This window comes from Stieleria marina (assembly GCA_007741555.1).
Lineage (GTDB): Bacteria > Planctomycetota > Planctomycetia > Pirellulales > Pirellulaceae > K23-9.
Map to the genome: position 1 here is coordinate 7554965 of CP036526.1, position 115343 is coordinate 7670307.

Consider the following 115343-nt stretch of genomic DNA (forward strand, 5'->3'; position numbering starts at 1 on the left):
GATCGATGTAGCTCAGTTCCAACAGCAGATCGCTATACAACGCCGGAATCGCTTCGGCAGACGTTGAAACAGCGGCTGCATCAATGACCCCCGTAATGGCTTCCTTGGCGGCCGTGGTCAATTGCGAAACCCGCGGCATCGTGGTTTCGTGAAATTGAGAAGGCGACGCATTGGAAAACGCCCATTGAATCGCCATGCTGCGAATCAATGCGGCTGACGCTTGTCCCCATTGCTCTGCCAAATAGCGAACAGCACCAGGAGCATCCAGCTCGTCCTGATCGGCTGCGGTCACTTTCCCGTTGGCAGCCATCTCCGCGGCAACGCGACGAGATTCCGTTAAAAAATCCCCCGCCTGTTGTAGATTCGCGGCAACAGCCAGCTTGGCCTGCTCAGCGTATTGCTGGCGACGCAAGGGAGTGAGCTTGGCGTCCAACTGCCCCCTCACCGTCAAGAATTTTTGTTCATGAGGCTTACGTTGCGACGGAATCATGATGAACAACAACTCCTCCAGATCGCTGCCCATTTTCTCCAATTGTTTTTCAGCTTGCTCCAGCTGGTTGTTCTTGATCGCGTCAGCAATTTTGTCCAACGCTTTGTCGTTGCGCGGACGGATTCGATTTAGCTGTGCTAGATTTTTCTGAACCTGCGCGGCCCCCGCCGTGGTGCCTCGATAAGTGCCCATCAACCGGTGCATTTCTTTGTTGACCAACTGCAGCAGTCGCTCCAGTTCAACGGCAGCCGGTTCGCCCATCAGACGCAGCCGCTTGGCTTCGCGTTTTTCCAAATACAATTCGGCTCCCGCTTGTGACAACTTTCGGTACGGGAGTCGGGACGGGTTATCGGTACGCGTATCCAAATCGATCGCGGCGGATTCGTGCTTTCGATAAACCTCATAGAGCCGTTTGGCTAATTCTTTGGCTCCGGGAATGGTCCCATGCGCACTGAGTGGTCGCTCGGGATGTGCGGTACTGGGATTGGCCTGCGCGTTTACGATCCAGAACGCGCCATCGCCAAACGCACTGGCGCAGAGCAACACAAGCACGCCAAGAAACCGTGGCATCGGCCGGGCAACGAAATTGCCAAGCGTGATCTGGATCGATGCAGTTTGAGTGGTAGCAATCAATTGCCTGCTCCTCGTATCACCGCGACCACGTTGCCGCCGTTCAAGTTGACTTTGGACCGATCCGAGCTGATCAATCGTGAACTGCCAACGCTTGCCTTGAGCGTGCCACTTTCTTGATCGAACTGCCCGAACGTCACTTGTACCGAACTACCTGGCGGCGACATCAAAATCGCCCCACCACTGCTTTGCTGAACATAAAGATCGCAGCCAACCGTTTGTCCCGCCAGGGCTGCCGGCGAATCAGCAGCTGTTTGGCCGTGCAACAAAACGCTGGGATAGCTTGACGGACCTGAATCCGTATCGTAGGTAGCCAGCTGGACAACGTTGGAACGCCCGTCGCCAATCTTAATTATTTCGACGTTTGCAGATTCAATTTCCAAGGGCGGTTCGATTCGTAAGGAAAGACTGCCCGTACTGGGCAATTGTTCTTCCACCGCCTCCACGGCTCCTTGAATGTAGTCTTGCGACTGAGCCGCTAAGTCCTGTGTCGTTTGCTGCACTGACGTCGCCATCTTTTTCATCTCGTCCTTGGAACACCCCGTCAGTACAAAAAGACCAAGGGCCAACCATCCAGCGCCACGATAGATCCGGCGCGTGCGCGATCGCCGCGCCGGCCAAGCAGCGGTGTCCAAAGAATTAGGTGGATACATGATTCCTCTTTACAAATAAAAATGGCGGCATCACGATCCGCACAAACACATCTCAGTAACCATCGTGCCCATCCCGGCGACATTCCCCAGCGACATTCGTGATCCCCAAAACAGCATCAACCGACTTCGATCACTGCGTCACGCCCCAACACGGCGGTCCAATCAGACGGCTCACGGCGATTTCAAAAAGTAAGCACTAATGCAGCCAGAGAGACTTACCCAACTACGCGATGAAACAACTGGTAAACCGCTGCTATTGATCCTGTCCACTGGATGGCCGCGGGTCAACTTTTCATGCGACATTAAACGATATTTCATCGCATTGACACGGTAGATCGTTGCATTTTTCTGGTACCAGGACGCCGCAGCGATGATTAACCAGCATCCCTGGCGGCAAGTAACCTTGGCGCCGTCGCCCACCAGGACAGCACGCTCAGCGTCAACATGACGAAAAAGAAAAGTGCCAATGCTTCGTCGAACGTCTGCAGACGGTCACGCACCACCCCCATGATCAGTGGTCCGCAACCACTTCCAGCGATCGTCAAACACAAGACCGTCCCGCGAATGCTGCCTAGATGTTCGCGACCGTAGTAACGCACCCAGACAACAGCCCCGACTGCCAGCGAAAGCCCTTGCCCGGCGCCAAAGAACGCCGCAAACGCATGCAACTGCAGCGACGAATCTCCCAACCAAGCAAACCCCAATCCGACCGCTAGCATCAACGTCCCTGCGCACAACATTCGATTCAGTGGCAACCAATCCGCTAAGACTCCCCCGACCAGTTGGGCGACCAACATCGAAAGCCCCAGTGTTTTGAAAAGGTCGGCTGCAACACCGCTGGGCATGCCTCGATCACTGCACAAAGTAAACAGATAAAACACAACCCCCGTTCCCGTCAGCGCCAAACAGCACTGCACCAGCCCCAGAATGTAGATGCTTGGGTGCGACAACGCGTCGGAGAGCTTCCAAGTCCGTTCGGTGGGAGAGCTTGTCGAGGAATCATCCATGGGTTGCGATTCCTGTGAAAGCTCGGGACTGATTCCGTCGACGTGCTGACCAACTTCCTCCGGTCGATTTCGAAACAACAAGATCATCGCCGGCAACAGGAGCGCCGACACGATGATCGAAAGCCCCACATAGGTTTGTCGCCAGCCAAAGTTCGCGATGGAGGTCTCCAACCATTCGGGCACCCAAGCAAACGCAATCGCGCCTCCCACACTCATCACCGCAGACACTCGCCCGATGCGATGGCGGTACCACATGGCGATCGCGTTACTGCTTAGCAACGACATGGAGCCCTGCCCCAAAAACCGCAGCAAGAAAAAGGCCAACAACAGACTCGCAAATCCGTTGACATGCGACGCGAACCAGCAAGTCAACGCGAGAGCGATCGTCACAAACACGGTGACCTTGCGAATGCCCCATCTATCAGAAAAGGGACCGACAAATGACAGCGGCAAAGCAGCCAGCATCGTGCCAATCATGTACGCCAACGACAAACGGCTATCACTCAGCTGCAGCGATTCTCGCAGCGATGGCGTAAAGGCACTGACCGCAAACGTCTGTCCGGGGCTGGTACAGATCTGCATCAACATCGTAATCGGAATGATCAGATAGCCATAGAAAAACGGCAACCGTGATGCGACACAGTTCGAAACTGCATTGATCAATGATCAAGCACTCCGTTGAATCTCGCAGAAGTCGGCAAATGGTTCTTACCGGTTCCTCCGCTCGATTTGACCCAGCCAAGTGGCCGGTCGTTGTACCGAACCACATGCCACCCTTTGGTCGCACACGTGATGGTTCCACCCGACAGATACTGCGCGGCAGTCGCTGCATCGACGTCGACCGCCATCGGCGACGAAGATGATCGCAGCGCGCCAGCGTGAGCGGGTTTCCAAGTCTGCCCGGTTCGATGGGACAACTCCGGACCATCCATTGCAATCTGCGTGACCCAGTCGGGCGTGTCACTCGGCCAGCCGTAGATCACCGAATCAGTGACCTTCAAGCGTCCTTCAGCAACACCGTCGCCATACCATTCATCCAGCGGCAGAGACTTTAACACTCGCATGTCATCTTTGTCACGGTCCTTTTTCTTCTTGCTTTTTCGTGACGATCCCGATATCAAATTTGATTCAATGTCGGCGTCCAGAGAGTGGGATTCAAGTGCGACCACGGACGCCGCAAAGCTCCCCGCACAACGATGCCGATGTGGCCACAAGCGATAAGTTGCTTCGCCCGATGCATAGTTTGCCAGACGGTCCACAGGACACGGCGCGGCGACTTGCCGTTCGACCAGCCGATCGATTTGCGCTTCGTTTTCGGCAACCGCGAAAGTGCAGGTACTGTAGATCAGACGACCACCGGGCCGCAGCAATCGAAGTGCTGCGTCCAAAATCCGTTCTTGCCTTGCCGCGCTATGAACAATCTGTTTCTCCGACAATGCGGACATGGACTGTTTGCCACGTGCCATCAGAGCTTGCCCACTGCAAGGAGCATCGACCAAAACTATATCGAACTGTCCCGCTAGCGCACTTGCCAGATCATCGGGATCGCTGCAAGAGATCGCGTATCGATTGGATCCCGTGCGGGCCAAGTTGAACGCCAACGGTGCAATCCGCGATCGGATAGGCTCGTTGGCTAACAAGAATCCCGTATCACTCACGGCCTCCAACAAACCGCTGGCCTTTCCCCCGGGCGCAGCGCATAGATCACACACTTTCAGTCCGGCAAGGTCGCTGCGGTCGGCGCCACATGCGGCGAGCGCAAGCAAGGATCCCGCGTCTTGCAAGTAGTAGTCGCCAGCCGCATAGAGAATATGTCGCGAAGGCCGGTCATTTTCGTTGATCAATTGATGTCCCAGGGAATACCAACTGACCGGATCGGTTTCATAAGGTAACGACTGATCGGCGCGGTCACGGCGGACTCGCAAAACACTTCGATGGCGCTGGCCCAACGACGCCATGAACTGGTCCAGTTCGCTGCCTGGTAAAGTCAATGGTCCAAGCGCGTTGACAACCGCTTGTTCAGAAATGGATTCACCCGGCGGACGTTTCATATCACTTACGACGTTCAAACCATCGAAGGATTGACATGCCAGTTGATAGGACACCTGCCAACAATAGCGGCGACACAAACGTAAACATGATGAATACTTTGTGCGCCGTTCGCCCTACGTCCTCGCCTGCACCGGCAGACTTGCCTCGCAACATCACGCTAATGTCCTCCTGAATCATCGGCACCTGCGATGCGTAGAAAAGGCCCGCCGACATGATCGCAAACACCACCATCAGCAGCAGCATAAAACCGATGCTGATCTGGAAAGGCGCGCGGCGTGGTGAAGCTTGATTCATCGTGATCGAATGCTGGACGAAAGATGATTCGCCGAAAGACGAAGGTGCTCTTTCGCCTAGTTTAACTCGGCACAGCGTGTTTCGTCACCGGAGCGCTGAAAAGGCGCAAGCGTCCCAAACACGGGAGGCAACCCTGCACAGACCGTGGTGGCTTCCGAATGACCCGCGACCCGAGGCGGCTTTAGAAAATGCCTTCGCCAAACCCATCGCTATCGTCTGCAACTGAATCGGCTGACGTAGTATCACGTTCTTTCTTGTCGATGAACTTGGGGCGTGGGGCTCCGCCGCCCTTGGATTTGGGCTCAGCCGGATCGACGAACACCTGCGATGCCGGAGCTGCGGCGCGTGCTATTTCCGCTTGGTCAAAGTCGTCGTCGTAGCGTGAACGGTAACCGGGTTCATTGGAACGTCGCAGTTCCGCCTGGAACTCTTCGATCACAGCATTTTGGATCATTTCGCGACACTCGCTATTGATCGGATGCGCCACGTCGGCGTACAGCTTCTGCGGCGAATCGTAGTCACCACTCTGTTCAAATTGCAGTTTGATGCCGCAGTTGTTGCAGTACGCCGCGCGCAAATGATTTTTGTGATGACAGCGTTGGCAGTGCCCTGAAAGCTTGCGACTGGGCATGGCAACGAATGGGCCGTTGGTGCCGTCGATAATCTTCAGATCGCGCACGACAAAGCTTCCGTCGATCGTGATCGAGCAAAACGCTCGTAGACGATCTTCGGAGGACTCCATTAGCTTGATGCGAATCTCTGTGATTTCCATTGTTCGACTCTCCCTGGCCGGCGAACTACTTTCACTGCAGGCGGCATCCTCCACGTCTTGGTTGACAAACAAAGCATGCTTTGCTCGACGACGACCCAGCTAGTTGTCCTAGCAACGCCGAAAGACGGATTCATTTTGTGTCACCGATTGTGATGCCTGCAGGCAGTGAGACGCTGCGTGCATCAATAACAAAAGCGCCCGGTTCGAGCAACGATCGCAAACGGTTTGCACAATGCCGTGCTTCGTCGGCAGACTGCACGACTGCAAAACACGCTGAACCGCTCCCTGTTAATTGACACGCTGTCATTCCGAACCGCCACATGGTTTTCAATATTTCATCGATTCGCGGCAGAATTTCTTTGGCACTTTGGGCAAGACGATTGGATAGCGACGTCTGCGTCGCGGCTAAATCTCCGGACCGAAGTGCGGCCACCAGCGATTCCGCGGAAAGCGGTTGATCAGGTACGACGGAATGACCGTAAACCGTTGGTGTAGATAACGATGCGCCGGGGAAAACCACTACAAAATTAAGCGTGCCTTGGATTGGTGTAGCTTCGATCTTTTCGCCACGTCCTCTCGCACGTGCGGCGCGAATCGCCCCACCACCAGAACCGCCTTGCGGATCACCCAGAAAAAAGGGCACGTCACTGCCGATCGACGCGGCAATTTCCCACAAGAACGGAGAGTCCAGCGAAACATCACACAGCGTCGCGGCGGCCAACAAAGCCGACGCAGCATCGCTGCTGGCACCGCCCATTCCAGCGCCAGCAGGGATCCGTTTGTGTAATTGACAACCGAAGCCGCCAGTCACACCCAATCGCTTAGAAAACTCGGTTAACGCGCGATGAACTAAGTTCGACTCGCCGCTGGGAATGCTAAGTAACGAATCTGCTTGCGGACTTCCACATTCGACGCCCAGCCTTGCCGCGACGATCTCGATCGACGGCAGCCACCCCACCTGAAGTTCGATCCCGGGATCGTCTGTTCGCCAGAGCTTCAGCTCATCACACAAATCAATCGGCACCATCACCGTGTCGATCTCATGAAAGCCATCACTGCGCTTGCCCAGCAGTTCCAAGAACAGATTCAATTTGGCAGGTGGCCGAGTAACAGCAATTTTCATTGAAAGGTTCGGCGGTGATTTTGCTTAGGCGGCTGCGCGAGCCGCGTTGCTTGCGATCTGCTCGGAATCGATCGCGACGATCGTGATACCAGCTTGCTGAGCTAACTGTAGCGTCCGCTCGCGATCAACCAAGATGGTCAAATCAGCTTCGATCGCGATCGCTGTGCCGCCAGCGTCACGGACGCTCTGGACCGTTTGCGGCCCGATCGTGGGGACGTCAAATCGCATGTCTTGATCGGGCTTGCTCACTTTGACCAATGTCCATCCACCGCGCCGGCAAAGTTGCCCGGTACGCTCGATACATGCGTCGGTTCCTTCGATCGCTTCGACGGCGATCACCGTGCCGTCTTTGATCGTAATGGTTTGGCCGATGTCCATACCTCCCATCTGTTTGGCGACTTGCCAACCCGAATCGATGTCCGTTTGTAACTTTGCAGAGGGCTTGGAACCCGAGAGTAGTCCTTGTTTCACCAGAAGCTCCGGAGCAAAATCGGTTGCGGCGCACACGGTCATGCGTCCATTGGAATACGCGTTGGTGACCGCCATCAACAAATTGTCGTCGCGCGAGTCACGATTGCGCCCCATGAGATGCGGTCCAAAGGTCTTGATCGCTGTCCAGTCAGGAAGGTGTTTCAACCAGACAGACCCATGGAACAGGATGTCCGACTTAAACAACTTGCCCGCCATCGTGACTTGTTGGACGCCGCGTCGTTGAAAGTAGCGAATGTGCCCACCAATCTTTCCGACGCCCATCCATTTGACGTGATCGCAGATGGATTCCAAATCCGTGCTGGCGTGGCCCTTGATGGCAACGCAGCAGACCCGGCCACCATCGCCGACAATTTGCTGCGCCACTTCAACGGGAAAACTGCCCCATCCGGCAACCAAGCCGATCGGTGAAGGGGAGTCAGACGATTTCACGAGATCGATTCTCCGTCGGAAGTCGCTTCCATAGCCACGTCGAACCATTACGCTGCACGGTTCTGTTCGTTGCGGTCCTGTTCATCTCGCTGATCGTCGTTCGCTGTTTCCACGGATTGTGTCAGCGCGTCCACGTCGCGACGGACGGACTTGAGTTCTTTGCGCATCTCAGGAAGACGCCTTTGTACGGCAAAAATCTGCATCTGCTCCCGCTGCTTCATCGCCGGCGAACCGATGTAGACGCCGCCCGCTTCGCAGTCATGCATGATGCCAGCTTGTGCACACAGAATGGCTTTGTCGCCGATCCGGATATGATCCGCCACGCCGACTTTACCTGCCATGATCACGTAGTCGCCCGTCGTGCAACTTCCGGCGATGCCAACTTGGCTACACAGCAGGTTGTGTTTGCCGATGCGACAGTTGTGAGCGATTTGTACTTGATTGTCGATTTTAGTGCCTTCGCCAATTCGCGTTGCACCATAGGTTCCACGGTCGATCGTCACATTGGCGCCGACTTCCACATCGGATTCGATGCAGACGTAACCCAGCTGCGCCGTCGGCACATGACGTCCTTCTTGTTGCCGATAACCAAAACCATGGGCTCCGATGATGGTCCCACAGTGCAAGACGACTCGATCGCCCAGTTCGGTGTATTCATAGAGCATTACACCGGGATGAATCACGCAGTCATCACCGATGCGGCACTGCGGTTTGATGACAACGCCCGGCATCACTACCGCGCGCTCACCGACAATGGTTCCCGCTCCAATGGTCGCGGTCGGGTGAATCGATGCAGAGGCGGCGATCTGCGCTGACGAATCAACGCCAACGCCCGGAATGTTCACGCTCATTGGGGGACGAAAGTGAGCGACGATGGCGGAAAACGCCGCGTGCGGATCTTCGACAACTAGTTGCACGATATCGACTTGATCGATCGGTTCCGAAGTGACAACCGCAACCGCTTGGCTAGTCGCAATCACGTCTACGCGTGAAGGATCGTCCAACATCGTGATGTCGTCTGGGGTGGCCACATCGGGCGGATTGGCGCCAGCGCACGAGACGCTGGCGTCGCCCACAATGCGACCGCCTACTAGTTCCGCCAACTGCTGTAATTGAATTGCCATCCGAGTCCTTTCGGGAGCAAGAATCCTCGATTGTTTGGGAGGGTGCTGGCGACTGCGGTGAGGCAATCGCCAACGATCGTTGTCTATACAGATCCAACCCGACGAAGGGCAAGGTCGAGTTTTGGATTGACTTCAAATTGATCACACAGACCGCTCATCTTGACCACGCCACGGAGTGGTTAGACGCACAAAACAGCGGAATATCGAAGACTTTGGAGGCATTGGCCTGTTTGGCACCGCATCTGCTTTACTTGCTAGATAGCTTGCGTCGCTTGATGCTAGCCGACCAAATCCCCCTAAGTTGAGACCGGGAAATATGAAGAAGCTGTCCGTGTTGTTGCTGTTTTTCGCCACTAGTCTGAACTCGGTCGCGTCAGCGTCGCATGACTCGCCGCTGTACGAAGCGACCGATCGCTACCGAGACGTGGTCGTCGATTTCGAGCGTCACGTAATCCAGGCCAGGGCCTACGACCGATACGACGTGCGGCTGGTCGATGACTTGGAAGATTCCACCAGTCGGCTTCGCAGCGCCGCCCGACATGCTCACCGGAGCGAAAAATACGACGACCGATTTGCGTCGGCATTAAGAGAAATCAACAAGCTCCAAGATCGTGTCGAACACGCCATTTTTGGACAAGCCTGTTACCACTCGAGTCCAGAGGTCATTCGGTGCTGGCAATCTGTCGTTCACGCCTACACGGACGTCATCCATGAAGCCGCCTGCCTTTCAACACAGCAGCACACGCATGCGGAAGAAATTCTGTATCGCCGGCCAACGCACATGACGCCTCCCTTTGCGCCACCAGTGATTGTTGCACCGCCTTCTTTCGCGCCTCCAATTTTTGCACCGCCGATTGCTGCACCACCACAGCCAATCGTCCCGCATCGTCGATCTGTGAACTATCGGTCGAGCGTTCAAAACCACCATGCGGCCATGCAAATCAAAATCGGTGCCATGCTCCAACGTCGCTAAATCCGTCACCAAGCACGGCCGCATTGGAGTTTTCCGTTGGATCCAACTCAGTTTTCCTTGCTCGTCGTCCAGTTGTAACCCAGGTTGCCTTCGGACGCCCCGAATTTCAGCAAACTGAGTCACTCCCATGCTGCCCAACCCAGTTCTCTGCGTGCTCGTCGGAGCACTCGCTGCCAATGGAATCCTAGTGATTAGATTGATTCGTGGCATTCTTTGGGACGAAGTCAGAGCGGTCAGCCTAAAACGTCGACCGCCCGAAGATTCACAGTGGCGGCTGATCGTGCAGTTGACTTTACTTGGCATGACATTGGGCCACTGCGTCGGTTGGCTGCTCGGTAGCGAAGACCCGACGATCTTGGTGCTCGTTGGAATCGTCAGCGTGTGCGGGGGAGAGCTTTACTCGCTACGGCACTCGCGCAGACTGAATCTCTTCTATCTCAATCGGGCTCGCAGATTGCTGGACGAAGGCGACCTGCATGGCGCTGGCGAAGACGCACGAGAAGTCCTCAGCAGTTCACAGATTCTTCGCACCGATGCGTTGGCCATTTTAAAATCAACCGAGCAAGGCCGGCGTTTCCAACCAGCGAGTAGTCCGGCGAGCTCACTCCTGTCATCGACAACTTCGTTTACCAAATAGTGTTGAAGCCGCCCACCGTTATCGGTCTCGTCTGCTGCTTCGTCGCTGATGTTTGTTGCCCGAACCGCTCGCTGCATTCACTCTCAACCAGTGCCTGATTCCTTAGCCGACGCAGCTTTCTTCTAGCCGACCAACTTGCCAATCACGTGTCCGTGAACGTCCGTCAAACGATACGGACGTCCTGCAAACGTAAACGTCAATCGTTCGTGATCGATGCCAAGCTGATTCAAGATTGTGGCTTGAATATCATGAACGTGCACGGCGTCTTGGACCGGGTGAAAACCCAATTCATCGGTCGCACCAATCGTCTGGCCTGCCTTCACGCCGCCACCTGCCATCCACATCGTAAACGCTTGCGGGTGATGGTCACGGCCCATTTTTCGGCCCAACGCACCACTTGATTCGACCATTGGGGTACGTCCAAACTCGCCGCCCCACACCACCAACGTGTCTTCCAACATCCCGCGACGTTTCAAGTCTTTGATCAGTGCCGCACACCCTTGATCGGTCTCTTTGCATTGGCGTCGCACGCCACCTTCGACGTTGCTGTGGTGATCCCATCCGGAATGGTACAGCTGGATAAACCGCACGCCACGTTCGGCCAATCGCCGAGCCAGCAAACAGCTTTTGGCAAACGAACCGGCGTCATCTGGTTTGACACCGTACATCTCCAACGTGGCCTGGTCTTCGCCCGAAAAATCCATCAACTCCGGCGCACGAGCCTGCATCCGGTACGCCATTTCGTACGATTCAATTCGCGTATTGATTTCATCCACACCGGTTTGCTCAAAACGACGCTGGTTCAGTTTTGAAATCAAGTCAATCGTTTCTCGCTGCGTCTTTCGATCGATCCCCTCAGGGTTTGCAACGTGCAAAATTGGATCGCCGCTGCCACGCAGCGGTACGCCCTGATGTTCGCCCGGCAAGAACCCTGCGTTCCACATCGAAGCACCGCCTGACAAGTTTCCTCCGCTTTTGAGCACCACGAATCCTGGCAGATCGTTGGTGTCACTGCCGATTCCATAGCTAAGCCAGGACCCCATCGACGGCCGACCAGGAATCGGACTGCCCGTGTTAACAAAAATCTGCGCTGGCGAGTGGTTGAATTGATCGGTGTGAACACTTTTGATAAACGAAACGTCATCCACGACTTCGGACAAGTGTGGCAACATCTCCGACAGCTCCGCCCCTGACTGACCGTGTTTGGCAAATTTGAAGCGGGGTGACAACACGGCTGCGTCAGGTTGAATGAACGCGTAGCGCTGGCCTGCAATCACCGATGGCGGGATCGACTGACCTTCCAGTTCGACCAACTTGGGTTTGTAGTCAAACAAATCTAGCTGGCTAGGAGCCCCCGCCATAAACAAATAGATCACACGTTTGGCGCGTGGTGGGTAATGAAAACCGCGTGCTTGCATCGGCGCAGCCTGCGCCGATCCAGCACCAAACTCAGACGCAAACATCGACGCCAACGCGACTTTCCCAAGACCGATGCCACATTGCCCAAAAAGCTGACGGCGCGTTTGCTGTTTTAGATTCTTGTTCATAGCTTCAACTTTTCTGATTCTCAAAACCTGATTCGCTCTCATCCTCAAAGCATTAAAATAAAATTGCTTAAGGCACGGTAATGGCTTCATCGGTATTCATTAGGGCACGAGCCACCAAGGTCCACGGCTCTTCGTGAGCGATTTGTGATTCATAAAATTCCATCAAGGCATCGATCTCGCCCGGCTCGGCCTTGCGCCCCAGCAGCCGGCGAAACAACCGCTGCACGATCGTTTTTGGCGCGGCATCACTTCCCACGTCACGAAGCGTTGCTTCGGCCAATCCTTGAGCAATTTCCAGATACATCGCATCGTTCATCAACGTCAAAGCTTGCAGCGGAGTCGTGCTGGAATCGCGACGTGCAGCACAGGTTTCACCACTGGGACCATCGAACGTCGCAAACGCAGCGAACGGCGCCGTGCGTTTGCTAAAGGTGTACAGCGATCGACGGTAACGATCGCCGCCGCTGGATGTATTCCACGCGGGACTACCATACGCCATCTTGCTGATCGCATCGGGTTGCGGCGGATAGACACTCGGTCCGCCCCATTTTTTGGTTAACAAATCCGCGGCCGATAGCATCGCATCGCGAATTCGTTCGGCATCCAGTCGCCGATAGGGAAAGCGCGAAAGCAATCGATTGCCCGGATCACTCTCCGGTCCATGTCCAACACGCTGTTGGTAAGTCGCCGACAAAACAATCTCGCGATGCAAGCGTTTCAGCGACCAGCCTCCCCGACGCAGTTGCTGATCTAAAAAGTCGATCAATCTCGGATGCGAAGGCGGTTCGCTTTGAGTTCCAAAATCGCCCGCGGTCCGCACGATGCCGGTGCCGAAAAAATGCCGCCAGGCGCGATTTGCACTCACGCGTCCCACCAAAACGTTCTTGTCACTAACCAGCCAGCGAGCAAACGACAATCGATCCGGAGCTCGATTCGATCCGCTTTCGATCCGCTCAAACACGACTGGCACCGCCGGAGCAACCGACTCTTTGGCCTGCAAGTACTCACCACGATGATGCCGATGCGTCGTGCGAGCGTCGGCCGGTTCTCGCTCCAACATTCCCAGCGTGCGAATCTCCTCCGGAATCTCGGCCTGCAACCTCTCGATGGGCTTCCGATGCTTCTTCATCGCATCGCTGGTCAACACAAATTGACGCTTGAGTGCACGCAGACTTCCTTCGTCAGCGAGCGTCAATCCAGGGATCAACACCGCTTGGGCAGTCTTGTCGCCGCTTGCAAATTCAATTCGGAAATGCCCCAACGCTGCCGCGAAATGTCGCTCAAACACCAACTCAATTTTCAAAACGCCTTCGGTGACAGATTCGTCAAAGTTGACCACTAGGTGATTCGATTGCCCCTCTTTTCCCGACGTCGACCAGCCCGTCGAACCATCGCCATCGAAAACGTTTCCAGCATCCGCGTTGCCTGATCCGACGCTAATTTTGCCAAAACTATGGGAGCCCTCTTTCAGTTTGATTGGACTGCCGTTTGCTTTGACGTTGATCTCGCTGAGAAAGAAATCACCTCGCCGCCCTTCATAAAACGCCATGCCCGGCCCGCCTGCTGGCAGCGATTCGTGAGGCAACGCGGTCAGTCGCAAGGCAGTCAGGGGTTCTGCCAAATCTTGCAAGTCGAAGGTTAGTTCAAAGACATCGCGTTTCGTCACATCTCCGCTGGCAAGAATGGACCCGTCGTCCAACACGGACAGACGTGGCAGGGTTGTTTTCAATTCATTCGGCCGTGGTGTTTGCCAGCGCAGTTCTTCTTGCTCACGTTGCTGTAGCACCACGGCCTCAAATGCCGTGCGAACCGCTTCGTCGCCTTCGGTTTTAGGACGATTTAGAAAACGATCAACCAACGAATCGACTTCACGATCCACCTGTGATTCGATCAATCGTTTCTTTGCTTCGCGTTCAGCATCCGGCACAACGACTTCCGGTTCGTTTGCATTGTCTAGTAGCGCCATCATGGCGTAGTAGTCGGTGTGCGTCAGCGGATCGTATTTGTGCGTGTGACACTGAGCGCAACCTGTGGTCAATCCCAACCACACGGTGCCAACCGTCGCGACTCGATCGACCATCGCATAGAACCGGTACTCCAGTGGATCGATACCGCCCTCTTCGTTCAGCATCGTGTTGCGGTTAAATCCTGTCGCTATCTGCTGGTCTCGCGTAGCACCGGGCAACATGTCGCCGGCGAGCTGTTCAATCGTGAATTGGTCAAACGGCATATCGCTGGCGATCGCATTGATTACCCAGTCACGGTACGGCCAGATCGTTCGGGGGCGGTCTTTTTCGTATCCGTTGGTGTCGCTATAGCGAGCCAAGTCCAACCACGGGCGTGCAAAACGCTCGGCGTAGTCGGGAGAAGCCAGGAGACGATCGACCAGTCTTTGATAGGCGGCCGGGTCGTCATCTTGGGTAAAGCGATCGACGGCTTCTGGCGTCGGCGTCAGGCCCAACAGATCCAAATACAACCGGCGAATCAAAGCCGCACGATTGGCTCGAGGCGCCGGCTCCAGATCGGCGGTTTGCATTCTGCGACGAACGAATCGATCGATCGCATTGCGTGACCATTCATCGTCGACATCGAAGGGAACCTGCACCGAATCAGGCGCGACGAACGCCCAGTGTGTCTCGTAGTCGCCGCCAGCGGCAATCCACTCCTTCAACAATTGGATCTCATGATCGGTCAACGGTGGATGCGAATCGGCAGGCGGCATCCGCAAGTCGGCGTCGTCGCTTGTCACACGCTGAATCAGTTCACTCGCGTCCACGGAGTTCGGCTGGACCGCCGCATAGCCACCCAAGTCTTCCCGCGATCCGATTTGGGTATCGAGCCGCAGGCCTGCTTCGCGAGCATTTTCGTCGGGACCATGGCAAGTGAAGCAGTGCTTCGCCAACACGGGGCGCACATCGCGATTGAAGTTCACAGTTGGCGACGCAGCGACCAATACGACAGGCAGACCAAGCAGAACGAAGGGTACAAGAAATCGCAAACAACGATTCATAATTGACAAGCAAATTGGGAGGGGAGGGCGGGGCACTTATCTTACCCGCCATCCCTGGTCCCTCCAAACACAATCACAGCTGACTTGAATATTCGCGTCACCTCCGATGGATCAAATTTGCCGTGGTGCGATTCGGCATCAATCCTCCGAAAGCTGCTTCACGTCATACAGGTCGGTGCGACGATCTTTCCAGTTCGTCACGCTGCCTTGCTCACGATGTCGTTTAAGCAACTCCAAATCGACATCGTGAATGACGACGGTTTCGATATTCGCGTTCGCCTCGGCGCCGATACCATCGCGAGCAAACGTGACGTCGCAAGGAGTAAAGATGGCGGACTGTGCGTAATGGATATCGGCATTTTCGACGAAGGGAAGATTGCCGGTGCAGCCCGCAATTGCGACGTAGACATCGTTTTCGACGCACCTGGCTGCGGCACAGGTTCGGACGCGCAGGTACCCGCTGCGTGTATCAGTATTGAAAGGCACAAAAATGATGTCTGCTCCTTTGCCGGCCGCAATACGGCCGAGCTCAGGAAATTCGCAGTCGTAGCAAACTTGAATCGCGACGCGACCGCAATCGGTATCGAAGACATCGATCGACGGGCCTCCTTCGACTCCCCACCAACGCCGTTCGCTAGGCGTGATGTGAAGCTTGTACTGTTTGTCAATGCGACCGTCGCGGTGAAACAGAAACGCGACGTTGTAGAGCCGGTCGTCTTCGACCACAAAGTGCGATCCGGCGACGATATTGGTATCAAACTTCACCGCCAAGTCAGCGAAAAGCTCCAACAGCCGAGGCGTGTACTTCGCCAACTCGCGTGCCGCATGCCCAGGACGCAGCACGGGCATGATCGACAGCAACTGGGTTGTGAACAACTCGGGAAACAAGAGAAAATCACATTTATAGTCCCCCGCGACATCAACAAAGTATGTGATCTGTTTGGCAAATTCTTCAAAGTCAGCGATCGAACGCATTTGGTATTGGACGGCACCGATTCGCACCGGCCGAACCGTGCGCCGGTAACGTCGTTTGGCTACCGGGGCGTAGTCCAAATTTTTCCATTCCAGGAACGTCGCATACCCGCAGCTCTCTGTGTCCGACGGGAGGTAGTTGCTTAACAACCCTTGCAACGAAAAACCGTTCGCGATTTGTGCCGTCAAAACAGGATCATAGATCGATTTATTGACCACGCGATCGATGTACTCTGACGCCTTCATCTCGTGTGCGTATTTGTGATATCCGGGAATCCTTCCGCCGACGATCATTTGTTCGACATTGCGACCGCGACAGAGCTCTTTGCGAGCGTCATACAGTCGTCGCGACAGACGCATACCACGAAAATCGGGATCGACCATGATTTCGATGCCGTAGACCGTGTCGCCCTTGGGATTGTGATTGCGAATGAATCCGGAATCCGCTGTCTTTTTCCAGTTGCACCACTCCAAATCGTCGTCGTAGTCCAACATCAGGCAGCTGCTGCTGGCGACGATGCGACCATCACACTCGATCACAATTTGACCTTCGGGAAAGTGCTTCAACTGGCTTTCGATTTGATCGCGACTCCACGGCTCCATGTCGGCAAAACACCGCTGCTGCATCTGGACGATCGCATCGTAGTCGCCTATTTGCATCGGACGAACGACCAGTTCGCGCTCAAAATCGCTCACGTCATAGTCAGGAACCGCATCATCGGCGTGGTTGCTTAGTTGGACGTGAGTTGGATCGTTTGGCTGACTCATTGAAGATCTCCGACGTCACTGCAGGCAATGACACCTGTTTGGGGAACAAGAAAAGCAAAGTCGGCTGCCACAATGGGCCGTGCCATCGCAACACTCAGTCAGTCGCAATCGTGACGCGCGTCTGCGCGGGCGATTGAGAGTTTTTTTCAGGAGCCTGCTGCGGGCGCAGATAGGTGTACCCCGTCATCGCCTGTTCATAAGCCGCGATAATCTGGCCAGCTTGCACGTTGTCGATGTTCTTGGCCGAAATCGCATCTTCGATCTGTCCCTGGATTCGTTCGATCAGTTCACGGACGTCGTACTGTACATAGCTCAGGACTTCCGAAACCGTGTCGCCTTTGACGATCGAGCTAATCTTGGGTTCTCCGTTTTCGCAATCGACATGCACCGCGTGCGTATCACCAAACAGGTTGTGCAGGTCGCCAAGAATTTCTTGATACGCTCCAACAAAAAAGATACCAAGCTGATACGGCTCTGATTCTTTGACGGTATGCAGCTTCAATGTTCGCTGGTGCCCTTTGCCGCCGATAAAGTGGTCCACCTTTCCGTCGCTGTCGCACGTAATGTCTCCCAGTACACCGCTCCGCGTGGGAGCTTCATCCAGACGATGGATCGGCATGACAGGAAACATCTGCCCGATCGCCCAAGAATCCGGAAGCGACTGAAAAAGCGAAAAGTTGACAAAGTAGATGTCGGATAGCAGACGATCGAGCTGTTTGAGTTCGGGTGAAATGCCGTCGACGTTTTCTGAAATTTCTCGGATGCGATGACAAAGCGAAAAGTACAGATTCTCTGCTTCCACTCGCTGCTCCAGCGGCAGGTATCCGCCACTGAAAAGATTCATGCAAAGATCAAGCGACACTTGCGCGTCGTGAAAACTTTCCATCACATTGTCGAGCGACAAATTTGCATGAGCCGACTTCAGGTCATGCACCGGCTTTTCGAAGTCTTCGGGAAGCGACTGCGAAGTCACCGGATTCGCTTTGCCTTGCGTCGTCACACCAATCGTTTCGACGACCAAAACGCTGTGCTGCGCCGCGATCGCTCGGCCGCTTTCGGACAACAACTGGGGATGCGGCACCTGTGCTTCGTCGCAAACACTTTGAATGTGAAAAACAACGTCGTTGGCGTATTCCTGGATCGTGTAGTTCATGCTTGATTCGTTGTCGCTGCGCGAACCGTCATAGTCGACGCCCAGTCCGCCGCCGACGTCCAAGTATCCCATCGCAGCGCCGCGACGCTTCAGGTCGACATAGATTCTTGCGGCTTCCAAAATGGCCGACTTGAGCTGGCGAATATTTCCTATCTGGCTGCCGACATGAAAGTGCAGCAGCTGAAAACAATCCGCCATGTCCAATGACACCAACCGATCGAGCGCCGTCAACAGTTCCGCAACCGTCAGTCCAAATTTGCTTCGGTATCCGCCGCTGGCTTGCCAACGACCGCTACCGCGAGTCGCCAATTTGACTCGCATCCCGACGGTCGGTCGAACGCCCACTTCCGCCGCCACACGAAGAATCAAATCAAGCTCCGATGCCTTTTCGATCACCGGCATGACCGTCCGCCCCATTCGCTGAGCCATCAGGGCAAGCCGAATGAACTCCTCGTCTTTAAAGCCATTGCAAATGATTGGCACACTGGCATCACTCATGGCAACCGCCGCCAGCAATTCGGGTTTGCTGCCCGCTTCGATCCCGAAGCCAAGCACGGCGTTTTCTTTTGCGATCTGCTGCACAACCTCGCGTTGCTGGTTCACCTTGATGGGAAATACGCAGCGGTAACGATTCTGATAGTTGTGGTCGTCAATTGCTTTGGCAAAGCACTCATTCAAGTAACGCAGTCGATCCCGAAGGATGCCGTTGAAACGAATCAAAACCGGCAAATTCAACCCGCGTTGACCAAGTCGATCCACCAGCGTTTTCAGATCGACCGTGGCGTCTGAATTGCGGTCAGGCCGAACGATCACGTTCCCGTCCGTTGATATCGAAAAGTATCCGGCACCCCAACGGTCAACGGCGTATTCGTGGCTTGAATCGTCAACAGTCCACTGTTGTTGGGTCGATGGTTTCAATCGCGTGCTACCTGAGGATGGCTCGATGGTTTTCGGTCAGCTTGTGCCTCGGATCCCGGTCAATCCGGGGCCGATTCGATTCGAAGGTTGATTCTTGTACCAGACCGGCAAAGGCGATTCCAGTCCACCAAAACGGAACTAAAGTCACCCTTCGACCCTAAAAGCCAATTGCGATGCGCGGATCAGGAAAACGGCGAACTCGGTGCTAGCGAAATGCCGCTACGTCAAAGCTGCTGGGCCAACGCTTAGACGAGCATCCGAATAGATTCTCAAATGTCGGCACCAGAATCGATGGCTCTGGAATCTTCATTGCCGGGATCTTCGCGGCCAGGAGTGTCGTCGCCAGCATCTTCGTTGCTGGGACCCTTGTCATTGGCACTTTTGATCGCAACTTCTTTCGCATGTCGCGCTTCAACGGCGCCGCCATAGATCTCGTGTGCAACCAACACGACCATGCCCACCAGCAGCGGGGCGACATAGTACAGCAATCGAAAGATCAGAACGGACGCCAAGACGCTATCCCCGACGGTGCCTTTTAACAGCGTCAGCAAAATCAACTCCAGCACTCCCAGACCACCAGGAACCTGCGTGATCAGCGACACCGCAATGCCCACAAGGTATGCGGCCAGCACCAGTGCAAAGGGTGCGACGGCGTCACCAGGAAGCACCAAGTACAAAGCCGTCGCGGAGATCAGCAAATCCACGGCAGCGACCGAGGCTTGCACCAACATCAACCCAGGCTCCGGGGGACGTAGATGCAGCTCACCAATCGGCCAAGGCTTGTGCCACAAAAAACACACCGCGGCGTAGCTGACTCCCAGACCTAGCAGGATCACACCAAGCGTCTTGGTGCCAAACGGCAGCACAATGTCAGGTGGCAAATCCACGGGCACCAGGACCAAAACGATTCCGCCCAAAAACCACAGCCCGCTCCAAAACGTCAGCCCAAGAATCGAGATCAGGACCACAATCTGACGCGGCCGGAGCCCCCACCGACTGTAAAAACGAAATCGAATTGGCGTAGCAGCCAAGAACGTGCCCAAATTGTTGCCCAGTGCGTAACCCAAAAACGACACCAGCGCGACCTGCCGCAGCGGCAAAGGACGCGCCAAATACCGCAAAGCCAATAAGTCGTAGCAGATCAGCAATCCGTAATTCAACGCGATCAGAAATGCTGCAAATCCCAGGTACACCGACGGAACACTTGTCATTCCAGCAACGAACTCCTCCCAAGTGATCGAGTTCGCTTCTTTTGCCAACAGACGTACCGCCAGGACGAACAGCGCCGCGGCGAAAGCTGGGCCAGCGATCTTGCGAAGTTTGCGTTTGGGCAACGGGACCGCCGGAGGGAAGAAAGGAGACGCGATTTCTTTTGCAGCTTGCGTATTGTCGTCGCGATTCGCCTATTCGCAAGGTCCAAACAAAGTAGCCGTTAGCCGGCAAAGTGAAGGGCTACTTTCTCTTCCGCTCAATAGTGTCCACACTAGGGGGAGCAGTGAAGAATAACGATCGCCCCGTCTCCAGAAGTCTTTTTCTATGAAAACCGTCAAACACGATCTTGTCATCATCGGCGGCGGACCTGCCGGCTACGTTGCCGCCATCCGCGCCGCTCAATTGGGCATGGATGCTGCCTGCATCGACGAAAATCCGCGTTTCGGCGGCACCTGTTTGCGAGTGGGTTGTATCCCCAGCAAAGCACTGTTGGAATCGAGCCACCTGTACGAAGAAGCCCAGCATCGTTTCGTCGATCACGGCATCAATGTCGGCGGCGTCGAGCTTGATCTAAGCAAGATGATGGCTCGCAAAGACAAGATCGTCGATACGTTGACCGGCGGCATCAACATGTTGCTCAAAGAACGCAAAGTCACGACATATCTCGGCCGCGGAAAAATGCGCGACGTTGAAACCGTGGTGGTCGAAGGCGACGAGCCGGTGCAAATTCAAGCCAAGAAAGTGCTTATCTGCGTCGGCAGCCGACCCATGAGCTTGCCCAGTGTCGAAGAAGACGGCGATCGAATCGGCAACAGCACCACAGCACTGTCGTTTCCCGATGTCCCCAAACGTCTTGTCGTCATCGGTGGTGGCTACATCGGCTTGGAACTGGGAAGCGTTTGGAATCGACTTGGCAGCGAAGTCATCGTGCTCGAAGCCATGGATCGCATTATGGCTGGCTGCGATAGTGAAATGGCAAAATTGGCCCATCGAACTCTCAAGAAACAAGGCTTCAAGATCCACACCAAGACGTTTGTCGAATCCGCAAAACGTGACGGTGACGAATGCGTGGTTGCGATCAAAGACAGCGATCCCATTCGCTGTGACCGTGTTTTGCTGTCCACCGGTCGCACACCCGCAACCGATGATCTGGGATTGGAATCCGTTGGACTGGAAACGGATCAGCGCGGATTCATTTCCGTTAATGAAAACTTCGAGACATCGGTCGAAGGCGTCTATGCCACCGGCGACTGTATCGGCGGCGCGATGCTGGCGCACAAAGCCATGGAAGAAGCGGTCGTTTGCATCGAACGCATGGCCGGAATGAAAAGCCACCTCAACTACGATGTGATTCCGGCAATCGTCTACACGCACCCCGAAATCGCCATGGTCGGCAAAACGGAAGACGAACTGAAAGAAGCCGGAGTCGATTACAAAAAGGGCGTTTCACCCTTTGGTGCCAACGGACGGGCTCGCACACTAGGCGAAGCTGACGGCCGAGTAAAAATCCTGGCGGATGCCAAGACGGACCGTGTCCTGGGTGTTCACATCATCGGCGCCAGGGCAGGGGACCTGATCGCCGAAGCAGCCGCAGCCATGGAATTTGGTGCCAGCAGCGAAGACATCGCACGCACCTGCCACGCCCACCCGACACTTTCCGAAGCCGTCCACGAGGCCGCGTTGGATGTGGACAAACGCCCCATCCACTCGATTTAGACTGTCAATCGGTTGGCCGCCGAGCGATCGGCGGCCTGGCCAGATGCAGAGACATTTACCCAGAACCCGGTGCTTCGTCGCCGAGCCTAGTGCTTCCTCGCGGAGCCCGGTGCTTGGTAGCAGAGCCCAGTGTTTTTTCGCAGTTCACCGTGTTTTGCGAACTGCGACCACCTTTCCCAGGAGATTGCAATGTCCCGAGCCCTACTAGTCATCGATGTACAGCGTGAGTATTTCGACGGTGCACTGCCGATCTCGCACCCCGCCGGTCACTTAGAAAACATCCTGGCGGTGATGGATGTGGCGGCAAAGCAAAACGTCCCCACCGTTGTCGTTCGCCATCATCAAGCCGACCCCGAGTCGCCAATTTTCCGTCTCAATTCGGACATGTGGCAGCTGCACGACGAAGTTGAAAAGCGTCCTCGAGATTTGTTGATCGACAAACAGCTCCCCGGTACGTTCACCGGAACGGACTTGGAACCGTGGCTTAAAGAAAACAAGGTCGACACGGTTTGCATCGCCGGCTACATGACCCACATGTGCTGCGACACAACCGCCCGTCAAGCCTTTCACCATGGCTACCAAGTTGAATTCCTGCGTGATGCGACTGGAACGCTCACGGTCGAAAACGAAGCCGGCAAAGCGACAGCAGAACAACTGCAAGAGTCAATCTTGGTCGCTCAGCAAATGTTTATCAGCGAAGTCATTAGCAACGCCGACTGGACGAAGCGAATCTCCGCCTAAGAGATGCTTAACGATCAAAGGCCTGAGGCGGTTTCTTTGCCAACTGCCAGTAGGTGAGTGCCCCCGCCTGTCTTGCGATCAGCGACGGGCGGCGCGGTGCGGGCAATCGGGCGCGAACGACATCGTAAAGATCACGGAGCATCGAATCGTTTTCGCCATAGTAACTGTGCCCCAGCAGACTCAAGTCGATTCCGCTGACGTCAATCGTTTCCACTCCCGGCACAACGACCAAGTCGGCGCCGCTTTCGCCCGCACGCGGATAGCCGTGAACCTTTTTCGATGCGATCAAGGCACGATCATCCGACGAAGCATATAGCGTGACCTGATTGGCGACACTCAACAGTGATGGAGCCAGGTCGCGACGAAAACGATCAGCGTCCACGTCGGGGGCCGCCAAAACGACGCGGTCAAAAATCGGATCTGCCCCCGGAGATGATTGGTGTTGGATCTGTTGCATCGCCATCGTCATGGCACGATTGCCCATGCTATGCGCGACCACGTTGATCGAATCGGCGCCGCTCTGGCTGGCCAATTCCAACAGAAATTCACGCAAGTGAGTGACCGTCCACATCGCGTTATTTTCGTCGATCGAATAGCTCAGCAGCTGTCCTTGACTGGGCCACGAGTAGCAAATTGGTACGCCCTCGAAGGGGAGATCAACCGATATCTGAGCCGTTCGCTGTACCGCCGAATCGAAGTCCACGTTGTAGCCGTGAATAAAAACCAACAGATCCCTTTCTTTCGAATCAGCAACGGTGGTCGAAAGTTTTTGATAGAAATGATCGCGTTGCATTTCGACCGCATGGGTCAACACCACGTGCTTGTCCTGGTCTTCGCGAAATTCAAATCGCAACAGACTCGGGCGTTCGACGATGCCGCGTTCATGGACGACAGGCACAGTGACTTCGCAAACGCCTCGCGTCAGCACGCCTCGGTCACCCAAGTAATCGACGCCATGTTTTTCGATCGTCGTGCGGCCCATCAAAAAGAAAGCAACGGATGCGGCGGTTGTCGCCAGTCCCAGCGCCGTTGTCCCGGCACTCAGCCGAGGGCGACGAATCACCCAGCCGACGCCGGCGACTAAAAACAAAACGACCGACGCACCCGCCAGCGTTTGCATTAGTTGCGTGTCACCGCTGATTCGATACGCCGAAAGCGGAGTCGGACTGGGCGCTCGGTCCGTCGCGTAAAAGACTTTCACGCGAGCAAATTTTTCTTCATCGTGCTTGATCGAACCTGCCGGCAAGCTTTCCATGGACTGGCTTGCCTTGGGAGGCGGAGGAGATGCGCGGGGCGGCTCGATGGCCATCGCTGCACTTTCCATTGCCATCGCTTCGGGCACTTTTGTGATCGACTGATCCAAGCGAACACTCTTTTTTGATAAACCAGCCCTCCCGCCGCTCGCCGAACCAGGCTGTAAACTCAACTCAGCGGATTCCACTTGGAGTGGCTCAATCTGAAAGCTCTCTGATTGCAGAGGCTCTTCGGCGACCGACGATTGCAAATGATCGGTAGCCCCCACTTCCCCGATGGAATCCGAATCGCGATCGGGCGGAGTTGAGCTGGAATCGGCCTGTGCACCGCATCCGACGGTCAACAGCACCATGCCGTAGAAGACACTTGAAAGCAGCGTGCGTTTGAGTAACTGATTCGAAACCATGTTGCTGACTCTGTACCGGTCGAGAGAGGTGATTCAATCCGAAGCGTTTTGAATACCAAATGGGACCGGCAGAAGTCGACCGAGATCGAACCTAAGCAGCACGGCGGACCGAGACGCCAGCGTCTGCCGAACTGGCTTTTTGTTCACGCCGAGCAATCTGTTCGACGGCCATCCGGTCCAACCAACGAGTCAAAGGAGTGCGTGGCGTCATCGAAACCACGTCCGCTAGCTCGGCAGTCGTGCCTCTTTGATGCAGGCCAATTGCAGAACGCAGTCGCTGCGAAAAACCCGTCAGGTTCTTCATCCATTCGATCAGAAAGTCGGTCGCGCGAATGAATGCCATTTCGGTGCGCGAATCAGCGCCACCATAGATCGGGATCTTGCGTCCCACCTTGGACGCTGCATCACGGATCAAGAACGTCGATAATCGCGGGCGATTGGAAAACATCTGCAACAGAAAAGCAGCCGAACCGAACGTCGGAATCCAACACACCATCAGCGCTTCGCCATGAGGGATCCGCTGATGCCGATTCGTGATCGCACTGCCAATCGTAAAAATCGTCCGCAAGATGGGCGTGATCACGATCGGCAGCAAGAACCAAGCGTTGCCGGTCCCTGCAAACGCGGCGACTCCGCCAACTTTCGCCGGCAAAATGATGGGCGCCATCGCTTTGAGAGCCAGGTGCAACCCCAGCCCACGCGTGTACGCACCGACTTCCTCGCCGCACAAATCACCACGGAGTTTCTTGGCTTGTTTGTCGGTAATCCGCTGGCTGTCCTGCCAACGTTCGATCGAAGCTTCGATCCGTGATTGCCCAAACCAAGACTGATATTTTTTACTAAACAACAAGAGCAAGCAGACGACTGCCGTCTCTTTTTGTCGGCGGACGTCCACCAACAATCGATGCAACGACGGTGGCGTAACGCATTCCAAAATCCCATGAACCACCCCCATGCTAGAGCGTGGCATGGTGTCAGGAGCAATCCGTTCGTCGTCGACCAGACGTTGATACCGTTTGCAAAGATTCTGTCGCAGTTTGGTCGCTCGATAATCGCGATCTTTGATAAACCGCATCACTTTGGCACGCACGTCGGCACGACCAAACAGCTGACTGGCGAATCGTCCCATCGACGATGGCAACAAACCTGCCAACCAGATCATCGCTACCTTGATCGGCGTGTGGCCAAGCTGTTCGAAAGTCGTTTGATCAATGGTTTCTTCTTGCAGCCAACGACGGACGATCTCCGTTCGATAGGCTGCGCGTCGTCCTTTGGCGAACCAATTCCATGGTTGTCGGAACCCAGCCCACTCCGACGATTTCCAGGCTTCGCTGTGATGAATCAGCTTTTCAGCGTTAATGCGCAGCTGATAGACCGCATCGGGACCGATCCGAAAGGTCAACACCCTTTCATTTACGTTGATCCAATTGCGAAGCTGCTGGGCGTCCACATCGTCAAACGGTGGAAACGTGCCTCGCAACATTCCGCTAGCGATGTACCGTGGTACCAAAAACGCCGGGATGCCCGATTCCAAATCAATGACAGTGTATTGGTCACCGACTCGCAGCAAGTTGGCCGTCGACACCAATGCACGCGGTGCGACTTGCCATCCGGAACCGTAAAGTCCGCATTGCCCCAGAAGGGACTCCGTTTTTGACATGACATCGACCAGTTGGTCAATTTCATCTTTGCTTTCGACTAAATTTGATTGCCCGCGTGTCGTCACCGTTCGCAGCCATCGACTCAGCCGAGACGAATCAACCGGCGCGGGGGTAATGCCACGACCATTGACCCAATTGGCTGCCAATACCCAGGCGCGAGACGCTTCGTCGTAACGAACATAAATCGGCTGGGCCACATCGGGCGTCGGCAGCGGCGACTCCTCGTTTTGTCCCGCTGAGGCAAAAACGGCCGCAGCCACCTTGCGCCGATAGAAACACGAAAGGATCGCGTCACGATTCTTTTGGTAGGCGAATGGCGACTGAAACGAGAAACGGTAGATTAGTCGCGTCAGAAGTCCTGGTGCAAAGACTTTTTCGACGCATTGGATTTTGCTTCCGTCGGCCAACGTCGCAGTCACCAACTGGGCTCGCGCAGCGCGACCATGACCGAGCGTACGGATCACTTGGACCTCGCGGGGCGCGGCTGTTTCGGCTTCGGTTTGCACGGTTGTTTTTGTCGCCAGTTCAGTCGGCGACACAAGTGACTTCATGTAAATTGACTCGGCTGACAATACGCTTGAATAGGATGCTCTGGATCTGATCGATCGTGAGCTAATTAACAAGCTGCTAACTGGCAAAGTAGGAAAAGAGCACAAATCGCATCAAGCTAAATCGGACGTTTGAACGTCTTTTTGTGAGTCATTCGCGTCATAGATTGCCCACTTTTCACTTTTTAAGCCGCAACGGCCTTTGCTCGCATTTCAATTTTTCGGGAATCACGCTCATGGAGAACGCCGCCGCCGAGATCACGCTCGCGACCAAGCTGCAGTTCTTGCCGGGCGTCGGGCTGGACCGTTCCAAGCGTTTCCAGAAACTGGGCCTCCGAACGGTCCGCGACTTATTGTTTCTGTTTCCGCGCGACTACGAACTCCCAGCCCCTCCCGCTAGCGTGACCAAACTGCGTGAGGGAGTTCCCGCCTCGTTGGTCGGAACAATCACCGACGCGGAAATTGTTTCGCGAACGCCTGGTCGATCAGTCTTCGGCGCGATCGTCGAAAATGACACCGGTGCTGTGCGGATCTTGTTCTTCAATCAACCGTTTCGTGCCGACCAACTGACGTTTGATCGGCAAGTGATGATCTCCGGCGAACCCAAGTTGAATGGGCTACGATGGGAATTCGTTCATCCCAAAGTCACCTTTCTAGATGAAGCAGATAACGATGGGTCGCCACCGCGGCCGCGAATCTTGCCGATCTATCCGCTCACCGATGGCGTCAAGCAAGCGGATCTGCGAAGGCTGACACGAGATTTGCTGCCACCGATCGTTGCCACTCTGACAGAAGTCATGCCAGATCGCCTGCGTTCGCTAGCAGCAGAATCGCTGCGTGTCGCGGGAATCAAACTGGCCGGGGCATTGCCGCCGATCGACACCGCCCTGCAGCAAATCCATCACCCCGACGACGAACAATCGCTCTTGGGCGCGCGAAGTCGTTTTGTGTTTCAAGAACTGCTAGTGATGCAACTTGCGCTAGCCATGCGGCGACGCAAATTGACGACCGACTTGCAGGCACCACCACTGCCATCGTCTGGGATTGTGGAAGCTCGCATCTTGAAACGCTTTTCGTTTGATCTCACCGGCGACCAGAAAGTGACGATCGCGGAAGTGGCAGCCGACATGCAACGCCAGTTCCCGATGAACCGATTGCTACAAGGCGATGTCGGCAGCGGAAAAACGGTCGTTGCGATCTACGCGATGATGCTGGCCGTCGCCAACGAACATCAAGCTGTCCTGATGGCGCCGACCGAAGTTCTCGCAAGACAGCACTACCAAACGCTCCGGCAAACACTGGCGGATAGCCGCGTTCGCATCGGCCTTCTTTGCGGTTCGCTCGGTGCTAGCGAACGTCGCGATGTGCTGCAAAGAACGGCTAGTGGCGAGATCGATTTACTGGTCGGCACCCAGGCCCTGCTCAGTGACAGTGTTAACTTTGCCAAGCTAGGGCTGTGCGTGATCGACGAACAACACAAATTCGGGGTCGGTCAGAGAGTCGCGCTGCGCAGCGGAGGAGTTGATCCTCACTATCTAGTCATGTCTGCCACACCGATCCCGCGTTCCGTCGCAATGACCTTGTTCGGCGATGTAGAACTTAGCACTCTAAAAGAAAAGCCGCCCGGTCGGGGAACCGTCAACACGTACCTTTCACACGACGGTTGGCGAGACCGCTGGTGGGCGTTTGTTTCGCAGCAGCTTGATGAGGGTCGCCAAGCGTTTGTCGTCGCGCCACGAGTCGATGCCGGCGAAACCGATAGCGACGATACGGAAGACATCGCGTCAGTCGAAACGATCTTTGCCGAACTCTCCAACGGTCCGCTGGCCAAATACAAGGTTGGGCTTTTGCATGGACGCATGCCCAATGACGAAAAGCAATCGATTATGCAGCAATTCGCATCCGGTGATCTGCAAGTTCTGGTCAGCACGACCGTGATCGAAGTAGGCATCGATGTTCCCAATGCCACCGTCATGACGATTCTGGGCGCGCAACGGTTTGGGCTCGCACAGCTTCACCAACTGCGTGGCCGCGTTTCCCGAGGCACCCACGCCGGACACGTTTGTGTTTTCACGGATGGTCCTCAGTCGCCCGAAGAGAACGAGCGACTGAAGGTCTTTGAAAAAACCAATGACGGATTCGAGTTGGCCGAAGCCGATTTTCGCATGCGGGGGCCAGGCGACATGCTGGGTCGGAAGCAAAGTGGGTTGCCACCGATGCGGATCGCCGATTTGACGGAGGACGTCCAGGTGTTGGCCGTCGCCCGAGAAATCGCGCAAGCCATGATCGATGACGACCCCGAACTAGCCGCCGAAGACCTGACCGAATTGCACGGCCAAGTCATGCGGCGATACGGCAAACGCCTCGAATTGGGTGACGCATCGTAGCCCTGCAACGCATCGTAGCCCGGCGACGCGGCTCGCCGGACAAAGAGAAACTCTGTGATTCTGCGTCCCTACCAACCGTCGCTCGAAAACGTCCCTTGAAAAGGCTGATCGCCTTCTGGTTCATTTTCGTTGCTGATTCCAAAAATGACGTAGACCAGCTCGTTGGTTGCCGTGGACTCCAGCGGCGTGATGCCTCGCGAAGCGTACTCGGCGAACAGGGCTTGGTAGACCCCACTGACCAAATTCTGCTGGACCTCCTCAGCCGTTTCCGAACTCGCGAATGTCGCCCACTGAAAGAGACCGCGCGAATTACCGAAATCGTCTTCCTCTTGACGAAAGAACGGAGCCCAAAGTGTCGCCAAGGGCTGGTCCGATTCGGAGGCGTTCTTGGCAATCAACAGATACAAACTTTCCTCTGAAGTGCCAACGATCAAACCACGCTTCCAACTCGGTCGACCTTTCACCGCCTCGCTGCCAGCCAACGCATCGGTCATGTATCCGAACTGTTCAGTGACGTCGCGAAATAAATCGTTGGGAGGAATTTTCGTATCATCGATCTTGATAGCGTCGTCCCCCGTGTGGCGTTCGGCTGCCAGTGCGTAGGAGAGCAGATTGCGATCCTTGTCTGGAAGTAATAGCGCCGCGCGGGGATGTGGGCTGTCGGGCGCCCCGATGCGAAACGGTCCAATCGTTTTCATCGCCTGTCGATACGATGCTGGCAAGCGGCAACTCAAACTCGCTTCGATCTCAACAAGGTCGTTTTCCAAAAGTGGTTCCTGGTACGTGAACGAAACCGGGGGCAAGCTTGGATCGGCAATTGCTTGATCAAATCGTGACTTGAAAATCTTGACGGCGGCGATCAATCCATCTCTCTCCACAGCCGCTTCAAACTTGTCATGCACCGTTTGCGTTGAGACCATAAAAACCCCTTGGCTTTGGATACGCGTCACCTTCCCCGCGTCGTCGGTTCCCGTTCCGGCAACGCTGTAACGGGTGGCCCCGGCAGGCAACTCCAAAGAAAAACTCTGCTCATCGTGTGTCTCGTCAAGCTCCACCGTGCCAACGATCTTGGAACCGACTGTGAATTCCAACTTCTGCGACTCGAAAAAATGGCCCTCCAAATCAAACCGAACTTGCAGTTTCACTCCGCCGTTTTTTAGATCATTGCTCGGTAGTGTTGGTTTCAAGCTGACGTCAACCTTTGTCGGCGGCAGGAATCCTGCGCCCGATGTTGCATGAAAACCGCCGATCGTTCGGTCGTTTGAACCCCACCCCCAAAGTTCATCGGATTTTGTCTTTGCAAATCCGTTGTAATGTCCCGCGAAGACCTCCGTCACATCGCTCAGTTTGGAAATCATCCGCTTGGCCCCTTCTAACTCTCCCCTATCATCACCCAGTGCGCAATACACGTTTCCCCCCATTGCCAGCACTCGACCAGCATCCGTCGCCGCCAAGATAAAGTCGTAGCCAGCCGCGATCGACGTGACTCGACTGAACCCCTGAATTTTGATGGGCGCAATCGAAACGACATCAGAAACGGCGGCACCAAGTTGTCCTGACGAGTTAAGTCCCCATCCCCAAACCTGTCCCGATCGGTCCAGTGCGATGGCGAACTGGTGGCCAGCCGAGATGGCAGCAATGTTTTTCAGTCCCGCCATCTGCTTGGGCACGACAAACCGTCTGGGTTCTTCGTCTAGATTTAAGACGGCTCCCGTTGCCTCGCCCAACATCGACGCATCGCCCATTCCCCAAACGGTTCCGTCGCTTCGCAATATCAAGTGGAACTCGCCGCCCGCTTTGACGGCCACGGCGTCGTTGACCCCTGGTACCGAAACCACGCCGTAGGCCTTGCCAGTCGGTGGTGGCGTCTTCAAATCTCCGGTCCCCATTTGTCCTGAATCATTTGCGTTGTAGACGGACGCTGCCGTGACGACACGGCCATCCTTCTTCAACGCAATCAGATTCGAGTCTGCCAGCGAAAAACTTCGGATATCTGACAAGCCACGATGCATGGCCGGAACATGATGCTGGCCGGACTCTTTTCCACACACCGTGGACGCCCACTCTCGCCCCCATAGCCAAACGTTGCCTTGACGGTCCAATGCGCCTGCTGCGGTTCCATTCACACAAACATCGACGGAAACAATGTCACTGACTCCTTCGACCACTTCAAAATGGCAACGGGTTCCCGGTCGCTGATCGCCGCGTACATCCACCGCATCACCCGAAGAATAGACGTGGCCGTCCGCACCAATCGCTAGCGTCACATCGCTACTGGTAATGGAAGCGTGGTCGCTGGCCAAGACGGCGATCGAGGGCACAAGACCAAACAAAGACGCAAGCAAACGAATCATCACAGAGCAAACCAGCCAGTTAACCAAAGTGTGGAGGGAATTTGCCAAATTGTAGTCATTGTGCCGCAGCACTGGACACCTTCTCATTTCGCTGATGCGTAACTAACGTAGTGGACTTCTGATTCCGCCACTTCCATTCAAAGTGCAAGATCGCTCGATGGCAAAATACGACGTTTTCGGTGTAGGTAACGCCCTGGTAGACATTCAAGCTCGCGTTCCCGATTCAGTTTTAACCGAGCTGGAAATCGACAAAGGCATTATGACGCTCGTCGACGATGCTCGCCAAGCGGATGTGCTAGGCAAACTGCATGGTGCAAAGCTCAGTCGCTGTGCCGGTGGCTCGGCCGCTAACACCATCGTGGCTCTTGCTGAATTCGGTGGCACCGCGGCATTCGTAGGCAAAATTGGCAACGACGAAACCGGCGAGTTCTTTCTGAAAGACATGCGTGACTTGGGCGTGACCATCGATGTCAAACCCTCCGACGCACCTTCGGGAACCTGCGCCGTCCTGATCACCGAAGACGCTCAGCGAACGATGCTGACGAACCTGGGTGCGTCCGCCACGCTGGGTGTGGACGACATCCACGAACAGCTGATCAAAGATTCGGAATACGTCTACATCGAAGGCTACCTGCTACCCGGCCCCGACACCAAAGCCGCTGCGTATAAAGCCATCGACATCGCGAAGAAGAACAACGTCAAAGTCGCTTTCACGGCGTCGGATCCTTTTTTGGTCAACATGCTCAAAGACGAAATCTGGGAGCTGATCACTGGCCCCGTCGATTTGTTTTTCTGCAACGAAGAAGAAGCCAAAAGTCTGACGGGCGAATCCGATCCGATTCAGTGCGCCGCCAAAATTCACGAACACTGCGACAATGTCGCGTTGACCCTTGGCCCCAAGGGATCGATCGTCATGCACGGCGGAGAAGCGTTGCCGATCGAAGGCGTCGAAATCAGCGCTCTCGATACGACGGGAGCCGGTGACATGTACGCCGGTGCGTTGCTGTACGGCATCACGAACGGCATGAATTGGAAACAAGCCGGGCACCTTGCATCGCATGCAGCCGCCCGAGTCGTCGCCCAAATGGGAGCAAGGCTGGAGCACAAGTTCACACAGGCCGAAGTCAAAGAACTGTGTAGTTAATCGCTAAATCTCTATGAACCGCGATCGCCAGCCTCGGGACCATCTTCGTCTGCCGCAGGCCCTAGCCACGGGCCCTAGCCACGGGCCTTTCCCGGAATTCCCCAAACGCGCTCACGACGTAAGATCGGGTTTGTTTCTGAGCATTCGGTTCCTATTTCGCAGCATGGGTTATCGACAACCGATCGATGCCTGTGCTTACGACAGCGGCTCAGTCCGGTGACACTACTTGGCCAACGCGATCACATACGCTTGATCGCCGACAAGCACCAAGACTTCTTTCTCCTGAGCCAAATACTTCTTTTGCTCTTCGTCAAGATTCTTTAGCAGATCAAAGTAAGCATCGCTGAACTGCGCGATTGTTTTTGCTGCCGCAATCTGTTCTTTGGTCGCTTCGGAATCAACCAATCGCTCGGCTCGAAGATAGAACGTCTTTGATCCGATGCGTCGGACGACTTCAGAAACAGACTTTCGATTCAAAACTTGAGCGGGCTTGGATGCTTGCCCCGTTGCATTGGTCCCAGACGTTGGGATCGGCTGCATGCCAAACGAATTGCCCGCGACATTGGGAACCGCCAATTGTCTTTGTCGCCCCAAGCTCTGTGCAGACGCGCCGCGTGAGTTCGACGGACCTGCCGCGTATCCTGGCGCCATTGCTGACATATCCATCCCCATATTCATCTCCATGTCGCCCAAGGCATCATTGGCGCGATTGGCCGATTTCAGTCCCCCCTTAAACGCCCGCTGCGAAAACGCTAAACGCCCTGATTCTTGCTGCAGCGCTCGCAGATTGCTTTGTGTCACGCGGCGACCAGCTTGCATGTCGTTGAGATCGGTTTTCTCCTCGGCCAAGTACGCTGTGTAGGGCGTCAAAATGCCATGGCGCTTGGACAACGTAATCAGCTCGTCGACCATCTCCTTGTTTTCGCCATGCAAATCGATGTCGTCGATAATCTGGCCAATCCGCCGAGTTGCCCAAAGCCGTTCGACAAAAATGTTCTTCCCGCTGCCTGTCGTCTTGGGCAACTCATTATCAAAAACAAATTTTTGACGCTCGCCCAGGTAGTCACCGCTCAAGTTGATCTGCAACTTACCGGCTTTGCGATACCGCCCGACGATCACCAACTGATCCCCCGAAAAGAGGTCGTACATCTCAGACGGGTACAACTGCCGCGTACGCCCTTCCTTGCCATCGATCGTCAATTTCAGTTTGGCATCGGTCAACGCCGGCGCACCAATTCGGTCATACAGTCGACTGACAACTTGGTCCAGCGGTTGGCCGGGCCGCACATACATCGTTTGCCCCAGACAAATACTTGCTAGTTTGTCCAACAAGCGACTGTTCACATCGTGCCCCACGCCCAAGCTGAACAATCGGGTCGCATCGCCAAGTTGCCGTTTAGCGTTGTCGGCAATCTTCATCGCATTGCGTTCGCCGACAGTCGGGCGACCATCCGTCATAAAAACGACATATGCTGGTCCATCAGCTTGCTGAGCCATCGCCAGTGCTTGCTTCAGCGCTTCGTCGATATTGGTGCTGCCGCCCGCCAGCATCGAATCAATGTATTCTATGGCGTCAGTTCGCGTCTCTTTGTCGGCTGATGTCAGTTCGCTGCGAAAGTTCTCCACCACGCTGTCGTAGTTGATCAAAGTGAAACGATCGCGACCTTTCAATTTTCCAACCACATAATCCGCTGCCTTGCGAGCTTGATCGATCTTCTCGCCTTTCATGCTGCCGCTCTTGTCCATCACCAAGATGACGTTCTTACCAATCTTCTTTTGGTCCCCCTGCGGCTCCGGCAACTGCGGCTGAATCATCAACATGAAATAGCCGTCTTCGTTTTTCTTAGGACGGTGAGCCACCACCGACACCTGCACTGGAGAATCGCCGGTGTCCCACATCATACGAAAATCACTGTCCGGCACTTTGCCTTTCGCCTCGTACTCAAACTTAACGACTTTCTCGCCGCTGCGATCGATCTCGATGTCGTGGGTTGGGCTGTAGACGTTACCCAACTTTGTTTCGCTACGAATGCGACCACGAATCGCAACTTCGGCAATCGGACTGCACGTAAACTTTGTGGGCGAAAGCGGCAACAGCCAGTCGTTCAATGATCCGCTGCGACGACAAAGCTGCGTGTAGCGAAGTGAGACCGTTCGCTCTGCACCAGCTGGTACGGGGAAGACTTGCGTTTGGAACATGCCGGTTCCAATCCACTGAACAAGCGCTGGGTCCTGACTGCGTCGGACGTAGGACTGATAAATCTCGTGAGCCTTGTCGGCCTCCAACAAGCGGCCTTCCAATTCCTCGCCGTCGACCATGAACGTCATCTGGTCGATCGCGCCGTCGTATGGCAACGGAAACACAAATTTGACCTGTAAAACACGATTCGTACGATTCTTAAAAGTCTGACCAACCTGGACCTCCGCGACTTGGCCACGAATCGACGCATCGATTTCCAACTTCGCGATGTCGTATAGAAAACCGGGCTGCCCTGGCACTGGCCGCGAAATGATTCGCGGTAACCGGTGGATGTGATCCGGATCACTGGAAATCAGCATGCCTTGAGCGTGGACACTCGATTGACCAATGCCAATCGTCGAAACCAATGCGATCACAGCAATTGCGTTACGGAACATGATCAAAACTCACTGAAGGAAAAAGACGGTCGCTCAACAAGTCAGATAACGAGCAACCCGAGAGTTTATTAGACAGAATATTCGAACCAAAAAAGGGAGGTTCGGTCCCAGCAGACCAAACCTCCCTTAGGTTCATGACGTTGAAGCTCTAAAAACCAAAGCCGATGGTGATGCCACTACGCCCGTAACCGTAGGGTATCCCACGGCCATATCCATAGGGACTGACGCCAAAACCGCTACGGTAGCCCGAACGGTAGACCGGCGAAGGTCGATAACTTCGGTGAACGGGTACGCCGTAGTGGCCGCGATGGACAGGCACTCCTCGATAGGCCGACCGATACGGAGAATGCCCCACACTAACATGTGGGCCATACGAATAGCCTCCGTAGCCACCTCCATAACCACATCCGCCCGCATTCGCTTCGGTGGTGCCAAATGCGAAAAGTCCGGCTGCCATCAAAGCCCCTGTCAAAACTACTTTTTTAAACATCAACGCTCTATCTCCAATGAGTCCTAGATCGAAACCGACAGACTCGCCCTCGCCAGCATGACGGAGCGGTGGGTTTCCCTAGACTTACGATGCACCGGGCGGGCCAAAGACAATATCCACTGCTCTTTATTTACCATAAGCTGTTGCCTCGCAACTACTTAGGCCCGCACTCCTGCACGCCATCAGCCCCCAGGTAGTGGAGTCAATTCGATCACAGCGACCGCTACACTACCGATGAAATCGGGTCAGAATGGCGGTGGACGTGGCATTAGAGTCCAAACGGACATCGACCGGGTCGGAAGCACCAAAACACTCAGGCAGCCTGACTGAAACTACTCCAATTCACGAGTGATCTCTTTCATCCCCTTCGCTTCGATGAACTGTAGAACTTTATTCATGTCATCAAGAAAATCGGTCGGACTCTGCTCCATTTTCAATTCCGAGTTTACTGCAAACCAGCGCAATGAAATATCGTATTGTTCATTCCAAACAATTCGCTTCCTGTCTGGTCCAATCCCACTCTTTCGCTGCTCGCCAGTCACTACTACCGGAACAGAAATGTCATTTGCAAGCTTCCATTGAAATTGCTCCACCAGTTTCGGCATCATCTTTTTCTCGGACCTCACCCATCCGCTTGCTCGCACAGATTCCAATTGATTCGATTCCAAATCAAAGACCCGTTTGCCCAAACGAATGTCGGGTGGATGATTTTCGTCACGGAACACGATCGCCGCCTTTCGTTGGGGAAGCAAAGAGTAGGTCATGCCGGAATGCGCGGTTCGTGACACTTTCAGCGCTGCCTGTACTTGAGCGGGCGAAATCGCTCCCGCAGAAATCGGAAACGGGTAATGCCCCAAAAAACGAAAATCTGGGTAATGGGCAACACTCCCAAATGTCCGCTCAGCAAGCGAAACCCAAATAGCCGCCTCCGGAAACTGACGAGTAGCCGCTCGACCTCCATCCCGGACCGCAATTACCACACGACTCCGGGAATCCTCACTCGATTCTCTCTCCCGTGTTCCTACAAACTTCTGTAGCGTGGCAAGAACACCGACCTGGTTTTTCTCGTCAAGAACGAGCCGTTGCCTTACTTCAACGTCCTCCCAAATCCCCTTCTCCACCGAAAACCTCGAACGTGTCGTCGTGATCGACACATCGACGGAGTCAATGGAATCGAGATTCGCGTAATGCGATTCCAAAAGTGAAAGAGCCTCTAACTGATCTTCATTTGCAGCAGGCTCATCCGCTCCCGCAGCACCGAGTAATACAGCAAAAACCAACGCTGATTCAATCCGAAGGCAACGCATGAGAAAATCCACAGGAGGGCCTTAACACATCGGGACGACGACGAAATCAAATGCTCTTACATAGGCGGTGGCGATTGGCATGTGCCATCGTGGTCGTAGGCGGGTTCTGTTCGCATGGCAGTCCACGGTCCTTCTGCTATGCATTTTGCGGTTTGCGGTGGTACACCTTCAGTGTAGACGCAGAACTTTAGTCGTGAACAAACTGTCTCAACGCCCGACGCTGCCGGACGAATATTGGCGTGCCCCCAATCGCCGCCCTGAATAGTAATTGGACAATGAAAATAGGTTAACAAATCTTCTCCCCATACCGAAAAATCGTCTTCACATTGGTCGTCATAGGTCGGATCTTCCGTAGTACAAGTTGGAGGCAAGACGATCGTATGGCATTGCTCACCTTACGCTTTTCAATGCAATTGTCTCCTTTGACTGGAAGCACAAGCATAGAAATCAATGCACACACGAGTGCCAAACTTTTGTAGTTCATTGCAAATTTCCTTGATCAAATTGGTAGTGAGCCGAAAACTAAATAACGCTATTCCTCATTCCAAAACAACACAGGCGATGAAACTAGATGCGAGCCTGTCGAGGAGACGACGGACCAACGCACCTTTGATAGGTCAAGCTCGTCGCTTGCCGACGCTTTCTCGATCCTCGCAACGGGTACTTGAACCTCAACTCTGAAGTGCTGCTTGTTCATTGAAGTCACCTTGACCTTCATATTCATTCCGTTGATTGCCGCAGAAACAAATGGGACCTTTTCGGAGTCTTCTGGTTCCTCTTGTAATCGCGGCGCCGTGGGCAAACTCGAATCACTCGATTGAAGTACAGAGAGAATCGCTTTACCTACGTAACTCTTGCCGCGTTTTTTCAGTCTGAGGGACCGCGGACTGATGCGTACAGGTGCCTCGTGATTCAATAGCACGGTCATCCTCGTTTCACGTCCTGTAGCAAAATCCTGAAGTCTCAATTCACTTGCCAGACCCTGAGTTGGGATCTTGGCGCGTTCCACACTGAGAATCAAATTCCATGACTCTTTTCGGTCTTTGGCTCTCTCAAAACGATGCGTAGCATTTGCAATTGTGTGTTCAAATGCTACCAAATCGCCAACTATCGGCGACGTTGCAGTGTACGGAATCACGATGTCAAGCGTGCCTTTCTGCTCACTTACATCAACCGTCAGATAGCGATCTCGGAACCGTAGAAATCCGTGCAAGTAGCCAGTCAATTCAATCGCTATTTCTCGTGTGTTCTTATCACTACTCAAAAGCCGAATCGGAATCACAAATTCATGAAAGCGTTGCTTTTTGTTGGTGTCGATCTGAACTCGACAATCAAGCTTGCCACCTGGCTCAAGTATTCGTTTCGGAATCGTTGCCTTGATGCACGAGCAAGCGACAGCAACTTCATCGAAAAAAGCGGGTTTACTACTCTCGTTGAAGATTGTGAAATGCAAGTCCACTGGAACTTGCGTTGAAACCTCACCAAGCTCGATTGAATACTTGTGACGATGCCCATCGATTAAGCTAATCGACCGATTAATCTTTTGAATTTTCGCTGAATCGGTCGTCGCCTTCTCGGCATAGCCAGATATTGGCCTTAGAAAGGCAAAAACGAGAAAGCTAAAAATGACGGCGGGAAACGCCACGCCATCAAAGCACCAAGAACGATGGGTGATAGCACCGCGCTATTAACGTTCGACCTTTTTCCACTCTCACCGCAAACTTGCTTGCTCATTGCCCAAAACTCGATTGAGAAAAACAATCCACATAGTTCAGAATTAATCGAACCAACGGCCTTAACGAAGTCAAGCAAAATCGGAAGAAACTTTTCTCGCAATTGAGAAACCGTTTTGCTGCGAGTACAACAAAATGGTTCGTCTCGCAGAACAAATTCGCAACCAAACTGTGGATTAAAGCCCGAACGGGTTTTCGTCATCATTTGACGAAGACGCTTCGTCGGGCTTACTGATGATTGGCGAGTCGACAATCGGATTGGGCCGACTGCTGGTTTCTTGTTCAGCCCGACGTAATTCGATGTACGATCCCGCCATCAACCGATCTTCTTTGCCCTCGCCCGCTTCGATGATGATCGCCGAATGGCTCAATAGACCTTTCTCCTTGACGTTGATGCCGTAGCAGCGAGTTTGACAAAGTCCGCAGCCGACACACTTGTCAGCCAAGACCACCGGAGCCAGCATCCCAGTACCTTCAATCGGTCGGCCGTTCTCATCACTCTCGGTTCCAACTTGGATGTACTCGATCGCTTCGTAGCCAGCAGCATTGCATTCTTGCACGCACAAGTCGCAATCTTCGCGTCCTGCGTACGGCAAGCACGTGGATTCGTTGACGATGGCCAATCCCATTCGCGCGACACGTTTTTCTTCCAGCGGCAGCGCACGAATCGCTCCCGTGGGACACACCTGTCCGCATGCGTTGCAGCTTGATTCGCAGCCCGCCCAATCGGCGACAACTTGCGGAGTCCAAAGTCCCTCTAGCCCTTGTAAGAATCCTTCGGCCTGCAACACGTTGTTGGGACACGCCTTGAAGCATTCGCCACAACGAATGCACATCTCCAGAAACTCTTGCTCGGGAACACTCCCCGGCGGACGAACTGGCCGCACTGCATTTGGGTCATCTAGATTCGCACCAAACAACTTCGTTCCGCCCGCGACGGTCAAACCACCAACCGTCGCCGCAGTTCCTCCGGCGGCCAGCGATAAAAAACCGCGACGCCCCAAGGCGGTTTCGTTGGTGGGTGGGTCGTTTTCGACTTTCAGCTCAACGACGTTCCAACGTTCGACAAACTTGATCGCGTGCGTTGGACAAACTCCTCCGCACGACTGACACATTGTGCAGTCTGTTTCGCGAGTCGTGAAGTCAGGTTTAATGGCATCAAAGGGACAGATCTCGACACACTTATTGCAATTGATACAGGACGATTCGACCTTTCGCTCGGTCACGCGAAACAAGTTGGCCACTGAAAACACCGCACCGCTGGGACAGACGTATTTGCACCAGAATCGAGGACGAAGAAATCCGAGACAGAGCACACCCAAAAAAAGTGCGATCGACAGAAAGTGCCCTGCATTCATACTTGGCACCAAATGCCAGCCTCGCAGCGTGCCTGACTGCAGTGGGTCCGCGACGAATAACATGCCTCGTGTGAGCACAGGAATAGCGGCCACGAAACCGGACACCAGCACACCAAACGTCGCGGCAACCAGGGTCCCCGCCAGCAAGTAGTACTTCGTATGAACCCACCAACCATCTCCGGGAACTTGAAAACGCTTTGTGCGTGATGTGACGGCCCAGTCGAAAAGATCGATCAGCGTCCCAAGTGGACACAGATAGCCGCAAAACCCCCGCGGAATCACGACGCACACGATGCCGATTACCGCGGCACACACGAGTGACCAAACCCAACTGCGTGATGCAATCGCTGTAGAAAGACTCACCAGCGGATCGATCACCAGAAACAGTTCTGCAGGCACCCGTTCTTTGCCAGACAAGTTATCGGCGTAATGCGATGGCCACGCAGCTGGATCCCGATCCGCGATGTCCCAAGCCTTTGTTCCAGTTAACAACGCATCCAATGTTTGGTCGCCGACCTGGGCATCCGGTCGCAACCGTATCAGATCACCGGACAAGGAAACCAACCTACAACCCGTCGACTCCAACTCCACAGCGGAAAGAAACAATTGACTCTCGTTCTCTGGCCGCTCCGTACTGAGCCAGTCGGGGATGGCCGAACCAGTCAGTTCGATATCGCCTGTAGCCTGATCAATTGAGACAAACTGCCAGCCAGACGAGACTTGCGATGGCGGCAGTGGCCGCGTGCTGTACGGCCAACAGACATAGAAAAACAACGCAAGAAACGCAACGAAACAAACGGCTTGTGAAATGCGACGGGGCGGCGAAGCCAACCACGTCAAACCAATCTTGCGAAGCCCGCGGCGAATTGCACCACGTTTCTTCGTCCGATGATCCGACCGCCAGGACGACGGAACACAACTGGAAAGAACCCGCCCCATCCAACGGTCATTGCGAACCTGATTCGCTTTCAATCGTCGTAGCTGAGGCAAAAACCAATCAACACGTAGCAGCGTTGCGGACCGCCGATCTCCTTGCGAAACCAAAATCAGCAAGGAAGCAAATATCACCACCGCTGCGAAAGCAATCGCGATCGGGCGAATCGACTCGGGAACAAACGCCACGATCGCTGCATGACCAAGAATTGCGATCAACAATCCGCTAGCGACCCCCAACATCACGCCTGATGCAATCGTCCGTATCACTGGGAGGCCCCAGCAAGCGCTCGCGCTGTCGCATTGACAATCGCTTGCGAAGTAATGGTCGCGCCGCTGGTTCCGTCGATCCCGCGAACTGTCTGAAGCCGCAAAATACTGGCTTCGGTGTCGGTCAGAGCTGAATAGAACTGTTTTTCTTTATGCTTGGTAACTTTGACGGAAAGGATCTTCCCGTCAGCGACTTTCACCGCAACCTCTAACTTTCCGTTGTAGCCAGTGCTGCTACCTGAATGCGTTCCGTCTTTTGCTTTGGTCGGATCAGCTTGGTCAAACAAGCGGATCGCATCGATACTTTCACGGGCGCGAGCCTTGAACCGTTTTTCGTATTCAGCGTTACGAAATCCCTGCCCGTTAACCACTTTGCTGTAGTACGCCACCGCGTCGTCAAGCTGATCTGCCTGCCGGAGCGCATCACCAGCCGCCAAGAATGCTTGATTCGAAACACCTGTATTGGAAAGTCGATCAGCCATTGCAACGGCTCGTTTCGTTTCGCCCATGTCGCCAAGCAATTTGATCGCTGCCAAACTGGTGAATGCATCTTGGGAACCGCCGCCCAAGAATTTCAACGCCATTTGCCGATTGCCCATTCGCCAATAACATTCCGCCAACATCACATGCTCGCGTTTCATATTGCTGTCGCGTCCTTGGCCTTTTTGCATCCAGTAGGCAGCCCTCGGATAGTCTTGCATCAGATCAAAGAACAATCGGCCAAGCGTCGAATGATCTCGCGAGAGCAACGTCACATTGCCTTTGTGCAGGGACTGGCAATGATGGACCAACTTGATGCCTTTGTGCCAACGCCCGGTGTTGGGATTGATCACATCCCAAAGGTACTGCCCTATGTTGACTTTGTTATTCCAACCTTTCTTGGGCGGCTTCAGCGGCCAAGAAAGGTCCAGCGTCTTGGGATACTCTAGCGGTGTTGCGTCAAACCAGTCGGGCAGGGTCGCGCCTTCGGTTTGGATCAGCTGTTTGACTTCCGCTTCGCTGCGTTGAACGGAATTCGCATCGCCTGAACCAGCCACTGAAGCAGCGTCCGGCTTGGGCGTCAGAACAAATCGCTTGCCGTTAAAAGTCACGGCATGCACCTTTGCGAATGGATACGTTCGCACGGACGTACGAGCACCGACTTCGGCCTCAAAATCAAACTCTTTCGCAGTCTTCCGAATTTCTTTGACAGTGCCCTCCATTTTTGCACCGCTCATAAATTCAACGGAGTCCAAAGACCACGCGGGAGTGCAAAGACCGCACACGCTAATCAATACAATCGCCAGCCCAATCAATCGATTTTGCATCGTCAGCCAAAAAACAGGAGAGCGTTATCAGAAAGTGCGATATCGACCCGAACGTCGCGTCGCACAACGGGATCACAATTGTAGCCCAATCCCAAGGAGGATTTCTGCTCTTACCTATTGTCGCTGGCGGTTGTCCACAAATGGAAAAACAACCGATTGAACTGGTCAATGACGATCGAGGCAATTCCAAAGATTTGCGTGTCCGCTGCGATGCCTGAGCGAGCATTCCGTTCGTGTTTCGAGAGCGAACGCACGAGAACAATCGACCGTTGTCTCAGTGGCTCCAAAAGCGAACGACATCGTCTGCTGACTCTTCATGCCGCAAGACTTTCATTGGCTGCTCTCCGAGGTATCCGACCACGGCCGGGATCCCACGATTGCAGTGCCGCGACCACATGCTGAGCGTGTAAGCGCCACAGTCACGAATGGCGATCCAGTCCCCAGGCTCTGGCTGCGACAAGTCGACTTGGCGAGCCAAAATATCACCCGCAAAGCATAGTGGGCCGGCGATGGTAACTGGCTTTTTCGCACCATTCTTCAAACGCCCTTGGCTGTCCAGCAGTACAAACTGGTGCGACCAATCGTTTGACCGGTACACCGGACGCAACAAAAAGTCGGCGCCCAAGTGAATGACCGCCATCGGTTCACTGGATGATTCATTGCGAACATATTCGACTCGGCTGAGTGCTACTCCGCAGCCGGCATGCAAACTGCGACCGAACTCGGTCATCAGCTTTGTGTCGTCCGACATCAGCTCAGGCACTTCGCTTGCGAGCTGATCGGAATACTGCTGAGCAGTCGGCGGTTGGTCCCCGTCGTTGTAAGCAGCCGGCAGGCCACCACCAATGTCGATCAAGGATATCTTTCGACCTGTCGCTCGCTGGATATGTTCTCGCAGTGCCTCGATTTTTTTCGCCGCCAGACAAAGCAAGTCTAAATCGCAGCCTTGTGATCCCACATGGATGTGCAAGCCGACCAACCAAGGATGTCGCTCGAAAGCAGCAACAATTTTATCCCGGTCGGATGTGATGGAGACACCAAATTTTGATCCCGCGCTACCGACACTGGTTTGCGCGATCGCTCCGGCAGCAACTTCGGGATTCACCCGAATGCCGATCGTTGACGCTGACGATTTCGATCGCAACGACTCATCGACGCGGGCTAATTCGGCGAAATTGTCGACATTGAGATGCACGCCCAATTCCAGGCACTCTGCAATTTCTGATTCCGTTTTGGCAGGAGAATCGAAGACGATTCGGTGTGCCCCGCAACCGGCCGCAACGGCCAGGCGGACTTCTTCGATACTGGCGGCTTCAAGTCCCGCTCCTGAGTCGACAGCGGTGCGCAGAATTTCGACAACGGGGTTCGCCTTGATCGCTATCGCATGCAGTGTTTGCGCGGGGAACGCGCTGATCAACGCGGCAATGCGGCTGCGCATTCGCTCAAGATCATGGACAATCACCGACTTCGTGGCCGATGGCAACAAACCGGATTCGTTCGCCGAACGCCAAATTGATTCGATTTGCTCTGGCGAGATACGAGATTGAAAATTGTCCATCATTGGGAAGCCTTACGAACCAACCTCAAGTGTCGATCGCGAAAGTTCGGTCATTCGTTGACTGAGAGTCCCCAATTGATTCTGAAACTTCGCGATACGATGCTGCAACGTGGAATCGTCATTCGTGCCGTTGGCAATCTGTGTAACCAGGGGCGCCCCTAGTGCAATCCGCAGCGCATATCGGTCGCGCCCAATCGCGACGGGTTGGCCGAGGTGAAATCGGTCTTCACCAGTAACGTTGAGCTGCCCGTGCAATTCCTTGAGCGAATCACGGCCGAGTCGATGGCCTCGCTGATCCATCATTTCGACCGCAAACACGGTCGGCGTCGATTCGATCGGACGAAGATACGAGCCGTGATCCACTGACTGGAACGATCGAACAAGCTTTACGTTGGACAGACCCATAAATCGTTCTTGAATCGCCTGGTTGAATGCAACGGCTATCCGCTTGCGAACGTGATCGGGGACACGAAAGTACGCGTCGATTTCACTTGCGGCGGCAACCCAACGGAGCAGGGACCCGACGTTCAACCATTCATCACAACTGGACCGGACGCGTTCCCAAGTTACAGGAAAATCTTCGCGTCCAAGGTAATTCTCCAGCCCGTCCAAACCGCTGAAGTTGTTCGGACGCAAAGCGGGGGGAATCAACAGAGCGCCCGCGAAAGGCGGCCCACCAAAAAACTTTGATCCGGTCAGGAAAACCATCAATCCGCGATCCAGTGCACTTTGATAGGCCGACGGAGCCAACCGCGCCTGTGCCGCATCGACGACGACGGATACATCGTTGCCCATCGCTTTCGTCAATCGCTGGATCAACCCGAGTGTCGGGGCGTGAACTCCCGTTTTGCTATGCGCCACGAGGTGGACCAGAACACGCGAGCCCTGCGAAACGGCATCGATGACGGCCTGAGAAACCCGGTCATCGATTTCGATTGGTGATAGAATTTCGCCGCTGCCAGAGCGAACCGAAATCGGAACCACCGTAGTCCGTGCGGCGAGTGATTCGTTGACAGCGTGACCAACGACCGATGCCTTTCCTCGCGGAACGATTTGGTCGCTGTGAAGTCCGCCCGCTGCGCGGATCGTTCCGCTGCCAACTTCGCCTGCACCAACGACGACATTGACGATCTTGCGGTCGTCGTTGCCGCCAACCAATGCCAATGCCAAAATCTCTACATCGGTACCTGAGGGCGTCAACGCAATCGCGACGTCGACGGACAGCTTTAACCGATGACGAAGGATACTCCGAACCCCGACCAGCAGTTTTGCGGCTACGGCGTGCGGGCACGATGATTCGCGAAGCGTTTTCAGGGCGGCCTGCGCGGCAACGATCGCTCGCGCTGATGGCGATGAACAAGTGCATGACCCAAGGGGCAACGCACTGCGTACGTCAACACCGGTTCCGTAAGGGTTGAAGCCAGAAGCGCACCGAACAAGTCTCCGGTCGCATCCCGACGTGAGGAGTGTATCGAGCGGCTGGAGAAGTTCGCTTGGCAGCATTCGAGAAGCGGGGCGAGATTTTCATGGAAAGAGAATTTCGCAAGACGAACGAAGAGGCTCTCGTCGCCTGCGGACAGTGGGGATCAGACTGCCGCCTAGACCGATGTCGTCGCGTCAGACGTGGTCGACACGATCACGGGTGCAATGACGATCGGTGCTTTCGATTCGGCAGATTCCGCATGGCTTACTTCAACGTCGCCCGGCTCGATTTCAGGTGCCGATTCCTCACCAGACTCGTCGCTCGATGCCGTTGGATCTTGCGATGCGACGGGGGCACGCGAAACAGGTTTCGCAGGGTTTTTGTTTCCGTCCGCCACAATCCGGAGATAGCGTTCTTCTAAGAGTCCGCTGTCGAAGCAGAGTTGTTCCATGATTGGATTGCCACCATCGCCTTCGAGTTCGACGATGACTGGTCCTTGATCAGTGAGTGCCACATCCCAACCCTGGAAGGAACATCCTGGCAAGTTGACTGCTGCTGCCAAAACGGTCTCCTTCATTTGTTCCCACATCGGGAAGACCATGCCGTCGAATTGGGCGCCGGTCACTGGATGACTGGCGATTGGTTCGGTTCCCTTTTCGGTTCGGGTCAGCGTTCGGCCGATTTTTCCAGTTTCAACATCGATCCCAGCAAGAATATTCCCCACTCGCCAGAAGTTGTCGGCTGAGTTGACGGTCGCAGGAATCTTCCACGCGGCGCGGAAAAGCGAGCTGCCGTCTTTGTCTGTGATGACGAACATTCGCACGGAGCTAACACTGGGCCCGATCAACTTGGAGATGGACGAATGTGGCAGCATCAGCGTTTGGAACAAATAGTCTTGCCCCATGGATTGAATCATCTCAGTAAATTTTTCGACCGTCACGACGCTGTCGTCGCCAATGGTGACGGTGTCGCTGCTGGCGTCGTAGCCAGAGATTCGCGCGGTCCCCAGACTGCAAGCACGATCAAATGGCTTGCCGAACATTGGATACTGAGCTTGTTTGCGCAGGAATCGATGGATGTCATTTTGGTTGCGGAGAGCGATCGCTCCGCCAACCGTACGATTAGCGTGATAGAGGGCTTGAGTTTCTGGAACTGGCAATCCGAGCCCACTAAGCATCGCTGTCAGAACAGGCTTGTCCTTGGCAACCAAACGCCAAGGGCTATCCAACATCATGTTGTGCTGGCTCAAGAACGTCCGCTTGGCTTCAGGCGAGTAGCGAGTGTCGTCGTAAAGTTCGTACATAAAGTACTCTTCAAGCGTCAGCTTTCCCTTTCCATAGCGAAGCTTCGCTATCTCAAGAAAAATCCCAAACATTCCTCTGCCGGCCTTTTTCGCTTTTCGCATTCCCTGCATCACATCCACCGCAGACGAATTTTGTGCGGTATCAAACTGGAATTGATCGATCGACATGGAAGCGAGCCCTTCTACGTTGCAGTGCGGAGTCTGCGCCGCAATATGGAATGAGGGCGGCGCGTACCATGCAGGAATCGTCAACCGGCGAAGAGCTAGCCAGCAAACCTTCAATTTGGCGAGTTGCGCTGGTCGTGGCGATTCCGGCGAGTGATCCGGATGCGTCAACCTTCACGCATGAGCAAGGCTCAGCGACTGACCGAGGCAGACTTTGCTTAAACGATCTGGGGAATTCGTGGCCTATTTGAGTTTCAGACCGCGAAGTTTTGATCGCGGGAACTCTGATGAGATCAAAATCGATCAAGCACTCCCGAGCGAGTCGAAAACACTAAATATCGATGCCTTCGGCGTCTTCGGCCCTTTCCATGATGAAACGAAATCTTGCCGAAGCGTCGCGGCCCATCAAGTCGCTGATCACACGGTCCGTTTCCAAGTGATCGTCGATTTCCACTTTTAGAAGTGTTCGCGTTTGAGGATTGAGAGTCGTGTTCCATAGCACTTTGGGCATCATTTCCCCCAGACCTTTGAACCTGGTGATCTCGGGAATCGCGCGGCCCTTGTGCTTGGCTAAGATTTCTTCGCGGTGCTCTTCGTCCTTGGCCCAATGCGTTTCTTTGCCAATGTCGATTCGGAATAGCGGCGGCACGGCGATAAACAAACGTCCGTCGGCGATCAACGCTGGCATATGGCGGTAAAAGAATGTCAGCAGCAGCGTGGTAATGTGGTGCCCGTCCGAATCCGCATCCGCCAGCAGAATGATCCGATCGTAACGCAAACTAGCCACATCCAAATTGGGGCCAATCCCAGCGCCCAACGACGCCACCATGTCTTGGATTTCTTTGTTCTCGGTGATCTTCTTCAGCGTCGCACTTTCGGTGTTCAGCACCTTCCCACGCAAAGGCAAGATCGCTTGATAGTTTCGGTCGCGGCCTTGCTTGGCGCTTCCCCCCGCCGAATCACCTTCGACGATAAAGAGTTCGGTTTTAGATTTTCCACCGGTCAGACAATCGCTCAGTTTGCCGGGAAGCAAGGTTCGTTTTGCGCCGCCTTTGCGAGACACCGACGCCGATGCGGCACGCGAAGCAGCGCGGGCTCGCGAGGCAGCAATGATCCGCGCGATAATCGCGTCGGCAGTGCTGCGATTGTTGTTCATCCACTGCTCCAGTGCAGGACGCAGCGCCCCGTCAACCATTGCTTGGACTTCGGAGTTGTTCAGTCGGTCCTTGGTCTGACCTTGAAACTGCGGTTCGGCAATAAAGATCGACACGATCGCAACCAGGCCTTCACGAATGTCCTCGTGCGAAATCTTGACTCCGCGAGGCGTCAACGAGTGCATGTCGATGTAGTTTCGAACGGCTTTGTTCAAGCCCGCCTTGAAACCATTTTCGTGCGTGCCGCCGTTACCGGTCGGGATGCCATTGACGTAACTGCGAATGTGTTCGTCCGTTGATTCGGTCCACTTCACGGTCAATTCCAACCGTGTGTCATCGTCTTTGCGAAGTGTGAATGGGGCCTCGTGGATCGGATTGGCCTTCCGCTCCTTCATGACTTTGGCCAGGTAGTCGACGATCCCGTCTTCGTGGAGGTACGATTCCTTGGTCTTGTTGACTTCGTCGACGTAAGTCACCTTCAAACCGCGATGGAGAAAACTAGCGGTCTCCAACCGAAGTCGAATCGTTTCGGTATTGAAGTCGATCTTCGGAAAGATCGTCGCGTCCGGCGTAAAGGTGATCGTCGTCCCGCTGCCACGGATAGCGCCTTTCAGTTTCTGAAGCTTCGACGTTGCTTTGCCACGTGCAAACGTCATGCGGTACTGAGCACCATCGCGGCGAACCACTGCGGTCAGCTGTTTGGAAAGCGCGTTGACGACCGAAGCGCCCACTCCGTGCAGTCCACCGGCTGTCTTGTAGTTGTCGCCGTCAAATTTGCCACCGGCGTGCAGGACCGTCAGCACCATTTCCAAAGCAGGTTTTTTTGTCTTGGGGTGCTTATCAATCGGGATACCACGCCCATTGTCGGACACCGAGATTGTCTGCCCGTCTTTGTGCAGCGTCACCGTGATTTCCGAAGCGTGCCCATTCATCGCTTCGTCGACCGAGTTGTCGACGACTTCCCAGATCAAGTGATGCAGCCCGGCCATCCCGACGCCACCGATGTACATACCGGGTCGCTTGCGCACTGGATCAAGGCCTTCCAGAGCGACAATGTTTTTGGCGGTATAGGATTTTGCAGCGGTGCTCATGGGATGTCCAAGGTAGCTTGATGTAAGCCACTGGCTTACGAAGTCATTGTGAACTGACTACTGTTCCAAAGTTATCGTCTTATTCGTCAAAATTCTTCGGTGGCTCGATGGGGGCACGGATGATCTCGGCGATTTTGCCGTTCTTTTGGATCTCGTTGCCCCGACCGCCTCGCGATGTCACGCGATACTTGGCCGTCGAAATGGTTTTCTTGGCGCCGCGGTTGGTTTTCACCGTCAGCAAATCTCGATCGCCTTTGCTGCACTTGAATCCCAGCAACGTGTCGTCTTTTGCCAATCGCAAAAGCTGGACCCCCTTGCCGGCACCGGAGAGATAATTGATTTCTTCGACTTCGCAGACCATGGCGCGACAATTCTTTGAAATCGACAACACCACTTCGGTTCCATCGATCGCAGCGACGTCGATGATTGATGCATCCCCAGAGACTCGCGCGAAACGACGCCCGGTTCGCGTGGATGGTTCGACGAACGACTCCAACCCAAATCGCAATCCGTAACCGTTGGACGAAGCCGCGAAACCGTGAATCTCGGGGCAGAGTTCGGGCTTCTTAGGATCTTCCTTGACGTTTCCTGGCAAGACGCGAGGATCGAACGACATGACGGCGATGATTTTTTCTCCGTCCTTCATTTTGAATAGTTTCTGAACCGGATCGCCAAACCCGGTGGACGCAGGGATGTCGACCATTCGCGCCGTGTAGCAGACGCCTTTGGACGAAAAGAATCCGATCGTTTCGCGAGTGCTGCCCGAAACACAAGCCAGAATACTATCCCCTTGGCGAACGCGACTCTTGGCCGGATCAGCGATCAGTTTTTGTCGTTTGACCCAACCGTCGGCGGTGATCAGAACGTGGCAGTTTTCAGCAATGATGAAATCTTCGGCGCTGTATTCGGGCTCTTCCTCGACCGTCGTGATTTCTGACTGACGTTTGTTACGTGGGTCTTTGCTGTAGTCCTTGATCAGCGATTCGATTTCGCCGCGAATGATTTTCCACCGTCCTGATTCGTTGTAGTCCTTGTCGTCGTCGGCAAGCAATTTTCGGATGTCGCTGGCACGGCGTTTCTTATCCTTCAATTCGTCCAAGACGACATTGATTTCCAAGCGGGCTAGCCGGTAGAGCTTGAGTTCCAAGATCGCATCGGTCTGTTCGGCATCCAGTCCGCCGCGACCGTTCTTGGGCGGAAACTTCTTCATTATCTTTTGAGCGGCGTCCGCTTTGCCGTCACTAGCCCGAATGATTTTGATGATCGTATCGAGCGCATCGAAGATCAACGCAAATCCGTTCAGGATATGAATGCGTCGTTCCAGGCTGGCAAGCTCATTCTGAAGCCGCCGTGTAAGCACATCCATGCGGAAGTGCAGAAAGTGCCACAGGATCTCTTTGAGCCCCAAGCGGTTGGGCTGGCCGACTTCTGGGTTTTCCGTCGGTACCAAGCACGTCAGGTTGACGTTGAAGTTCTTTTGAAAATCAGTGTGCTTGTACAAGTACGCCAAGACTTTGTTTTCGTCCGCGTCTTTCTTCAGCGGCAAGTCGACGCGAATCTCTTCGGTTGATAGATCGCGTGCCTCGATCACCAACGGCAGCTTTCCGGTGAAAACCAATTCGTTGATGCGTTCGACCATCGCGGCTTTGTTGACACCGAATGGGATCGAAACGATTTGCAGAATTTTTGCTCCGCGCCCTTTGGCAACCAATTTGGTTGTACCGCGAAGCTTGATTGAACCGGTGCCCGTCTGATAGATCTCGCGCAGCTCTTCCTTGCTATTGATGATCTGACCACCGGTGGGAAAGTCAGGACCACGGACCGCGTCTTCCGCGACCAATTGGTAGTCTTTGATCTCTGGATTCTTCAGCAGCTTTAAAAGTGCGTTGCAGACTTCTTTTAAGTTGTGCGGCGGAATGTTGGTCGCCATTCCCACCGCGATTCCGGTCGCACCATTGACCAGCAAATTGGGCACCCGACTGGGCAAGACCACGGGCTCTTCGCGGCTTCCGTCATAGTTCGGCTTGAATGCCACCGTACGAGTCGACAGATCCGCGAGCACTTCGTTTGCGATCGGCGTCATCCTACATTCGGTGTAACGCATGGCCGCCGCGTTGTCGCCATCGACGCTACCAAAGTTGCCACTACCGTCGATCAATGGCATTCGCAGCGAAAACGCCTGCGCCATCCGCACCAGTGCTTCGTAGATCGAACTGTCACCGTGCGGGTGATAGTTACCCATCACGTCGCCGACCACTTTGGCACACTTGCGGTGTTTGGCCGTCGCGTTCAGGCCCTGCTGGCTCATCGTGTACAGAATTCGGCGTTGGACTGGTTTCAGCCCATCGCGAACATCCGGCAACGCTCGGCTGGTAATAACCGAAAGCGAATAGTTCAGGTAGCGTTCCTGAGCGGCTTGCCGAAGCGGAATCGAACTGAGCAAACCGTCTTCGTCGAGCGCGTCAAAAAGCGAACCGTCATCCTTGCTGGATTTTGACGCTCGAGTCTTTTTGCGGCCACCGGAACCGCCAGCACCTTTGCGAGATCGACCTTTTGCCACTCCGGAATATCCTTTTCTCGAAAACGTAATGGTCTAAATGGAAGCAAGGCCGTGCCGCCTTAAAACAGGCAGCTTGGGAAGACTGCCCGGCCAGGCAGTTTATACCGACCGGGGTACCTGCAAGGGAACCGTGGATGACAAGGCTTTTGATTTGCGAGGGGCCGGTCGTATCGAATGATCCAATTGCCCCAATCAAAACGAGATCGGCCGCAAACCTACTGCATCGGCTGCTGAATCTCCGAAGGACAAGAATACATGCCAGGACTTTCGAGCTTTTTTGGCTCGCCGTCGTCGATCGGCGAAGTTTACGGACAGATAATGAATTGTCAGCGTCAGACGACGCGGCTTGCATGGTTCTTGGAGGAACCAAATCCCATGAAACTCTCTGCATCAAAAAACCCGCTAGCCACTCCGATGATTGCCTTGGCCCTCGGTGCCGTTTCGCTGGGCGCGTCGCTAGCCGTCAACTCCAATGTCAACGCCAACGAATTCGTGGTTAGCAGCCAAGTTGTTAGCGACGAAGCCGCCGCCTCTAGCAGCTACGTGGGTGACATTTCCAATAGCGACGCCGGTGTCGGCGGAGAATCGATCGTCGAAGAAGGATCGATGGTGGCGGGCGGAACGAATGAGCGCACCTATGGGCAGCCCGACCTTTTCTACAACTACTACACCCAAGGCAACGCCAACCGGGCCAACGCCCAGATGTATGTGTCGCCAGGTCCCGTTCCAGCTCGCGTGGGCCACACGTTTTACACGTACCAGCCGTTTTATCCCCAAGAATACTTGTATCACCACACCAACAAGTTTCATAACTACTATGACAATGGACGGGGCATGAATCGCACCAAGGCAGTGTATTACTCACCGCCAGTGCGTCAGGCAATTAGCAATCTGTACTGGAACAAGATTCGTTTGCCACGCTAAGAAAACCCGTGGCCGACCGCCGTGCGGTCGGCCTACCGAAGTTCCCCCACGGAGCGTTCGGCCAGAGTAAACCAGTCATCGTCCACTCACTACCTCAATCAAATACGTTATGAATCGTAAACTTTTGATCGCCGCTGGCCTGTTGACGATGTTGCTGGCGTCCGCCGCTACCGAGACTCAAGCGGGCGACCCGTACGCTCAGTACCAAGTCTGGTCCCACAACTTTTCCATGGATCGCCCCTGGCATGGCGGATACTACGCTCAGCAAACGGGACAACCGACAGCCATGGTCGTGCCACCAACCGTCGGCATGCGACAGACGTATTCGTGGGGCGTCAGTCAAAACCTGATGCAGCCAATTCACCATCAATTCGGACGCAGCGCTAATTCACCTGGCGCAGCATCACGCGGGGCTTTTCGGCCGACGCCTTGGCCTCATCGCAGTCATACCGATCAATTCGGATATTACTACGTCCGCGGTCCTTGGTGATCCGCTGATCAACAAAACAAAAACGACAACGCTCGAGTGCAAAAGTGCTCGAGCGTTTTTTCGTGCGCGATGCGGGAGCATTTCACCACTGATATCTTTCTCGCTCCCATCGGCCGTGCACTTAAGTTGCATCACGCTGGACTGCGACGAGGGCGGATCCGATTCACCACCTAACACCAAGGGTGCCTCGTCACTCTGAAAGGGCTGCAGAAACCTGCTGGATCACCAAAACCTTCCGAGTTGTTCCGGCTTTTCCTTATTAGCGTTCTATGTTTGTTTGGGTCAACTGGTCCGACAGCTGCGCAAGGTCTGCGTAAGCGATTCAACCGGTATGACCTGCACAAAAACAACTCATCGGGGTTCCTGATGAGACGCACGGGACCATTCAGAGCAAACGCGACCAAGGAAAAAGACCAATGTCAACTCGCAACCCTTCAGCTGCTACCGAATCCAAAGGCAGTGACAAATTTGAAGAAATCAAACGTCGTATCCACGGCAAATTGGTCGACAAACTTGATCTCTCTCGCGTAGGAGACATGAAGGGTGACACACTACGCCGCGAAATTCGGCTGGTTGTCGAACACCTATGCGACGCAGAAGAAACACTGCTGAACCGTCAAGAACGCGAAAAAATCGTTGACGAAGTTCTCGACGAAACATTCGGCTTGGGACCACTGGAACTGATCCTGAAAGACCCCGCCGTTAGCGATATCCTGATCAACGGCCCGAAGAACATCTACGTCGAAAAAGGCGGACAGATGCAGAAGACCGACGTGGAATTCCGCGACGGCAAGCACCTGCTGCAGATCATCGACCGAATCGTTTCCAAAGTCGGTCGTCGTGTCGACGAAACTTGCCCGATGGTTGACGCTCGTTTGGAAGACGGCTCGCGAGTTAACGCGATCATTCCTCCGTTGGCTTTGGACGGAGCCGCTGTTTCGATTCGTCGTTTCGGTAGCAACCCGCTGAAACTGGAAGACTTGCTGAACTACAAAGCGTTCACACCTGAAATGGTCATGCTGCTGGAAGGCTGCATCAAGGCTCGCCTAAACATGATCATCGCCGGCGGTACCGGTTCGGGTAAAACGACTTTGCTGAACACGCTGTCATCGTTTATTAGCCACGAAGACCGAATCGTTACGATCGAAGACGCGGCCGAATTGCAATTGCAACAAGACCACGTCGTTCGCTTGGAAACTCGCCCACCCAACATTGAAGGCTCCGGTGCGGTTACGGCAACCGAATTGGTCAAGAACGCCCTGCGTATGCGTCCCGAACGAATCATCATCGGCGAATGCCGTGGTGGTGAGACATTGGACATGCTCCAGGCGATGAACACGGGTCACGACGGATCGCTCACAACGATTCACGCCAACACGCCGCGTGACGCCATCGCACGACTGGAAACGCTGGTCATGATGAGCGGTTTTGAACTGCCCGTCAAAGCGATTCGCCAACAAGTTTCCGGTGCGGTCGACGTTCTGATCCAAGCCAACCGTTTGCAAGGTGGACCGCGTCGGGTAACGGCGATCACCGAAGTCGTCGGCATGGAACAAGACACGATCATCATGCAAGACATTTACCGCTACAAGCAAAATGGCATCGACGAGCAAGGCAAAGCACACGGCCACTTTGAGTGCACCGGTGTTCGCCCAAGCTTTATGGACAAACTGGAATGTGCCGGCGTCCGCTTGCCTGCCAGTGCGTTCCGCGAACGCGTCATCATGCAAGCCTAGTGCCATCGCGTGATTCAAGACGCAGTTACCTGAGTATTTCCAAGTACGTTTTCAACCCAAGTTTTAGCAGTTCAGTCATGAGCGGAATTGTCATCATTGTCGCTGTCGGTGTTTTTGTTGCATCGATCCTCGCATTTGCCGTCAACATCTTCCTCCCCGATGGCAGATCATCGGCAACCGAAGATCGCCTGTCACAGATGGCTTCGCGGCGTCGCGGTGGTGGCATGGGTGAAGAATCCCAAGCGACCCTCCTGACGGGTCGATCGTTCGACGAAACGACTGGCTTCATGGGCAAAATGCTCGAACGAATGCCAGGCCTGGGCGACTACTTGGATCAAGCGGACGTCAAAATGCCGCCCGCTCAATTCGCATTCATCATCTTGGCCTGCTTTGGCGCCGGATTTGCCCTGTGCATGATTTCTCCCGTACCAGTGATCTTGGCCCCAATCTTGGGGGCAACGTTCGCGTTGCTGCCAGTGGGATGGTTGATCCTGAAACGCAAAAAACGTCTCAACAAGTTTGGCAAGCAGATGCCCGAAGCATTGGAGTTGATCGGTCGATCACTTCGCGCCGGTCACTCGCTGAACGCTGGATTCGGTTTGGTCGCTTCCGAAATGGAAGAACCTTTGTCAAAAGAATTTGGACGTGCATTCGAAGAGCAAAACCTGGGCATTCCGTTAGACGAAGCGATCGAAGAAATGGCGAACCGTGTTCCCAACATGGACCTCCGTTTTTTCGCAACCGCTGTGATCCTGCAGCGTCAAACCGGTGGTGACCTTGCCGAAATCCTGGACAAGATCGGGCACCTGATTCGCGAAAGACTTCAGATCCTTGGTCAGATCCAAGCTCTCACCGGTGAAGGCCGAATGAGTGGTGCCGTGCTACTGGCTTTGCCGCCGGTTCTGTTCTTGGTGATGCTGAAACTGAATTACGAGTACGTGATGCAACTCTTCACGGACGAAATCGGACGTTACATGCTTTGCTTGGCCTTGGTCACTCAGCTGATCGGTGCCTTGGTCATCAAAAAGATCATCACGATCAAAGTCTAAACACTTTCTCCACGCAAAATCCTACACCCACTCAACTACTGACTTTGCTTCTTGGCAATTTGCCAAGTTAAACCAGGAACCCGATCATGACGTTACTGATCTTCGCAGCCATCCTAAGCCCCGTTGTCATCACTTCGGTCGCCATCTTCTTTGCGGTCACCGCAGTTGCATGGGTGACCATCGGACGCGTCAGCGGAGGCGACAAGCCTCGCGCAGAAGCTCGACTCGACATGATGCGAAGTCGGCGTAGCGGTTCCACGTCCAACGAATCACTGGCGCGGTCGCAATCCAAGAAAGAAAAGATGTCGGCGGCTTTGGAAAAAGCCACGATGCCGATGGCCGACAATATCGTCGGCAACGAAAAAGAAATGAGCGTGCTTCGCGAGAAGCTAATGAACGCTGGATTCCGTGGCGAAAAAACTCCGGTGCTGTTCAAGGGACTGCAAGTCATCTTGGCGGGTGCCGGTCTGATCTTCGGCGGAGTGCTTGGCTTGGTCGCAGACGGTCTGACGCAGGGCATGCTGATGAAACTGGCCCTGGGTGTGGTGATCGGGTATTTCGGCCCTAAGTTCATCTTGGACTACCTTGCCAAGAAACGCATGGAGAAAGTCTTTCTGGGCCTCCCCGACGCATTGGACTTGATGGTCGTTTGTGTCGAAGCTGGACTGGGAATGGACCAGGCACTTCGTAAAGTCGCCGAAGAAATGGAAAAGAGCCACAAAGAGATCGGCGAAGAGTTTGGAATTGCAAACCAACAGCTTCAGTTTGGTCGCACACGTACCGAAGTGCTTCAGGCTTTGGGTTTCCGCAGCGGTGTCGATGACCTGAAACAACTCGCTTCGATTCTGATTCAAGCTGACAAGTTTGGTTCGTCCGTTGCGACGGCACTTCGAGTCCAAAGTGATTCGATGCGAACGAAACGTCGTCAGATCGCCGAAGAGAAAGCAGCGAAGACGGCCGTAAAGATGATCTTCCCGTTGGTGCTGTTTATCTTCCCAGGCATTTTTGTTGTGCTGGTGGGCCCTGCCGGTATCAGCATGTACCGCAACATGCTTGCCAAGTAGATCGGTCGCCACGTCGGACACCGACGACAAAAGAATCAACAACCGAAGGTCGCTTTACGCGGCCTCCGGTTTTTTCGTGTTCGAAATGCCGCCGTGCTTGCTGAAAAGGTGGTCGAGCGTGGCTACCCCGTCCGCCCAGCGACCGACGGAGGCAAACGTCCCGAACCGGCATTGCTGATTCTGGTTCGCCCTCAAAACAGCCAAATTCCACGGGCACAGTCGCTGTTTTTCCCCTTAGAGACCCCCGATGCCGGACTATCGAATTGGAGCATTACAGAACCACCCGAACCCACTATCCTTAGCAAACCTCCACCCTTAGCAAACTTCCGCGTCCCTTCAGCTTCCAATCAAGACGGCACTATGAACTCGTTTGCCCTGCTTCGGATCCCATTTGGCTTTGCCGTCTTGATCGTTTTGTGCTTCGTCGCCGTATCGATTACGCCCGCGTCAGCCCAACCCGCTGCGGCGCGTCTTCCCAATGTCGCGCGAAATAATGTCACGCCGAGCAATTCACTGCCATCGGTTTCGCGACCCTATGTGCGTACGACTCGCATGGGCAAAACAGTGGTCGGCGGACAAGGTGAACTGCTGCGTGGGGTCTGTCTTTGGACCTTTCAATACCGCAGTAAGCAAATCGCTCAAAACGAAGAACAGGACAGCAATTTAGATCCTGCCTTCTGGGACGAGATGAAAGCGCAGGGTGTCAATGCAGTGCGTTTTGTTTTCTTCGATCCATGGCAGCGTTCTCATGGAAATGCCATGTACAACCTGGATCGTCCGTACCCATTTCTTTCGCTTCTGCCCGAAGATGTGGTAGTTCAAGGTGGCAGCGCAGAAGAAGCCGACGCGATCGTGGAGGCCAACAAGACCGCGCTTCGCGAACAACTCTCTCGCATCGTGGACTTAGCTGCCCAACGACAGATGTACGTCTTGATCAACTATCATGATGGATTCGGCTACGAAGATCCTGATTGGAACTTCTACGCCGAAGCACTAGCACAAAATGAAGTAAGCGAAGGAACACCTTTAGGAGAAACACTGCCAACCGACCTGGCATTGGAAGATGAAGCGGCTGAAGAAGACGAACTGCCAGAGACAACGGTGCCAATTCCGACAGGTCAGTTTCACTTTCCCTACCAAACGGGATCGACCCGCTATTTGGATGCGTTTTGGGATTTAACATCCGAGCTGTTGAAAGATCGCACCAATGTCTTGTTTGAACTGATGAATGAACCGGTCGCCTACCACCCCAACAACTACGTCGAAAAGGACGTCCAAGCGATCACGCGATGCTACCAGCGTGTACGCCAAACAGCTCCTGACACACACCTAGTACTGGCTACTTTTTCCAATACGGCTCACTTCGGTAGACGGTCGATGTTGAAAGTCACGCAAGAGCTGGAAGAATCTGGCGTCTCCTTTGACAACGCTTCGATCGCGTTTCATCCCTACGACACCACTGACTTGCTTGCACACAGTCCCCGCAACCTTCGTCGCTTGATGCGCCGATATCCGGTCATCAATACCGAACAAGGTTACCCCACCGGAGTCGTGCCCGATTCGTCCGATCCAGATGCACGCGGGTTCGGACGGGATCGTTTCGGACAGCAGTCAATGGAGCGGTACAACGTCAGTTGGTTTGCATGGAAAACCAGCAGCACCGACGAATTCCAGAACAACTATGTTCAAACGATAAAGTCCGATGCCATCGCCCGACGCTACTATTGGGGTTGGGAGCTAGCTTGGGTGTCCACCTTGAACGACCTAGAGCAACGCAGAGGTTTCTTTGCTCGATACTTGTATTGGCGTTTCAGTCAAATATTCAATTGGCTGACGTACTTTTAGGTCGATGCAAAACAACGACGTCAAATTCTGGTGTCCAAACACCATTAAACAGTCGGGCCGCGAAACGGCACGACTAGATTGCGCCTAGATCAATCAACCGGCGGTAGAGCCACCACATGATTCCGCCAAAAACGGCCAGTAGTGTCAGCGTGTAGAGACACACGACAATTGTCCAAAACACCTGTTCGCCACGCGAAAAGTTTGGGTTGACCCACAGCAGCGGGACACCGATCGCCCCGGTCACCAGAAATAGGATACTCAGCACCGCGACGCGACTTTGCAGTTTGCTGGATTTGTGTTTGCCTGTGTTGTCTAGGCTTGGCGAACCGTCACCGCCATCCATCCCGTCGTCCGAAACGTCCATCCCGCCAGGCGGCGGCGCAGCCAATTTGGCTTCGATCGGTGATTCATCAGCAGGGTAACCGCCAGAGTGATCGGTCATGGTTTCTGTTTCCCCTCTGGTACGCTTTCGTTGGTCTTTGGAACCGTGAGGCGGCCAGCGTTTTTGGCTGCCAAACGGTCTTGAGCTTCTTCGATCAACGGCGCCAAATCAGTGTTGTCGCCATACAACTTGACCAAGCTGTAAAGGATATTTCGCGCCTCGACGACTCGGCCTGCGCTCATCAATTGTTCGGCTTCGTCCAGTTCTCGTTGGACAATCCGCAACGCTTCAGTGTTTTTGACACTGGACTGTTCCAAAGTGGCAATCTGTACGTTGGCCGCGTTGACCGCGACTTTGTAATCGTCATCGTCACCTAAGACTGTGATGATGCTTCGGTACATGTCCAGCGCTTTTGACGTATCGCCAATGCCGGCATACTCCTGCGCCTGTTTGTGTAACAATTCGCCTTGATTGGTAATCGGCAAATTGTTTTTGATCTTGACCGAAAGCTGGTGAATAAACAGCGTCACATCAATTTGGTCGATTTGGTCGCGAGCCCAATCGGCATGCTCGCCATCGGGAAACTTGGCCAACATTTGCCGCAGCGGTTGGAGCTTGGCTTGAGCCAACGCCGATCGCGTGTCTTGGGCAATCAATGCCTCAGCGTCTTGGCGAAGCGAAATTTCGCTCGACGGCCAAGCCACCCATGCCAGCAGTCCCATCAACAGCACGAGCGTGCCGATCAGCACCCAGGCCTTGTCGTGCCAGAGCGTGGCATCGGGCGCTTCGTCTTCGTCCAAGTCCACCAGTTCACGGCCCAGCAGCGTGCGCGCCTCATCGCGTTGCTTTTGGTCCGTCATCTGCAACGCGCTGAAACCAGACGAAACGTGCTCAGCCACTCCCGTGCGAGACATAGAACGCTTACGGACTTCGGCCAAGGCTAATTTCACGGCGCTGGCATGAGGTGGCCGCAGCGCTGGATCTTTCTCCAGCATTTGCATCACGACCTTGTCCAGCCACACCGGGCAATCCAACACAATCGTCGCCGGAGCGACAGGTGTTTGAAACTTGATGTTGCTGCGAATCTCTTCGATCGAAGAACCCGAAATGGGCGGGTCGCCCGTAATCGCCAAATACAAACAGGCGCCCAGTGCATAAATATCAGTGCTGGCCGTGATCGGTTCGCCCGACTGCTGTTCCGGCGCCATCAATGCAACCTGCGCGGCGGTGATCGGCGAATTGGTCCGATACGGGGTGCCGCGGCGATCCATCCGCACGTCCAACAACACGGGGCTCAGCCCGGCAATCATGATCTTGTCTGGTTCGATCGCGCCGTGGATGACGTTGTTGCTGTGTAAAAATTCCAGTGCGTCAGCGAGCGGTTCGGCGATATCCAACGCCGATTCCCACGACAGCCGGTTTTTGCGAACCAATTGATCCGCTAGCGTTTCGCCTTCGACTAACTCGTACGCCAAGTAAGCATCGGTCTCTTCAAACCCGCCGCCAAAACAGCGAGCGATCGCCGGGTGCTGCATTTTTTTCAGTGCATCCCATTCGCGCGAAAAGATCGCGCGTGCTTCGGGAGTACCGCCAAAGGGAGCCGCAAAAATCTTGACTGCGATGGCGCGTTTCAGTTGGACGTGAATGGCTCGCCAGACAGAACTACTGGACGATGGGTTGCCCAGCTTGGTTTCGATTGCGAGCGGACCAAGGCGACTTCGTGGCATCGTGTCGACGGCTATATGACAAGAAAAGAAAGCAACATTAGCAGGTGCAACCACACCGAGCTGCCGATGCGATCAACTATAACGATACCACGTCCCAGTCAAAACAAGCCAGCACAGCCGAAGTCCGCCAAGTACCTGCGCATCATTCCACTGGCATCATCAGGGCCAGAAGTGCTCGGCTGACCCCGCTTTCACCCCGCCAGACGGCACGGGTGGTTCATCAACGCTTAGTGTTGAATTTGGTCCATCAAGTGTGTGAAGAAGATGGCTTTGTCCGTGCAATACCGGTCTTCATCGCCTTGGCCTGACTTCCAGCGTGCGATTTTGGTCTCTTCAAAGCGAATCGCCACGTCAGGGTTGTCACGCAAATGATCACGCAATGCGATCGCATTTCGCCAAAACGGAGAATCGGTTTTCGCCAAAAACACTCGGTGCGTGGGATCGCCATGACGAGGTTTTTCCAGCATCACCGACTCGCCTGCCCAGTCGGTCGTCGGCGTCCTGCGAAAATTGAGGCCTTCGATCAGATTGGCTGACTCCAGAATCGCGCCGCTGGGATCCTCGCTTGACGGGTCCACGCCCGCCAGGACATCGATGGTCGGTCGAGCGATTAGGCCGGAAATCGCTGTGCTGCCGACATGTTCTACGGCCGTCACCCAGCCCAAACAAGTCTGCAGGATACTGCTTCGCGTTTGTTGAAACTCTTGTTTCCAACGGGGGTCGTAATGCATCAGTCGCACGGTGGGCATGTTCCCATTCTAGCGACCTTTCAAGTCCAAAACTTACGATAACCCCCAATGCGATTGCCGTCGCTTGCAAGTAGCATGTCGGATTCGTCGGCGCACAAAAAAAGCTTGGCACGATTCGCACCAAGCTTTTCTGAATTTATCGGATCGTTGTCATGTGACCTCGATCGAGTCGATGACTGCAATTACTTGCTGGTCAACAAAGCAATCCGCGTATCGTCGACTTGCTTGCGAAGCGATTTGACGTAAGCGGAATCCGCAGGACACATGCGATCGACGGGCACGGTACAAGTTCGCCCATTCGATTTGAGCAAACGAACGTGGGTCGCAGTGATTTCGATCAAACGACCAGCAGTACGGAACTGCCCAGTGTTGTCGATCCAAGTTCGCACGCGAGTTTCTGAGAGCGGATTGATCGACACGACTCGTGGTGCCGAGACAACTTGCAAACGCAACGGCTTGGCCGAGACCTCCTCGGTCGCCAGTTTCTCTGCGATCGTTTCCTTCACCGAATCGATAATCGGTGCAGGCAACTCTTCGATCATGTTCTCGGGCGTCGCCACATTTCCGGCACTGCCAAACAGATCATCAATGCTGTCGGTCGTCGCCGGAGTTGCATCGCTGGCGGGAGCACCAAACAGATCATCCAAGTCAGCGTCAGCAGCAGGAGCTTTGTCGTTGCCAGCCGGAGTCGCGGGAGCACCAAAAGGATCGTCACCAGCAGGTGCAGCTGCAGGAGCGTCACCCATCGGCGCGGCGTCTTCACCACCGCCGAACAAGTCATCAAGGCCACCAGCGTCGATGGCAGGAGCCTTTTGATCGGCGGGGGTCGAGGGAGCTCCGAAGGGATCAGCAGCGGGAGCCGCGTCTTTGGCGGGAGCAGCATCGGATCCGGCTGCGGCTGGTTCGCCACCGCCGAACAAGTCATCCATCGCAGCCGCAGCGCCGTCGGTAGCCGCGTCTGGCACTGCTTCAGATGGAGCAGCTGGCGCCCCAAAAGGATCAGCAGCCGGTGCGGCAGCATCGGGGGTTTCGGCGGCAGGTGCGCCGAATAGATCATCCACGGCAGCGGGAGCCGCAGCATCCTTAGCAGCAGGAGCACCGAACAAATCGTCGGCTGGTGCAGTGTCAGCTGGTGTGTCGTCAGCAGGCTTTGCCTCAGCAGGTGCTGGTTCGACGGGAGTATCGTCCGCGGGTTTTGGTTCGGCTGGCATCGGTGTTGGCGGTACCGCCGAGTCAGCATCTTTGGCAACCGGATCCTGGGCAACTGGTTCTGCCGGAGTCGATTCAACCGCTGTTTCGGCGGGAGCAACGCTATCGCCGGACGTCGTTCCTTGATCCGAAAGGGAAGTCTCTGATTCGACGATCACAGGTGCGGACATGACTGGTTCTTCGCCAACGATCAGTCCCGCATCCAACGGCGTACCGTAGTCAACCGAATCAAACATCGGAGCTTCGACGCTCATGGTTTCGATCATCGGGGTCGAATCCATCATGATCGGTTCACCGATGACTTCGTGACTGATGACGTTTCCGATCGATGCGTTACAGCAGCAAGCCGAAGCGACCGGTTGAGCCATTTCGACGGGCGGAGCGGGGTAAGTCACCATCGGTGACGCAACCACCACATTGCTTGCCACTGGCGTGGGGCAGCACGACGCGACCGGTTGTTCACAGGTCGGTGCGACTTGGCAACATGACACGGGTACAACGCAGGCTGGTTTGCAGCGAGATCGTTGCTTGCAGCGAATCTTGTTCAAGAGCCAACCAGCCGAAGCAGGGCTCGCGCTGAAGAGCGCGATCAGGCAAACCACCATTGTCCAACGGCAGAAGTATCGGACCTTACGATTCATGTTTTGAGCAACTCCTCCACGGCATTTGACCGTGGACGTGGGCGAAAGCGTCGGATTCAGAGGCAATCAATGCGGGCGGCAATGTCAGCGGCCGCTAGCTCGATAAGCCAAGCCAGCTCGCCTTCACTTTTTTCTCACTCCGATCTTCACGCATCGCAAAACGGCAGGACCGTACAGCGGCAAATCAGCAGGACCAATCTGCAATCTTCGTGGTCAGATACGGAGGAAAAACGACCAAATCGCCATCTGGGAAATTCGAACGCTTATGCTAGTTGTGCGAAAATGGACTCACAAGCAGGTAAAATGAACAAATACGATGGTTTGCGGTATCCTGGAGGATTGCAGCGATTTCACCGGTTAAAAACTCGACTCCCCTCGACGCCGCAAATCCGTCACACTCGCCAAACCGTGTCTTTCTCGCCACATCACGGGTTTCAATTCAGATCAATTCCGCCGCTTTCTCAGGAGAAAGACGTCCATGTTCCGCCTGCTGCAAGGCCTGTTTGCATCGATGAGCTTGGAGCGGAAATGCCTGCTCTTTTTTGGCTCTGCGCTTTCAGTGCTGATGTGCGGTGCGTTCTTTGTGGTGCAAAAACTTGGTAAAGAGTTGGTCAAGAACACGACGCGCCAACGAGCCCAGGACTACGGCGCCGCGGAATTGACGATGATTCACGCCAACTCGGCTTGGGCCAACGGATTGAACGAAGACTCGTCGACCACAATCGGCAACAAAGTCCAAGCCCAGCGATCGCTTTTTCTAAACGAGGACATCGAATTTGCCGTCCTAGGTTTGGAAGAACCGGTCACCTTTGACAATCTGCCGCCGCCAACTTTGCCTGCCGACGAAGGCGAACGGCAACGACTGATGGACCTCAAAGGGCAGTATCAATCTCAACTGTCCAACCAGATTGAACAGCGACGTCCGGATATCACCGAAGCTCTGGACCTGGGCGAAAACGAAGCGATGAGCCGCATCGGCTTAGGAGTCTCGACACCCGTGTTTGCCGAAATCGGTCCGGTCGATGATCGATACATTTATTACAAGCCAGTGTTTCCGACGCAGTCGTGCATTCCGTGTCATCAACCGACCAACCAAGACATTTCGCTGTCGCCGGATATGTCGTCGTCAGATGAAGACTCGATGTCGATCGCAAAGAAGTATCCGTTTCGTGTCATCCGCGTCAGCATGCCTTATCAAGACACGCAAGAAACGACGACCTGGATTCGCGCCATCATCATCGCATTGGCAATGCTTATCGTCGCCGTCACGTTGTTCGTGCTGCACGCGATCGTTCGCTACTTGGTTTTGAAGCCGCTTTATCACCTGCGCGACGTGAGTGATGCGATCACGCATGGCGATACCAATCAACGTGCGACGCTGGACACCGAGGACGAATTTCGCGAACTGGCCGACGCGTTCAATCGAATGCTTCGTCACATGACAGAGACACAGGATCAAATCCAAGAAGTCAACGAGGAACTTGATGGCCGTGTCGACCAACTCGCGCAGCTGAACTTGCAGCTCTACGAAGCCAACCGTCTCAAGAGTGACTTCCTGGCCAACATGAGCCATGAACTGCGCACGCCGCTGAACAGCATCATCGGGTTTTCGGACGTTCTGCAGGGGATCGAAGCGTTGGATGACAAACAGCGTCGGTACGCGCAAAACATTCAAAAAAGCGGTCGTCTACTCCTGGAGATGATCAACGACATTTTGGACTTGGCCAAAGTCGAAGCCGGCAAAATGGAAGTCCGTCGCAGCGAATTTGATCTTGCGCGGTTGGTGTCCGCCCAGTGCGACATGATCGGATCGCTCAGCGAAGACAAGAACATCTCGGTCAGTGTGGATGTTCCTGCCAACCTTCCGTCCGCGTTTCAAGACCCCAACAAGCTGGGGCAAATCATCAACAACTTGCTGTCCAACGCGATCAAGTTCACACCCGAGGGCGGCATGATCACCGTCCGCGTCGCTGACTTGCTGGACGGACGATTCCGATTGCAAGTCACTGACACCGGAGTCGGAATTGCCGAAGAGGATCAATCGATCATCTTTCAAAAATTCAGGCAAAGCCACAAAGTTCTCGACGACGACGGGCTGACGCGCGAGTTTGCCGGCACCGGGTTGGGCTTGTCGATCGTCAAGGAACTCGCCAAGTTGCTCGGCGGGGAGATCGCATTCGAGAGCGAACTGGGGCGCGGCAGTACGTTCTGGGTCGTGTTGCCTTGGCGACTTAGTGATCGCGCCCCGATTGATTTGATTCCGAGTGCTACGCCTGATGCGCGAACCTCTTCCAACGTCGCATTGCCGTAACGAAACCGTCCCTTCCGCAAAATCGAATTCTCAATGAAAAAGGTCGAACTCTACACCGATGGCGCTTGCAGCGGTAATCCAGGCCCCGGCGGATGGGCGTTCATTTTGCGATGCAACCAAACCAATAAAGAACTCGAACGTTCCGACGGCGAACCCGAATCCACCAACAACCGCATGGAGTTGATGGCGGTCATTCAAGGACTTTTGGCCCTCAACGAACCTTGCGAAGTCACCCTGTACGCCGATAGCACCTACGTTCTGCAGGGCATGAAAACCTGGATGGCGGGTTGGAAAAAACGCGGCTGGAAACGCAAAGACGGTTCTAAACTGGTGCCCGTCAAGAATGTCGAACTGTGGAAGCAGTTGGACGAAGCCATGCAAAAACACTCCATTCATTTCGAGCACGTCAAAGGCCACGATGGCCACATCGAAAACGAACGTTGTGATGTGTTAGCAGTCGCAGCCTATCAGCGTTATCTGACGAAACGCTAGCTCCATCGAATCTCTCGATTGGCAGCAACGCTGCCAGACGGACAGTTGTGCTAGTTCAGCAAGCCAGCCAACGAGCCAGCCAACCATCGTTTCCGTCCATCGCAATGATGTGACGGGATCCAGATGCGACTAGTATTCAATGCAAGTCGCTCTGTCGACAACCAAATCTCACTGGCTGTTCTCGCTACGGAAACTTTGATGAATACCACTGACCGTCCATTGCCACCATCGACGGGTCTGGACAAAACGAATCCAGGCAAGAACGAGCGAGTCTTGTCGATCGACGCGTTGCGTGGTTTCGATATGTTTTGGATTATCGGCGGGTCTTCCGTTGCCAGCGCGATCTTGCCTCAGGATGACCCTGAGAGCTGGACCGCTCAAGTCGCCCAGCAATTTGAACACGTCGCCTGGGAAGGGTTTCGGTTTTACGACCTGATCTTTCCGCTCTTCATCTTTTTGGTCGGCTGTGTGCTCCCCTATTCGCTTCGAAAGTACACAGCAAGTCCGAAGTTGGTTTACGGCCGGATCGTTCGACGTGGCGCGTTGTTGATCCTTTTGGGTTTTATAGTGAACGGCGCCCTGCAGTTTGATTTTGCGAACATGCGTTACGCCCACGTACTGCAGCGAATCGGAATCGCATACGTTTTTGCGGCGATCCTCTACCTGCATTCGTCGTGGCGAGGGCAAGTAGCGGCGGCGGCAGCAATCTTGCTGGGCTATTGGGCACTCCTAGCCTGGGTCCCTGCTCCTGGCGGCGTAGCGGGAGACTATTCGATGCAAGGAAACCTGGCCGGCTACCTTGATCGCACTTACATGCCAGGCATCATTCTGGAGAAGTACTATGGCTTTGGCGACAACGAAGGATTCCTGTCGACGATACCGGCCATCGCAACCGCCTTGCTTGGCCTCTTGGCGGGAACATGGTTGCAGTCCGCCGCACGTCCTTGGCACAAGGTGGTCGGATTAGCGGTAGCTGGCGCGATCAGTTTACTGGTCGGCCATACCTGGGGACTTTCGTTTCCGGTGATCAAGAACCTTTGGTCAAGCAGCTTTGTGCTGGTAGCGGGCGGCTGGAGCCTGCTGCTGCTATCGCTTTTCTATGCTGTCGTCGACGTACTTGCCTTTCACCGGCTCGCATTTTTCTGGGTCGTGATTGGGATGAACGCGATCACGATCTACGTCGGTCAGCGGATCGTCAATTTTCATGACATCGCCCAATTTTTCTTTGGCGGCTTGGCGAACCTAGCCGGTGAATCTTCTGGCTTGGTCCTGCTGATTGGAATCCTAGCGATCAAGTGGCTCCTGCTATTTTTCATGTATCGCCACCGCATCTTTTTACGCGTTTAAACCGATCCCTGGCAGGCCTACACCAGTATTCCCAAGCTCCTCTATTCCCAGCTCCTCGGCCCCAAACACAGTTACGTTCCACTTCTGAGCGTCCCCAAGCGATAGGCCCGATTTGCAAGTCTCGTCGGCGGGCAAAATAGTTGCAAAATGATCACTTCTGGCTCAATTGATCTTGCTATGCGACTCCATTGCCATCGCATTGGGAGTATTCCCATCAGCAGCAGCGAAACATCGTCGCCCATGTCGCGTAAAACACAGCAAAAGCCTATAATTCGGGGATCGAATCGACGGCCATTTTGGCTCCCTTTTCTACGTCTTTGACGCAGGTTTCCATGAGCGACGCTCCCACGCCAGAATCACCTTCCAATCCTGAAGATTTCTCCCACTCAACGACACCTGCTGCCAACGCTGAATACACCGGCGACGACATCAAGCACCTGTCTGACTTGGACCATGTGCGAAAGCGTCCGGGCATGTACATCGGTGATACATCGACCCGTGGGCTGCACCACTTGGTCTACGAAGTCGTCGACAATTCGATCGACGAAGCCATGGCAGGTTTTGCCAAATACGTTTCGGTCACGGTACACACCGATGGCAGCGTCACCGTCGAAGACGATGGTCGCGGCATTCCGGTCACAAAGCACGAAGAACTCTCAGTCGAATTTGATCGCGAAGTCAGCACGCTCGAGGGCGTCATGACCGTGCTGAAATTTGGTGGCAAGTTTGAAAAAGGTGCCTACCAAACTTCCGGTGGTTTGCACGGCGTCGGCGTAACAGTCGTCAACTTCCTGAGCCAGTGGTCCAAAGCCGAAGTCAGCCGGGACGGGTTCACTTGGTCACAAGAGTACGAACGTGGTGTGGCGACAACGCCGATCGCGAAAGGCCGTGCGACCAAGAAAACCGGAACCAAAACGACGTTCAAAGCAGACAACCAAATTTTCAGCGTATCGAAATACAACTTCGACACGCTCTACAAACGACTCCAAGAACTCGCGTTTCTTAACAGTGGCGTGCGAATCAAGTTTTTGGACGAACGCAACGGCGAAGGCGGCGACTTTTTGTACGAGCGCGGGATCGTCGAATTTGTCGAACACCTCAACCGCGCCAGCGACGCACTTCACCCCGACGTGATTCAGATTTCGGGTGCCAAAGAGGGCGTCGAGTACGAGATCGCACTGCAGTACAGCACCGAGTACACCGAAAATGTGCAGTCGTATGTCAATAACATTCACACCATGGAAGGCGGTACGCACGTATCAGGCTTCCGTTCGGCACTGACCAGAACGCTGAATAATTACGGCAAACGCGAAAACCTGTTCGCCAAAGTCACGCCCGGTGGTGACGATTTTCGCGAAGGCCTGACGGCTGTCATTAGCGTCCGCGTGCCCGAACCGCAATTCGAAGGCCAAACAAAAACCAAACTGGGCAATAGCGCCGTCGATGGCATTGTCAGCAGCGGTGTTGGCGAATCGCTGGCAAAATACATGGAAGAAAATCCTCGCGCGGCCAAATCGATTGTGCGAAAGGGTTTGCTGGCGGCCGAAGCTCGCGAAGCAGCCCGTAAAGCAAAAGACCAACTGCGTAGTCGCAAGAACGCGCTCGGCGGCGGCGGTTTGCCGGGCAAGCTGCGTGACTGCATCAGCAAGAACATGGAAGAGTGCGAAGTGTACTTGGTGGAAGGTGACTCGGCCGGTGGATCGGCCGAAGGCGGTCGCATGCGTCAGTACCAAGCCATCCTGCCACTTCGCGGTAAGATCATCAACGCGTACAAGAGCCGCGAAGCAAAGGTCTTGGAAAACAACGAGGTCCAGTCGATGATCCAAGCGATCGGAACCGGAATCGGCGCCGACCAGGACTTAACCAAACGCCGCTACAACAAGATCATCATCATGACTGACGCGGATGTTGACGGTAGTCACATCCGCACACTGCTGCTGTGTTTCTTTTATCGCCAGATGTACGAACTGGTCGCCAAAGGCCACGTCTACGTCGCCCAACCGCCGTTGTTCCGCGTTCAGCAGGGCAAGAATCGGTACTACGTCCAGACCGACGAAGAAATGAAATCGCAGTTGCTTGACCGTGGTTTGAAAGACACCGTGTTCGAGGCTGAAGATGGCCGGCGCGTTGAAGGCGACAAAATGGAAGCCCTCTGCGTCACGTTGGCGTCCATGGAAGACGCGATCCTAGCTCTCGAGCGACACGGTGTTTCGCTGCGTGCCCACGTCCAGCGACTCGATCCAGTCACTAATAAGCTACCGCCGCTGATGTTGACGTCAGACGGCATCGAGCACTGGTTCCACCAAGAAGACGAAGTCGAAAAGCACCTCAACGAAAACAATCTGACCTTAGACGTTGAACACGACTTGGATGGCGATGGCGAAATCAGCGACGTCGAAGGCGAAGTCGCCGAAGCAGCGGCCGAGGTGGAAGGAAAAACCATCGCTCACCTCACCGAGCTTCACGAAGTCCGGACGATCAATAGTGGACTGAAAGACCTCCAGCCACTCGGTTTCGGTGTCGACGATTTGATTCCCGCCGACCGAACAGGATCAACCACCGCTCGTTTTGAATTGGTACGAGGCGAAGGTGACGAAGTTCGACGCGCGGTCGAAGATCTTCGAGGACTGTTACCCGAAGTTCGCGCGGCTGGTGAAAAAGGCCTGCAAGTCACTCGCTTTAAAGGACTGGGCGAAATGAACGCGGAGGAGCTCCGCGAAACAACGCTTGATCCCGAAAACCGAACCTTGGTCAAAGTTAACCTCAACGACGCCGGAGCTGCGGACGAAATGTTTCGCCTGTTGATGGGAGACAAAGTCGAACCACGTCGCGAATTCATCGAAAAGCACGCCCTGGACGTCAGAAACCTGGACATCTAGCGGCCAATGCGATGGCTGGCTTCACAGGGGGGTATTGCTCAAAAAAGACTTGCAGCAATCCCCGCCAGCACCAGAATCACCAAACCCACGAGCAGCCATTTCGGCATATCGTCAGCTTCTGCTGCACGACGATCTCGGCTCGCATCGTCATCAACCGGTTGCAGGTTTGGCGGGTCGTACGGATTCATCCGGTTCATCTTGGACAGCTCGACTGTTTCGGCATCTTGATACTTGCGATCGTTAATCTTTCCGTCGCGATCGTAATGCATCCGCATCTGCTTTTCATTCTTCGCAGCTTTCTTACACCACTTCTGGGATCGCCACTCAGGCGACCGCCTTGTGGGCATCGGCCGTGACCTACATCACGCGTCCCCCACCCTATCCGAAAGCATCGGACACGCTTGCCGGCACAATATTGAAGTGCCCGTCGCCCAGATGATCGTTTTCCGTCATCCTCCGAGCGATGGTTGAGTCGGTTGTGGCGACTGCGTCCGGTAATGCTAGCAATAACGAGCTACTGAACATAACTGAGGCGTTGACCGAGACGCTGACGATGCTTTTGAGGTGACTGATGTGCTCCATTTTTTCGTGCATCGAGTCACCCTCCCAAAGATTCAAAGCTCAATTCAACCACGTTCTCCCTCGTTTTACCTGTCGTGGCTGACACAACCGGCATGACCCGGCCGTTTGCCTGATCGACAAGCATTACTTGACCGTAGTTTTTTGACTCCCGTGAATTGTGTCATAGGTTTTTGTAGAGGAAGTGAGTGACGCGAGTTGCTCACTACTGAGACGAGGCAAACCATCTTGATGGAGCGTCAAAATCTCAGTCAGCCTGAACCTCCCAGACAAAGGCAAACCGCTTGAGAAGGCGGGACGCAAAGTTACGGGTCCGTGGGCAGCCAACCAAGGTTGGTTGTCTCAGGAAAGCCGAACTGCCGAGGGAAACGATCCAATCAAGAGCTTGCTTTTGATGAAATCGTTCCAAGGTGCGTGTTATGTCGGAAGATGAAGCTGGCCCCCATTTTTTGGGAACCCATTCATGTTGAATTGGCCCTTTTAACATCGCCGAGTGTTGACTTCTTCGGAGGCTGGCACTCACCGAAATATGAGAATAAAGATGAAAAACTTCACAAACAGCATCGTTGCATTTCTTAAAGAAGAAGATGGCCCAACTGCAGTTGAATACGCCGTCATGCTTGCTTTGATCGTCGTCGTTTGCTTGGCAGCTGTCGGTACTATCGGTACCAACGCAAACGCTAAGTTCGAGGAAGTTGGAACAGCTATTGGTGCCAACTAAATCGAATTCGCTCATTGCGAGCGAGCTCGACGAGAAAAATCTCGACGCCATGTCGATGCGAACTTCTGGTTCGCATCGGCCGCGTCGGGCTTTTTGCATGTAAACATCGACACGATGTTTGAATCCTATCGACCGGCTTCGTGACTTCCCAACAGATACAACGTCCGCGTCAAATCAACCTCTCACTCACAGTGCACACTTTCGGGGGGAGGCAATTCAAGATGAACTATCCACTCCTGCCCGCCGATGCCGCTGCTTACGCTTGGCAACTCTCTTGCTGCTTCGTGACACTCCTGTTCGCGATGTTTAGCTGGATGATCGGTCCTCGCTAAGAGTGCAATCCAAAACACAGACCTTCTGCCAGCTATCGCGCAAGTCCATCGCGGCGAACCTGGCGGTCACGAATCATTCGCACAAATAATCATCTCTCACGGGGAAACTGATCGATGGAAACGCTGATCCAAGGCATCACAGATAACTGGACCGTATGGTTCGTCACAATTGTTCTTGTCGTCGCTGCTGTGATCGACGGAGCCATCTTGAAGGTCCCCAACTGGCTGACTTTCCCTTTCATCGTAATGGGATGGGTTCATTGCACCATCCAGGGCGGATTCGGCTATGCCAGCTACTCAGTCAACGGTGACTTTGTCAGCGGCGGATTGCTATTCAGCTTGCTTGGCACTTTTGTTGGCATGATGCTGCTGCTGTTGCTGCGCAACCGCGGCGGCATGGGAGCAGGCGACGTGAAACTGCTCGCTGGCGTTGGTGCCTGGCTGGGCATGGAAGTCACGTTGTACGCCTTCGCGGCCACTGCCATCGTCGGTGGCGTCATGGGTCTTGTCATGATTCTCAAGAGCGGCAACTGGCACAAACACTACGCCATGGCTCACCAAATCATCGGCGAGTGGAAAACCAAAAAACCAGCCGAACTAGCGTCGATCGCTCGTGAGCGAAAACCAACCATGTACTTGCTGCCATACGGTATCCCGATGGCAATCGGATCGATCGCATACTTTGCTATCGCCGGAATGCTGGTTTGATCCAAGTCCTGGCCACTTGAACAGTGGCATCGAGACCGAATGTTGAAATTTAACGACTGGGCGAGAAGACGCAATTGCGTCGCCCTCGCTGGTCGTGTTGACATTAGCCCGGATGGGTGCCGTGCTGTTGATGGGTGGGTTCGCGAACCGATACATCAATCGAGGCGATACGCGAACTCTTCGCAATTGCCCGACGGCGAACTCTTTGGCAGTGTTGGCACCTTTACCTAGAAATCTCCACACTGCCTCTCCCCCGAAAACGTTATGCGAAACAAATCACTTTTTCTGCTGCTCGCTTGTGTTTGCGGAACTGTAGCCGCAATCGGTGTCAGTCAGTGGATGAATGCCAACAGCGGCTCGGGTACGACCGAGACCGTGGAAATTTTTGTCACGGCTCAAGAAATCGGTGACCAAGAAGAAATCACCGCTGACAAAATTCGCTTGGAACACTGGCCAGCAGACCGTGTTCCCCAAGGTGCGACATCAGACCTAGCTGCTTTAGAAGGCCGCTTCGCCAAACAGCTGTTCCTTGCCGGTGAACCGGTATTGGAAGCGAAACTGATGAACGAAAAGAACGACATCATCGTTCCCAAAGGCTACCGCGTCGTTTCGATGAAAGCCGATCAAAACAGCGGCATCGCAAACTTGGTCAAGCAGGGCGATCGAGTTGACGTCGACGCTTACTTTACCAAAAACGAGTTGTTCCCCGAAACAAAAACGATGACGATTCTGTCGGGCGTCAAAGTGTTCGCGCTGGATGGAAAAACCAAACACGACCCTGAAGCGGTCAAAGCCAGATCGGTCCGCACCATTTCGTTGGCCATCCGCAATGCAGACCACGAAGCTTGGATGTTGGCACAACGCAACGGCGAAGTATCACTGTCGCTTGGAAATCCTAGTGCTTACGAATCGGACGTCCCCGAGGGTGAAGTCAGTGCTACCGGACAAAAGTTTTTGACGTGGATGGCTGATCACCGCAAAGAGCAAGAGCGACTTGCGGCGGAAGCCAAAGCACGTGCTGCCGACACCCCAACCGTCGAAGTCGTCGAGAACACAACGCCCGAAGCGAAGAAAAAAGTATTCCGAACAACCAGCATCGTCGCTGGCCGGATGCGAGTATATGAATGGACCGAGGGCGATCCAATCCCCCGCTTGATCGCAGATACAGGAGCGGGCGTTACGATTGGAGAACTGGACGACATTGATCCAACCGGAAACAAAACACCCGCCGGAGAGAAGGACGAATTAAGTCATCTCAACGGCGAAGAGAGCCCGTTCTTTCAACCTGGACAGTGATCAACATCGCTTGATCAGACCAGGCAGGATGGACTGCGCCAGACAGAGGCAACTTCGGTTGCCAAAGTAAATTTACTCGGTCGTTTTTACGTAGTGGAACTCAGCTTCCACCCGTATCAGACCGAATAAAGGATAGAGACCCAACTACCCTAACTTACCCGTTACCCGCACGGACTTCAGCTAGGTTGATGCAAGGATGCATTGGCTGCAACTGCTGATCGAATCCGCGTTTCCCAACGCGATTCATTCGATCAATTGAGTCCTTCGCAAGGATGCACCCGCGATGGAAACGACCCGTCTATCAGCTCAGTTCGTTAAAAAACGAATTGCTGCAATCTTATCAGTCGCCTGCCTTGTGGCCGTCACCGCAGATACGCCTGCGTACTCGGCCGACGCGGTACAGCTGACTTCCGCTGACTCGGCGGCCAACCACAACATCAACCAGTCGGTTGAGCGGTTGGAGATGTTGGTGAAGAGCAGTCGCATCTTGACGCTGGAAGCCCGGGTACCAAAGTTCCAAGTCCACAACGAAGAAGTGCTGGGAGCGACCCCCGTATCGCAAAACCAGATTCAAATCTTCGCCAAGACACCTGGCACAACTCAGCTGAACTTGTGGGACACTAACGACAAGCTTTACACGGTCGACGTGACTGTGTTGGCTGACGCCCGCGAAGTCGAAGGCATTCTAGGATCGCAACTGCCGCTGGCAACGCTGAAAGTCTTGCCAGTCAACAGCAGTGCGATTGTATCTGGTTACGTGACCAGTGCCGACGACGTTGATCGCGCCGTTGCGATCGTCGAACAGTATTACGCGACGGTAGTGAACAACATCAAAGTGATCGGTGTTCAACAAGTCTTGTTGCACACCCGCATCATGGAAGTGTCACGAACGAAGTTGCGAGACTTGGGAATTGACTGGAACTACATTAGCTCCGGCAAATCCATCATCAACGCTCCTAGTAGCTTGATCGATGTGCCGCAGTCGGTCGTGACAGACGGGATTTTGGAAATTTCGCAGATCACCAACGGCGGAAACGTTCAGATCCTGTCGAATGATTTCAACGCCCTCATCAAAGCTCTTCGGCAAGAGGATCTTGTCAAGTTCCTTGCTGAGCCAACCGTCGTTGCGACTCATGGACGCCCTGCACGGTTCATCGTTGGCGGTAAAGTGCCTTACACAGTTCCCGCTGGTAACGGTTCGGTTACCGTTGCCTACGAAGAGTTTGGAACGTCAGTTGACTTTCTACCGTTCGTAGTCGGCCCCGGGCGTATCCGCTTGGAAGTTCGTCCAGAAGTCAAAGAGATCGACGAGGCAAACAGTCTGAATGTTTCCGGTACGCTCGTGCCTGGTTTCAGCCAAAGGTATGTCGAAACCGCTGTTGAGCTTTCTGCCGGACAGACACTGGCTTTGGCCGGTCTGTTGCAGAGCCGAACTGAATCCAGCGTGAAAGCCACGCCGTTCTTCGGTGAAATCCCTTACTTCGGAGCAATGTTTCGACGGGTTACCGAGCGACGCAACGATATCGAATTGTTGATCACGGTCACACCTGAACTGGTCGACGCAATGGACCCACACGAAGTCCCACGCGGTGGCCCGGGCCTCAACTCAACGTCGCCTAACGACAAAGAGCTTTACATGAAGGGTCACATCGAAGTACCCAACATGCTCGGTGGCGATGGCTGTACTCCAAGCGTTTACAACATCCAACCTGGCAGCGATCACTTGTTGCTCGATCCGACCAACAATTCCAGTTCGGCTCAGTACGGTACTCCATCCTACGGCAATGGTGGGCACCACTCTGCATCGACGCTACCTCCTGGTGCAATCGTGCCACAAAACCAACCAATCGAAGTTGGCCAAGGCGTCACGATTACTGCTCCAGTACAGTAACCAGATCAAAGCAGCAAACGTATTGAACGAGCCATCCGCTCATCAAAGGGTTTGCGGATTAGATCGTCCGGGTCGCCTGACTCGGCGATTGTGTAAGAAACGAATTGCAAAAACCACTGCCGATCGTGCTTGTTGATTTTACGATCGACAGTCATGGAACCACAAAGAGTTCTTATGAGCAACGTACTACGAATTGCATTGGTCGAACCAAACGACCAGAACCGCGAATCGCTCAAAGCGATGCTCTTGGGGATGGACACTGTCTGGTTGGAAGCAGACTGTTCTCGCTATGAGTTCTACGCGGACATCATCGAACAAACCGCACCGGATGTCGGCGTCGTCGCGCTGGATGCTGACCCAGAGCGTGCCATCGAACTGATCAAAGAACTGTCCGCCAATGCGCCGGACACTTCGATTCTGGCAGCTAGCGAAAGCACCGATGGACACCAAATCCTGCGTACGATTCGCGCCGGTGCAGATGAATTTTTGACTCTGCCAATGTCAGCCGAAGATCTGTCGAGTGCACTGCTGCGTGTCGGCCAACAAAAATTTGGCATGACCGACAGCGGATCACGGTCTTGCGAAGTCATCGCTGTTGCCGGTGCAACAGGGGGTGTTGGTTCGACCAGCACGGCTGTCAATCTGGGCTGCGTGCTGGCCGCTGATTCACGCAACAGCGTTGCGTTGATCGACTTGGACTTGGCGCTCGGCGATGCCGATGTTTTTCTCGACGCGATTCCGGATTACACGCTAGCGGATGTGGTCCAAAACGTTGCTCGGCTAGACATCCAATTGCTCAAGCAGTCGCTCACCAAACACAGTAGCGGTCTGTACCTGCTTCCGCGTCCGGTCGAATTGCACGATACCGAAGCGATCACGGACGATAGTGTTCGCAAAGTAATCGGGCTGATGAAAGCCTCGTTCACTCACCTGATCATCGACTTGTCCAAGACCTACAGTTCGGTCGACATGGCAGCGATCGAAAGCGCATCGCATGTGTTGTTGGTAACGCAACTAGACTTGCCTTGTCTAAGAAACGTCGTCCGGTTGATGATGAGCTTTGAGGAGATCGATGGTCTCCAGAATAAGGTGGAGATTGTGGTCAATCGTGCCGGACTGGACTCGGGTCAAATCAGCCTGAAAAAAGCCAAGGATACTTTGGGCCGCGAAATCTACGCGTTGTTGCCCAATGACTACCGGACAATGGTCGAAGTTCGCAATAACGGTGTGCCGTTGATCACCCAGGCTCCCAAAGCAGCGATCACGCAGGCTATTCGCGACTTGGCCGCAAAGATCCAAGGCCAAACGACCACCGACGAAACTGGCGAAGAGGCATCGGCGGCGGCAGGTTCTGGTGGCGGCTGGAAAAAGTTCTGGCCCGGTGCAACGAAGTAGCACGAATCGCTGCTTAGCTGACTGTTTCGATCCAGCGAACCAGCGACCGCACAAGGGCGCCGGTCGCTCCGGCGTCTCGATGAGCCAGAGGCGCGTCGGCAAACGCAGGTCCAGCAATATCGATGTGGACCCACGGCGTATCGCCCACAAAGTTCTCTAAAAACTTCGCGGCTGTGATTGCGCCGCCCCAACGCGCGTCGCCAATGTTGCGAATGTCGGCCACTTTGCTTTTGATCTTCTCATCGTAAAGTTCAAACATCGGCAGTTGCCAGACTGGTTCGCCCTCCGCGTTAGCCGCAGCAGCGACCGCATCGCAGACCGTTTGATCGTTGGTCATCAGCCCGGCCACTTCTTTGCCAAGGGCGACTAGACATGCTCCAGTGAGCGTCGCCAGATCCACCATGGCCGCCGGCTTGGATTCGATCGCCACATCCAGCGTGTCTGCTAAAACGACGCGTCCTTCGGCATCTGTGTTTAGGATTTCAATCGTCTTGCCATTCCGTGTTTTGATGACATCACCGAGTTTGTAGCTATCGCCACTGACCATGTTCTCAGCTAGCCCGCAGTAACCGATCACATTGCGTTTGATGCCCAGTTTCGCGATCGCATGCATGACACCCACCACCGTTGCAGCGCCAGCCATATCGCATTTCATCGCCTTCATTCCCTCGCTTGGCTTCAGCGACAACCCTCCGCTGTCAAACGTGACGCCTTTACCAACCAGAGCCAACGGAGCTTCGTCGCCACCTCCGTTGTGACGCAAAATCACTAGTCGCGGCGACTTGGGTGATGCCGCCCCCACTGCCAACATCGCGCGGCAATTCTCTTTTTCAAGTCGTTCTTTGTCCCAAACTTCAACATCCAGACCAACCGATTCGCCAAGTTCAACGGCTCTTGCAGCAAAGCTCTCTGGATAGATCACAGACGGCGGTTCGTTGACCAAACGCCGCGTTTGGTTCATCGATTCGCCAATCGCGACGCCGCGGTCAATGGCTGCCTGGTCGATACCAACAAAATCGATTGCCGCGGGCACTTTGATCACCGGCTCGCTGCGATAAATCGCTTCGCCTTCTAAGGCAAAGAGCACACCGGAAACCACGACGTCGTGCACTGATCGATCGCAACACTCCGGGAGCGCGACAACGATTCGTTCTTGGTCTTTGTCGATCAATTTGCGTATCGCGGCAGCGGACGCCCGAAACATCTTGTCTCGGGCCACTTCAACCAGAGCAAGCTGGTCCTGATCGCCCAGTCCTACCAGCAACACCATGGCCGCACTGACTTTGTTCGGGCTAGCAATCAGCGTCATTTCGCCCTCCTTGCCGCTAACCTTGCCAGCATCCAATAGTTTGCTAATCCAGCCGCCACCTACTTCGTCGATCCGTTTGAATGAACCGGAAACTTGCGATGCAGTCGTAATTCCGACGATCAGAACGTCGCAATCCTGGGTTGTCGGATCGGTGGCTATGCCAAGGCGTGGCTGTGGAAAAGGCAGACGGGGAAGCATGGTAAAAGTCCTCTTCGTTTGTCGACGCAGCGGTTATTGATTGGACCGTTAGTCTAGCGCCGCCATCGCGGTTATCCTACCCGCAGTAAATGTACCGTCATCGGCCAGCCGACATCCTTGCAAGAAATCGAACGTTGAAACACCGCAGCACTCGAGACGTCGTAGAAGACCTTCGGGCCGATGGTCGACTGATCCAAGTTGACGATGAAGTCGATCCGAACTTGGAGTTGGCCGAGATCCAGCGGCGCGTGTATTTACGAGGCGGCCCCGGGCTTTTGTTTACAAATGTCCGCGGGACAAAATTTCCGATGGCGTCCAATTTGTTCGGGTCGCTCGAACAAGCCCGATACTTGTTTCGTCACACACTGGAATCGGTGCGGCGATTGATCGAAATCAAGATTGATCCCTCCGCGCTACCAAAACGTCCCTTTCGCTACCGCGGTGTCCCACTCACGGCGCTTCACACGCTGCCCAAAAAGGTTCGTCGTGGTCCTGTCAGTGCAAATTCGTGCACCGTCGCGGATCTGCCGCAGCTTAAGTGCTGGCCCGATGACGGCGGAGGATTTGTCACTCTGCCACAAGTTTTGAGCGCAGATCCCTTGGATCCCACCAATCTGATGCGGGTCAATTTGGGAATGTACCGCGTTCAACTTTCGGGCAACGAGTATGAGGACAATGAAGTCGGCTTGCACTATCAAATCCACCGCGGCATTGGCGTCCACCATCGAACGGCGATGGATCGCGGCGAACCGCTGCAAGTCGCGATCACCACCGGCGGTTCGCCAGCCATGACGCTCTCGGCTGTCATGCCGCTCCCCGAAGGACTAACGGAGTTGATTTTCGCCGGTGCTCTTGGTGGCCGACGGGCTCGAATGATCAAGGGCAACCACGCGCCGGTGTATGCCGATGCTGACTTCGCAATTGTCGGAACGATCGCCCCGAACGCATCCAAACCCGAAGGCCCGTTTGGCGATCACCTCGGCTACTACAGCTTGCAACACAATTTTCCAGTGATGAAAGTCCAGAAAGTTTGGCACCGCGAAGACGCGATTTGGCCGTTCACCGTGGTAGGCCGCCCACCGCAAGAGGACACGACGTTTGGGCAATTGATTCACGAGCTAACCGACCCCATCATTCCGACAGTGATTCCCGGTGTCCAAGCGGTTCATGCGGTCGATGCATCGGGAGTGCATCCACTGCTGCTGGCGATCGGCAGTGAGCGCTACATGCCTTATTTAAAGGCAAAGGAACCGCAAGAGTTACTGACCCAAGCCAATGCGATCCTTGGCAACGGCCAGCTTTCCTTGGCAAAGTATCTATGGATCACCGACGACCCTGATGAAGATCTAAAAATCCATGACATCGCTGCTTTCATGCAGCACATTTTGCGGCGTGTCGACTGGCGCCGCGACGTTCATTTTCACACACAGACCACGATCGATACTCTGGACTACAGCGGCACTGGATTTAACAAAGGCTCCAAAGTCGTCATCGCTGCGACTGGGCAACCGGTTCGCGAACTGGCGACCGAAATCAATCTCAGTCGGTCGCTCCCTACTGGGTTCAGTGAACCACGTCTGGTCATGCCAGGCGTGATGGCGGTACAGGCTCCGCACTTCAGCAAGGCCTCCGGGAACAACGATGTTCAGTCTTTTATAGACCAGTTCGCGGGCGATCGGTCGTTGGATGGCACCCCGCTGATCACGCTAGTCGACAATAGCCAATTTGCAGCCGCCAGTTTAAACAATTGGCTTTGGTCCACATTTACCCGCAGCAATCCTGCGATCGACATCCAAGGCGTCGACGCAATCACCATCGATAAGCATTGGGGCTGCCACGGATCGCTCGTGATTGATGCGCGAACAAAGCCACACCACGCTCCTCCTTTGATCGAAGATCCCGAAACGATCGCCAAAGTCGACGCGCGTGCAACGCGTGGTGATGCACTGGCTCGATTTCTGTAAACCGTCGGAAACCTCGCATGCTTCAAGATACATTCCAAACACCAGCGCCAGTCGTATTGGTTACCGGCAGCGGATCAAAACGCGTCGGGCGCGCGATCGCAACTCATTTCGCTAGCCTGGGATGCAATATTGCTTTGCACGCCAACACAAGCGTGGAGGAGGCAAACGAGGCCGCCGCCAACATCCAAGATAAATTTGGCGTCCAAACCATCGTGACGCAGGGATCTTTGACGGACGACGAAACTCCGCAGCGCATCGTCGACAAAACGCACGCAACGTTTGGACGCATCGATATTCTGATCAATAGCGCAGCGATCTGGAGTCCTACCAAACTGGACGACATCACACCTGACGAAGTACGTCGCTATTTTCAAATCAACACACTTGGTTCATTTCTATGTGCTCGCGCGGTGGGCAACTTGATGGTCCAGCAAGATCGCGGCGGATCGATCGTTAACATCGGCGATTGGGCGACCGTGCGACCGTACATGGATCACGCAGCCTATTTTCCCAGCAAGGGCGCGATCGAAGTAATGACGCGGTCGCTCGCGGTCGAATTCGCTGCTCGCAACAATCGCATCCGCGTCAACTGCATCCAACCGGGGCCGGTACTGTTGGCCGAAGACGTCGACCAGTCACATCAACAAAAGGTCGCAAACAGCACTTTGGTGGGACGAGTCGGTACGGCAGAGCACGTCGCCCACGCCGCGCAATTTCTGTGCGAAAACGATTTTGTCACTGGCGTTTGCCTGCCTGTCGACGGCGGCCGGCAAATCTACGCCCCCGATGGCCTTCAAGTCGGAATGAACACCGGTTGAAACAGGCTATTCGGTACAGCCAGACGCTACGATGCGAACGGACGATAGGCGTGTTGCGCGAGATCCCGGTACAAAGCTTGACGGTCCGCGGCTTCCGTCGTTACCACACCCAAGCTGGCGGAACCGCCGACGACCAATCGCCCGACATCACGACGCCCCAACGCATTGGCACCAGCGACCGTCGCCATTCCGATCACGGCACCTGGATCAATATCCATTCGATGCTGCAAAAGAAACTGCACCTCTGACCATAAATTCAAATCGGGATTACTCGCTCGCGAATCGGTCCCCAGTGCAACTGGGATTCCCGCTCGAATCATGTCTGCTACCGGGTGACGATCGTAGCCAAAGAACGCATGCGTCCGCGGGCAATAGACAACCGTCAAATTAGCATGCTGGGCAATCGCGCTGATCTCTTTGGAACGCAAATCATTGCCATGGATCAACAATGCGTGAGGAGACTCGGCAAGCTGGTCAATCAAGTCCACCAGTGGATCGCCCGGCCAAGGAAACAGGTCATCCTGCCAAACACCAATCGAACGCAGCGCCGTTGCAAATGGCCCCGTACCGCTACAAAGCAACTCGCGTTCGGCGGGGGATTCCGCGACATGCATGGACAGCGGTCTGCCAGATGTCTTGGCTCGCTGGACACAAGCATCGATCGCTGCAGTAGAAGTCGAATACGGCGCATGTGGACTCCACGCGGCCTTTTCAAATGACTTGTTGTAATCGGTCGCTGACTGCAATCGTTCACGCCATCGCGATTCACCTAGCCCCACGACTTCGGCGAAACTGACCAAGTCGATCGTGTCCCCGTCGTATCGGATCGGTGGAGTCGCAATGTCACCCATCAGACAAACGCCCGCGGCAACCGATTCGGCCAGACCGGCTTGGATTGCCTGCTGTCGCGCCTGGGTGGTTGTGGCCGACCGCGCGGCGATGACTTGGCCTATCCACTGAGCCAATGGCACACCGGGCTGCCCGATGGGTTGGGCGCAATCAGAAAACTCCAGATGCGTATGTGCATTGACCAACCCTGGCAAGATAGCGACGTCTCCCAAATCGGTCGCACACTCGGGCGGTTTTCCTGCTGCGATTTCGACAACACGATTGCCTTGCAAACGAACCCATCCACCCTGGATTGGTTCACTGATCACAGGAATGATCCATCGCGCGGCAATGACTTGCGTTGAACTGTCAGCTACATTTTTATTCATGACCAAACTGCCGCGTCGGGTTGATTGCTTGCCCGCATCATTCTTTGCACGCTCCACCGAAATCGTCGCCAAAACACTGATCGGACACGCGATCGTCCATCGCCATGACGACACCTGGATCGGTGGGCAAATTGTAGAAACGGAAGCCTATCTCGCTGACGGTGATCTGGCCAGTCACAGCAGTCGCGGTCGAACGAAAAGCAACAACTCCATGTTTGAATCTGCCGGCACGTTGTACGTGTATCCGATTCACGCCAAGGTCTGCATGAATGTCGTGACCGAAGAGATTGACCACGGCGCTGCCGTCTTGATTCGCGCAATCCGGCCGATTTGGGGCATCGAACAAATGAAGCTTCACCGAGGTTATCAGGATATTCGCCGTTTGACTCGCGGACCTGCGATGATGTGCCAAGCCTTGCAGGTCGATCGTGGCCACGACGGAATCAACTTACTCTCAAGCAAGACGTTTCGCATCGCCAAGATTGCCGAAAAAGACGACTTCACGGTCGACGCGTCACCTCGGATCGGCATCAGCACAGCCAAAGAGCAACTGCTGCGATTCACGTTACGCGGCAGTCGCTTTCTCAGTCGATGATCTGATAAAGCACCGTTCGGCATGCGGATCTGTCGTGACGCTGGCGCCCGGATCGACATCAATACACGTCGCGGACGTACCTTTGCTTTTCCTTCAGTCGCGCGACGAAACTGTGTGCATCAGCTTGATTCATCCGTCCGTGTTTTTGACAGATGCCTACCAAAGCTTGATCGACATCAGCGGCCATTCGTGATGCGTCCCCGCAGACAAAGATCGCAGCACCTTCTTCGATCCACTGCCAGAGTCGCTCGCCGTGTTGCCGCATGCGATCCTGGACGTAAACTTTCGCGTTTCCATCGCGACTAAACGCAGTGCTCAAATGAGCCAGCGTGCCCTTGGCGAGCCAATCCTGGAGCTTCTGTTCGTAAAGAAAGTCGAACGCTTCGTGCTGGTCGCCGAAAAACAGCCAGTTCTTTCCGCTCGCATGAACGGCCTCGCGTTCTTGCAGAAAAGCGATGAACGGTGCGATCCCCGTGCCCGGCCCGATCATGATCATCGGCCGCGTGCTATCGCTGGGTACCGTGAACCCCGAGCGGTTTGGATGAACAAACACTTTGACTTTGTCGCCTGCGTGGAGACGCTCGGCAAACATCGTGCTAGCGACGCCTAACCGCAGTCGATCATCACGCTGGTAGCTGACTTTGCCAACCGTCAAGTGAACTTGAGCTCCGACCGCTTTCATACTGCTGGCGATGGAATACAGTCGCGGCTTGATCGACTCCAAACATTCGACCAACTCGGATGCCTTCAATCGAACATCCGGCGTCATCTGCAACACATCCAGAACATCAACGCCTTCGGGTACCCCCTTGTCCAGCAAGGGGCCAAGCTTGTGTTTGGCAGTTTCATCGTTTGTGCTGCTGAGCAACCGTTGAAGCAATTCGTCGGTGGGATCTTTCAGACAACAATCTTCGCAAAGCGCCGTCGCAAACAGCTTGGTATGTCCCAGTGGAGTCACCACCTCGTCAACCGGGTCTACATCCATCAACTGCACGATCGAGGCAACCAATTCGCTGCTATTGGTCGGCCAAGCGCCCAGAGCATCGCCCACCGTGTATTCCAATTGCGAACCAGCAAGGTCAATAGCGACATGCCGAGTGTCTTTCGCAGAACCACTCCGGTTCAATGGTTCCGACCCGATCAACTTCGCGGGGAAAGGCCGGCGACGACTGTAACCGCTTGAAACAGTCGCCTGCTCGATCGGTCCAACTTGATTGATCCCACCGGATTCTTTGACCAGCGATTTCAACATCTGCTTTGTCTCTTTGCCACCGGGGCTGCAGAGCGTAAGATCCGATTCGTTCCCAGCTGCGATCGCTTCACTGTAGGTCTGACATTCATAGCCACATGAACCGCAATTCAACTGAGCCATTGCCGCCATCAAGCGACGATTCAGTGGTCGACCGTCAGCCATCGCCAACCTCTGGACGATTGGCAATTCCGGCTGATGCCAGGGAAAATCTTCTTCGTCAGGTTCCGATGGTTTGATCACCGTTTCGGTCGTCAATCCCGCCGCAGCCAACGCGCCATCCGAAACCAAGGTTGGTTCGACACCTAAGAACCCGGTGACAAACCCATTGAGCCAAGCATGCTGAGCGTCTGAGAGAAGCGGTGTTTCGGGAATCATCTGATCGTTGTCGCTGAGCCTAAAAATCCGATAGAAATCAGCAGCGATTCTGCATCGCCTTGAGGGTGCAGCACTGCTGGCATCGGTCTTTTCGGCGCTTTAGATCGTCGTACACGACCTCAAATCTTTCGCGCAGCAATCGGGTGACTGATCGGAATTTGTCGACGGCTCCGATTAGCCCACCTGGTTAGACTGATCAAGAAAGATGCGAACGACTCACAGAGTCGACTCGCTGGCCCTACTCACTGGCCATCACTTCCTTGCTGGCATCAATCATCACATTGCTGATCGTCACGTAGGTTAGCGTCCACGCTTCTTTGACGTCGTCGGTAAACTCATCACCCAAGCCCTGTCCGAGTGTCCATAAAAGAGCCTCCCCGACTGTTGCGTAGCTGGAAAGTGGCACGCCATACTTCACGTGCTTTCGCCCCAACTCTTGGACGGCCGGCAAAATCGTGTCCAGCTTGGTCAACGACGCCACGGCCAGATTCAGAGTCGCCATCAGCTTCTTTCCTTGTTCTTGCATATTGCCTTTGAACAGGGGCCTTAGCTCAGGATCTAACTCAAAAAGACGTCCATAAAAGAGCTCGGCGGCTTTGTCAGAAATGGGTTTTACTTTTTCCCACGATCCTTGGACCAGTGTAATTTGATTAGGTGTCATATCGTTTTGGATTACATGTGTAACAGAATGAAGGCGTCCTTGCCGTAATCGACATCCGTGATGAATCAAGGAAGCAAAAGTCTTCGGCCTAAGGCATCGGTACACGAACCAGGACACCGCCCATCACATCGTCTTTGGCGAACTCGGGATAGGACTCGCCGCGATTGGGATGGTCGTTGTGGCAACTCCAGCACGCTTCAGCGACGGCGCGGTCGGGATAAACAGCGACAAAGTACTTTTTGCCGCCAAGTTCCTCTTCACCATAAAAGTTGTCGCCAGGGTTTTTATCCAGAAACTCTAAAGCCTGTTTTTCAAAGTCGTTCTTGGCTTGGTGCTGTTCATTTAGCGGCCATTTGCTTCGTAGTGAATACGTAAATCCAGCCTGCGGGTTTTTGTCGACCAACTCCGCCCCCATGCGAAACATCTGCGCCGGCAGCGGGATCGCATTCTCGCTGTCTTCCCAATACTCGTCGGCGGTGACGGGGGCTTCTTGCTTTTTAAGGTTCGTCACAACATGCGTCGCATAGACAGTTCGATCGGCCATCATCACAGCATGCACACCGTCAGCAAATTGCTGCGGCGAGATTCCTGCGCCCGGTGTGGATGACGCTTCGGCAGATCCACTGCCGCAGCCTGACATGCAAACAAGGGCTATCGACATGCCAACCGCCAGCAACACAGCAAGTTGTTGATTCGGTTTAGTCTCTACCGAAGGAGTGGTGGCAACAGCGAAGGATAAATTTTTCATCGACATACTCATAAAAACGAACCAAGAAGTGAAAACAGACATCTTTCAATTGGGAATGCAGTGAATTCTGGTGTAGCAGCGTCAGTCCTTTGTCTTCGTAGATCGCCTGGCCTTCTCAGCCGCGCGCTGGGCTTTTGCTTCGGCTCGCTGGACAAACCAATCGTGGGCCATCTGAACACTTTCAATCCGAGTCGCTGGTTCGCTGGAATAGCAGTTCTCCGCCAGCGCAGGATCACTCAGCGAGCTCAGCGAAAACTCAAGACCGTGGCAGTGTGCACAAATCTCGCGAGCCATCGTCTCGCTGGGGCGGAGATTCGCATTCTGGTCATGCGACACCCAGACTTCATCACCTTCGGTCATCCGCGGCATGTGACACGTCGCACAGGTCACACCACTGCCTGCGGGCAATTCGCCGGCGAGTTCCTGTTGCCAAAGAACCGCATGCGAAGAATTCTCATACGCCATTGAGTGCGCATCGGCATGGCATTTCTGACAAGCACCAACCGAAGCATACTGTGTGTCAAATTCATGATCATCGTGGCACGCAGCACAAGTTAGTTCGCGATGGGCCGCGTCGCTGTGCATGGGCAATCGTGCTTGCGCAGGTGTCATTGGCGATAACCCACTAGCCAGCCTCATGCCGTGTTTCCCTCGAACAAACGACTCGGTTTGCCGCTGGTGGCATTCACCGCAGGCATCAATTGCTACCGAGTTTGTCCATTCGTCGACCTGGTTTTCGTTCATTTCGCCATGGCAACCACGGCAGTTCACGCCCGCAGCCGCATGCGCAGATTGCTGCCAAAGCGGAGGAATTCGTGCATCGCCCTTGGCTACCAACGGCGCATCGCTCTGCGAAGCCACCAGACTCACCGAATCCGCATGTTCGGCGGACCACTTGTCAAAGGAATTACGTTTTGGCAATGCTGCGATGCTCAAGTAATCCGGTTCACCATGATGCTGGTCAAGGAACTTTTCGTACAAGGCTCGGTTGTCGTGATAGTTGTGACAACCGGCAGTCGCACAACTGTCAAATGCCATCCCGACATGACTAGGCCGAGAGTCTGCGACATCCTGGTGGCAATGCCAACAGTAGTCCGTGGGAACTGTCAATCCGGACTGTCCCGTTTGATCTGGAACGTGTTCTTGGTGGCATGACAGGCAATTTTGCGCATCGAGAATCAATAAGCGATCCGCATTGGTCGGATCATTGAACTTCGCCGCGGGATGAGTGTCCTTGGCCAATGACAATTGGTCGGCATGACATCGGTTGCAGGCGTCCTGCATGACGTTTGATTTGGAATGCGTCTTTTCATTCGCCACGGGCGCATGACAAGCGTCGCAGTCCAGTTCAATCTGGTAGTGACCATGCGTCGTTTTGCCCGGCAACAGTGGGCGTTTGACAATCGACGCGGGTGCCGTGATGGCGTACGCAAAGTAGCCTACGATGAGCAAGTTGATCGATGCCCAAAGCAACCACTTGGCGGTTCGCAATTCTGAATTTGACTGGTCCATAGCGGCTTTAATCACTAAACCAGTAGAAGGAAAACACGTGGATGGCGATCAATGCCGGGAGTGGCCAGAACAACCACAGGTGCAGATGCGTCAATCGGGGGCGCCAAAGTCTAAGCGTCATTGCTTTGGTGCCAGTCGCGCGACTCTCCATGCTACTGACGATCCCCGCCGCACTTCCAAACGCGGCAGTCCCAAGAAATACGATTGCCAAGATAAAGTTCAGATTTGCTCCCAGACTGAATCCCGTGTGGACGGCCAAAGCGATCAACACGCCAGCGCCCAGCACCCCGTGGATCGCTCTCCAAAGTCCGTAGCTTCCCCACTGAAACCAATCGAAGCGTTTGCGTAGTGAAAAGACGAGCCCCAAAAGAGTGAGCGACAACGTGGTATATCCCGTAATCTGCCTTGCCAAATCGCTTCGCCAAAGTACATCGACATCGCGCCAACCATCTTGGACGCTCTGCGCAAACTGAATCGGTGACACGAACAGAAACGTCACCAGAAAACAGGCCGCCGCCAGGGAAGCCAGCATCATGGTTCGCGTCCCCGCGGTTGCGGAAACTTCGGTCGAATTGCCAGCCAGTTCACACAATAAGGACTGGCAACTACCACATGCGGTTGATGCTCGCGTCTTTTCCGCCAGCACTTCCACATCGGTCACTCCCAAAGCAATTTGATCAGTCAGCTGAACTTTGGTGACGCTCAAACAAGAACAAACAATGCTGGTGTCAGGCCAGTCATTGACCGAAAGCTGGCCCGTCGTCGGCCAAGGCGATCCTGTCTTTTCAAAACGAGCTCGCTGCATGGGCCAGAGCCCTTTGTTGCATCGGATCGCATCGCGAACCAGTGGCAATTCTTCCCAGTGACCAACACAGGCCGCGCCCGCGAATCGCCCCTGTTCCATGATGATTTTGCGGTAGGCTCCCTCGTCTTCCTGAGACAGCACGACGCACGAAGCCGACTGACCGATGGCCCGGCCCAACACGACCACTGGAATACCCAGCAATTTCAATTCAGCCGATTCGTCAGCGCCAAGAAAGTAAGCCTTTTCGCCGGCCAATCGCCGTGCCAACACATCGGCCATTTGATAGCACGGCGCAACGAGACCGTAGATGTGGTTGTCGAAAGCAGCGCACTCACCAATCGCGAAAATGTCTCGATCACAGGTTTGCATTCGGTAGTCCACCACGATTCCACCGCGGTTGCCGATTGCCAGCCCAGCACGCTTGGCCAGCTGATCGTTTGCACGAACGCCTGCTGCGACGATCAGAATGTCAACGTTCGTAGGTTCGGCATTGTTGAAATGCAACGTAAGCCGGCCGTCGCCATCGGAGACAATTTTCTCGGTCCGCCGGACCAAGTGAACATCGACGCCAATCGATTCGACGTGATCTTTCAATCGCGCAGCAGCATGGTTGTCCAACTGCCGAGGCATCAACCCCGGAGCCATTTCGATGACGCTTGTCTGAAGGCCCAGATCGACAAGAACTTTGGCGGACTCCAGCCCCAGCAAACCACCACCGATGACCGCGCCGACTTCTGCACCAACGCGCTGCACATGTGCTTTGATCTTTTCCAGATCGGCGAGTGTGCGATAGACAAACACTCCCGGTGAATCGTGGCCCTCAATCGGAGGCATCCAAGCTCGCGACCCCGTCGCGAGAACAAGCTGATCGTATTCGAATCGACGGCCTTGGGAATCATGCAGAACTTTTGCGTCACGATCGATTTTTGTAATGAAGTGCCCTGTCAAAAAATCAATCTTGTTCGCGTCGTACCAGTCGTCGCTGGACAGCAGCAGATCGTCGACCCCTTTGCCGTCAAAAAATTTCGACAGATTCACGCGATCGTAACTGCGGTGTTTCTCGTCCCCGAAAATTGTGATCTGGTACTGGTCTGCGATCCCCAAATCTACTAATCGCCGGCAAAGCCCATTAGCAGCCATTCCGCCACCTACGATCAACAGCTTTTCGCGAATTGCGATAGCATGGTGTTGCGCAGGTTTCTGCGCAGATCGGACGTCGGGTTCGACAGCGGTTGCCATTCAGATAAGAAACTAGCGAGCAGTACGCAGGGCCAATGACCGCCTGCGATCGGTTGAGTAGGATGATCTACGCCGAGACGGAATCGCATCCGCCATCGGGCCTGACATCGGCTTTCACGGAGAGTGCAACGTCGACTGCGAGGTTCGCAATTGGCGCGCCAAAAACGCACAGCGACCTCCTGCCCCCCTTTCGGTTTGTCCACCGAAAACCCTTGAACATCTCTGATGGCGGATGCAGACCCGTCGAAGGACAAAAGTTCAGCCACGGGCTTTTGCAAATTTTTGATGACCACGTGGCCTGTCATAGACAGCGAGTTGACTTGAGCTGATTAATTGCGCAACAACCGCCTGAGCTTTAAGCTGATCAGTCGCTCCAAGGCCACGCACCAACGCTTATCATTAGAAAAGCTAATCATGAAAAACGATCCACTCTCATCGCTTCTAACCTTTGATAACGCGTTTACGCGAGAGCTGCCCGGCGACCCAAACCAGCAGAATTCCCGTCGGCAAATCGAACACGCCTGCTATTCGCGCGTTCTTCCCACCGCTGTCAGCGATCCACAGCTAGTCGCGTATTCTGCGGAAGTCGCGCAGACCCTGGGACTCACTGAGGACGCCATCAATGCGGCCGATTTCGCCGAAGTGTTTGGCGGCAACCGTGTTTTGGACCAAATGGATCCATTCGCAATGTGCTATGGAGGTCATCAATTTGGCAACTGGGCCGGTCAGCTAGGCGATGGCCGCGCGATCAACTTGGGCGAAATCATCAACGCCGACGACGAACGCTGGATGCTGCAGCTTAAAGGCGCGGGGCCGACGCCGTATTCACGGACCGCTGACGGGCTAGCCGTGCTGCGGTCCAGTGTGCGCGAGTTTCTGTGCAGTGAAGCGATGCATCATTTGGGGGTGCCCACAACGCGCGCACTTAGCTTGGTCACCACCGGCCAAGGCGTGATGCGTGACATGTTCTACGACGGTAATCCGAAAGTCGAAATCGGTGCCGTCGTTTGCCGAGTCGCTCGGTCGTTCACCCGGTTTGGCAACTTCCAGATCTTTGCTTCGCGCGGCGACACCGTAAATTTGCGAAAACTGGTCGACCATACCATTCGATTTGATTTCCCACATTTGCCTGCTCCAGCCGGCGATCTGACGCCGGAGATCTACACACTTTGGTTTCACGAAATCTGTCGCCGAACTGCCGAAATGATCGTTCACTGGATGCGCGTCGGATTTGTCCACGGCGTCATGAACACGGACAATATGTCAATCCTTGGTCAAACGATTGACTACGGCCCCTACGGGTGGTTGGAAAACTACGATCCCGACTGGACGCCCAACACAACGGACGCCAACGGCCGACGATACCGATACGGTCATCAACCACAGATCGCGCAGTGGAACCTGATGCAGTTGGCCAACGCGCTGGTCGAATTGTTTGATGACGTGGAACCACTGCAGAAAGGCTTACAGATTTACGTCGATGCGTTCGAGTCGGGTTGGGACGAAATGATGACAGCCAAGCTTGGCTTAAATCAGTTTTGCCAAGAGACGGACCAAGAACTTTACGGTGATCTTCTAAAAGTACTGCGGCTTGTCGAAACGGACATGACAATCTTCTTTCGCAAGCTGGCCGAAGTCGATTGCCAATCCCAATCAGGGACAAGCGACAATCGCCAAGAAGTACTCCCCGTCTGGGAAGCGTACTACCAACCTGACGCGTTGACTGACGACGCGCTTCGCGAAACCGCCGATTGGATCCGACGTTATCGGATCCGGGTGCAAAGCGATGCCATTTCCAACCAGGAGCGTAAAGTAAGAATGAATGCGGTGAATCCCAAGTACGTGCTTCGCAATTACTTGGCCCAACTTGCGATCGACCAAGCAGAGCAGGGTGATCACAGCATGATCAACGAATTGCTAGATCTGTTGCGACGGCCCTATGACGAACAACCTGACCGAGAAATCCACGCAGCCAAACGTCCCGAATGGGCTCGGAATCGCGCCGGCTGTTCGATGCTATCGTGTAGTTCTTAGCACGAACGGTCGGCACAGACTATCGCTTACTGTAGTGCTACCGTCAGCCAACCGTCTTGCGAATCAATCATACGCGGACGGTAAACCTGGCCACGAAGTGCTTCGGCTTTGATCGTTTGCGGCAACACAATCGGCTGATGCAACAACGTTTCGGGAAACACGTTTTGGAAGTTCTTTTCGATCGCACGCTTGGTAGCGGTTTGCGAAACCGAAAGCCGCTTTGTACCGGGAAATTTGATCTCGACGTCACCTTCGCGAACCAACAACACTGCCCCGTCGGCAGTGGTCCCAGGGACATAGGTCGCGGCGATCTCCACGGCTTTTTTCAGCACGCGTTTTCCCTGGGCAAATCGAGTTCCACTGATGCCCAGCCGGACCTTACCATCACGAGCTTCGAAGATAATCGGTCTCGACTGAGCAAAATCAATTTCGAATGGCTCTTCCTCTTCTTCGTCATCATCATCTGCTTCATCTTTGTCGTCTGATTCCGAAACCGATTGGTTGCTGGTTTGAGGAGCACGACCGGCCTGAGCCAGCAGTTGATCGATTTGCTGCTGAGTAATGGTCCGTCCAGCTAATAGGTATCCGACAGTATTATTGATTGCGGTTTCGTGAATTTGAATGGCCGCATCGTAGGACTGGTGGATTGGCGGGGCTGCATTGGGTGCTGCCAATTGATCGGCACGCTGGACGATCGAATGCAAATAAACCGAGTTATCGGTTGACCCAATCATCCTGGCTGGCTCAGGGATATCGAGCCGCTGAAGGACTGGTCTCGCTTTTTCCATGACATCTGGAATTTGCACGTTGCCGGCCTGAGCCACTTGATCGGCGAAAGATTCACCTACTTTGCGTCGCAACTTCTCGACAGCGATTCGTTCAGCAATCGGTTTTGATTCGGCCGCTTTACGCCGTGCAATGCGGCGGACGATTCGGAAGCGGTGATTGATTGAATTAATTTCTGTTCGCAACCATGCTTGAGCGTGAGTAGGCTCCATGCTGATTCCTGCTTCGCTGATGTACAGCGTTCGCGAAGCCGTCACATCACCGTAACCGGACGTGATTAAGTTGACCGGTTTATGATAACCACGATTGCGACTGATCACCTGACCTGTCATCGAAACGTTCAGACCAACGGCACCCTGCATCGGAAAAACGTCTGCGGTGACATTTCCAGTGAGCGTCGCTTTACCGTTGATGCTGGTTCCCAAGATACAGTCAATGACGGATTCGGTTTGATTGACCGGTCGGCTGACTACCCGCCTGATGACGTCTTCGCCCACCCAGATCGACACGTTGGGCTGACCAAAATTTCGACGCAGAACATCTTTCGTGCCCGACGTCTGCTTTGTCTCGCTCAAGAGGTCCAGCAACTCGGTGGCCTTGGTCAGCTGCTTGAGAGTTGGAATCGGTTCCATCTCTTCCAATTCTTCCGCATCGTTGTTCAGCTTCTTGGAGAGAAGTTTGGCGTAGGCTTTTTTCTTGCTGTACTTTAACGCGGGGATCAGCCGATCGACCGCGCTTCGCAAAGCACGAAACCGGGACAACTCCAGCCCTTCGGCTGTTCCATACAGGCGGTGTTTGACAGCGATGCTCTCGCGATAAATCTTTGCATACGATTCATCATCGGCGATCAACGTTAGCAACGGATCCAAGTCCAAGTAATCCAACCAACGATCACGGTTCACATCCGCAGAGTTTTGGTTGACGTACTCAATCAGCTCGTCGCTCCGCTGCTTGACCAATTCCTTTGCGTCGTCAATCGCATCCAATTGATCCAAGTTAAAAATCGCTGCTGAATCGCGCAGCGAACTCACCAAGATCTGTCGCTCGGATTCGGACACCTGCGCAGCTGCAGATGCTGTTAGACAGCACGTTCCCACAGCAATGCAGCAGAGTCGGAAGATCATCTGGCAAGCGGACGTCGCGTTCATTCTGGTGGATAACCTGGGCAAAATAGGCCGGATTTTCGTTTCATGGATATTCTAGGCCGAAGGGTGTGTCCTGGAGAGGGGCAAGGCGAGAAAGCCCGTCAAAAGCAAGTGATTTCGGGATTGGCCATCTTAATCGGCTTAGATGCCAGAATCCCCGTCCTTGTCGCCGGCCTATCGGATCGGATGAATGGATTCCAACAGGGTACCCAGGGCCGTTTCCGTTTGGTTCTGCGAAATACCGCCATGAACCAGCACCTCGATCAGCAGCTCACCGGCTCCCGTATCAACCCGCCCGAATCGCCGCGTCAAACACCCGTCGTCGATTGCCTGGAACCAATCTACTTGCATATGGCCGTAGCGTTTATTAACGAGCTTGCGTGAAATTTTTGGCAACTGAACTACGTCCGTTACCGATACTTCCGCCTGCAAGCGAAGTAGCTTTGACGACAGGTCTTCCCCCTCATCGGACGTAGACCAAACAGGCGGCCAAGCGCGAAACCGTCTCGCATCAATGGTGGTGATCAGGTGGCTCTTTGCATTGACAAAAACCACTCGGTTTTTTGGCTCCGAATCTTCGGTCGACCTACCGATCGGTTGCAAACAGATCCATCCATTGCCCGGAGCAATTTTGATCCCCAGAGCGTCCAACGTCATCACCCGATTCGTCGTTCGCAACAGCCCCCATTGGATCGAATCGCCACCACTTGGATGCCGACCGACGAACCGTTGCTCCGAATTGCTCATCCAACCCAACAACATCAAAATCGCAAAAGCAATCCAATGGCCACGACTGAAACCCAGCCTTGCGCGATCGGTCGTTGAGTTGCGTTTAGGTCCTGAAAGGTTCATGTCTACAGCTTTGGGATATCGATGACACCATCCCACGATGACGGAGGTGTTCGATTGTGTTTTAAGATAGTGGACAACAACATATCTTTGGGACGATCCCAGGGAGGCAGGCAATGCAGACGTTCGTACGCTTCGTCCCAGTCACCGCGAATCAGCGCATCAAGACTTGCTTCGTATTCCGAAATTTCGTGGTTCGTCAAAACCTGATCCGATAACCCAGACTGGTTCGCCGACCGCTCCACCAAATCACTGGGCAACAATTCGCTGATTTCGACGGGCGATTCGAATCCAGCTGGCCGCACGACTGCCAATCGACGCAATCGAAACGCATCTTGCTGGGGCGTTTGCTTTAACATCGCCGTCGTCGCCGAGTCCAAAATAACATCGGCGCCAAAAGCTTTTGTGATTCCTTCTAACCGGCTGGCAAGATTCACGACGGGACCAAACGCGGTGACTTTTACCTGATCCGACGTGCCGATTCGACCGGCTACCGCACGTCCGCTGGCGATGCCGATGCCGCAACGAAAGCGACTGGCTTCATCGGCGGCGGCGTTTTCGCGTCGAATCCGTATCGCTGCTTCAGCTGCTCGATTTGCGGCATTGGCTTGTGGCAACGGCCAACCCCAAAACCCCATCGCCGCGTCACCATGAAAATCGCCGATCACTCCATCAGTCCCCAAAATGTGACGAGTCATCACTCCCAGCGCATCGCTGACGTTGGCAAGCAACTCCAACAAATGGTCCGCGTCTCGTTCGCTGCGCTGCGAAAAACCTCGAAGATCACAAAACATGACCGACAAATCCGCCTCGCGCGGTTCCAGCACCTCGTCCGTATCGCGTCCCGCTAATGCGGACATCACGACCGGAGCAAAAAAGTGACGCATGTTGGCTTGGCGGCGTTCCAATCGACGGCTTTGCCGCAAGTTTGCGATCGTGGTTCCAACCAGTTCCGCAAATTTCACATCGTCCGTCAGATCATCCGGCGCCGCTTGCAGCGATTGCCCTAAATCAGCGCCGGGCGGTGTTGCTAAATCTCCGGTGACGTAGAGCGCCCAACCGGGACACGCCTCGCTGCGCAGTGGCACACAAAACGACCAGTCCACTTCTTCAGTCGCGGTAAACGCGGGCTGATCGCTTCGCGCTGCCGACCACAAGTGCAGGGTACTTTCGCGTTTACGAATGGCTTCGCGCACAAGGCGGGAACTAACCGCCGGCCCCTTCGAATCGGCAAGGCTGTCAAAACCATCCGGCAAGCGGCTGTCGTAGTGGAGAACATTGACCGCCTGACCATCGACTTCTTCGCAAGACGGATTGTCGATTGCTACCACGGCCACTGCCGATGCAGACGGCGTTGCTTGCAGCATGACGCTGGTCACCCGTACCAAGAGTTCTTCGTCGCTACCGCTGCTGGTGATTAGATCCGGGAGCCGGCTGAGCATGTCGATTCGGGACGATACGTCACGGAACCCTCGACGCCGGAGGGCTTTGTGATCGTAGGCATGCGATGTCACATTCCCCGGGCTCACAACATCCGACGCCCCCGGCCGGTTAGCCAACGTAAACGTCGTCTTGCCAATGGCGAAATGATCACCGGGCACCAGCACAAATTGGCGTGACTGTTGTCCGCGGTGAAACACTGGATTTCGAGACGACGGCAAGACGGTCACCTGAATCGCATCGTTACCGCGCGGCGATATTTTGATGTGTTTGCGCGAGATCAGTGAATCCCAGGGCACATTCCAATCGGCATCGCTGCGGCCCACCGTAATCTCTGCGCCGCTGGTCACGTTGGGAATTTCACGCCGCCAACGATCCATGCTGGCGGGACCTTGTGCAATTAAATCAGGCATTTATTCAATCCGTCCTGTCACCAGTCGCAGTCGCCCCAATCGCAGCGGATCGCCCCGTCGCAAACGCTGCTTGGAAATTGTAACCGCCAATCCATCCGTCGACGTCCAGTACTTCGCCCGCGATGAAAAGGTCATCAACGATTCGGCTAGCCATCGTGCGCGGATCGACTTCCTTGAGCGCCACGCCGCCAGCGGTCACTTCTGCTTTGGCAAACCCGCGGGTTCCGTTGACGGGCATGTGCAACCGCTTCGTGTTTTCGATCCAACGCTGCATCACCGCGGCGGGCAACTCGGCAATCGACACATTGCCTCCGGACTGTACCGCCAATGCATCGACCAATCGGCCGGGCAACCATTGTGAAAAAACCGTTGCAACTTTTCGTCGCCCGCCGTCTCCGCTGCGATCCGAAAGCACCGCCTCCAATTCAGAAACGGGTACGCCGGGCAACAAATCCAACGTCAGCTGAACGTCTTTCAACGAAGACGCGGCCGTGATCGTTCCACTGACATCCATGGCTGCCGGTCCCGAAAAACCAAAGTGAGTGAACAACCAACTTGATCGTCGTTCGATCAGAGGTTTCTTCTTTGCCTTTGCCCCCACGGATCTCACGCTGGCAACGCAGTCGTCTAACGTGATCCCTGACAATTCTTTGGTCCACGCGTGTCCTCCGACCAGTGGCACCAGCGCCGGACGCGTCGTCACAATCGTGTGCCCCAGCTTTTTCAGCCAGGCGTAGGCGTCGCCGGTTGTGCCGCAACCTGGCCAGCTTCGACCTCCTGCGGTGACAATGACCCGGTCGGCTTGCAGCGTTTCGTGTTCGGTAACCACGTGCCAAATGTTGTTTTCGCGTGTCACCGACTGAACTGGCGACTGCAAGCGAATCTCCGTCCCACTGCGCACCACGGCATTGTGCAATGCATCACGGACATCAATGGCACGATTGGACTCCGGAAAAATCTTTCCGCTGACCTCCCTTTTCGTCGGGACGCCAAGCCTATTGAACATTTCCACGACGTCTCTGGGTGGAAAACTACCGACGCTTTTCTGCAAAAATCGCTTCGCGTGACCGAACGAGTCAGTGATCCCGCGAGCGTCAGTGTCATGCGTCAAATTGCACCGTGTGCCACCTGACATCAGGATCTTGACACCAGTCTTGGTGTTTTTTTCCAGCAAAATCACCGAAGCGCCGCGGCGAGCAGCCTCGGCGGCTGCCACCATTCCTGCCGCTCCGGCACCGATCACGATTATCCGTAGAGGCTGCAAATCTCAGATCCTTACCAAGTACGAATTGTCGCAAGGCCCCATTGGAAGCATTTGTTCACTGGCCCGGGTCAACTTCTGATGACAATGTGGAGCATAGCAGTGATTGGATTTCCGAGCGATTAGGCACTGAGCCCGAAACACGCGATCCAGCTGGCTTGCTCGGAGATTCCTGAAATCAAAACACTAGCGAACGGAAATCACTCGAAGCCACTCGCCGGTGTTATCGGAAGCGGTCTTTATACAGCGATGAACGCACGGGAAGGATGTGTGTTCGATTTACAACACAACACGTAGAACCCGGGATGGACTATCTCATGTCGACCATCATCGAAAAATCATTAAGACAGGCTCCCGCTGCTAGTTCGGATCGGAAAGCCTCGTCAGAAAAAACTTCTGCGTTTTCATTTTCACAAGCTCGCACGTTGATCGGCGATCTGAACCGGCCCAACGCAAAAATTTACTGGTTCGATTTTCTGACTTCCGTTTCTGTCGCTCATCTTTGTGCGGCGGCATTGATCGATGGCGTACGGCGGGCCTTCGACGCGGGCGGATTGCCAAACTCTCCGCTCGCCATCGCCGGAGGTGTTTTCTGTTGCGGCATCGCCGTGATTCTTTACATGCGGGCTGCGATGTTTATTCACGAACTTGTCCATTTGCCCAAGGAAGGTTTTGGTGCATTTCGCATCGCTTACAACGCTCTGTTCGGTTGTCTCTTTCTGGTTCCTTCGTTTCTTTACTATCCGCACGTCGATCACCATCGCCGCAAGCACTACGGAACCAAACACGATGGGGAATATTTGCCGCTCAGTCACACCAGCCGTTGGGTCATCGTCGGATTTATTGTGCAAGCTTTGATCATTCCCTTCCTAGCCATCGCGAGGTTCTTGATCATTTCGCCGCTTTGTTGGCTTTTTCCCGGCGCACGGCCCTACGTCCATCGGCATGCGTCAACGATGTTGGTCGATCCCAGCTACGAACGCACAGACGCTTCACCACGCGTGATGCGAATGGTCATCCTGCAAGAAGCGGGCTGCTTCGTGGTTACTTTCCTGCTGGTATTCGGTCATCGAATCTTTCTTGGCGAATGGTTTGATCCTGCCTGGATCGCTATCTACGCGATTTCGCTGGGAGTGCTGACACTCAATGGAGTTCGCACGCTGGGGGCACATCGCTGGACGCACGAAGGCGAAGAAATGAGTTTCCAAGATCAACTGCTCGACTCAGTCAACTATCCGCATTGCCCTTGGATTAGCGAACTCTGGGGCCCCACCGGAACACGGTATCACGCGCTGCACCACTTGTTTCCACGACTGCCGTATCACAATTTAGCCAAAGCCCATCGCCGCTTGGTGGAAGGACTGCCTGACGATTCACCGTATCATCAAACGATCGCGCCAAGTCTGACCAGCGAGATCATCGCGTTATGGAACCGAGCGGGCAGACGCGTCGTGGACGCAGTGAGCGCGGCCAAGCCCGGCTGAACCAGCAGCTTTTCAAATTGCAGGGCGACAACCTTGGCTATCCGCTGACGACTTCGCCACTCGCTTGCGCCAGGATGTCGGTTTGATCGCAAGTCAGATAGTCTTGGGCTGCTTTCGAAACCGCATCGACGGTTAGTCCACGCAATTTTCCAAGCGTGTCGTCGATGCTGACGTATTCGTTGTGAGTCAACCAACGGCTCCCCAAACTGAACAGCCGGCTGCTGGACCGTTCGCTCTGCATGATGCAGCCCGCAGCCGCTTTGTTGATCACTTGGTCAAGCTCTTCCTGATCGACGCCGTTATTGACGACGCCCTGCATGATATCGTCAAAAATCTTGACGTTGTCCGCCATCTCATCGGGCGCACAAACCAAATAGTTGAACCAAGCCCCTGTGTCGGTGAACTCTTGTGGCCACAGCGTGGCGACTTCGGCTCGTCCCGTGTCAATCAATTCCCAAAACAAACGGCTGCCGCCATCATCGCCCAGCAACGTCGCCAACGCCCGCGCCGCATATCGATCATCTGATCCGGAACTCGGCCCGTGCCCAATTCGCACGAGGTAAGCCTGGGACGCATCTGCAATCGCCAGCTGACGATCCAGCTGAATACCTACGGGAACCGTCGCCGGGTCATCGGCAACGGGTTCGCCGCCGTTCGGTCGCTGCGACCATGTCGTTGTCTTCTCTTGAGCAGCAGCAACCAATCCATCAAAATCCACATTGCCGGTTGCGGCCAACACGATGTTCTCCGGGCGATAGCGACGATTGAAATACGCTCGCATTCGCTGGGCCGTCACACTTTGAATCGATTCGGACGTACCGAGCACACGTCGCCCAAGACCTCGTGGGCCAAAGTAGACTTCCAAAGAACGTTCAAACGCGCCAAACGGTGGCTGATCTTCGTACTTGGCGATCTCTTCCAAGATCACTTGCCGCTCGGTTTCAAATTCGCCCTCATCCAGCGCCGGCCCCATCATGTCGGTCAGCAAATCGATCAATCGATCTTGAAACTTTGGTAGCACAGTGGCGTAGTAAACCGTTTGCTCTTCGCTCGTGTACGCGTTGCCTTGGCCGCCCAATTCGTCCAGTTCACGATTGACGTCTGCGGCGCTGCGGCGATCGGTTCCCTTGAACATCATGTGTTCCAGGAAGTGACTGAGTCCGGATTCAGCGTCGACTTCGTTACGCGAACCCGCGTGAACAAAGTATCCCAGCGAAGACGAATACGCTCGCGAGTCGATCTCGGCTGCGATTCGCAATCCGTTGGGCAAAGTGGTTTGTCGAAATTCTGACATGTGCGTTATTTGGCAATCTTGTTAGTAGTCAGGGCCGATGGTCCCAGGGTGACCAAACGGAAATTGGCGGGCGGATTGGCTGTCCAATAATCTCGCACACTCTCAAGTGTCAGCGATTCGATCTTGGATTCCAACTCTTCGGTCGTCATCGCCCGCCCAAGCTGGTAGTGGTCGGACACCAACGAAGCTGCTCGCGAAGCACTCGATTCTTGCTCCATGATCAGACCGCTTTCGATGCGTACCTTCCATCGATCCAGCTCGGCGTCACTCAGGTCATCGGTCAAGTGATCGATTTCATGAAGCGTCACGTCCAGAGTTTCTTGAGCCCGTTCGGGCGTCGTGCCTGCGTAGCCAAACACTCCTGCGCCGTTTTTCAGCGAGTTGCAACTGGCAACCACCGTGTAGCAAAGACCGCGTTGCTCGCGGACGCGATCAAACAACCGGCTGCTCATCCCGTCGCTCAAGATCCCCACGCCGGCACGCATTCGGAAATAGTCTTCGTGGCCGTAGGGGATTGAATCAAAAGAAAACGCAATGTGCGTCTGGCTCGACTGCGATTCGATGAATTCGTACTTACTCTGTCCGCTAGGCTGAACCTGATTGGAATCAGGCTCCGCTTTCCAGTCGCCAAACGCCTGTTGAATGACATCGGTGACTCGCTGCACATCGACTTTGCCTGCGATGCCAAGGATTGCACCGGACGCTTGATACTTGTTGGTAAAGAACTCGCGCACGTCATCCTGCGTGAGCGCGGTAACCGACTCCATCGTGCCTTGATTGCTGCGGCCCAATCGATTGCCATAATGCAATTCACGCAATCGGCGCATGACACGCTGGGTTGGCTCGTCTTCGGTCGCTCGCAATTCTTGGATCATCATCATCCGCGCGTCGTCCAGCTGATCCGCTGGCAAGTGCGGCTGACGCACGATACTGGAGTACAACTGCAACGCGTCGTGCAATGATTCGGCCGGCATCGCTGCACCAAACGATGCCATCGCGCTCGACACACCACAGCTACGATCCATCCCCAAGTTATCTTGGACCGCAACCAGATCACGACTGCTGTAGTGTCCTGCACCTCGCTGGACCATTTCGCAAGTCAGCGAGGAAAGGCCCGCCTTGGATTCGGCCTCCTGCTGCACGCCGGCAGGAATTGCCAACGAAAAGGCAGCTGTTCGCAGCCAGGGCATGTTCTGAATCAGAACCGTCATGCCGTTGGGAAGCGTCTGGGTGTGGATCAAGGATGATTCGGCGGTGATGGTCATGGAAATTTATCGTCAAACTGAAAGTAGGCCGGCGACGCCGCTCGCGGGGCAATTCTTGCATCGCAAGAAAACAGGATGGTGCCGGCGGCAAAACGCCAGAGTGCCCTGCGAACGGCGTCGCAGGGCTACGATGGGTGCCGAAGTTAGACGCCGCCGATCGTGACAACGTCGACCGTTTTTACACGACCAACCAAAGTGTGACAGCTAGCATCGTCGATCTGGATATCCAAAAACTGGCCAGCCTGCCGGCGGTTGCCGTCAAAGGCCACGATGCGGTCACGATGCGTTCGTCCGATCATCTGCACGACCGGTGAATCATCATCGCCGTCACGCAGACTCTTTTTGCTGGGTCCTTCCACCAATACTCGAACCGTCTCGCCAACCAGTTTCAGGTTATCTTCTTTGGCGACTTTATCCTGCATCGCCAACAGTTCGTTATTGCGACGGGCTTTGACTTCACGAGGAATGTCGTCTTCCAATCGCTCGGATGCTTTCGTGCCTGGACGGACACTGTACTGGAAAATGAAACTGTTCTTAAAGCGACAACGCTCAATCAGCTTGACTGACTTCTGGAAATCCTCTTCCGTTTCGCCGCAGAATCCAACGATAAAATCGCTGCTGACCGTCGCGTGCGGAAGAATGGTTTCGATTCGCTCAAACATCTCCATGTAGTCGGCGATCGTGTAACCACGTTTCATACGTTTGAGCACTGCATCAGAACCGCTTTGCGCAGGCACGTGCAGGTAAGGAGAAACTTTTGGCAAGTCACGAATCGTTGTCAGTAAACGCTCCGTCATGTCCTTGGGATAGTTCGTTACAAACTTGATGCGTTCGATCCCGCTGACGTCGTGCAGCTGTTCCAACAAACTGGCCATGTCCGTTGTTGTGTCGCCGTCGATGTGCTTGTAACTGTTGACTGTCTGACCGAGCAACGTGATCTCTTTGCAACCTTGATCGGCAAGGATGGTCGCTTCCGAAAGAATCTGGTCCGGCGCGCGACCTTGTTCGGGTCCGCGCGTGTTGGGCACGACGCAATAGGTGCAAAACTTGTCGCAACCGATCTGGATACGCAAGTAAGCTTGAAACGGAGTCGGACGCATCGCAGGGTCACGAAGCGGATCAAATGTTTCGTGGCTGCGCGCGATCGTCAGTTGCGAACCGCCTTTACGCGAAAGCGACACGGCCATTTGTCGGCCTTCGCCGGTTTGCACTTTTTCCAACAGTCCCGGAATCGTGTGGAGCTGACCAGGACCTACGATAAGATCGACGTAGGGTGCACGCTTAAAAATGATCTCTTGGTCCTTCTGAGCCATGCAGCCCATGATGCCGATGATCTTGTCGGGATTTTGTTTCTTGGCCTGCTTGAGTTTCCCCAGCGCGCTGTAGACCTTTTCCTCCGCATGCTCGCGCACGCTGCAAGTGTTGTACAAAACGCAGTCGGCTTCTCTGGGCGTTTCAACAACCGTGTAGCCGTGACGCTTCAAGTCAGCGACAACCATCTCACTGTCCAAGACATTCATCTGGCAGCCGACAGTCTTGATGTAAACTTTTTTATTCATCGTTGGATCGAGGCCGTTGTGGAAACCACGGTGCGATAATTCATTGAACCGCTAGAATTCATTGAGCCACTGGCGTCAGCCACGGGCCCTGCCGATCTTGCCATCGCGTGTGGCCAGCGCCAGCCGCTCATGGAGAACAATCGGATCGCACAAGATACCTGCCATGCCCCTATCCACGGTAGGGTCGATGCCCGGAAATAAGGCATTTTGCAGAGACGATCAGCCTTCTAGCGGCGGCATTTCGCCGCCTAAGAAGTAATCATTTAAAAACGCTTTCCGATCGCCCATTTCCGCAGCCAACTGCACCATCGCGTACAACCGCTGCTGGTCCCTGCGTTTCTTGTCAGCCAACGCGTCGGCGTCCTGAAAATAGTCTGGCAGCGGTGAGATGATGTCAAAACAATTATTGGGCCGTGGTCCAGCAATCACACCGTATCGGTCTAGCATCGCAATCGCGGTGGCCAGTCGATGATCGTGCTTGCTGCGTTTTTGCAATCTTCCGTTCAACCAGTCCAGCCCAAACGCTTCGCACTGATCGCGATGCTCGCGAATGGTCTGGTAGACACGTGTGTAAAAATCCGCGTCGGGATTGGACCATTCGATAAACTGCATCTGCGTCATCAAGTCGGCTTGATCGTACAACCACAAACAAAGACTCGGTTTGTTGTCACGCCCCGCTCGGCCAATCTCTTGATAGTACGACTCGATCGATCCGGGTGTCTCGGCGTGCACAACAACGCGAATGTCATCCTTGTCGACGCCCATGCCAAAAGCCGGGGTGGCTAGCACCAAGTCGGCATCGCCGACCATAAAATCATCTTGCACTCGTCGGCGAACGTTTCGCGGAAGATCGCCGTGGTAGCAAACATGATCGATTCGATCCGACAACAATCGATCGCTAAATCGTTGCAGCGTTTTGATCAACGAAAAATAGACGATCACGCTGCCACCGGAGTACTCAGGATGCGCGATCGCTTGACGAATCGCAGACGCTTTCATGTCTTCGTCGATGACAGGCTCAACTTCCAAGTGCAGATTGGGCCGGTCGATTCCTTCATGGAATAGTCGAATATCGGCTGGCTCAATTCCCAGCTGACGATAGATATCCTCGCGGCACTCAGCAGTGGCGGTCGCAGTCAACGCAATCGTGGTTGGATTTCCCAACGAAGCACGAATGTCTGCCAACCGCGAATAGTCGGGGCGAAAGTCATGGCCCCACTGGCTGACACAGTGCGCCTCATCCACCGCAAGCAGTTTGACCTCCCGTCCAGCAATCGCGCTCAGAAATTCTGGCTTGCGAAACCGCTCGGGCGTCACATACAGCAACCGATAACGCCCGTCACTCACCTCACGATAACGCTGCAGACGTGTCTCGCGATCAAGCGACGAATTGATGAACGCCGCATCGATGCCTCGCCGAACGAGCGAGTCAACTTGGTCCTGCATCAATGCAATCAGCGGCGACAGCACCAGGACTAACTGGCGGCTATCGTCAGCAATCGTCAACGCCGGAATCTGGTAACAAAGCGACTTGCCCATCCCCGTCGGCATGACGACCATGGCGTGCTGATCGCCAAGCACATGATCAATCACCTCTCCCTGACAGTGACGAAACGAATCGTAGCCAAACGATTCGCGGAGAAGTTGGATTGGGTCAGGCATGAGCTCAGGCAGTTGAAACTTAGATCGCTGGCCGGTTAGCTTAGCGATCGCGTTTCCTGCTGAGAATAGACTCACTGTGCACGCATGACTCCGATTCAATCGGAGTCAACAAGATCCATGCGAGCGAGGCCAGACCACGGCTTTCAACCTCGTGATCCCGAGCATTAATACTGTTCCAGCAGGTATTTCAGCATGTCGCCGGAAGTCACAATGCCGACAACTTCTCCGTCGTCGACGACGGGAAGACTGTGAAAATCGCTGTCGACAAGAATCTCGGCTGCTTCGCGAACCGATGCCTGTGACGTGATCGTTTTTGGATCGGGCGTCATGACTTCTTCGACACTGGTGGTTCGGTCCAGCACTTCATAGACATTTTGTTTCGCATGAACGCCGAACGAATCCGCAAAGCTGACTCGCATCAAGTCTGTGTAGCTGAGCATGCCGCGCAAATTCGATCCTTCGACAACAGGGAGGTGATGAATATTGCACTCGCTGAAGATTTTCCCAACCTCCGATAGCGACGTGTTCAAGTTGATCGTTTGCAGGTCACGTGTCATGACGTGGGTGATTGGTTCGTTCTTCTTCAGACGCGACATGGAAATTTCTTTGTAAGTGTGGTGTGCATTGTTGCATCAATGGTGTGACGTTCTCACCTAGCCGATGTATCTGCAAAGCCCGTGCCCCGAAACGGATGACACAGATTCGCACACGCAATTACCCGAATCATCTGCGTCGGGGCCAATAAACGATGCGTTTCGCGATCTTGTGCGCGACAATCGGGTCGTGAAACCGCGCCGGGGTTTCATATGGGACGCAGCTACTGAGACACGAACGCACACGTGTGTCACCAAGAGTCTTTTGCCCTGGCAAAGCAGCTCGCAGTACAGCAACAGTCAGCGTGATCTGAATTTCAATGTGTTAGAGATGGACGCGACATCTAACCCAAAAGCGACTGCAGATCATCGGCGGTTAGGTCGCTGATCAGGCTCTTGTCCTGCGAGATAATGGCGTCGGCGAGATCCCGTTTGCTAGTTTGTAATTCGACAATCTTTTCTTCGACGCTGTCATTGCAAATCAGTCGATACGCGTTGACGCTGTTGGTTTGGCCGATGCGATGGGCGCGGTCGATCGCTTGAGCTTCGACGGCAGGGTTCCACCAGGGATCGAGGATAAAGACATACTGAGCCGCAGTGAGATTCAGTCCGGTTCCACCCGCTTTGAGGCTGATCAAAAACAACTGACAATGTTCGTCGGTTTGGAAATGCTTGACTCGTTCTGCTCGCTTTCTGGTTTTGCCGTCGAGATATTCGTAATTCCAAGCACGTGCATCAATGTCATCGCGGAGCAAACGGAGCAGTGAAGTGAACTGTGAAAAGACCAGAGCTTTATGCCCTTTGCCGGTGATTTCTTCCAGCTGGTCCATCAACAGATCCATTTTTGCGCCCCGTACATTGCAGTCGGGTTTGACCAAACGCGGGTCGCAAGACGCTTGGCGAAGCCGTAGCAAGGCTTCCAGAACGTGAATCTTGGATCGTTTCAAACCGAGTTCTTCGACCTTCTTGCTTAAGTGAACTCGGTAATGCTCCCGAAGTTCGTCGTACAGCTTCCGCTGCGGCTTGGACATATCACAAGCCAGCGTTTGTTCGACTTTGTCCGGCAAATCCTTCAGCACTTGTTTCTTGGTACGACGCAGAATAAACGGGCGCAGTGACTCCCCGATCTGCCCAATTCGCTTGCGATCTTCTTGGTCGTCCAACTGCGGTAACCGCGATGTCATCCCGCCGTTGAGCATGCCGGGATTCAGAAAATCAAACAACGACCAAAGATCACCCAAGTGATTTTCGACCGGTGTTCCCGTCATGGCCAAACGATGATCGCCTTTGAGCAATCGAGTGGCTTTGGACGCAAGGCTACTGGGATTCTTGATCGCCTGAGCTTCATCCAAGATCACGTAGTCAAACTCGTTCTTACTCAGCAGGCCAGTGTCATTTCGCAGCGTGCCGTACGTCGTCAGCAGTAAATGAGGTTCGCTGCCGCGTTTGTGTTCGTCCAAGTACCGCGAGCGCCGATCCGTACCGGTGTAATTGAACACGCGCAGCCTGGGCGTAAACTTGGCTGCTTCTTCGATCCAATTGCCAATCAAACTCTTTGGCACGACGCAGATTGATGGCTTGCGAACTTCGCCTTTGGGAACGCGGCGGGTGCGACGTTTCTCCAAAAGTGCCAAAACCTGGATCGTTTTCCCCAATCCCATGTCATCGGCCAAGCAACCGCCGAAACCAAACTTCTGAAGAAACTGAAACCAGCCTAGCCCATCACGCTGGTACTCTCGCAGCGTCCCCGAAAACGTCGGGGGTGCATCGGCGGGCTTGATCCCCTCGAATGACTTGAGCTGCCGAATGAACGACTTAAAATTGCGATCGCCCTTCACATTGTCCTGTTCGGCCAGCATCGCATCAAGCAACAGTGCTTGCGTCCGATGAAAGCGAATCGAATCGTCACACTGCTGGCCGCAGGATTCGATACTGACGAATTTCTGCAACCATTGCTCTGGCAACATTCCTTGTGAACCATCATCCAGCACCACGCTGCGGTGGCCGGCTTTGAGTGCTTTGAGCAACTCTGGCAGCGATGCCGAGACACCGTCAAAGTCAGCGCTGGCGTCCAAGTCGAACCAGTCGACGCCCGAGACAACATCGATGTTGAAATCGGTCGCGATACGGACCGGCGCTCCGTCAGCAGTGATTTGCCAACCAGCCGCCTGGAGCGTTTCGACAAGGTACAAAAAATCTTCGGGAGGTACGGTAAGCGATTGCTGAAACCCATCACCGGAGAAATCAAAACGATCTACCGGAACGCTTTGAAGGCTCTTCAATTCGGACGCCATATCGCGGTGGTGAATCGCTTGGTCGCTGGCGTCAAACCACCATCGCCTGAGCGAGTCGAATGCGACAACGACGTCGCCATAGCGGGCGGACAATGAAGCATCGAATGCGTTTGCGTAGCGTTCGTGCTGGACGAGTGAACAACATGGGACGGGAGGATCAAATTTCTCGGCAATCCCGAACACCGGATCCATCACCAGCGGTGTTTGCGATGCGGTGTCGCTCAGATCACGCAGCACCGTTTTGATACTCCGTTTGGGCGCGGTGACCACGCCAACACTTTGCCACACGCGAAGCTGTGCTGCTTGCATGGGCGGCACGGTAACCAGGCGTGTCTTGACCGTGGTGGGCCTAGATCTGTCGAGAGCATAATCATCAAGACGGACAGGTGCCTGATCATCAACCTGCAACAACGCACAGCCGATTTCGGATACCCAGATCACGCGATCGACGCTCACCGATTCCGTGCCACAGCAAAGCGTCGGAACAACATCAAACTGACTTTTGCTGGTAGCGTTGGGCGAAAGTTGCAGCACCAGCTCCCAAGGAGAATCGACGTCAGTTTGGCTAATCGGCTGAGCGTCTTCGAAGTGTTGACGCGACTCGCCCAGTTTCCAAGCCAGCCGCGCCGTGCCCTGCAATGTCTTGAGCGAAGTCGCCACCATCGTCGATTCGACTGAAAAGACACGTGCGCCGCCGCGACGGTAGTACGAGTTGTACTGGTTTTCTTCGATCGGAACCAACACGCTGATCGCTGCCCGATCGCGCGGGCAGGTGACTTCGGCTAAGTCTGTTTGCTCCAATTCAACACCGACAGGGCAACTCCAACGTCCATCATGCTTGCGAGTGCTTCGCATAACCGACAGATTCAGGCCGGTCTGGTTTGCCGCCTCCGACACCGAGATCACGAACCAATGCTGAGATTCGCTAGGAGCATTATCAAAATCATCCGCGCGTCGGATTCCGCGAGCATCAACCGGGCTGGCTGATGCAATCCGCTGTAGCTTTGCCTTCCAATCGGGCACCCGAGACTTGGGCTTGGCAGGTTGCGCAAGAGCGGTGGTCGAAGGGACGGCTTGCTGGCGTGTTGCTTTGTGATGAGAGGGAGCCGCTCGATTCCAAGGTTCCTTGGGCGTGCCCGTTTCGATCTCGTCGGGATCAACAGGATACAGCTCCAGACGCCCCAGGCCGGACATGGCCAGATCATACTGCCGGTCGACCTTGCAGATGGTTGCCCAAAGATGTTTGCAGTTTTGAACGGCATCAAATCGCGGACAATCACAGTGGGCCCCGAGGACACCGTCGCGGATTTCGCTGAAATCGACGCCTACGAAATACGACTCTTTGTAAGATCCTTCGGCGTGGGCAAACACACCAAGATCACCCACTCGCTTGATCTCGATCTTCTCAAGCATGGCGGCACTGCTACCGCGTTGACGATCATCGGCGCCGAATTCGTGTCGGCAGATTTCAGCTAACGTCATGTTAGGCTCCGGGCGGCATTGGATATTCGTGGCAGTCAATATCCTTAGTGTGCGATCATCGCTGTGTGCGATATCCACGATGTCTTGTACAGGCAACCAAATTGTGATGGTTGCTGCGATCATCGTCCAGTTCGAATCGCGGGAGTCTTGTCCCGAAAGTCCTGCGGTGGAATGTCAATCATGTCTGAGCGATTGGGGTGGGCCGACGCAGGCCTTGCAGCGATACAGCGCCACTCCGGCAAACACAAAAAACGGGCGGGAGCTATTGCTCTCGCCCGTTTTGAGTTGGTGACAGAAGTTTGCGAAAACTAGACGCCGCCGTCTAGCTCGTCTTGCCAAACTTGCAGTTCGTCCCACTGACCGTTAGCAGCCATTTCGGCTTGCTTGGGCCAAGTGCCTGGTTTCATGTTGGCCATCATTCCACCTGCCGCGGTCAACCATTCGCCAATCGCTTCAGGCGATGTCCCGGCCAACTGCGCGAATGTTGTGACGCCATTGGCGTTCAAAATTTCAGCAACCTTGGGTCCGACACCTTCGACCTTGGTCAAATCGTCTGGAGCCGAAACGACTTTGCCGCCGTCGAGCTCGTCTTGCCAAACTTTCAAATTGTCCCAGTCGCCAGCAGCGGCCATCCCGCCTTGCTGAGCCCAAGTACCAGGATCATGAGCCGAATAACCGCCCGAAGCCAGGATCTCGCTCAGTTGCTCTGGTGTCGCTTGCGACAACAGTGCGTAGCTGGTGATTCCATTGGCAGCCAAGTGCTCGGCGATCTTGGGCCCGATGCCTTCGATTTTGGTCAAGTCATCGGAAGGCTCAACAGGTTTGCCGCCATCAAGTTCGTCTTGCCAGACTTTCAGTTCGTCCCACTTGCCAGCGTCGGCCATCGCACTTTGCTGAGCCCAAGTTCCTGGATCGTGAGAGTTGAATCCGCCGGCGTCCAAAATTTCGCAAAGTTGCTCGGGGCCTGCTGCTGCAAGCTGAGCAAACGAAGCAATGCCGTGGGCTTGGAAGTGCTCTGCGATCTTGGGTCCGATGCCTTCGATCTTGGTTAGATCGTCGGTCGAAGAAGGGGCTTCAGCAACCGGTGCATCAGCAGTCGGTTCGGCTGTTACTGGTGTCGCTTCCGCAGGACTGGTTTCAGCCGGAACGACTTCAGCTGGAGCGACTTCGGCTGGCTGGCTTTCTGCCGGCACAGATTCGGTCGATTCGCCCATCAAGCTATCCATCAAAGCAACCGGCGAAGCGGCTTCCTGTACGGGCGGGTGCTCGATCGGTTGGCTCGTTCCGCCACCAGGAGGCGTCGCCGCAAATGACTGCGGTGTCGTCGGAGGCGAAAGCGGTTCGTCAGCTGCAGCAGCAGGTGCGGAGCCTTCGTCAGCATTGAGCAACGGGAAACTGTCTTCGAGTGCTTGCACGGGTGCAGCAGACAGTTCTTCCAGAGCTTCTTTGCGGTAATTGACTTCCGATTCTTGGAAGATTCGGAAACCTGTGCCCGCTGGAATCAAGTGCCCCAGAATAACGTTCTCTTTCAGACCGACCAACTTGTCGACCTTTCCGGCCAACGCGGCTTCGGTCAGCACTTTGGTCGTTTCTTGGAACGATGCAGCACTGATGAAACTGTCGGACTGAACAGCAGCCTTGGTGATACCCAGGAGCTGTGTTGACGCCGTCGCCCGTTTTGGCTTCTTGCCTTTAGCAGGCGTTCCGCCCATCGCTTCGACTTCGGCGTTGGTCTGTTCGAACGTTTCCTTCGGAATGATCGTGCCTTCGGTCAAATCGGTGTCGCCAGGGCTGGAAACCTTCATGCAGGTACCAAGCTCTTGGTTCGCTTTGCGGAACTGGAATCGGTCCATTACCAATCCAGGTAGCAAACTGGTGTCGCCTGGATTCTCGATCTTTACCTTACGCAACATGCGAGCGATGATGATTTCACAGTGCTTGTCGTTGATTTCCACACGTTGTGATTGATAGACCTGTTGGATTTCGTGCAGCAGGTATTGCTGAACGGCTTCTTCGCCCGAGACACGCAAAATGTCGTGGGGAACCAACGGGCCTTCGACCAACGCTTGGCCAGCTTTGACGATGTCACCGCTGTGGACCAAGAAGTGTTTACCGTGAGGTACCATGTGCTCACGTTCGATGCCCGATTCACTCCGGACAACGATCGTACGCTTATTACGTTTCTTCTCGGCCAAAATTTCGACTTCACCGTCGACTTCGGCGATGACGGCTGGGTCCTTGGGTTTTCGAGCCTCGAAAATCTCGGTGACTCGTGGCAGACCACCAGTAATGTCCGAAACACCACCCGTTTCACGTGGCATTTCGGCAAGCACTGTACCGGGTTTGATTTTCTCGCCGTCTTTGACCATCAGCATGGCACGTTCGGGCAAGTACTGGACGTCCAAGGCTTTGCCAGCGTTGTCTTCGACCACCATCTGCGGGTGAAGGTCACCTTTGTGGTCAACGATCAGCGTACGAATGTTGCCCGATGCTTCGCGTTCTTGACGCATCGTTTCGCCTTCGACGACATCCTCGAATCGAACCTGGCCTTCGACTTCCGAAAGAATCGGCATCGAGTACGGGTTCCATTCGCAAAGGACTTGGCCTTCTTTGACCTTGTCGCCTTCTTCGATCATCAGCATCGCACCGGTTGGCACCGGATACGTTTCGATTTCACGACCACGGTCATCGACCAGCGAGATCTCTCCGTTTCGTGTCAACACGATGTTGCGACCATCTGTGTTTCGCACAGCACGCATACGGGTCAAACGAACTTCGCCAGAACGCTTGCTCTTGATGTCGGACTCTTCCATCGTCTTGCTTACCGAACCACCGATGTGGAACGTACGCATAGTCAGCTGAGTACCCGGCTCACCGATACTTTGAGCAGCGATGATGCCGACCGCCATGCCTTCTTCGACCATGGCACCGGTCGACATATCCATGCCGTAGCAACGACGACAGACACCCAGAGGTGCGTCACAGGTCATCGGTGTGCGAACCTGGATTTTCTCCAGTCCCATCTGCTCGATCTTGCGAGCAATATCGCTGGTGATCATCTCGCTTTCGCCGACGATCAATTCGTCGGTGACCGGATTGACGATCGATTGTCGACTGACACGACCACGGATCGAATCAGCCAAGCGAACTTCGACTTTTTCGCCACGATAGACCACACCCTTGGTGATGCCTTGAGTCGTGCCGCAGTCTTCCATGGTGATAACCACGTTCTGCGCGACGTCAGCCAGTTTACGAGTCAAGTAACCCGAGTCAGCCGTTTTGAGTGCCGTGTCGGCCAGACCCTTACGAGCACCGTGCGTCGACGAGAAGTACTCGAGTACCGAGAGACCTTCACGGAAGTTCGCCTTAATCGGTGTTTCGATGATCTCGCCGGTTGGCTTGGCCATCAAACCACGCATGCCCGCAAGTTGACGAATTTGTTCGATACCACCACGAGCACCCGAGTGCGACATCAGGTAAACCGGATTGATGTACCATTCGTTTCGCACGTCGTTTTCCATGGCCGACATCATGTCGGTCGTGATCGACTCACGAGCTTCGGTCCATTCGTCCAACACCATGTTATACCGCTCGTCACCGGTCATCAGACCGCGATCGTAATTCTTCTTGAGCTTCATCACCTCTTTTTCGGCTTTGTGAATGAAGTCCAGTTTGGTGTCCGGCGTGACCAAGTCATCCGTCGCGAACGACAGACCACTGCGTGTTGATTCGCGGAAACCCATTTGCATCATGTCGTCAAGCAAGTGGATCGTCGCTTTACGACCCAAGCGTGCGTAACAATCGCTAATCACGCCCGCCAAGTCACCACTTCGCATCGCGCGGTTGTAGAAATCCATTCCGTCGGGAAGCATGGCGTTGAAACCGATCCGGCCGGGAGTCGTATCAATGATCTCGCCGTATTTGCCAGTTTCGTCTTCGGTCTTGAGCTTCTGGAACTTCGGCAATCGCATCTTCACTTTGGCGTGCAACTTCACGACGCCTTGAGCCAGCGCGAGGTCGGCTTCCTCATAAGTGGAGAAAATCATGCCTTCGCCTTTTTGATCCGGCATCTCCACGGTCGTGAAGTAACAACCCATCACGATGTCCTGCGACGGACTCATGATCGGTTTACCGTTGGACGGCGCAAACACATTGTTGGTACTCAGCATCAACGTGTGAGCTTCGACTTGAGCTTCGATCGAAAGCGGCAAGTGAACCGCCATCTGGTCACCGTCAAAGTCAGCATTGAAACCTTTGCAGACCAGTGGGTGCAGATTGATCGCGTTGCCTTCGACCAAAGTCGGTTCGAACGCCTGGATCCCCATTCGGTGAAGCGTTGGAGCACGATTCAAAAGCACTGGGTGATTGCGAATCACCTGCTCCAGAATGTCCCAAACCTCTTCGTCTTTTCGTTCCAACATCTTCTTGGCCGACTTGATCGTGTCGGCGTGGCCGAGCTCTTTCAAGCGGCGAATGATGAACGGCTGATACAGTTCCAAAGCGATCTTCTTTGGCAGACCACATTGGTGCAGCTTCAAGCGTGGTCCAACAACGATGACCGAGCGTGCGGAGTAATCGACTCGTTTGCCAAGCAGGTTTTCGCGGAAACGACCCTGCTTACCTTTGATCATGTCCGTCAGCGATTTCAGCGGGCGGTTGGACGAACCAAGCACAGGCCGCTTGCAACGGTTGTTGTCAAACAATGCGTCGACAGACTGCTGCAGCATTCGCTTTTCGTTACGAATGATGACTTCTGGTGCGTTCAAGTCGACCAGCTTGCGCAGTCGGTTGTTTCGGTTGATGATACGACGATAAAGGTCGTTCAAATCGCTCGTCGCAAAGTTGCCACTATCGAGCAAAACCAACGGACGCAAATCCGGAGGAATGACCGGAACGACATCCAAAATCATCCACTCGGGACGATTGTCGCTGTCACGAATCGATTCGACGATCTTCAGTCGGTTGGTCAGGTCTTTGGCTTTTTGCTTCGAACCGGTTTCGGCCAAATCAACACGGAGCTTTTCGCTTAGTGTGACCAAGTCCAATTTGTTGAGCAGTTTGCGGACTGCTTCGGCACCCATGTCGGCTTCAAAAGAACCGGCACCGTACTGTTGGCGTGCGGCGCGGTACTCTTCTTCGGTCAGCAGCTGCTGAGCTTCTAGTTCGGTCTCGCCTGGATCGATGACGACGTAATCTTGGAAGTAGATGACCTTTTCCAGCGAACTGGTTTTCATCGCCAGCAGGTTACCCAAGCGCGAAGGCATCGCTTTGAAGAACCAGATGTGGACGATTGGTGCGGCCAATTCGATGTGACCCATTCGCTTACGGCGAACACGGCTGTGCGTGACTTTCACACCACAGCGGTCACAAATCATGCCCTTGTATTTCATTCCGCGGTATTTACCGCAGGCGCATTCCCAGTCCTTTTCAGGGCCAAAGATGCGTTCGCAGAACAGACCGTCCTTCTCGGGACGATAGGTTCGGTAGTTAATCGTTTCCGGCTTTTTGACTTCGCCGAACGACCAACTTTTAATGTCTTGCGGACGGGCCAAAGAGATTCGAACCG

78 protein-coding genes, 1 pseudogene and 1 riboswitch (2 of these 80 running past the window's edge) are annotated in these 115343 nt (G+C 54.5%); of the genes and pseudogenes, 26 read left to right on the forward strand and 53 right to left on the reverse strand.

Features of this window, described 5'->3' with window-relative positions; all coding sequences use genetic code 11:
* From K239x_RS26775 to lpxD, 9 genes are all read right to left on the reverse strand, one after another.
* Positions 1–1123, reverse strand: partial view of a coiled-coil domain-containing protein gene (locus tag K239x_RS26775; RefSeq protein ID WP_145421387.1) — the 5' portion only. 785 nt of this gene lie to the left of the window's left edge; only the first 1123 of its 1908 coding nucleotides appear in the window; the start codon lies at positions 1121–1123; its stop codon lies beyond the left edge, outside the window.
* Positions 1120–1773, reverse strand: coding sequence for a hypothetical protein (locus K239x_RS26780; protein WP_145421389.1), 654 nt, complete (start codon positions 1771–1773; stop codon positions 1120–1122). Before K239x_RS26780 ends, K239x_RS26775 begins: the two co-directional genes overlap by 4 nt.
* Before the next feature lie 374 nt (positions 1774–2147).
* Positions 2148–3443, reverse strand: a complete 1296-nt coding sequence (locus tag K239x_RS26785; RefSeq protein ID WP_145421391.1) for an MFS transporter — start codon at positions 3441–3443, stop codon at positions 2148–2150.
* The gene (locus K239x_RS26790) at positions 3440–4831 is read right to left on the reverse strand and encodes a methyltransferase RsmF C-terminal domain-like protein (RefSeq protein WP_419189435.1); all 1392 of its coding nucleotides are present in this window, start codon (positions 4829–4831) and stop codon (positions 3440–3442) included. Before K239x_RS26790 ends, K239x_RS26785 begins: the two co-directional genes overlap by 4 nt.
* A gap of 1 nt (position 4832) precedes the next feature.
* Positions 4833–5126 (reverse strand): hypothetical protein, encoded by a 294-nt coding sequence (locus K239x_RS26795; RefSeq protein ID WP_145421393.1) that lies wholly within the window; start codon positions 5124–5126, stop codon positions 4833–4835.
* 181 nt (positions 5127–5307) lie between these two features.
* Positions 5308–5898: a SpoVG family protein gene (locus K239x_RS26800; RefSeq protein WP_145421395.1), complete on the reverse strand. Its 591-nt coding sequence runs from the start codon at positions 5896–5898 to the stop codon at positions 5308–5310.
* Between the two features lie 130 nt (positions 5899–6028).
* Positions 6029–7021, reverse strand: coding sequence for a 4-(cytidine 5'-diphospho)-2-C-methyl-D-erythritol kinase (locus K239x_RS26805; RefSeq protein ID WP_145421397.1), 993 nt, complete (start codon positions 7019–7021; stop codon positions 6029–6031).
* A gap of 24 nt (positions 7022–7045) precedes the next feature.
* Entirely contained in the window at positions 7046–7942 is an 897-nt protein-coding gene (locus K239x_RS26810) for an LpxI family protein (protein WP_419189436.1), read from the reverse strand.
* Positions 7943–7989: 47 nt separating this feature from the next.
* Positions 7990–9066 carry a UDP-3-O-(3-hydroxymyristoyl)glucosamine N-acyltransferase gene (lpxD, locus tag K239x_RS26815; RefSeq protein ID WP_145421401.1) on the reverse strand — a complete coding sequence of 359 codons (1077 nt, stop codon included), beginning with the start codon at positions 9064–9066 and terminating at the stop codon, positions 7990–7992.
* A gap of 316 nt (positions 9067–9382) precedes the next feature.
* Between lpxD and K239x_RS26820 the strand changes: the two genes are divergently transcribed.
* Positions 9383–10039 (forward strand): hypothetical protein, encoded by a 657-nt coding sequence (locus K239x_RS26820; protein ID WP_145421403.1) that lies wholly within the window; start codon positions 9383–9385, stop codon positions 10037–10039.
* A 127-nt stretch (positions 10040–10166) separates the two neighbouring features.
* Positions 10167–10676, forward strand: a complete 510-nt coding sequence (locus K239x_RS26825; protein WP_145421405.1) for a hypothetical protein — start codon at positions 10167–10169, stop codon at positions 10674–10676.
* Positions 10677–10798: 122 nt separating this feature from the next.
* Here the strand turns inward: K239x_RS26825 and K239x_RS26830 are convergent, their stop codons facing one another.
* From K239x_RS26830 to K239x_RS26850, 5 genes are all read right to left on the reverse strand, one after another.
* Positions 10799–12223, reverse strand: coding sequence for a DUF1501 domain-containing protein (locus K239x_RS26830; RefSeq protein ID WP_145421406.1), 1425 nt, complete (start codon positions 12221–12223; stop codon positions 10799–10801).
* A gap of 67 nt (positions 12224–12290) precedes the next feature.
* Positions 12291–15221, reverse strand: a complete 2931-nt coding sequence (locus tag K239x_RS26835) for a DUF1553 domain-containing protein (RefSeq protein WP_419189437.1) — start codon at positions 15219–15221, stop codon at positions 12291–12293.
* Between the two features lie 150 nt (positions 15222–15371).
* Positions 15372–16973, reverse strand: coding sequence for a GNAT family N-acetyltransferase (locus K239x_RS26840; RefSeq protein WP_145421410.1), 1602 nt, complete (start codon positions 16971–16973; stop codon positions 15372–15374).
* A 94-nt stretch (positions 16974–17067) separates the two neighbouring features.
* On the reverse strand, positions 17068–19044 hold the full coding sequence (speA, locus tag K239x_RS26845) for a biosynthetic arginine decarboxylase (protein ID WP_145421412.1): 1977 nt from the start codon (positions 19042–19044) through the stop codon (positions 17068–17070).
* A gap of 269 nt (positions 19045–19313) precedes the next feature.
* The gene (locus K239x_RS26850) at positions 19314–20378 is read right to left on the reverse strand and encodes a putative bifunctional lysylphosphatidylglycerol flippase/synthetase (RefSeq protein ID WP_419189438.1); all 1065 of its coding nucleotides are present in this window, start codon (positions 20376–20378) and stop codon (positions 19314–19316) included.
* A 202-nt stretch (positions 20379–20580) separates the two neighbouring features.
* Here K239x_RS26850 and lpdA point away from each other — a divergent pair, with 202 nt between their 5' ends.
* The gene (lpdA, locus tag K239x_RS26855) at positions 20581–21972 is read left to right on the forward strand and encodes a dihydrolipoyl dehydrogenase (RefSeq protein ID WP_145421414.1); all 1392 of its coding nucleotides are present in this window, start codon (positions 20581–20583) and stop codon (positions 21970–21972) included.
* A 189-nt stretch (positions 21973–22161) separates the two neighbouring features.
* The gene (locus K239x_RS26860) at positions 22162–22713 is read left to right on the forward strand and encodes a cysteine hydrolase family protein (protein ID WP_145421416.1); all 552 of its coding nucleotides are present in this window, start codon (positions 22162–22164) and stop codon (positions 22711–22713) included.
* 7 nt (positions 22714–22720) lie between these two features.
* On the opposite strand, the gene K239x_RS26865 is transcribed toward K239x_RS26860, so the two are convergent.
* On the reverse strand, positions 22721–24373 hold the full coding sequence (locus K239x_RS26865; RefSeq protein WP_145421418.1) for an alpha/beta hydrolase: 1653 nt from the start codon (positions 24371–24373) through the stop codon (positions 22721–22723).
* Between the two features lie 91 nt (positions 24374–24464).
* Positions 24465–26585, reverse strand: coding sequence for a hypothetical protein (locus tag K239x_RS26870; RefSeq protein ID WP_145421419.1), 2121 nt, complete (start codon positions 26583–26585; stop codon positions 24465–24467).
* 233 nt (positions 26586–26818) lie between these two features.
* Here K239x_RS26870 and recG point away from each other — a divergent pair, with 233 nt between their 5' ends.
* Positions 26819–28969 (forward strand): ATP-dependent DNA helicase RecG, encoded by a 2151-nt coding sequence (recG, locus tag K239x_RS26875; RefSeq protein ID WP_145421420.1) that lies wholly within the window; start codon positions 26819–26821, stop codon positions 28967–28969.
* A 68-nt stretch (positions 28970–29037) separates the two neighbouring features.
* Here recG and K239x_RS26880 read toward each other — a convergent pair whose 3' ends face one another.
* Entirely contained in the window at positions 29038–31323 is a 2286-nt protein-coding gene (locus tag K239x_RS26880; RefSeq protein ID WP_419189439.1) for an RCC1 domain-containing protein, read from the reverse strand.
* Positions 31324–31480: 157 nt separating this feature from the next.
* Between K239x_RS26880 and K239x_RS26885 the strand changes: the two genes are divergently transcribed.
* Positions 31481–32467: an adenosine kinase gene (locus tag K239x_RS26885; protein ID WP_145421424.1), complete on the forward strand. Its 987-nt coding sequence runs from the start codon at positions 31481–31483 to the stop codon at positions 32465–32467.
* A gap of 222 nt (positions 32468–32689) precedes the next feature.
* On the opposite strand, the gene K239x_RS26890 is transcribed toward K239x_RS26885, so the two are convergent.
* The 11 genes from K239x_RS26890 to K239x_RS26940 form a co-directional block, all read right to left on the reverse strand.
* Positions 32690–35104, reverse strand: a complete 2415-nt coding sequence (locus tag K239x_RS26890) for a VIT domain-containing protein (protein WP_145421426.1) — start codon at positions 35102–35104, stop codon at positions 32690–32692.
* Between the two features lie 148 nt (positions 35105–35252).
* The gene (locus tag K239x_RS26895) at positions 35253–35594 is read right to left on the reverse strand and encodes a hypothetical protein (RefSeq protein ID WP_145421428.1); all 342 of its coding nucleotides are present in this window, start codon (positions 35592–35594) and stop codon (positions 35253–35255) included.
* 332 nt (positions 35595–35926) lie between these two features.
* A complete protein-coding gene (locus K239x_RS26900; RefSeq protein WP_145421430.1) occupies positions 35927–36913 on the reverse strand; it encodes a hypothetical protein in 987 nt (328 codons plus the stop codon).
* Between the two features lie 520 nt (positions 36914–37433).
* A complete protein-coding gene (locus K239x_RS26905; protein WP_419189440.1) occupies positions 37434–38546 on the reverse strand; it encodes a DUF1573 domain-containing protein in 1113 nt (370 codons plus the stop codon).
* Between the two features lie 264 nt (positions 38547–38810).
* Positions 38811–41195 (reverse strand): 4Fe-4S binding protein, encoded by a 2385-nt coding sequence (locus tag K239x_RS26910; protein ID WP_419189441.1) that lies wholly within the window; start codon positions 41193–41195, stop codon positions 38811–38813.
* A complete protein-coding gene (locus K239x_RS26915) occupies positions 41192–42502 on the reverse strand; it encodes an FMN-binding protein (RefSeq protein WP_145421434.1) in 1311 nt (436 codons plus the stop codon). Before K239x_RS26915 ends, K239x_RS26910 begins: the two co-directional genes overlap by 4 nt.
* 274 nt (positions 42503–42776) lie before the next feature.
* Positions 42777–44063, reverse strand: coding sequence for a type III PLP-dependent enzyme domain-containing protein (locus tag K239x_RS26920; protein ID WP_145421435.1), 1287 nt, complete (start codon positions 44061–44063; stop codon positions 42777–42779).
* Positions 44064–44072: 9 nt separating this feature from the next.
* Positions 44073–45440, reverse strand: coding sequence for a hypothetical protein (locus K239x_RS26925; protein WP_145421437.1), 1368 nt, complete (start codon positions 45438–45440; stop codon positions 44073–44075).
* 218 nt (positions 45441–45658) lie between these two features.
* Entirely contained in the window at positions 45659–46954 is a 1296-nt protein-coding gene (locus K239x_RS26930) for a sugar-transfer associated ATP-grasp domain-containing protein (RefSeq protein ID WP_145421439.1), read from the reverse strand.
* 328 nt (positions 46955–47282) lie between these two features.
* On the reverse strand, positions 47283–49196 hold the full coding sequence (locus tag K239x_RS26935; RefSeq protein WP_145421441.1) for a DNA gyrase/topoisomerase IV subunit B: 1914 nt from the start codon (positions 49194–49196) through the stop codon (positions 47283–47285).
* A gap of 79 nt (positions 49197–49275) precedes the next feature.
* A complete protein-coding gene (locus tag K239x_RS26940; protein ID WP_419189442.1) occupies positions 49276–51756 on the reverse strand; it encodes a DNA gyrase/topoisomerase IV subunit A in 2481 nt (826 codons plus the stop codon).
* 375 nt (positions 51757–52131) lie between these two features.
* Here K239x_RS26940 and K239x_RS26945 point away from each other — a divergent pair, with 375 nt between their 5' ends.
* The 6 genes from K239x_RS26945 (at position 52132) to K239x_RS26970 (ending at position 58864) form a co-directional block, all read left to right on the forward strand.
* The gene (locus K239x_RS26945; RefSeq protein WP_419189443.1) at positions 52132–52680 is read left to right on the forward strand and encodes a hypothetical protein; all 549 of its coding nucleotides are present in this window, start codon (positions 52132–52134) and stop codon (positions 52678–52680) included.
* A gap of 109 nt (positions 52681–52789) precedes the next feature.
* On the forward strand, positions 52790–53170 hold the full coding sequence (locus K239x_RS26950) for a hypothetical protein (protein WP_145421443.1): 381 nt from the start codon (positions 52790–52792) through the stop codon (positions 53168–53170).
* 416 nt (positions 53171–53586) lie between these two features.
* The gene (locus K239x_RS26955; protein ID WP_145421445.1) at positions 53587–54906 is read left to right on the forward strand and encodes a TadA family conjugal transfer-associated ATPase; all 1320 of its coding nucleotides are present in this window, start codon (positions 53587–53589) and stop codon (positions 54904–54906) included.
* Positions 54907–54983: 77 nt separating this feature from the next.
* Positions 54984–55955, forward strand: coding sequence for a type II secretion system F family protein (locus tag K239x_RS26960; RefSeq protein ID WP_145421447.1), 972 nt, complete (start codon positions 54984–54986; stop codon positions 55953–55955).
* 86 nt (positions 55956–56041) lie between these two features.
* Positions 56042–57019, forward strand: a complete 978-nt coding sequence (locus K239x_RS26965) for a type II secretion system F family protein (protein WP_145421449.1) — start codon at positions 56042–56044, stop codon at positions 57017–57019.
* A gap of 93 nt (positions 57020–57112) precedes the next feature.
* On the forward strand, positions 57113–58864 hold the full coding sequence (locus tag K239x_RS26970) for a cellulase family glycosylhydrolase (protein ID WP_145421451.1): 1752 nt from the start codon (positions 57113–57115) through the stop codon (positions 58862–58864).
* A 73-nt stretch (positions 58865–58937) separates the two neighbouring features.
* Here K239x_RS26970 and K239x_RS26975 read toward each other — a convergent pair whose 3' ends face one another.
* From K239x_RS26975 to K239x_RS28995, 4 genes are all read right to left on the reverse strand, one after another.
* Complete coding sequence (locus K239x_RS26975) at positions 58938–59306, reverse strand: hypothetical protein (protein WP_145421453.1); 369 nt, start codon at positions 59304–59306, stop codon at positions 58938–58940.
* Positions 59303–60973, reverse strand: coding sequence for a serine/threonine-protein kinase (locus tag K239x_RS26980; RefSeq protein ID WP_145421455.1), 1671 nt, complete (start codon positions 60971–60973; stop codon positions 59303–59305). Before K239x_RS26980 ends, K239x_RS26975 begins: the two co-directional genes overlap by 4 nt.
* A 227-nt stretch (positions 60974–61200) precedes the next feature.
* The gene (locus K239x_RS26985) at positions 61201–61722 is read right to left on the reverse strand and encodes a GrpB family protein (RefSeq protein WP_145421457.1); all 522 of its coding nucleotides are present in this window, start codon (positions 61720–61722) and stop codon (positions 61201–61203) included.
* A 182-nt stretch (positions 61723–61904) separates the two neighbouring features.
* Positions 61905–63359, reverse strand: a complete 1455-nt coding sequence (locus tag K239x_RS28995) for an SHD1 domain-containing protein (protein WP_419189444.1) — start codon at positions 63357–63359, stop codon at positions 61905–61907.
* Positions 63360–64050: 691 nt separating this feature from the next.
* Between K239x_RS28995 and K239x_RS27000 the strand changes: the two genes are divergently transcribed.
* The 4 genes from K239x_RS27000 to K239x_RS27015 all read left to right on the forward strand — a co-directional run bounded on the left by K239x_RS27000 (position 64051) and on the right by K239x_RS27015 (position 70601).
* Entirely contained in the window at positions 64051–65883 is a 1833-nt protein-coding gene (locus K239x_RS27000) for a sensor histidine kinase (protein WP_145421462.1), read from the forward strand.
* A gap of 33 nt (positions 65884–65916) precedes the next feature.
* Entirely contained in the window at positions 65917–66375 is a 459-nt protein-coding gene (gene rnhA / locus K239x_RS27005; protein WP_145421464.1) for a ribonuclease HI, read from the forward strand.
* Positions 66376–66573: 198 nt separating this feature from the next.
* Positions 66574–67722, forward strand: a complete 1149-nt coding sequence (locus K239x_RS27010; protein WP_419189446.1) for an acyltransferase family protein — start codon at positions 66574–66576, stop codon at positions 67720–67722.
* 332 nt (positions 67723–68054) lie between these two features.
* Positions 68055–70601 (forward strand): DNA gyrase subunit B, encoded by a 2547-nt coding sequence (locus K239x_RS27015; RefSeq protein ID WP_145421468.1) that lies wholly within the window; start codon positions 68055–68057, stop codon positions 70599–70601.
* A 38-nt stretch (positions 70602–70639) separates the two neighbouring features.
* Here the strand turns inward: K239x_RS27015 and K239x_RS27020 are convergent, their stop codons facing one another.
* Both K239x_RS27020 and K239x_RS27025 read right to left on the reverse strand, forming a co-directional pair.
* Complete coding sequence (locus tag K239x_RS27020; protein ID WP_145421470.1) at positions 70640–70870, reverse strand: hypothetical protein; 231 nt, start codon at positions 70868–70870, stop codon at positions 70640–70642.
* 109 nt (positions 70871–70979) lie between these two features.
* A complete protein-coding gene (locus tag K239x_RS27025; protein ID WP_145421472.1) occupies positions 70980–71195 on the reverse strand; it encodes a hypothetical protein in 216 nt (71 codons plus the stop codon).
* Between the two features lie 249 nt (positions 71196–71444).
* Positions 71445–71544: riboswitch (cyclic di-GMP riboswitch) on the forward strand.
* Positions 71545–71721: 177 nt separating this feature from the next.
* Between K239x_RS27025 and K239x_RS27030 the strand changes: the two genes are divergently transcribed.
* The 5 genes from K239x_RS27030 to K239x_RS27050 all read left to right on the forward strand — a co-directional run bounded on the left by K239x_RS27030 (position 71722) and on the right by K239x_RS27050 (position 77523).
* Positions 71722–71901 (forward strand): Flp family type IVb pilin, encoded by a 180-nt coding sequence (locus tag K239x_RS27030; RefSeq protein ID WP_145421474.1) that lies wholly within the window; start codon positions 71722–71724, stop codon positions 71899–71901.
* A 446-nt stretch (positions 71902–72347) separates the two neighbouring features.
* Complete coding sequence (locus K239x_RS27035) at positions 72348–72941, forward strand: A24 family peptidase (RefSeq protein WP_145421476.1); 594 nt, start codon at positions 72348–72350, stop codon at positions 72939–72941.
* Between the two features lie 264 nt (positions 72942–73205).
* Positions 73206–74237, forward strand: a complete 1032-nt coding sequence (cpaB, locus tag K239x_RS27040; protein WP_145421478.1) for a Flp pilus assembly protein CpaB — start codon at positions 73206–73208, stop codon at positions 74235–74237.
* A gap of 283 nt (positions 74238–74520) precedes the next feature.
* Entirely contained in the window at positions 74521–76128 is a 1608-nt protein-coding gene (locus tag K239x_RS27045) for a type II and III secretion system protein family protein (protein ID WP_145421479.1), read from the forward strand.
* 174 nt (positions 76129–76302) lie between these two features.
* Positions 76303–77523, forward strand: a complete 1221-nt coding sequence (locus K239x_RS27050; RefSeq protein ID WP_145421481.1) for an AAA family ATPase — start codon at positions 76303–76305, stop codon at positions 77521–77523.
* A gap of 13 nt (positions 77524–77536) precedes the next feature.
* Here K239x_RS27050 and K239x_RS27055 read toward each other — a convergent pair whose 3' ends face one another.
* Positions 77537–79030: a leucyl aminopeptidase gene (locus K239x_RS27055; protein ID WP_145421483.1), complete on the reverse strand. Its 1494-nt coding sequence runs from the start codon at positions 79028–79030 to the stop codon at positions 77537–77539.
* A gap of 89 nt (positions 79031–79119) precedes the next feature.
* Between K239x_RS27055 and K239x_RS27060 the strand changes: the two genes are divergently transcribed.
* Both K239x_RS27060 and K239x_RS27065 read left to right on the forward strand, forming a co-directional pair.
* Entirely contained in the window at positions 79120–80994 is a 1875-nt protein-coding gene (locus K239x_RS27060) for a UbiD family decarboxylase (protein WP_145421485.1), read from the forward strand.
* 17 nt (positions 80995–81011) lie between these two features.
* Entirely contained in the window at positions 81012–81812 is an 801-nt protein-coding gene (locus tag K239x_RS27065; RefSeq protein ID WP_145421487.1) for an SDR family NAD(P)-dependent oxidoreductase, read from the forward strand.
* 26 nt (positions 81813–81838) lie between these two features.
* On the opposite strand, the gene K239x_RS27070 is transcribed toward K239x_RS27065, so the two are convergent.
* On the reverse strand, positions 81839–83029 hold the full coding sequence (locus K239x_RS27070) for an amidohydrolase family protein (RefSeq protein WP_145421489.1): 1191 nt from the start codon (positions 83027–83029) through the stop codon (positions 81839–81841).
* Between K239x_RS27070 and K239x_RS27075 the strand changes: the two genes are divergently transcribed.
* A complete protein-coding gene (locus K239x_RS27075) occupies positions 83028–83624 on the forward strand; it encodes a DNA-3-methyladenine glycosylase (protein ID WP_145421491.1) in 597 nt (198 codons plus the stop codon). The genes K239x_RS27070 and K239x_RS27075 overlap by 2 nt on opposite strands.
* A 58-nt stretch (positions 83625–83682) precedes the next feature.
* Here K239x_RS27075 and K239x_RS27080 read toward each other — a convergent pair whose 3' ends face one another.
* The 5 genes from K239x_RS27080 to K239x_RS27100 all read right to left on the reverse strand — a co-directional run bounded on the left by K239x_RS27080 (position 83683) and on the right by K239x_RS27100 (position 90216).
* A complete protein-coding gene (locus K239x_RS27080) occupies positions 83683–85251 on the reverse strand; it encodes a sulfite reductase subunit alpha (RefSeq protein ID WP_145421493.1) in 1569 nt (522 codons plus the stop codon).
* A 238-nt stretch (positions 85252–85489) separates the two neighbouring features.
* Positions 85490–85912 carry a globin family protein gene (locus K239x_RS27085; RefSeq protein ID WP_145421495.1) on the reverse strand — a complete coding sequence of 141 codons (423 nt, stop codon included), beginning with the start codon at positions 85910–85912 and terminating at the stop codon, positions 85490–85492.
* 88 nt (positions 85913–86000) lie between these two features.
* The gene (locus K239x_RS27090) at positions 86001–86660 is read right to left on the reverse strand and encodes a Tll0287-like domain-containing protein (RefSeq protein WP_419189447.1); all 660 of its coding nucleotides are present in this window, start codon (positions 86658–86660) and stop codon (positions 86001–86003) included.
* Between the two features lie 81 nt (positions 86661–86741).
* Positions 86742–88172: a cytochrome c3 family protein gene (locus K239x_RS27095; RefSeq protein WP_145421497.1), complete on the reverse strand. Its 1431-nt coding sequence runs from the start codon at positions 88170–88172 to the stop codon at positions 86742–86744.
* Positions 88173–88179: 7 nt separating this feature from the next.
* On the reverse strand, positions 88180–90216 hold the full coding sequence (locus K239x_RS27100) for an FAD-dependent oxidoreductase (protein ID WP_145421499.1): 2037 nt from the start codon (positions 90214–90216) through the stop codon (positions 88180–88182).
* Between the two features lie 414 nt (positions 90217–90630).
* On the opposite strand from K239x_RS27100, the gene K239x_RS27105 reads away from it, so the two are divergent.
* Complete coding sequence (locus K239x_RS27105) at positions 90631–92250, forward strand: protein adenylyltransferase SelO (protein WP_145421501.1); 1620 nt, start codon at positions 90631–90633, stop codon at positions 92248–92250.
* A 26-nt stretch (positions 92251–92276) separates the two neighbouring features.
* On the opposite strand, the gene K239x_RS27110 is transcribed toward K239x_RS27105, so the two are convergent.
* From K239x_RS27110 to K239x_RS27125, 4 genes are all read right to left on the reverse strand, one after another.
* On the reverse strand, positions 92277–94067 hold the full coding sequence (locus K239x_RS27110) for a hypothetical protein (protein WP_145421503.1): 1791 nt from the start codon (positions 94065–94067) through the stop codon (positions 92277–92279).
* A gap of 288 nt (positions 94068–94355) precedes the next feature.
* Complete coding sequence (locus K239x_RS27115) at positions 94356–95033, reverse strand: hypothetical protein (protein WP_145421505.1); 678 nt, start codon at positions 95031–95033, stop codon at positions 94356–94358.
* Positions 95034–95035: 2 nt separating this feature from the next.
* Entirely contained in the window at positions 95036–96883 is a 1848-nt protein-coding gene (locus tag K239x_RS27120) for an adenylate/guanylate cyclase domain-containing protein (protein ID WP_145421508.1), read from the reverse strand.
* A gap of 4 nt (positions 96884–96887) precedes the next feature.
* The gene (locus K239x_RS27125) at positions 96888–98102 is read right to left on the reverse strand and encodes a BaiN/RdsA family NAD(P)/FAD-dependent oxidoreductase (RefSeq protein ID WP_145422611.1); all 1215 of its coding nucleotides are present in this window, start codon (positions 98100–98102) and stop codon (positions 96888–96890) included.
* Between the two features lie 359 nt (positions 98103–98461).
* On the opposite strand from K239x_RS27125, the gene K239x_RS27130 reads away from it, so the two are divergent.
* A complete protein-coding gene (locus tag K239x_RS27130) occupies positions 98462–99628 on the forward strand; it encodes a fatty acid desaturase family protein (RefSeq protein ID WP_145421510.1) in 1167 nt (388 codons plus the stop codon).
* 37 nt (positions 99629–99665) lie between these two features.
* Here K239x_RS27130 and K239x_RS27135 read toward each other — a convergent pair whose 3' ends face one another.
* The 8 genes and pseudogenes from K239x_RS27135 to rpoC form a co-directional block, all read right to left on the reverse strand.
* Positions 99666–100922 (reverse strand): M16 family metallopeptidase, encoded by a 1257-nt coding sequence (locus K239x_RS27135; RefSeq protein ID WP_145421512.1) that lies wholly within the window; start codon positions 100920–100922, stop codon positions 99666–99668.
* 5 nt (positions 100923–100927) lie between these two features.
* A complete protein-coding gene (locus K239x_RS27140) occupies positions 100928–102187 on the reverse strand; it encodes a M16 family metallopeptidase (RefSeq protein WP_145421514.1) in 1260 nt (419 codons plus the stop codon).
* Between the two features lie 143 nt (positions 102188–102330).
* Complete coding sequence (gene miaB / locus K239x_RS27145) at positions 102331–103746, reverse strand: tRNA (N6-isopentenyl adenosine(37)-C2)-methylthiotransferase MiaB (RefSeq protein ID WP_145421516.1); 1416 nt, start codon at positions 103744–103746, stop codon at positions 102331–102333.
* Positions 103747–103965: 219 nt separating this feature from the next.
* Positions 103966–105408 (reverse strand): RecQ family ATP-dependent DNA helicase, encoded by a 1443-nt coding sequence (locus tag K239x_RS27150; RefSeq protein ID WP_145421518.1) that lies wholly within the window; start codon positions 105406–105408, stop codon positions 103966–103968.
* Between the two features lie 164 nt (positions 105409–105572).
* Positions 105573–106004: a CBS domain-containing protein gene (locus K239x_RS27155; RefSeq protein WP_145421520.1), complete on the reverse strand. Its 432-nt coding sequence runs from the start codon at positions 106002–106004 to the stop codon at positions 105573–105575.
* Positions 106005–106345: 341 nt separating this feature from the next.
* Positions 106346–109777 (reverse strand): DEAD/DEAH box helicase, encoded by a 3432-nt coding sequence (locus K239x_RS27160; RefSeq protein WP_419189448.1) that lies wholly within the window; start codon positions 109775–109777, stop codon positions 106346–106348.
* 308 nt (positions 109778–110085) lie between these two features.
* Complete coding sequence (locus K239x_RS29000) at positions 110086–111003, reverse strand: helix-hairpin-helix domain-containing protein (RefSeq protein ID WP_419190121.1); 918 nt, start codon at positions 111001–111003, stop codon at positions 110086–110088.
* A gap of 147 nt (positions 111004–111150) precedes the next feature.
* Positions 111151–115343: pseudogene (rpoC, locus tag K239x_RS27165) on the reverse strand (DNA-directed RNA polymerase subunit beta'); its annotated part runs 49 nt beyond the window's last position; the annotation flags it as partial.

Excerpts from the sequence above, each read along its gene's own strand:
- K239x_RS27095 (WP_145421497.1), bottom strand. The coding sequence starts at position 88,172 with ATGGACCAGTCAAATTCAGAATTGCGAACCGCCAAGTGGTTGCTTTGG.
- K239x_RS26895 (WP_145421428.1), bottom strand. The coding sequence starts at position 35,594 with ATGTTTAAAAAAGTAGTTTTGACAGGGGCTTTGATGGCAGCCGGACTT.
- K239x_RS26790 (WP_419189435.1), bottom strand. The coding sequence starts at position 4,831 with ATGAAACGTCCGCCGGGTGAATCCATTTCTGAACAAGCGGTTGTCAAC.
- K239x_RS27100 (WP_145421499.1), bottom strand. The coding sequence starts at position 90,216 with ATGGCAACCGCTGTCGAACCCGACGTCCGATCTGCGCAGAAACCTGCG.
- K239x_RS27020 (WP_145421470.1), bottom strand. The coding sequence starts at position 70,870 with ATGCATTACGATCGCGACGGAAAGATTAACGATCGCAAGTATCAAGAT.
- K239x_RS27075 (WP_145421491.1), top strand. The coding sequence starts at position 83,028 with ATGACCAAACTGCCGCGTCGGGTTGATTGCTTGCCCGCATCATTCTTT.
- K239x_RS26860 (WP_145421416.1), top strand. The coding sequence starts at position 22,162 with ATGTCCCGAGCCCTACTAGTCATCGATGTACAGCGTGAGTATTTCGAC.
- K239x_RS26965 (WP_145421449.1), top strand. The coding sequence starts at position 56,042 with ATGACGTTACTGATCTTCGCAGCCATCCTAAGCCCCGTTGTCATCACT.
- K239x_RS27050 (WP_145421481.1), top strand. The coding sequence starts at position 76,303 with ATGAGCAACGTACTACGAATTGCATTGGTCGAACCAAACGACCAGAAC.
- K239x_RS26935 (WP_145421441.1), bottom strand. The coding sequence starts at position 49,196 with ATGAGCACCGCTGCAAAATCCTATACCGCCAAAAACATTGTCGCTCTG.
- K239x_RS26800 (WP_145421395.1), bottom strand. The coding sequence starts at position 5,898 with ATGGAAATCACAGAGATTCGCATCAAGCTAATGGAGTCCTCCGAAGAT.
- K239x_RS26885 (WP_145421424.1), top strand. The coding sequence starts at position 31,481 with ATGGCAAAATACGACGTTTTCGGTGTAGGTAACGCCCTGGTAGACATT.
- K239x_RS27160 (WP_419189448.1), bottom strand. The coding sequence starts at position 109,777 with ATGACGTTAGCTGAAATCTGCCGACACGAATTCGGCGCCGATGATCGT.
- K239x_RS27015 (WP_145421468.1), top strand. The coding sequence starts at position 68,055 with ATGAGCGACGCTCCCACGCCAGAATCACCTTCCAATCCTGAAGATTTC.
- cpaB (WP_145421478.1), top strand. The coding sequence starts at position 73,206 with ATGCGAAACAAATCACTTTTTCTGCTGCTCGCTTGTGTTTGCGGAACT.
- K239x_RS27115 (WP_145421505.1), bottom strand. The coding sequence starts at position 95,033 with ATGAACCTTTCAGGACCTAAACGCAACTCAACGACCGATCGCGCAAGG.
- K239x_RS26960 (WP_145421447.1), top strand. The coding sequence starts at position 54,984 with ATGAGCGGAATTGTCATCATTGTCGCTGTCGGTGTTTTTGTTGCATCG.
- K239x_RS26985 (WP_145421457.1), bottom strand. The coding sequence starts at position 61,722 with ATGCCCACCGTGCGACTGATGCATTACGACCCCCGTTGGAAACAAGAG.
- K239x_RS27045 (WP_145421479.1), top strand. The coding sequence starts at position 74,521 with ATGGAAACGACCCGTCTATCAGCTCAGTTCGTTAAAAAACGAATTGCT.
- K239x_RS26915 (WP_145421434.1), bottom strand. The coding sequence starts at position 42,502 with ATGCAAAATCGATTGATTGGGCTGGCGATTGTATTGATTAGCGTGTGC.
- K239x_RS27070 (WP_145421489.1), bottom strand. The coding sequence starts at position 83,029 with ATGAATAAAAATGTAGCTGACAGTTCAACGCAAGTCATTGCCGCGCGA.
- lpxD (WP_145421401.1), bottom strand. The coding sequence starts at position 9,066 with ATGGCAATTCAATTACAGCAGTTGGCGGAACTAGTAGGCGGTCGCATT.
- recG (WP_145421420.1), top strand. The coding sequence starts at position 26,819 with ATGGAGAACGCCGCCGCCGAGATCACGCTCGCGACCAAGCTGCAGTTC.
- K239x_RS26945 (WP_419189443.1), top strand. The coding sequence starts at position 52,132 with ATGAAACTCTCTGCATCAAAAAACCCGCTAGCCACTCCGATGATTGCC.
- K239x_RS26780 (WP_145421389.1), bottom strand. The coding sequence starts at position 1,773 with ATGTATCCACCTAATTCTTTGGACACCGCTGCTTGGCCGGCGCGGCGA.
- K239x_RS26880 (WP_419189439.1), bottom strand. The coding sequence starts at position 31,323 with ATGATTCGTTTGCTTGCGTCTTTGTTTGGTCTTGTGCCCTCGATCGCC.
- K239x_RS26955 (WP_145421445.1), top strand. The coding sequence starts at position 53,587 with ATGTCAACTCGCAACCCTTCAGCTGCTACCGAATCCAAAGGCAGTGAC.
- K239x_RS26795 (WP_145421393.1), bottom strand. The coding sequence starts at position 5,126 with ATGAATCAAGCTTCACCACGCCGCGCGCCTTTCCAGATCAGCATCGGT.
- K239x_RS26830 (WP_145421406.1), bottom strand. The coding sequence starts at position 12,223 with ATGAACAAGAATCTAAAACAGCAAACGCGCCGTCAGCTTTTTGGGCAA.
- K239x_RS26930 (WP_145421439.1), bottom strand. The coding sequence starts at position 46,954 with ATGTCGATCGATCAATTCCAGTTTGATACCGCACAAAATTCGTCTGCG.
- K239x_RS27125 (WP_145422611.1), bottom strand. The coding sequence starts at position 98,102 with ATGGTGGCAGCCGCCGAGGCTGCTCGCCGCGGCGCTTCGGTGATTTTG.
- K239x_RS26920 (WP_145421435.1), bottom strand. The coding sequence starts at position 44,063 with ATGATGGACAATTTTCAATCTCGTATCTCGCCAGAGCAAATCGAATCA.
- K239x_RS26825 (WP_145421405.1), top strand. The coding sequence starts at position 10,167 with ATGCTGCCCAACCCAGTTCTCTGCGTGCTCGTCGGAGCACTCGCTGCC.
- miaB (WP_145421516.1), bottom strand. The coding sequence starts at position 103,746 with ATGAATAAAAAAGTTTACATCAAGACTGTCGGCTGCCAGATGAATGTC.
- K239x_RS27085 (WP_145421495.1), bottom strand. The coding sequence starts at position 85,912 with ATGACACCTAATCAAATTACACTGGTCCAAGGATCGTGGGAAAAAGTA.
- K239x_RS26950 (WP_145421443.1), top strand. The coding sequence starts at position 52,790 with ATGAATCGTAAACTTTTGATCGCCGCTGGCCTGTTGACGATGTTGCTG.
- K239x_RS26865 (WP_145421418.1), bottom strand. The coding sequence starts at position 24,373 with ATGGTTTCGAATCAGTTACTCAAACGCACGCTGCTTTCAAGTGTCTTC.
- K239x_RS29000 (WP_419190121.1), bottom strand. The coding sequence starts at position 111,003 with ATGGATAGCTTGATGGGCGAATCGACCGAATCTGTGCCGGCAGAAAGC.
- K239x_RS26840 (WP_145421410.1), bottom strand. The coding sequence starts at position 16,973 with ATGAGTCAGCCAAACGATCCAACTCACGTCCAACTAAGCAACCACGCC.
- K239x_RS27055 (WP_145421483.1), bottom strand. The coding sequence starts at position 79,030 with ATGCTTCCCCGTCTGCCTTTTCCACAGCCACGCCTTGGCATAGCCACC.
- K239x_RS27035 (WP_145421476.1), top strand. The coding sequence starts at position 72,348 with ATGGAAACGCTGATCCAAGGCATCACAGATAACTGGACCGTATGGTTC.
- lpdA (WP_145421414.1), top strand. The coding sequence starts at position 20,581 with ATGAAAACCGTCAAACACGATCTTGTCATCATCGGCGGCGGACCTGCC.
- K239x_RS26805 (WP_145421397.1), bottom strand. The coding sequence starts at position 7,021 with ATGAAAATTGCTGTTACTCGGCCACCTGCCAAATTGAATCTGTTCTTG.
- K239x_RS27140 (WP_145421514.1), bottom strand. The coding sequence starts at position 102,187 with ATGACCATCACCGCCGAATCATCCTTGATCCACACCCAGACGCTTCCC.
- K239x_RS26975 (WP_145421453.1), bottom strand. The coding sequence starts at position 59,306 with ATGACCGATCACTCTGGCGGTTACCCTGCTGATGAATCACCGATCGAA.
- rnhA (WP_145421464.1), top strand. The coding sequence starts at position 65,917 with ATGAAAAAGGTCGAACTCTACACCGATGGCGCTTGCAGCGGTAATCCA.
- K239x_RS27000 (WP_145421462.1), top strand. The coding sequence starts at position 64,051 with ATGTTCCGCCTGCTGCAAGGCCTGTTTGCATCGATGAGCTTGGAGCGG.
- K239x_RS27030 (WP_145421474.1), top strand. The coding sequence starts at position 71,722 with ATGAAAAACTTCACAAACAGCATCGTTGCATTTCTTAAAGAAGAAGAT.
- K239x_RS27155 (WP_145421520.1), bottom strand. The coding sequence starts at position 106,004 with ATGTCGCGTCTGAAGAAGAACGAACCAATCACCCACGTCATGACACGT.
- K239x_RS27090 (WP_419189447.1), bottom strand. The coding sequence starts at position 86,660 with ATGAAAAATTTATCCTTCGCTGTTGCCACCACTCCTTCGGTAGAGACT.
- K239x_RS27150 (WP_145421518.1), bottom strand. The coding sequence starts at position 105,408 with ATGCCTGACCCAATCCAACTTCTCCGCGAATCGTTTGGCTACGATTCG.
- K239x_RS27060 (WP_145421485.1), top strand. The coding sequence starts at position 79,120 with ATGTACCGTCATCGGCCAGCCGACATCCTTGCAAGAAATCGAACGTTG.
- K239x_RS26980 (WP_145421455.1), bottom strand. The coding sequence starts at position 60,973 with ATGCCACGAAGTCGCCTTGGTCCGCTCGCAATCGAAACCAAGCTGGGC.
- K239x_RS27130 (WP_145421510.1), top strand. The coding sequence starts at position 98,462 with ATGTCGACCATCATCGAAAAATCATTAAGACAGGCTCCCGCTGCTAGT.
- K239x_RS27025 (WP_145421472.1), bottom strand. The coding sequence starts at position 71,195 with ATGCACGAAAAAATGGAGCACATCAGTCACCTCAAAAGCATCGTCAGC.
- K239x_RS26870 (WP_145421419.1), bottom strand. The coding sequence starts at position 26,585 with ATGAAGTCACTTGTGTCGCCGACTGAACTGGCGACAAAAACAACCGTG.
- K239x_RS27080 (WP_145421493.1), bottom strand. The coding sequence starts at position 85,251 with ATGATTCCCGAAACACCGCTTCTCTCAGACGCTCAGCATGCTTGGCTC.
- K239x_RS27105 (WP_145421501.1), top strand. The coding sequence starts at position 90,631 with ATGAAAAACGATCCACTCTCATCGCTTCTAACCTTTGATAACGCGTTT.
- K239x_RS27010 (WP_419189446.1), top strand. The coding sequence starts at position 66,574 with ATGAATACCACTGACCGTCCATTGCCACCATCGACGGGTCTGGACAAA.
- K239x_RS27065 (WP_145421487.1), top strand. The coding sequence starts at position 81,012 with ATGCTTCAAGATACATTCCAAACACCAGCGCCAGTCGTATTGGTTACC.
- K239x_RS26890 (WP_145421426.1), bottom strand. The coding sequence starts at position 35,104 with ATGTTCCGTAACGCAATTGCTGTGATCGCATTGGTTTCGACGATTGGC.
- K239x_RS27120 (WP_145421508.1), bottom strand. The coding sequence starts at position 96,883 with ATGCCTGATTTAATTGCACAAGGTCCCGCCAGCATGGATCGTTGGCGG.
- K239x_RS27135 (WP_145421512.1), bottom strand. The coding sequence starts at position 100,922 with ATGTCAGAATTTCGACAAACCACTTTGCCCAACGGATTGCGAATCGCA.
- K239x_RS26820 (WP_145421403.1), top strand. The coding sequence starts at position 9,383 with ATGAAGAAGCTGTCCGTGTTGTTGCTGTTTTTCGCCACTAGTCTGAAC.